This is a genomic window from Nitrospira sp., assembly GCA_016873435.1.
Classification (GTDB): Bacteria; Nitrospirota; Nitrospiria; order Nitrospirales; family Nitrospiraceae; genus VGXF01.
Genome location: VGXF01000002.1, coordinates 1 through 112,210 on the forward strand (window position 1 = coordinate 1; position 112,210 = coordinate 112,210).

General features: G+C 60.5%; 117 protein-coding genes, 2 tRNA genes and 1 pseudogene (1 of these 120 cut by a window edge). 81 read left to right on the plus strand and 39 right to left on the minus strand.

Translation table 11 applies throughout. The features are described from left to right. The 3 genes from ispD to cysE form a co-directional block, all read left to right on the plus strand. Positions 1-560: 2-C-methyl-D-erythritol 4-phosphate cytidylyltransferase (ispD, locus tag FJ248_01625; GenBank protein MBM4119587.1), on the plus strand; the 560-nt coding region annotated here is incomplete at its 5' end. 8 nt (positions 561-568) lie between these two features. Continuing rightward, positions 569-1,051 carry a 2-C-methyl-D-erythritol 2,4-cyclodiphosphate synthase gene (locus FJ248_01630; protein MBM4119588.1) on the plus strand — a complete coding sequence of 161 codons (483 nt, stop codon included), beginning with the start codon at positions 569-571 and terminating at the stop codon, positions 1,049-1,051. 4 nt (positions 1,052-1,055) lie between these two features. Further along, on the plus strand, positions 1,056-1,721 hold the full coding sequence (cysE, locus tag FJ248_01635) for a serine O-acetyltransferase (GenBank protein MBM4119589.1): 666 nt from the start codon (positions 1,056-1,058) through the stop codon (positions 1,719-1,721). Positions 1,722-1,839: 118 nt separating this feature from the next. Here cysE and truA read toward each other — a convergent pair whose 3' ends face one another. From truA to FJ248_01650, 3 genes are read right to left on the minus strand one after another with little or no spacing between them, the layout of a single operon-like run. Beyond that, positions 1,840-2,595: a tRNA pseudouridine(38-40) synthase TruA gene (gene truA, locus FJ248_01640; protein ID MBM4119590.1), complete on the minus strand. Its 756-nt coding sequence runs from the start codon at positions 2,593-2,595 to the stop codon at positions 1,840-1,842. Next, entirely contained in the window at positions 2,576-4,003 is a 1,428-nt protein-coding gene (locus tag FJ248_01645; GenBank protein MBM4119591.1) for an N-acetylmuramoyl-L-alanine amidase, read from the minus strand. The genes truA and FJ248_01645 overlap by 20 nt, the downstream gene beginning before the upstream one ends. A gap of 39 nt (positions 4,004-4,042) precedes the next feature. Next, the gene (locus tag FJ248_01650; GenBank protein ID MBM4119592.1) at positions 4,043-4,870 is read right to left on the minus strand and encodes a TatD family deoxyribonuclease; all 828 of its coding nucleotides are present in this window, start codon (positions 4,868-4,870) and stop codon (positions 4,043-4,045) included. A gap of 116 nt (positions 4,871-4,986) precedes the next feature. Here FJ248_01650 and FJ248_01655 point away from each other — a divergent pair, with 116 nt between their 5' ends. The 4 genes from FJ248_01655 (at position 4,987) to FJ248_01670 (ending at position 8,929) form a co-directional block, all read left to right on the plus strand. Further along, positions 4,987-5,301, plus strand: a complete 315-nt coding sequence (locus FJ248_01655; protein MBM4119593.1) for a hypothetical protein — start codon at positions 4,987-4,989, stop codon at positions 5,299-5,301. 98 nt (positions 5,302-5,399) lie between these two features. Continuing rightward, on the plus strand, positions 5,400-7,814 hold the full coding sequence (locus FJ248_01660; GenBank protein ID MBM4119594.1) for a hypothetical protein: 2,415 nt from the start codon (positions 5,400-5,402) through the stop codon (positions 7,812-7,814). Positions 7,815-7,854: 40 nt separating this feature from the next. Further along, complete coding sequence (locus FJ248_01665) at positions 7,855-8,292, plus strand: energy transducer TonB (GenBank protein MBM4119595.1); 438 nt, start codon at positions 7,855-7,857, stop codon at positions 8,290-8,292. Between the two features lie 85 nt (positions 8,293-8,377). Continuing rightward, entirely contained in the window at positions 8,378-8,929 is a 552-nt protein-coding gene (locus tag FJ248_01670; GenBank protein MBM4119596.1) for a phosphatase PAP2 family protein, read from the plus strand. A 247-nt stretch (positions 8,930-9,176) separates the two neighbouring features. Here FJ248_01670 and FJ248_01675 read toward each other — a convergent pair whose 3' ends face one another. The 4 genes from FJ248_01675 to FJ248_01690 all read right to left on the minus strand — a co-directional run bounded on the left by FJ248_01675 (position 9,177) and on the right by FJ248_01690 (position 13,998). Continuing rightward, positions 9,177-10,031 carry a hypothetical protein gene (locus tag FJ248_01675; protein MBM4119597.1) on the minus strand — a complete coding sequence of 285 codons (855 nt, stop codon included), beginning with the start codon at positions 10,029-10,031 and terminating at the stop codon, positions 9,177-9,179. Continuing rightward, entirely contained in the window at positions 10,003-11,958 is a 1,956-nt protein-coding gene (metG, locus tag FJ248_01680; GenBank protein MBM4119598.1) for a methionine--tRNA ligase, read from the minus strand. The genes FJ248_01675 and metG overlap by 29 nt, the downstream gene beginning before the upstream one ends. Before the next feature lie 301 nt (positions 11,959-12,259). Beyond that, on the minus strand, positions 12,260-13,273 hold the full coding sequence (holB, locus tag FJ248_01685; protein ID MBM4119599.1) for a DNA polymerase III subunit delta': 1,014 nt from the start codon (positions 13,271-13,273) through the stop codon (positions 12,260-12,262). Next, positions 13,273-13,998, minus strand: a complete 726-nt coding sequence (locus FJ248_01690; protein MBM4119600.1) for a dTMP kinase — start codon at positions 13,996-13,998, stop codon at positions 13,273-13,275. Before FJ248_01690 ends, holB begins: the two co-directional genes overlap by 1 nt. 113 nt (positions 13,999-14,111) lie before the next feature. Here FJ248_01690 and FJ248_01695 point away from each other — a divergent pair, with 113 nt between their 5' ends. The 15 genes from FJ248_01695 (at position 14,112) to glgA (ending at position 29,370) form a co-directional block, all read left to right on the plus strand. Beyond that, on the plus strand, positions 14,112-14,771 hold the full coding sequence (locus FJ248_01695; protein ID MBM4119601.1) for a DUF502 domain-containing protein: 660 nt from the start codon (positions 14,112-14,114) through the stop codon (positions 14,769-14,771). Continuing rightward, on the plus strand, positions 14,768-16,339 hold the full coding sequence (glmU, locus tag FJ248_01700) for a bifunctional UDP-N-acetylglucosamine diphosphorylase/glucosamine-1-phosphate N-acetyltransferase GlmU (GenBank protein MBM4119602.1): 1,572 nt from the start codon (positions 14,768-14,770) through the stop codon (positions 16,337-16,339). Before FJ248_01695 ends, glmU begins: the two co-directional genes overlap by 4 nt. A gap of 6 nt (positions 16,340-16,345) precedes the next feature. After that, a complete protein-coding gene (glmS, locus tag FJ248_01705; GenBank protein ID MBM4119603.1) occupies positions 16,346-18,175 on the plus strand; it encodes a glutamine--fructose-6-phosphate transaminase (isomerizing) in 1,830 nt (609 codons plus the stop codon). Between the two features lie 2 nt (positions 18,176-18,177). Further along, positions 18,178-18,465 carry an Asp-tRNA(Asn)/Glu-tRNA(Gln) amidotransferase subunit GatC gene (gatC, locus tag FJ248_01710; protein MBM4119604.1) on the plus strand — a complete coding sequence of 96 codons (288 nt, stop codon included), beginning with the start codon at positions 18,178-18,180 and terminating at the stop codon, positions 18,463-18,465. 85 nt (positions 18,466-18,550) lie between these two features. Continuing rightward, positions 18,551-18,940, plus strand: a complete 390-nt coding sequence (locus FJ248_01715) for an aspartate 1-decarboxylase (protein ID MBM4119605.1) — start codon at positions 18,551-18,553, stop codon at positions 18,938-18,940. Further along, positions 18,937-20,406 carry an Asp-tRNA(Asn)/Glu-tRNA(Gln) amidotransferase subunit GatA gene (gatA, locus tag FJ248_01720; GenBank protein MBM4119606.1) on the plus strand — a complete coding sequence of 490 codons (1,470 nt, stop codon included), beginning with the start codon at positions 18,937-18,939 and terminating at the stop codon, positions 20,404-20,406. The genes FJ248_01715 and gatA overlap by 4 nt, the downstream gene beginning before the upstream one ends. Before the next feature lie 91 nt (positions 20,407-20,497). After that, a complete protein-coding gene (locus FJ248_01725; GenBank protein MBM4119607.1) occupies positions 20,498-20,884 on the plus strand; it encodes a DUF948 domain-containing protein in 387 nt (128 codons plus the stop codon). Positions 20,885-21,074: 190 nt separating this feature from the next. Beyond that, positions 21,075-22,535, plus strand: a complete 1,461-nt coding sequence (gene gatB / locus FJ248_01730; GenBank protein ID MBM4119608.1) for an Asp-tRNA(Asn)/Glu-tRNA(Gln) amidotransferase subunit GatB — start codon at positions 21,075-21,077, stop codon at positions 22,533-22,535. An 8-nt stretch (positions 22,536-22,543) separates the two neighbouring features. Beyond that, positions 22,544-23,830 (plus strand): phosphopyruvate hydratase, encoded by a 1,287-nt coding sequence (locus FJ248_01735; protein MBM4119609.1) that lies wholly within the window; start codon positions 22,544-22,546, stop codon positions 23,828-23,830. Positions 23,831-23,891: 61 nt separating this feature from the next. Further along, positions 23,892-24,245, plus strand: coding sequence for a septum formation initiator family protein (locus FJ248_01740; protein MBM4119610.1), 354 nt, complete (start codon positions 23,892-23,894; stop codon positions 24,243-24,245). Beyond that, a complete protein-coding gene (locus tag FJ248_01745; protein ID MBM4119611.1) occupies positions 24,242-25,126 on the plus strand; it encodes a GTPase Era in 885 nt (294 codons plus the stop codon). Before FJ248_01740 ends, FJ248_01745 begins: the two co-directional genes overlap by 4 nt. 208 nt (positions 25,127-25,334) lie before the next feature. Then, complete coding sequence (gene mgtE, locus FJ248_01750) at positions 25,335-26,675, plus strand: magnesium transporter (protein ID MBM4119612.1); 1,341 nt, start codon at positions 25,335-25,337, stop codon at positions 26,673-26,675. 2 nt (positions 26,676-26,677) lie between these two features. Beyond that, positions 26,678-27,436 (plus strand): DNA repair protein RecO, encoded by a 759-nt coding sequence (gene recO / locus FJ248_01755; protein MBM4119613.1) that lies wholly within the window; start codon positions 26,678-26,680, stop codon positions 27,434-27,436. Between the two features lie 8 nt (positions 27,437-27,444). Further along, the gene (locus FJ248_01760; protein MBM4119614.1) at positions 27,445-27,801 is read left to right on the plus strand and encodes a DUF971 domain-containing protein; all 357 of its coding nucleotides are present in this window, start codon (positions 27,445-27,447) and stop codon (positions 27,799-27,801) included. A gap of 96 nt (positions 27,802-27,897) precedes the next feature. Next, a complete protein-coding gene (gene glgA / locus FJ248_01765; GenBank protein MBM4119615.1) occupies positions 27,898-29,370 on the plus strand; it encodes a glycogen synthase GlgA in 1,473 nt (490 codons plus the stop codon). Here the strand turns inward: glgA and FJ248_01770 are convergent. The 4 genes from FJ248_01770 to glgC form a co-directional block, all read right to left on the minus strand. Next, positions 29,367-29,825, minus strand: coding sequence for a hypothetical protein (locus FJ248_01770; protein MBM4119616.1), 459 nt, complete (start codon positions 29,823-29,825; stop codon positions 29,367-29,369). The two genes, glgA and FJ248_01770, sit on opposite strands and share 4 nt — an antisense overlap. A gap of 236 nt (positions 29,826-30,061) precedes the next feature. After that, complete coding sequence (locus tag FJ248_01775; protein ID MBM4119617.1) at positions 30,062-31,111, minus strand: DEAD/DEAH box helicase; 1,050 nt, start codon at positions 31,109-31,111, stop codon at positions 30,062-30,064. A gap of 97 nt (positions 31,112-31,208) precedes the next feature. Continuing rightward, the gene (locus FJ248_01780) at positions 31,209-33,065 is read right to left on the minus strand and encodes a hypothetical protein (protein MBM4119618.1); all 1,857 of its coding nucleotides are present in this window, start codon (positions 33,063-33,065) and stop codon (positions 31,209-31,211) included. Continuing rightward, complete coding sequence (gene glgC / locus FJ248_01785) at positions 33,040-34,278, minus strand: glucose-1-phosphate adenylyltransferase (protein ID MBM4119619.1); 1,239 nt, start codon at positions 34,276-34,278, stop codon at positions 33,040-33,042. The genes FJ248_01780 and glgC overlap by 26 nt, the downstream gene beginning before the upstream one ends. 91 nt (positions 34,279-34,369) lie before the next feature. Between glgC and FJ248_01790 the strand changes: the two genes are divergently transcribed. From FJ248_01790 to FJ248_01850, 13 genes and pseudogenes are all read left to right on the plus strand, one after another. Next, a complete protein-coding gene (locus FJ248_01790; protein MBM4119620.1) occupies positions 34,370-34,663 on the plus strand; it encodes a hypothetical protein in 294 nt (97 codons plus the stop codon). Positions 34,664-34,724: 61 nt separating this feature from the next. Beyond that, positions 34,725-35,420, plus strand: a pseudogene (locus FJ248_01795) (ATP-binding cassette domain-containing protein). 332 nt (positions 35,421-35,752) lie between these two features. Then, positions 35,753-36,607 (plus strand): ABC transporter permease, encoded by an 855-nt coding sequence (locus FJ248_01800; protein MBM4119621.1) that lies wholly within the window; start codon positions 35,753-35,755, stop codon positions 36,605-36,607. Positions 36,608-36,612: 5 nt separating this feature from the next. Next, positions 36,613-37,392, plus strand: a complete 780-nt coding sequence (locus tag FJ248_01805; protein MBM4119622.1) for an ABC transporter permease — start codon at positions 36,613-36,615, stop codon at positions 37,390-37,392. Further along, positions 37,385-38,440 (plus strand): spermidine/putrescine ABC transporter substrate-binding protein, encoded by a 1,056-nt coding sequence (locus FJ248_01810; protein MBM4119623.1) that lies wholly within the window; start codon positions 37,385-37,387, stop codon positions 38,438-38,440. The genes FJ248_01805 and FJ248_01810 overlap by 8 nt, the downstream gene beginning before the upstream one ends. A 110-nt stretch (positions 38,441-38,550) precedes the next feature. Next, complete coding sequence (locus FJ248_01815; GenBank protein ID MBM4119624.1) at positions 38,551-39,921, plus strand: TolC family protein; 1,371 nt, start codon at positions 38,551-38,553, stop codon at positions 39,919-39,921. A 14-nt stretch (positions 39,922-39,935) separates the two neighbouring features. Beyond that, positions 39,936-41,114: an efflux RND transporter periplasmic adaptor subunit gene (locus FJ248_01820; GenBank protein MBM4119625.1), complete on the plus strand. Its 1,179-nt coding sequence runs from the start codon at positions 39,936-39,938 to the stop codon at positions 41,112-41,114. A gap of 41 nt (positions 41,115-41,155) precedes the next feature. Further along, complete coding sequence (locus FJ248_01825) at positions 41,156-44,248, plus strand: efflux RND transporter permease subunit (protein MBM4119626.1); 3,093 nt, start codon at positions 41,156-41,158, stop codon at positions 44,246-44,248. Then, positions 44,249-45,052, plus strand: coding sequence for a HEAT repeat domain-containing protein (locus FJ248_01830; protein MBM4119627.1), 804 nt, complete (start codon positions 44,249-44,251; stop codon positions 45,050-45,052). Positions 45,053-45,107: 55 nt separating this feature from the next. After that, a complete protein-coding gene (def, locus tag FJ248_01835) occupies positions 45,108-45,638 on the plus strand; it encodes a peptide deformylase (GenBank protein MBM4119628.1) in 531 nt (176 codons plus the stop codon). Between the two features lie 69 nt (positions 45,639-45,707). Beyond that, positions 45,708-47,432, plus strand: a complete 1,725-nt coding sequence (locus tag FJ248_01840) for an ABC transporter ATP-binding protein (protein ID MBM4119629.1) — start codon at positions 45,708-45,710, stop codon at positions 47,430-47,432. Between the two features lie 17 nt (positions 47,433-47,449). Further along, on the plus strand, positions 47,450-47,644 hold the full coding sequence (locus tag FJ248_01845) for a hypothetical protein (protein ID MBM4119630.1): 195 nt from the start codon (positions 47,450-47,452) through the stop codon (positions 47,642-47,644). Positions 47,645-47,661: 17 nt separating this feature from the next. Beyond that, complete coding sequence (locus FJ248_01850) at positions 47,662-47,871, plus strand: hypothetical protein (protein ID MBM4119631.1); 210 nt, start codon at positions 47,662-47,664, stop codon at positions 47,869-47,871. 19 nt (positions 47,872-47,890) lie between these two features. Here FJ248_01850 and FJ248_01855 read toward each other — a convergent pair whose 3' ends face one another. From FJ248_01855 to thiS, 9 genes are all read right to left on the minus strand, one after another. Beyond that, positions 47,891-48,226: a hypothetical protein gene (locus FJ248_01855; GenBank protein ID MBM4119632.1), complete on the minus strand. Its 336-nt coding sequence runs from the start codon at positions 48,224-48,226 to the stop codon at positions 47,891-47,893. Positions 48,227-48,302: 76 nt separating this feature from the next. Further along, positions 48,303-48,815, minus strand: coding sequence for a M67 family metallopeptidase (locus tag FJ248_01860; GenBank protein ID MBM4119633.1), 513 nt, complete (start codon positions 48,813-48,815; stop codon positions 48,303-48,305). A gap of 13 nt (positions 48,816-48,828) precedes the next feature. Beyond that, a complete protein-coding gene (moeB, locus tag FJ248_01865; GenBank protein ID MBM4119634.1) occupies positions 48,829-49,632 on the minus strand; it encodes a molybdopterin-synthase adenylyltransferase MoeB in 804 nt (267 codons plus the stop codon). After that, complete coding sequence (locus FJ248_01870) at positions 49,632-49,871, minus strand: FeS-binding protein (protein ID MBM4119635.1); 240 nt, start codon at positions 49,869-49,871, stop codon at positions 49,632-49,634. Before FJ248_01870 ends, moeB (FJ248_01865) begins: the two co-directional genes overlap by 1 nt. Continuing rightward, on the minus strand, positions 49,871-50,146 hold the full coding sequence (locus FJ248_01875; GenBank protein MBM4119636.1) for a MoaD/ThiS family protein: 276 nt from the start codon (positions 50,144-50,146) through the stop codon (positions 49,871-49,873). The genes FJ248_01870 and FJ248_01875 overlap by 1 nt, the downstream gene beginning before the upstream one ends. After that, entirely contained in the window at positions 50,143-51,402 is a 1,260-nt protein-coding gene (locus FJ248_01880) for a threonine synthase (GenBank protein MBM4119637.1), read from the minus strand. Before FJ248_01880 ends, FJ248_01875 begins: the two co-directional genes overlap by 4 nt. A 50-nt stretch (positions 51,403-51,452) precedes the next feature. Then, the gene (gene moeB, locus FJ248_01885; protein ID MBM4119638.1) at positions 51,453-52,274 is read right to left on the minus strand and encodes a molybdopterin-synthase adenylyltransferase MoeB; all 822 of its coding nucleotides are present in this window, start codon (positions 52,272-52,274) and stop codon (positions 51,453-51,455) included. A 2-nt stretch (positions 52,275-52,276) separates the two neighbouring features. After that, positions 52,277-53,206 (minus strand): cysteine synthase A, encoded by a 930-nt coding sequence (gene cysK / locus FJ248_01890; GenBank protein ID MBM4119639.1) that lies wholly within the window; start codon positions 53,204-53,206, stop codon positions 52,277-52,279. Then, on the minus strand, positions 53,203-53,403 hold the full coding sequence (thiS, locus tag FJ248_01895) for a sulfur carrier protein ThiS (protein ID MBM4119640.1): 201 nt from the start codon (positions 53,401-53,403) through the stop codon (positions 53,203-53,205). The genes cysK and thiS overlap by 4 nt, the downstream gene beginning before the upstream one ends. A 230-nt stretch (positions 53,404-53,633) precedes the next feature. On the opposite strand from thiS, the gene FJ248_01900 reads away from it, so the two are divergent. The 5 genes from FJ248_01900 (at position 53,634) to FJ248_01920 (ending at position 57,276) form a co-directional block, all read left to right on the plus strand. After that, positions 53,634-54,011, plus strand: a complete 378-nt coding sequence (locus FJ248_01900) for a hypothetical protein (GenBank protein MBM4119641.1) — start codon at positions 53,634-53,636, stop codon at positions 54,009-54,011. Next, entirely contained in the window at positions 54,011-54,553 is a 543-nt protein-coding gene (locus FJ248_01905) for a phospholipase D family protein (protein ID MBM4119642.1), read from the plus strand. The genes FJ248_01900 and FJ248_01905 overlap by 1 nt, the downstream gene beginning before the upstream one ends. Next, on the plus strand, positions 54,553-55,812 hold the full coding sequence (locus FJ248_01910) for a monooxygenase (GenBank protein ID MBM4119643.1): 1,260 nt from the start codon (positions 54,553-54,555) through the stop codon (positions 55,810-55,812). The genes FJ248_01905 and FJ248_01910 overlap by 1 nt, the downstream gene beginning before the upstream one ends. Beyond that, positions 55,805-56,533 carry a hypothetical protein gene (locus FJ248_01915; protein ID MBM4119644.1) on the plus strand — a complete coding sequence of 243 codons (729 nt, stop codon included), beginning with the start codon at positions 55,805-55,807 and terminating at the stop codon, positions 56,531-56,533. The genes FJ248_01910 and FJ248_01915 overlap by 8 nt, the downstream gene beginning before the upstream one ends. Positions 56,534-56,640: 107 nt before the next feature. Beyond that, positions 56,641-57,276 (plus strand): TPM domain-containing protein, encoded by a 636-nt coding sequence (locus FJ248_01920; GenBank protein ID MBM4119645.1) that lies wholly within the window; start codon positions 56,641-56,643, stop codon positions 57,274-57,276. Positions 57,277-57,625: 349 nt separating this feature from the next. Here the strand turns inward: FJ248_01920 and FJ248_01925 are convergent, their stop codons facing one another. From FJ248_01925 to FJ248_01935, 3 genes are read right to left on the minus strand one after another with little or no spacing between them, the layout of a single operon-like run. After that, complete coding sequence (locus FJ248_01925) at positions 57,626-58,144, minus strand: heme-binding protein (GenBank protein MBM4119646.1); 519 nt, start codon at positions 58,142-58,144, stop codon at positions 57,626-57,628. 2 nt (positions 58,145-58,146) lie between these two features. Then, complete coding sequence (locus tag FJ248_01930; protein ID MBM4119647.1) at positions 58,147-58,584, minus strand: DUF5069 domain-containing protein; 438 nt, start codon at positions 58,582-58,584, stop codon at positions 58,147-58,149. Between the two features lie 8 nt (positions 58,585-58,592). Continuing rightward, complete coding sequence (locus FJ248_01935; GenBank protein ID MBM4119648.1) at positions 58,593-59,270, minus strand: DUF3386 family protein; 678 nt, start codon at positions 59,268-59,270, stop codon at positions 58,593-58,595. Positions 59,271-59,962: 692 nt separating this feature from the next. Between FJ248_01935 and FJ248_01940 the strand changes: the two genes are divergently transcribed. After that, a complete protein-coding gene (locus tag FJ248_01940) occupies positions 59,963-60,292 on the plus strand; it encodes a hypothetical protein (protein MBM4119649.1) in 330 nt (109 codons plus the stop codon). Positions 60,293-60,341: 49 nt separating this feature from the next. Here the strand turns inward: FJ248_01940 and FJ248_01945 are convergent, their stop codons facing one another. Genes FJ248_01945 through FJ248_01955 form a run of 3 tightly spaced genes read right to left on the minus strand, consistent with a single transcriptional unit; the run spans position 60,342 to position 61,549 of the window. Beyond that, positions 60,342-60,638, minus strand: coding sequence for an adaptor protein (locus FJ248_01945; GenBank protein MBM4119650.1), 297 nt, complete (start codon positions 60,636-60,638; stop codon positions 60,342-60,344). A gap of 33 nt (positions 60,639-60,671) precedes the next feature. Continuing rightward, entirely contained in the window at positions 60,672-61,358 is a 687-nt protein-coding gene (locus FJ248_01950) for a hypothetical protein (protein MBM4119651.1), read from the minus strand. Further along, entirely contained in the window at positions 61,355-61,549 is a 195-nt protein-coding gene (locus FJ248_01955) for a hypothetical protein (GenBank protein MBM4119652.1), read from the minus strand. The genes FJ248_01950 and FJ248_01955 overlap by 4 nt, the downstream gene beginning before the upstream one ends. A 132-nt stretch (positions 61,550-61,681) precedes the next feature. Here FJ248_01955 and FJ248_01960 point away from each other — a divergent pair, with 132 nt between their 5' ends. Next, a complete protein-coding gene (locus FJ248_01960) occupies positions 61,682-62,053 on the plus strand; it encodes a hypothetical protein (GenBank protein MBM4119653.1) in 372 nt (123 codons plus the stop codon). 3 nt (positions 62,054-62,056) lie between these two features. Here the strand turns inward: FJ248_01960 and hemW are convergent, their stop codons facing one another. Both hemW and FJ248_01970 read right to left on the minus strand, forming a co-directional pair. After that, positions 62,057-63,175, minus strand: a complete 1,119-nt coding sequence (hemW, locus tag FJ248_01965; GenBank protein MBM4119654.1) for a radical SAM family heme chaperone HemW — start codon at positions 63,173-63,175, stop codon at positions 62,057-62,059. 7 nt (positions 63,176-63,182) lie between these two features. Next, a complete protein-coding gene (locus tag FJ248_01970; protein ID MBM4119655.1) occupies positions 63,183-63,443 on the minus strand; it encodes a hypothetical protein in 261 nt (86 codons plus the stop codon). 68 nt (positions 63,444-63,511) lie between these two features. Between FJ248_01970 and FJ248_01975 the strand changes: the two genes are divergently transcribed. From FJ248_01975 to FJ248_01990, 4 genes are all read left to right on the plus strand, one after another. Continuing rightward, complete coding sequence (locus tag FJ248_01975) at positions 63,512-63,736, plus strand: zinc ribbon domain-containing protein (GenBank protein ID MBM4119656.1); 225 nt, start codon at positions 63,512-63,514, stop codon at positions 63,734-63,736. Between the two features lie 87 nt (positions 63,737-63,823). Continuing rightward, entirely contained in the window at positions 63,824-64,171 is a 348-nt protein-coding gene (locus FJ248_01980; protein ID MBM4119657.1) for a hypothetical protein, read from the plus strand. Positions 64,172-64,276: 105 nt separating this feature from the next. Further along, complete coding sequence (locus tag FJ248_01985; GenBank protein ID MBM4119658.1) at positions 64,277-64,561, plus strand: hypothetical protein; 285 nt, start codon at positions 64,277-64,279, stop codon at positions 64,559-64,561. 39 nt (positions 64,562-64,600) lie between these two features. After that, positions 64,601-65,044 (plus strand): DUF1499 domain-containing protein, encoded by a 444-nt coding sequence (locus tag FJ248_01990; protein ID MBM4119659.1) that lies wholly within the window; start codon positions 64,601-64,603, stop codon positions 65,042-65,044. A gap of 3 nt (positions 65,045-65,047) precedes the next feature. Here the strand turns inward: FJ248_01990 and FJ248_01995 are convergent, their stop codons facing one another. Further along, on the minus strand, positions 65,048-65,494 hold the full coding sequence (locus FJ248_01995) for a hypothetical protein (GenBank protein ID MBM4119660.1): 447 nt from the start codon (positions 65,492-65,494) through the stop codon (positions 65,048-65,050). A gap of 42 nt (positions 65,495-65,536) precedes the next feature. After that, positions 65,537-66,331 (minus strand): hypothetical protein, encoded by a 795-nt coding sequence (locus FJ248_02000; GenBank protein MBM4119661.1) that lies wholly within the window; start codon positions 66,329-66,331, stop codon positions 65,537-65,539. Positions 66,332-66,461: 130 nt separating this feature from the next. Between FJ248_02000 and metH the strand changes: the two genes are divergently transcribed. The 8 genes from metH to FJ248_02040 all read left to right on the plus strand — a co-directional run bounded on the left by metH (position 66,462) and on the right by FJ248_02040 (position 74,669). Further along, positions 66,462-70,166 carry a methionine synthase gene (gene metH / locus FJ248_02005; protein MBM4119662.1) on the plus strand — a complete coding sequence of 1,235 codons (3,705 nt, stop codon included), beginning with the start codon at positions 66,462-66,464 and terminating at the stop codon, positions 70,164-70,166. A 559-nt stretch (positions 70,167-70,725) separates the two neighbouring features. Beyond that, positions 70,726-71,451 (plus strand): ribonuclease PH, encoded by a 726-nt coding sequence (locus tag FJ248_02010; GenBank protein MBM4119663.1) that lies wholly within the window; start codon positions 70,726-70,728, stop codon positions 71,449-71,451. 92 nt (positions 71,452-71,543) lie between these two features. After that, positions 71,544-72,140: an XTP/dITP diphosphatase gene (locus FJ248_02015; protein ID MBM4119664.1), complete on the plus strand. Its 597-nt coding sequence runs from the start codon at positions 71,544-71,546 to the stop codon at positions 72,138-72,140. 106 nt (positions 72,141-72,246) lie between these two features. Continuing rightward, a tRNA-Pro gene (locus FJ248_02020) sits at positions 72,247-72,323 on the plus strand. 208 nt (positions 72,324-72,531) lie between these two features. Then, positions 72,532-72,608, plus strand: a tRNA-Arg gene (locus FJ248_02025). Positions 72,609-72,694: 86 nt separating this feature from the next. Then, positions 72,695-73,411 (plus strand): A/G-specific adenine glycosylase, encoded by a 717-nt coding sequence (locus FJ248_02030; protein ID MBM4119665.1) that lies wholly within the window; start codon positions 72,695-72,697, stop codon positions 73,409-73,411. Next, complete coding sequence (locus tag FJ248_02035) at positions 73,392-73,871, plus strand: (deoxy)nucleoside triphosphate pyrophosphohydrolase (GenBank protein MBM4119666.1); 480 nt, start codon at positions 73,392-73,394, stop codon at positions 73,869-73,871. Before FJ248_02030 ends, FJ248_02035 begins: the two co-directional genes overlap by 20 nt. Before the next feature lie 90 nt (positions 73,872-73,961). Then, positions 73,962-74,669 carry a hypothetical protein gene (locus FJ248_02040; protein ID MBM4119667.1) on the plus strand — a complete coding sequence of 236 codons (708 nt, stop codon included), beginning with the start codon at positions 73,962-73,964 and terminating at the stop codon, positions 74,667-74,669. A gap of 2 nt (positions 74,670-74,671) precedes the next feature. Here the strand turns inward: FJ248_02040 and FJ248_02045 are convergent, their stop codons facing one another. Further along, positions 74,672-75,559, minus strand: coding sequence for a hypothetical protein (locus FJ248_02045; GenBank protein MBM4119668.1), 888 nt, complete (start codon positions 75,557-75,559; stop codon positions 74,672-74,674). A 311-nt stretch (positions 75,560-75,870) separates the two neighbouring features. On the opposite strand from FJ248_02045, the gene FJ248_02050 reads away from it, so the two are divergent. The 12 genes from FJ248_02050 to FJ248_02105 all read left to right on the plus strand — a co-directional run bounded on the left by FJ248_02050 (position 75,871) and on the right by FJ248_02105 (position 87,876). Then, entirely contained in the window at positions 75,871-77,196 is a 1,326-nt protein-coding gene (locus tag FJ248_02050; protein MBM4119669.1) for a hypothetical protein, read from the plus strand. A gap of 123 nt (positions 77,197-77,319) precedes the next feature. Next, positions 77,320-78,642, plus strand: coding sequence for an urea ABC transporter substrate-binding protein (urtA, locus tag FJ248_02055; protein MBM4119670.1), 1,323 nt, complete (start codon positions 77,320-77,322; stop codon positions 78,640-78,642). After that, positions 78,643-80,217, plus strand: coding sequence for an urea ABC transporter permease subunit UrtB (gene urtB / locus FJ248_02060; protein MBM4119671.1), 1,575 nt, complete (start codon positions 78,643-78,645; stop codon positions 80,215-80,217). Between the two features lie 87 nt (positions 80,218-80,304). Continuing rightward, the gene (gene urtC, locus FJ248_02065; protein ID MBM4119672.1) at positions 80,305-81,465 is read left to right on the plus strand and encodes an urea ABC transporter permease subunit UrtC; all 1,161 of its coding nucleotides are present in this window, start codon (positions 80,305-80,307) and stop codon (positions 81,463-81,465) included. Positions 81,466-81,540: 75 nt separating this feature from the next. Further along, positions 81,541-82,323, plus strand: a complete 783-nt coding sequence (gene urtD, locus FJ248_02070) for an urea ABC transporter ATP-binding protein UrtD (GenBank protein MBM4119673.1) — start codon at positions 81,541-81,543, stop codon at positions 82,321-82,323. Next, positions 82,307-83,017 (plus strand): urea ABC transporter ATP-binding subunit UrtE, encoded by a 711-nt coding sequence (gene urtE, locus FJ248_02075; protein ID MBM4119674.1) that lies wholly within the window; start codon positions 82,307-82,309, stop codon positions 83,015-83,017. Before urtD ends, urtE begins: the two co-directional genes overlap by 17 nt. A 9-nt stretch (positions 83,018-83,026) precedes the next feature. After that, positions 83,027-83,329, plus strand: coding sequence for an urease subunit gamma (ureA, locus tag FJ248_02080; GenBank protein ID MBM4119675.1), 303 nt, complete (start codon positions 83,027-83,029; stop codon positions 83,327-83,329). A gap of 51 nt (positions 83,330-83,380) precedes the next feature. Then, complete coding sequence (locus FJ248_02085; GenBank protein ID MBM4119676.1) at positions 83,381-83,848, plus strand: urease subunit beta; 468 nt, start codon at positions 83,381-83,383, stop codon at positions 83,846-83,848. A 72-nt stretch (positions 83,849-83,920) separates the two neighbouring features. Further along, positions 83,921-85,645 carry an urease subunit alpha gene (gene ureC, locus FJ248_02090; GenBank protein MBM4119677.1) on the plus strand — a complete coding sequence of 575 codons (1,725 nt, stop codon included), beginning with the start codon at positions 83,921-83,923 and terminating at the stop codon, positions 85,643-85,645. Positions 85,646-85,665: 20 nt separating this feature from the next. Then, complete coding sequence (locus FJ248_02095) at positions 85,666-86,352, plus strand: hypothetical protein (protein ID MBM4119678.1); 687 nt, start codon at positions 85,666-85,668, stop codon at positions 86,350-86,352. Positions 86,353-86,354: 2 nt separating this feature from the next. Continuing rightward, on the plus strand, positions 86,355-87,029 hold the full coding sequence (gene ureG / locus FJ248_02100; protein ID MBM4119679.1) for an urease accessory protein UreG: 675 nt from the start codon (positions 86,355-86,357) through the stop codon (positions 87,027-87,029). Then, positions 87,022-87,876 carry a hypothetical protein gene (locus FJ248_02105; protein MBM4119680.1) on the plus strand — a complete coding sequence of 285 codons (855 nt, stop codon included), beginning with the start codon at positions 87,022-87,024 and terminating at the stop codon, positions 87,874-87,876. Before ureG ends, FJ248_02105 begins: the two co-directional genes overlap by 8 nt. Here FJ248_02105 and miaB read toward each other — a convergent pair. The 3 genes from miaB to mtaB are packed head-to-tail and all read right to left on the minus strand — an operon-like array spanning position 87,873 to position 90,888. Then, positions 87,873-89,225 carry a tRNA (N6-isopentenyl adenosine(37)-C2)-methylthiotransferase MiaB gene (miaB, locus tag FJ248_02110; protein MBM4119681.1) on the minus strand — a complete coding sequence of 451 codons (1,353 nt, stop codon included), beginning with the start codon at positions 89,223-89,225 and terminating at the stop codon, positions 87,873-87,875. The genes FJ248_02105 and miaB overlap by 4 nt on opposite strands. Before the next feature lie 2 nt (positions 89,226-89,227). Beyond that, entirely contained in the window at positions 89,228-89,584 is a 357-nt protein-coding gene (locus tag FJ248_02115; protein ID MBM4119682.1) for a hypothetical protein, read from the minus strand. Continuing rightward, positions 89,581-90,888, minus strand: coding sequence for a tRNA (N(6)-L-threonylcarbamoyladenosine(37)-C(2))-methylthiotransferase MtaB (gene mtaB, locus FJ248_02120; GenBank protein ID MBM4119683.1), 1,308 nt, complete (start codon positions 90,886-90,888; stop codon positions 89,581-89,583). The genes FJ248_02115 and mtaB overlap by 4 nt, the downstream gene beginning before the upstream one ends. A 105-nt stretch (positions 90,889-90,993) precedes the next feature. On the opposite strand from mtaB, the gene FJ248_02125 reads away from it, so the two are divergent. After that, positions 90,994-91,401, plus strand: a complete 408-nt coding sequence (locus FJ248_02125; protein ID MBM4119684.1) for a hypothetical protein — start codon at positions 90,994-90,996, stop codon at positions 91,399-91,401. A 54-nt stretch (positions 91,402-91,455) separates the two neighbouring features. Further along, complete coding sequence (locus FJ248_02130) at positions 91,456-92,628, plus strand: MFS transporter (GenBank protein ID MBM4119685.1); 1,173 nt, start codon at positions 91,456-91,458, stop codon at positions 92,626-92,628. Between the two features lie 9 nt (positions 92,629-92,637). Here FJ248_02130 and FJ248_02135 read toward each other — a convergent pair whose 3' ends face one another. Beyond that, the gene (locus tag FJ248_02135; GenBank protein MBM4119686.1) at positions 92,638-92,931 is read right to left on the minus strand and encodes a hypothetical protein; all 294 of its coding nucleotides are present in this window, start codon (positions 92,929-92,931) and stop codon (positions 92,638-92,640) included. A gap of 581 nt (positions 92,932-93,512) precedes the next feature. On the opposite strand from FJ248_02135, the gene FJ248_02140 reads away from it, so the two are divergent. The 5 genes from FJ248_02140 (at position 93,513) to FJ248_02160 (ending at position 100,353) form a co-directional block, all read left to right on the plus strand. Continuing rightward, positions 93,513-97,058: a vitamin B12-dependent ribonucleotide reductase gene (locus FJ248_02140; protein ID MBM4119687.1), complete on the plus strand. Its 3,546-nt coding sequence runs from the start codon at positions 93,513-93,515 to the stop codon at positions 97,056-97,058. Positions 97,059-97,113: 55 nt separating this feature from the next. Continuing rightward, positions 97,114-97,341 (plus strand): hypothetical protein, encoded by a 228-nt coding sequence (locus FJ248_02145; GenBank protein MBM4119688.1) that lies wholly within the window; start codon positions 97,114-97,116, stop codon positions 97,339-97,341. Between the two features lie 251 nt (positions 97,342-97,592). Continuing rightward, positions 97,593-97,853 (plus strand): cupin domain-containing protein, encoded by a 261-nt coding sequence (locus tag FJ248_02150; protein MBM4119689.1) that lies wholly within the window; start codon positions 97,593-97,595, stop codon positions 97,851-97,853. A gap of 109 nt (positions 97,854-97,962) precedes the next feature. Then, a complete protein-coding gene (locus tag FJ248_02155) occupies positions 97,963-98,385 on the plus strand; it encodes a hypothetical protein (protein ID MBM4119690.1) in 423 nt (140 codons plus the stop codon). Positions 98,386-99,027: 642 nt separating this feature from the next. Then, positions 99,028-100,353, plus strand: coding sequence for an HlyC/CorC family transporter (locus FJ248_02160; protein MBM4119691.1), 1,326 nt, complete (start codon positions 99,028-99,030; stop codon positions 100,351-100,353). Here the strand turns inward: FJ248_02160 and ligA are convergent. Next, on the minus strand, positions 100,350-102,359 hold the full coding sequence (gene ligA / locus FJ248_02165) for an NAD-dependent DNA ligase LigA (protein MBM4119692.1): 2,010 nt from the start codon (positions 102,357-102,359) through the stop codon (positions 100,350-100,352). The genes FJ248_02160 and ligA overlap by 4 nt on opposite strands. Positions 102,360-102,751: 392 nt before the next feature. Here ligA and FJ248_02170 point away from each other — a divergent pair, with 392 nt between their 5' ends. The 8 genes from FJ248_02170 to FJ248_02205 all read left to right on the plus strand — a co-directional run bounded on the left by FJ248_02170 (position 102,752) and on the right by FJ248_02205 (position 109,856). Next, positions 102,752-103,090 carry a LysM peptidoglycan-binding domain-containing protein gene (locus FJ248_02170; GenBank protein MBM4119693.1) on the plus strand — a complete coding sequence of 113 codons (339 nt, stop codon included), beginning with the start codon at positions 102,752-102,754 and terminating at the stop codon, positions 103,088-103,090. A 16-nt stretch (positions 103,091-103,106) separates the two neighbouring features. Next, the gene (trpE, locus tag FJ248_02175) at positions 103,107-104,603 is read left to right on the plus strand and encodes an anthranilate synthase component I (protein ID MBM4119694.1); all 1,497 of its coding nucleotides are present in this window, start codon (positions 103,107-103,109) and stop codon (positions 104,601-104,603) included. A 96-nt stretch (positions 104,604-104,699) separates the two neighbouring features. Then, on the plus strand, positions 104,700-105,266 hold the full coding sequence (gene pabA, locus FJ248_02180; GenBank protein MBM4119695.1) for an aminodeoxychorismate/anthranilate synthase component II: 567 nt from the start codon (positions 104,700-104,702) through the stop codon (positions 105,264-105,266). A 91-nt stretch (positions 105,267-105,357) separates the two neighbouring features. Then, positions 105,358-106,371, plus strand: a complete 1,014-nt coding sequence (trpD, locus tag FJ248_02185; protein MBM4119696.1) for an anthranilate phosphoribosyltransferase — start codon at positions 105,358-105,360, stop codon at positions 106,369-106,371. Then, entirely contained in the window at positions 106,368-107,198 is an 831-nt protein-coding gene (gene trpC, locus FJ248_02190; GenBank protein MBM4119697.1) for an indole-3-glycerol phosphate synthase TrpC, read from the plus strand. The genes trpD and trpC overlap by 4 nt, the downstream gene beginning before the upstream one ends. Beyond that, complete coding sequence (locus FJ248_02195; protein ID MBM4119698.1) at positions 107,195-107,851, plus strand: phosphoribosylanthranilate isomerase; 657 nt, start codon at positions 107,195-107,197, stop codon at positions 107,849-107,851. The genes trpC and FJ248_02195 overlap by 4 nt, the downstream gene beginning before the upstream one ends. Beyond that, the gene (gene trpB / locus FJ248_02200) at positions 107,848-109,050 is read left to right on the plus strand and encodes a tryptophan synthase subunit beta (protein ID MBM4119699.1); all 1,203 of its coding nucleotides are present in this window, start codon (positions 107,848-107,850) and stop codon (positions 109,048-109,050) included. The genes FJ248_02195 and trpB overlap by 4 nt, the downstream gene beginning before the upstream one ends. Beyond that, a complete protein-coding gene (locus tag FJ248_02205; GenBank protein ID MBM4119700.1) occupies positions 109,047-109,856 on the plus strand; it encodes a tryptophan synthase subunit alpha in 810 nt (269 codons plus the stop codon). Before trpB ends, FJ248_02205 begins: the two co-directional genes overlap by 4 nt. 204 nt (positions 109,857-110,060) lie before the next feature. Here the strand turns inward: FJ248_02205 and FJ248_02210 are convergent, their stop codons facing one another. The 3 genes in view from FJ248_02210 to lysS are tightly spaced (at most 5 nt apart) and all read right to left on the minus strand, a layout consistent with a single transcriptional unit that may run on beyond the window. Beyond that, positions 110,061-110,723 (minus strand): ABC transporter ATP-binding protein, encoded by a 663-nt coding sequence (locus FJ248_02210; GenBank protein ID MBM4119701.1) that lies wholly within the window; start codon positions 110,721-110,723, stop codon positions 110,061-110,063. A 5-nt stretch (positions 110,724-110,728) separates the two neighbouring features. Then, the gene (locus tag FJ248_02215; protein MBM4119702.1) at positions 110,729-112,027 is read right to left on the minus strand and encodes an FtsX-like permease family protein; all 1,299 of its coding nucleotides are present in this window, start codon (positions 112,025-112,027) and stop codon (positions 110,729-110,731) included. Further along, a protein-coding gene (gene lysS / locus FJ248_02220) for a lysine--tRNA ligase (protein MBM4119703.1) crosses the window boundary here: on the minus strand, positions 112,024-112,210 show its final stretch. 1,298 nt of this gene lie beyond the right edge of the window; 187 of the gene's 1,485 nt are visible here — the last part of the coding sequence; its start codon lies beyond the right edge, outside the window; its stop codon occupies positions 112,024-112,026. Before lysS ends, FJ248_02215 begins: the two co-directional genes overlap by 4 nt.

Consider the following 112,210-nt stretch of genomic DNA (forward strand, 5'->3'; position numbering starts at 1 on the left):
TGCAGGCGATTGTGCTGGCAGTGTCCAAGGCGGAACTGGACTATTGCCGGCAGGAGATCGTCTCCGCATACCGGTTCAAAAAGGTCCAGGCGGTCGTCGAGGGCGGCGAGGAGCGGCAGGATTCTGTTGGCCTGGGGATGGCCGCGGTGGGAGCGGAGGCGGACATCGTCTTGGTGCACGATGCGGTCCGGCCGTTTCTGACGACGGGCATGGTGGCGCGGGTGATCGCGGCGGCCGCCAAGCACGGCGCGGCGATCGTCGCCATTCCGGTGCGGGATACGGTCAAGCGGGTCGGGGCCGACGGGCTGATCGACGAAACGGTGGACCGGAAGTCCCTCTGGTCGGCGCAGACGCCGCAGGCCGCGCGCCGCACGCTCTTGCAGGAGGCGCACACGCAGGCCAAGCGGGACGGATTTCGAGGCACCGACGAGGCGCAGTTGATCGAGCGGCTGGGGCAGCGGGTGGCGATTGTGGAAGGCAGCACGGAGAACATCAAGGTCACGCGTCCGGAGGATCTCATGATCGCTGAGGCGATTCTGGCTGGACGTCAGAAAGGATAAGACGCGGGATGGGGAGCATGCGGATTGGGGTGGGCTATGATATTCATGCGCTCGGGACGGGGCGGAAGCTGATTTTGGGCGGGATTGAGATCCCGCATACGCAGGGGTTGGTCGGACACTCGGATGCGGATGCGCTGGTCCATGCGGTCTGCGACGCGCTGCTGGGCGCGATGGGGGAGGGCGATCTGGGCCGGCACTATCCGAGCTCCGATCCGAAGTATAAAAATATCTCCAGTCTGGTATTGCTGGAGGACGTCGCCGGATTGCTCAAGACAAAGGGATTTTGCCTGGTCAATATCGATTCCATCATCATCGCGCAGGCGCCTCGATTGGCCCCACATCTGGCAGCGATGAGCGTGCGGATGGCCGAGGTGCTCAAGGTGGACCGGGCGGTGGTCAACGTGAAGGTGAAAAGCGGCGAGCACCTGGATGCGGTAGGACGCGAAGAAGCCATTGCGGCACAGGCGGTGTGCCTGATCGACGCGGTGTAGAAATATGTTCGGACGTATCAAGCAGGATTTGCAGGCGGTCTTCGACCGGGATCCAGCGGCTACAACCACGCTCGAAGTCGTGCTGACCTACGCGGGGTTCCATGCGCTGCTCGCGTATCGGGTGGCGCATCGGCTACGGCTGTGGGGGATCCCGCTGCTGCCGCGCCTGCTCTCACAGTTCGCCCGCTGGCTCACCGGTATTGAAATTCATCCCGCAGCCGTGATCGGGAAGGGGTTTTTCATCGATCACGGCATGGGCGTGGTGATCGGCGAAACGGCCGAGATCGGCGACTACGTGACGCTGTTTCAAGGCGTGACGCTGGGGGGGACCGGCAAGGAGCACGGGAAGCGCCATCCGACGGTCGGCAACCACGTCGTGATCGGGGCCGGTGCGAAAATCCTCGGCGGCATCCAGATCGGCGACAACGTCAAGATCGGCGCCAACTCGGTTGTCTTGAAATCCGTTCCGGTGAACTCGACCGTTATCGGCGTGCCGGCCCGGCTCATCAAGACGGAAGGCGAGCGGGTCCCTGATGCGACGATGGACCATACGAACATCGCCGATCCCATTAGCGAACGCCTCGAGGCGATGGAGCGGGAGCTCATCGAGCTGCGAAAAAAACTCGAGAACGCTCCTACCGAACAAGAAGGCCGCCGCCCCTTGTCGTAGGACGGCGCAATCCAGCCAAATGTTCTTCGGCGCGTGGCGGTTACGCAGAGCGCGCGTAGGCAGGGGGTGCCCGGAGCGATCCGGGCACCCCCTGTGCGTTTCAGAATGCACGTGGCAGTCAGTAGGTGACGGCAACCAGATAGAGCCCCTGTGCGGGGGCCGTATAACCGGCGGCGCGGCGGTCCTTCGCCTCGAGAATCCGTTTGATTTCGTCCGGTGTCCGCTTGCCCTGCCCCACCGCGACCAGCGTCCCCACGATCGCCCGTACCATCTGTTTCAAAAACCGGTTGCCCTCCAGCACAATTCTGACCAGCTCGTCATTCTGGACGAGCATCAGCGGCTGAAGGGTGCAGACGGGATTTTCCACGTCAGTGGGGTGTCCCTGAAATGACGAGAAGTCGTGCGTCCCGGCAAGATGGCTGGCAGCTTCGCGCATCGCCGCCAGATTCAATGCTCCGTAGAGGTGCCAGGCACGGGTCCGCTCCAGCGCGGACCGCTCCGGACGGTTGAGAATGCGGTACTCGTAGCGTTTGCGGACGGCCGAGTAGCGGGCGTGAAAATCGTCTGCGGTCAGTTCGACGGCGCGGACGCAGATGTCGTCCGGTAGGGTGGCGTTCAGCGCGCGCCGCCACGTCTCGGGTGTGAGAGCCTTGTCGGACTTGAAGCTGACGACCTGCCCCAGTGCGTGGACCCCGGCGTCGGTTCGCCCCGCCGCGATCACAGGACTGGCGGTTTGTGAAACGGAGTTGACGGCGTCTTCAACGGCCTGCTGAATGGTCGATTGACCGGGCTGGCGCTGCCAACCAGCATAGGCGGTGCCGTCGTATTCAAGTGTTACTTTGAGCGTGGGCACGTTAGCGAGAAGTCGTGTCACGGAGTTTCACGTAGGCCTTGACCCCGTCGAAAATGGCTTCTGCCATGCGGTGTAGAAAGGCATCGCTCTGCATGAGCCGTTCCTCGGTCGGATTGGTGATGAAGGCGATTTCAGCGAGAATGCTCGGCATGGTGGTGAACCGCAGCACGTAGAACGGCGCAGTCTTCACGCCGTGGTCCGCGACGTCGTAGTAATCGTCGAGGCGTGCAACCATCGCCTTTTTCGTCGTCCAGGCCAGCTCCAGCGACTCCTGCACCTTTTTGGTCGTCAGCAGGTCGGCGACGAGGTACTGCCAGCCGATGCCGGTGTCCTTGATGGGCGTCCCGTTTTCACGCGCCGCCACCTCCAGTGCACGGCGGTCCGTGGCCTCTCCGAAATGATAGATTTCGACGCCCCTGGTGGACCGCTGCGGGTGCGCGTTGACGTGGATGGACACGAACAGATCGGCACCCATTTTATTGGCGAACTTGGCGCGGTCCTCCAGTTCAAGGAAGACGTCCTTGTCCCGTGTCAGCAGCACGTCTTTGCCGAGCCGCTTGCTGATGAGGTCACGGAGGCGCAGCGCGACGTTGAGCGTGATGTCCTTTTCGGCCGTGCCGCTGCGGCCGACGGCGCCGGGATCCCTACCGCCGTGTCCCGCGTCAATGACGAGCATCTTGATGTCAGTGCGGGCGGCCGGAGGCATCGTGTGGGGCGCGGTCGGCTGTGACGGGGTGGGCGGCTGCGGCGCCGGCGGCAGGGCTGTTTTTGCCAGGACCGGCGCCGAGTCGGAGGGGAGTGTGTTGACCGGAAGTGCCAGCGCCGGTTTCGTCTGTTTGACCGGAGATGGGACTGCCGCCGGAACGACCGCCGGTGCGGATGGTGTTCTAGGAATCGGTGCGGAGGACGGCGCAGGGGTGGCGGGGTACACATCCACAACCAGGCGGTCCGGCTTGCTCAGTGGCATGAGCTTGTAGTCGCGGATAGTCTGCATGTCGAGCGAAATGACGACGGAACGGGGGTGCGGCTGCGTGAGGGTGATCTCGCCCGGCCAGGTGCGTTCCGCTACGCGGTCTTTAACGGGGTTGGCCATCTGCGTATTTTGCAATTCGATGATAATTCGGTTGGGCTGCGCCAGGCGGTTCTGCGTGAACGACGTGCTGTGCTGCATGTCCAGGACGAGACGGGTATGGTCGGGGTAGGTTTTCAGGCGGACATCGCGCACCACAGCCGGCGGAGCGACGGCCGGTGCGAACTTCCGCCGAGCTTTTCGCCCACGTGGCACCTGGTTCGGCGACGAGGATTGCTGGCCGCCCTGGGTGAGGGCCAGCGCCTCGGGGGATAGCCGCGCGGGATCAAGCGGCCACGCCGCAAGGACGACGAGCAGCGAGCCAAGAAACACCAGGGTTTGTCGCAGGGGCAGGCGCATGAGGTTTACGTAAAATTCTCGTGTGCAGTGACAAGATTGTCAAGAACACGCAGGGAGACTCGCATTGTTCCGCCCGGCACCCGGTTCGTCCGGTAGTGCGAACAGGCGGCGTGCGTTCGCGGAGGTAAGCCGTCCTACCTCCTCCGCGCTGATGGGCGACTCCGTGCTTTTGACGGTCGCAATGGTCTCGGCAACCAGTTTGACGTAGGCCGGCTCGTTCCGTTTGCCGCGATGCGGGGCTGGCGTGAGATAGGGGCAGTCGGTTTCAATCAGGACCCGATCCATTGGCACGGTCTTAACGATCTCGCGCAGCATCGTGGCGTTCGGAAAGGTCACGACCCCAGAGAAGGACAAATAAAAACCCAGGTCGAGTCCGTCTTTCGCCAGCCAGGCATCGCCGGTGAAGCAATGGAAGACGCCACCCGCCGTGCCGGCCCGCTCTTCCTTTAGGATCGCGATGGTGTCTTCCTGGGCTTCCCGCGTGTGGACGATGATCGGAAGGTTGAGGTCGCGCGCCAAGGCGATTTGCTCGCGAAACCGCTCCCGCTGCAGCGTGGGCGGGGAGTGATTGTAATGGTAATCGAGGCCAATTTCTCCATACGCCACAACCTTGGGATGCTGTGCCAACCGGCGCAGCTCCTCGTACCAATTTGCGGCGATGTGCCGGACTTCGTGTGGATGCACGCCAATGGCGGCATAGACAAACGGGTATCGGGCGGCCAGCTCGACCGCGGCCGTACTGGTAGCCAGATCACAGCCGATCGTCAGGAAGGCCTCGACGCCGGCGTCGCGGGCGCGGGTGATCATCGCCTCGCGATCGTCGTCGTAGCGGGGGTCGTCCAAGTGGGTGTGGGTGTCGATGAGCATGGCGCGCACTGTAGCATGCGGCGTGCGGATTGAGAAGCGGCGCGCGCCGACGAAAGCAGTTGACAAAATTTCACATGCAATGATAACAATTACAAATGTCTAATGTAAGGCTGTTCATGCCATCCTACAGGTGGATGCTGCGCACGATGCTGCCCCTGGCGCTGCTCGGCGTGCTCCTGGCGCTAGCGCCGGTTGCCGTCGCGCTCGAAGTGCACCATGAGTTGGGCGCGGCCGACGGGGACGGCCACCAGCATACCGACAACGACATCTGCCAGTGGGTTCAGCAGCACACCGGCACTTCCGAGATGGTTGATGGGCTGGCCCCTGCCGTCTCGTGCAAACAGACCATCTGGGCGCAACCGACCGTTGCTGCGCTCCTGCCCGCTCCTCTGCAAGGTGCCGCCGGCTCCCGCGCACCACCCCGTTCCTAATCGCATTCCGTTTCGTTTACTGACAGGTCCATGCGTGCTGAAGGCTGCGCCACCTGCCAGTGGCTGCGTCCATCATTTTTAAACACTTAGGAGAGATCATGAAGGTCAATATTTTCAAGGCAACTGGCGTTGCCGTTTTGTGCTGGTGTGTGTGGGGCGGGGAGGGGCTTGCCGCGGAAGACACCGGGGGGGGCCGCACGATCACGGGGACTGTCCAGAATCAGGACCTGCGTCGCGTGGGACAAGCGCTGGTGGAGGTCAGGGATAAGGACGGGAAAATCGTCGCGGACAAGGCCAGTAACGAAGCGGGCGAATTTGCAGTGGCGGTGCCCGAGGAGGGGACCTACTCCGTCAGCGCCGTGCTGGAGACCTACCGGAGCGAGTACATCATCGTGAAGATCGGGACAGAGGCGCCGGCGCCGGTGAAATTGACCCTGTCGCTGACGCAGGAAATCTCGCTGGAGGTGCGCTCGCCCCTGCCGCCGATCCAGTACAAGGCCTCGAGCGAAACCTACTCCATCAGTCGTAAGGAGATCGAGCAACTGCCGCGTGGCAACAACAATGAACTGCACGACGTGCTGCTAACGGTCCCGAGTGCGGCCTACGGATCGCAAAAGCAGATTCACATCCGGCAGGACCACGCGAATCTGCAATTTCGTATCGATGGCGTGCCGATTCCGGACACGGTGTCGACCGCCTTTTCCGACGTGATCACGCCGCGTGCCTGGGAACGGGCCGACATCATTCTGGGCGGCATGGACGCCCAATACGGGAACAAGGCTACGGCTATCTTGGATATCACGACCAAGAGCGGAACAAAGCCGGGGTTTGGCTCCGTGCAGATGTTCGGGGGATCAAACCATACCGTCAATCCGTCCTTCGAGTATGGCGGGAAGGTCGGGGAGAAGTTCCGGTACTACGTGTTGAACAGCCACGTCGCCACCAACCGCGGGATCGAACCACCGACGCTGGGCAGTACCCCCCATCACGACCAGAGCGAACGGAACCAGACCTTTCTGCGCGGCGATTACCAGGAGGACAATCGGAACAATTTCACCTGGTTGTTTCTCAACTCCGTAGGCAAGTACCAGATCCCGACCCGAGGCGCTGGGGCGGTGAATACGACCATCCGCGACCTCATCCGGAACCAGTATGGCAGCACCTGGACCCCCGTGAAATCAGAGTTTGTAGACGAAAATCAGAAAGAGGACAATCAGTATGCCCACATGGTGTGGCGGCACGACGCGAACGCCAGCAATTCTTTCAGCCTGGCGGGATACTTCCGACGCACGCGGGCCTCGTTTAAGACGGATATTTTGAATGCGCTGGCCTATACGGAGGACGCGGAGGAGCCTTTCTCCGCCTCGCACCAGGACCGCCTGGCCCATTCGGCGGGCATCCGGTTCGACCATACCTACACGCCGACTCAGCGGCATTTGATCAAGGCCGGATTTCAGGTCGACCGGACGCAGGCCGTCAGTAAAACGCGGCTCTTTACCTTCGCTGCCGCCGGCGATGCGCCCACGGGGAACGTGATCACCCGCAACGCTGACAACCGCCTGATTGGGTGGCGGCAGGAATTCTGGCTGCAGGACCAGTGGAGTCCGACCGAGCAGTGGACGTTCAACCTCGGCGTCCGCGGCGACGCCGTGCAATTTCAACGCAACGAAGGGCAGGTGAGCCCCAGGATCGGCGCGACCTACAAGGCCAATGAGGCCAATGTCTTTCACGTCTTCTACGGTCGGTTGTTTACGCCGCCCAATCTGGAGAACATCTCGTTTACCAAGCTGAATACGGCCGGGACGAAAGCCGCGCCGGAGAATACGACCAACAACACGGCCGCGGCCGAACGCGCGCACTATGTCGAAGTCGGCAGCTACCACGCCCTCTCGCGGTACGCCACGGTGGAGCTGACCGGTTACTACAAGCAAGCCAATAACCTTTCCGACGCGGGGCAGTTCGGCACCACGCCGATGATGAACTATTTCGCCTTCAAGCGAGGCTGGCAGCGCGGAATCGACGGCGCACTGAAGCTCCAGCTCAATGACGATCTCACGGCCAGAGGCAACGTCGCGTGGGGTCAGTGCAAGGGCTATGGGTTGCAATCCGGTCATAATCTGCTGGAGCAGAAAGAAATCAACGATATCAATTCACAGGGTGGGATTTTCTGCGATCACTCGCAGTCGATGACCAGTTCGGCGCTCGTGAACTACCGGTTGGCGGAGCACACGTCGGTGTCGGGGCAGATGCTCTACGGTTCCGGCCTGCGGACCGCGGTTAATGACGACGCCAAGACGAATTCCAGCCACTTCGGCTCGCACACGACGTATAATCTTTCTCTCAACCATATCATTCCGATGGACGGGCAGCAGAAGTTCCTGTTGGGATTGGATGTCGTGAATCTGCTCGATCGGAGGTATTGGATCAATCAGGGGGATGGCAGCATTGGGCTCGGCACATCGCATGCCGGGATGCCGCGGTCGATCTTCTTTCGCGGGCAGTGGTTCTTTTAAGACAGGTTAAAGTTGAGGTTGAGGTTGAGGAGAAGCGAGAATGGGATCTTGCAGACTGGCAACGATCGTCGTTTTCCTGACCCTCAGCCTTAGCCTGAACCTGGGCCTCGCGGCCGAGGGGGATCGGGCCACGCATCACTCGGATCACGAGGAGGACGTCGTTCTGTTGCCACCGGTGCACGTGCACGGGCTCCCGCTGAACAAGGATCGGCAAGCGGGGCCCGTGCCCACCCACACCCCCTGGCCGGTCATCCCGCCGGTGCTGGAGGGGACAGTCCTCGATGACTGGATGAAAGTGCGGCTGCTCGTGGCGAAAAATGCGACGTCGGAAATTGTCATCCTGGAGCCCTGCAAGCACCGCGAGCTGACCCATGCCGGAGTCGGCGCGCTCAAGCAGTGGAAGTTCGATCCGCAGATGAAGGGGGACGAGCCGGTGGATGGGGAACTGACGGTCCGCATCCATTTCCGCACGCAGTAGTGGGCCGGTTCGATTGGTATTCCCGCCGCGCTGGTGGTACTGTACCGCATGCCGCTGCGCCTCCGCCCTCGACGGGCCCGCTGACATGGACGTGGCCATTTTCCAGGTGATCAACGCGCTGGCCGGCCAGTCCGAATGGCTGGATGGGCTCATGGCCCAGCTTGGCCAACTGAAGTTGCTCATGCCGCTAGGCCTGGCCGCGCTGGGGTGGTGGATGTGGACGCGTCGTGTCGAGGCCGCCCTGGCCGGGCCGGTGCTGGGCGTCTCGCTTGGCGTGGGGGATTTTCTTGGCGCGCAGGTCAAATGGCTGCTCGCGCGGCCGCGTCCCTGCCAGGTGCTCTCCGGCGTCCATCAGATTACCGGCTGCGGTGGTACGTTCAGTTTTCCCTCCAACCATGCGCTCAATACGGCGGCGGCCGCTGCGTTTTTGCAGGTCCTCTATCCGAAAACCGGCTGGGTCAGCTGGCCGCTCGTGGCCGTCATCGGCTATTCGCGGGTGTATGTCGGTGGGCACTATCCGACCGACGTGCTGGGCGGTTGGGCAATCGGGGGCGCGCTCGGCGCGGGGGTGGCGCTGCTACTGCTCCGCTGGCCGAAGTTTCGCGGCCCGCATTCGGCAGACAAGCCGACGCGCTAGCGTTTTTTGAGCATCAGGAGTCCAACACCGCGAACGGGATCGACCGGTTCATCATTCCGGTGCGCCCCTCTGTGGCCGGCTCGCGTGCTGGCGGAGATGCTCCGGTGGAGGCAGTCCTACTAAGGGCAGGCCGCCATAGTTTTATGAACCTCCCCCTGATCGGGGCCGCCCCCAATCACCCCAACTGGTCAGAGGAGCTAGTGCGCGGAGCCCGCTGGATAGCCGGCACGTTTATGCTGGCCGCTCGTTAACGGGGGAGAGCGGGGGGCAATCGTTCGGAAAGCACCGGGTACTGTACCTCGTGCAAGCCAAAGCGCCCGCCGGCGTTGTCGGCGGCAACGATGCGAAGCGTCAGCCCGTCCGGTACCTCGGTGTCTCGCGGCACGAAAAACGGCGCTTCAAAGAGGCCTTTCGAGCCTCCATAGAACAGTTGGATGCGCTCGAGGACGCGGCCGCCGGCTAGCACCTCGCCGTACATGCTGAGCTTGCGGGAATCCCAGTCGCCGTGCGGTCTGACCGGATTGCCGGACAGGGTGCGAATCGACGCACGGAGTTGGACATCAGATTTGGCAATGAGCGGCTCGCCCGGTTTCGGGTGCTCGATCTGGACGAGGAACCCGTAGAGGTGCAGGACGATGCCGTCGTGCGTCAGATCCTGTCCGGGAATCAGCAGTACGCGGGTGCTGGTTTGGCGAACAGCCTGCGGATAGGCCAGCGGTCCTTCTGCCGTAATTGTGACAAGCGTCGGACGTTCCAAGTGGAGCGTGGTTCTGAAAGCCGCGGCCGGGGAGGGATAATGTGGCTCGTCCATCAGGCGGGGCGTGCGCATAATCTGGTTTTGATGGCCGGCCTCACCTTGCTGAAGGCCCCGGGCCAATACCGTGCCGGTCGCCGTGTCAGTAATCGTGATCCGTGCGCCACCGACGTCATCTCCCAATGCCATGGCGCCGCCGGCCACCACACGGACCAGTATTTCCGTGGGCACCGGGCCGAGGGGCGGCTCGTAGAGAGTGGCCGCGACGGCGGCGTGCGCAGCCAGAAGAACGGTGCAGGCCGCGAAGAGACGCACCGTGTTATTTGACTTTAGTGCCTGGATCCACATCGCTCATCAGACAGACCAGTTCCTTCACCTCGGCATCGCCGGCGGCCAGCACCATGCCCTGCGATTCCACCCCCATCAGCTTGGCCGGTTTCAGATTGGCGACGATGACAATCCTCCGGCCGATCAGTTCCTCCGGCCCGTATTTTTTCCCGATGCCGGCCACGATCTGCCGCCGCTCGGTTCCGAGATCCACTTGCAGCGTAATGAGCTTCTCCGATTTTGGAACCCGCTCCGCTTGAAGCACCTTTGCAACCTTCAGTTGAATTTTCTGAAAGTCTTCGATGCCGATCAGCGGCGGTCCTGCTGGTATCGCGGGCGGGGGTGGTGTGAGCGGTGTGTCGGGTGTCACGGCGGTGGCTCCTTGGGTTGACATTTTTGTATCGATTTTCGGAATCAGCGGCGCGCCTTTCGTGATGGCCGTGCCGGGTTGCAGGCGGCCCCACACAAAGGTATCGCGAGCAAGTGGGCGCGAGAAGTCCGTCCCGGCCCCCAACCGGCGATTGATTTCCCCGGCGATTGTCGGCATGAACGGATGCAGGCAGATGCTGGCGATCCGCAGGGCTTCCCCTACAGTCGCGAGAACCGTGTCGAGTTTCGGTTTATCCTCCGGTTGTTTGGCCAGCACCCAGGGGGCGCTCTGATCGATGTATTGATCACACAGCGTGAGCAGTTCCCACACGGCCTGCAGGCTCTCCTTGAAATGAAGCGCATGCAGACCGGCGTCGAGCCGTGCCGGAAGCGTCTCGGCTACCTGGCGGATTTTTTCTTCAAGCGGTGGGATGACGGGCGTACCGCACGCGGGAATTCGACCGCCGCAGGATTTTTCGACGATCGTGAGCGTCCGGCTCAGCAAATTGCCGGGGCCGTCCGCCAGATCGCTGTTGAGGCGGCCAATCAGCGCCGGCAGAGAAAAATCTCCGTCCTGTCCGAACGGCACTTCGCGCAGGAGAAAATACCGAAAGGCATCCGTGCCGAACGCATCGACCATGGCATAGGGATCCACCACGTTGCCGCGGCTCTTGGACATCTTCTCGCCGTTGACCGTCCACCAGCCGTGCGCGAAGATCGTACGCGGCAGCGGCAGCTCGAGCGCCATGAGCATCGTGGACCAGTAGACGGCGTGGGTGGTCAGAATGTCCTTGCCCACCAGATGAATGCTCGCCGGCCAGTACGTCGTCAGTGCCGGCGTACTGGGCAGGTAGTCCAGCCCGGAAATATAGTTGACCAGCGCGTCGAACCAGACATAGGTCACGTAATCGCGATTGAAGGGCAGTTCGATGCCCCAGGACAGGCGTGACTTGGGCCGCGAGATGGACAGGTCGCCCAGCGGCTGGGTCTTGAGAAATCCTAAGACCTCGTTGCGCCTTGAGTCGGGCCGGATGAAGCCGGGGTGGGCTTCAATATGCTTGATGAGCCGGTCCTGGTACTGTCCCATCTTGAAGAAGTAATTGCGCTCGCTGAGCCGTTCAACCGGGCGCTTGCAATCTGGGCAGAGGCCGCCGTCGACGTCCTTCTCAGTCCAGAACCGCTCGTCAAAGGTGCAGTACCAGCCTGAATAGTCGGCCTCATAGATCAGCGTTTTCTCGAACAGCGTCTGGAGTTTCTGCTGGACGATGGCTGTGTGTTGCGCATCGGTCGTGCGGATGAAGGCGTCGTGTGAAATGTTGAGCTTTGTCCAGAGATGTTTAAACTGCGGTGCAAGTCGGTCGCAGTGGGTCTGCGGATCGATGCCAGCCTTTGCCGCGGCCTGTTGCACCTTCTGCCCGTGCTCGTCGAGGCCGGTGAGGAAAAAGACGTCGTGGCCCAGCAGCCGGTGGTAGCGGGCCAGCACGTCCGCCGCGATCGTCGTGTAGGCGTGGCCGATGTGCGGGACGTCGTTGACGTAGTAGATCGGTGTTGTGATGTAAAACGTCTCGTGCATGGCCAAGGAAGATAACAGGTCATTGGCTCGGAAGCCAGATGATCACACAGAGGGCCGGCGGCCCGCTGGCTTTATAAGCCGGCCCAACGGCAGGCGCCGACCGGCAAGCGTGTGTTGCCAACCAACTTCAATTGTAGCACGGCCGTGGCGGCGGGAGTGCAGAATAGCTTCCCCCTGGGGGCATGGCCATAGCGACGAGTGCACCGGAGCCCAGCGGCACACGGAAAAGAGTCGTAGCCGCACGTGATGGCGGCGATCAGGCCGGATGCGGTGACGCGCCCGGCGCCTTCAGTCCGGTGGCGTGCCGTCAGGTCCTTGAAGTGGGGGTGAGCAGGGCTTCGCGCAGGCGCAGCAAGACGGACTCGAGGGCCATCTGAAGATTCAGATTACGTCCAGCCGACCGCTGCAGCGCATCAATGTCATCCAGCAGGGCGGTCAGCTTGTCTGGGGCCGCGCCGCGCGCGGCGCCTTGCAGCGCGGCCACTTGCTCCGTATGGATCAGATGGTCCTGTCCGGCGCCGATGCGGACGAGGAGTAGGTCCCGGACCCACTGCGCGAGCCAGTCCAGCACCTCAGCCCCCCGGTCTGCCTTGTGCAGGGCTTCGGCGGCCGTGAGGATGGCGGCCGCGGAGCGCAACGTCGTCGGCGCAACGAGGCTGCAGAGTTCCGCCTGTTTGGATCGCAAGGCCGTGAGATCCATGGCAAGAGCGGCACCTAGTTTCGACTGGCTGGCCGCGGTCAGCAGACGTGCGTCGGCCGGAGGAATTGCTCGCGCGAGAATCAGCGCGGCTTCAACCTGCGTGGCAGCCGGCGGTGCGAAGCGGATCGCCTGGCAGCGCGAGCGGACGGTGGCCGGCAGGGCCGCGGGGCGGCTGGAGATCAGCAGAAGCAAGCTGTGTGCCGGTGGCTCTTCAAGCGTTTTTAGGACCGCGTTGGCCGCCCCGAGCGTCATGCGATCTGCGTCGTCGATCAGAAAGATTTTCCTCCGGCCGACGAGGGGCTGGTAGACGATCTGCGCCTCCAGTTCACGGATCTGCTCAATTTTGATCTGCGGGGTGGCCAACTCGCGGTCGGGTTCGATCAAGAGAAAATCCGGATGGGTGCGGTTGCCGATCTGCTGGCAGGATCGACAGACCCCACAGGCGTACGTGCCGTCTCCGGCCTCGCAATTGATGGCCTGTGCGAAGCGGAGGGCGGCCAATTTTTTTCCGATCTGCTCGTCGCCGTGAAACAAGTAGGCATGGGCGAGGCAGTCCAGCCGCAGGGCGGTTTGTAAAATCTTCTTGGGGCGTTCGTGTCCGATGAGGTCTGCGACCGGCATTATTTATTCCGATGCGCGGGGGCGCCGTGGATGGGCCTGATGGGCTGGAGCCGTTTGATACGGGCCTTCGTCAAAAACGCGTGCACGGTTTGGGCCACCGCCACGGCTACGGTTTCTGGGCGGGGCACGCCGTCGACTTTTCTGATGCGTTTCGGTTCGGCGGCGGCCAGGGCCAGGAAGCCCCGGCGCACTTTGCCGTGGAATTCGGAGGCTTCGCGATCCAGCCGGTTCTGCTCCAACTCGAATTTTTGACGGCGGATCAGACCCGCGGTGACGGGTACTTCGAGCAGGAGCGTCAAGTCGGGCGTCAACCCGCCGGTGGCCAGCCGGTTCATGTCCTTAAGCATGGCTAGATCCAGTCCGCGGCCGTATCCCTGGTAGGCAAGAGTGGAATCGGAAAACCGGTCACACAGGACGATGGAGCCGACCCGCAATGCTGGGTCCACGACATGCGCAATATGCTGGCTGCGGGCTGCCAAGACCAGCATCAATTCGCAGGCGACAGTGATCGGCTCGGAGACCGGCAGTTTGCTCGGCTGGGTCAGCAGCACTTCGCGGATGCGTTCGGCAACGGAGGTGCCGCCGGGTTCTCGCGTTTCGACAACCTTGTAGCCCTCCTGGCGGAGGATGGTGGCCAGGCGCCTGAGCTGGGTGGTTTTTCCGCTGCCTTCCACCCCCTCAAAGGTGATCAGCAGGCCGTTTCGGCGTAGGCGCGAGGTGCTCACAAAACGTCCCCCAAAAACGGCCTGAAAATTCGCGTCATCCTAGTGGAAGTGCTTGAAAATAGCAATAAAAGGCTTGCGACACATTTTTAAACTCTGTAAGATGAGCCACCGCGGTGGGAGGCCCTGTGACTGGCCTGAAAACGTCGTTAAAACGCTACTTTCTGACAGGATTGCTAGTTGTGACCCCGATTTGGGGAACGGTGCTTGTCCTCAAAACTCTGTTCGTCACCGTGGATGATATTTTGGGGCCGGCGCTGGTGGGTGTGCTGCCGGACGGGGGCTACATCCGCGGCCTCGGTATCCTGGCATTGGTAGTGCTGATTTTTTCCGCTGGGGTGCTGGCCGCCAACATCATTGGCCGGCAAGTTGTCTCCTGGTGGGAGGACTGGCTGCATCGCGTCCCGGTTGTGCGCGGTATCTATGCGACGCTCAAGTCCATGATGGACATTCTCTCCTTCGACAATCGTGGAAAGTACAATCGGGTCGTGCTGATCCAGTTCCCGAAGAACGGCCATTACTGTTTCGCGTTCGTGACGGGCATGACGCAGGGGCAGGTACAGACGGTCTCGACGGAGCCGCTGCTCAACGTCTATGTACCGACCTCGCCTAATCCGACGTCCGGGTATTTTCTGCTCGTGCCAGAGAGGGAAGTTGTGCCTCTGGACATGTCGGTGGACGAGGCGATGAAACTCATTGTCTCCGGCGGGCTCTATCAGCCGACGCAGGCGGCGGGGGCTGGGCAGAACGTCCGGACCGAGGTGACTGTGCCATGAGCCGCGGGGCATCCAAAGATCTCGGTGCCATCGTCATGGCCGCTGGCCTCGGCAAGCGGATGAAATCCAAGCTGGCCAAGGTGCTCCATCCGGTGGCGGGCCGTCCAATGGTCCTCTACGCCGTGGATCTCGCCCACCGCATGGCTGGCGAGTGTGTAGCGGTTGTGGTGGGCTATCAGGGCAAGGGCGTGTGTGCCGCGCTCGAAGCGAGCGGGCCACGCCAGTCCGTCATGATTGTCGAGCAGGCGCAACAACTGGGGACCGGCCACGCGGTGCAGCAGACGCGCGATGTCTTCAAGCGGCTGGGCAAGGCGCTGGCCGCTTACGTGATTCTCAACGGCGACACGCCGCTGTTGCGAGCTGAGACGGTGGAAGCCCTGTTGCGGCTGCATCGGGACGAGCGGGCGGTAGTGACGCTGCTGACGGCAACCCTGGATGACTCGGCCGGCTACGGGCATGTAGTACGCGCACAAGATGGGTCAGTGCAGAAGATCGTTGAAGACAAGGATGCGACGGCCACAGAGAAACAGAGCCGAGAAATCAATGTCGGCACTTACGTGGTGGACGGGCCGTTTCTTTTTGAGGCGCTCGCGACAGTGCAGCCCACGAACGCGCAGGGTGAATACTATCTCACGGACCTTGTCGGGGTGGCGGTCGAGCGAGGGATGCGCGTCTCGACGCTGACGCTGGCCGATGCCAACGAAGGTATGGGGATTAACACGCGTGAACAGCTCGCGCAGGCCGAGCGGACGATCCGGAGGCGTATCTGCGCGCAGTGGATGGCCGAGGGGGTCACACTCCGTGATCCAGCGACGACGGTGATCGATGCTGGCGTGGCGATTGGGCGAGATACGGTGATTCACCCTGACGTCACGCTGGAGGGCTGCACGGCGATCGGCGAAGACTGCATCATCCGCTCGCGCACACGGATCAGCGACAGCCGGATCGGCCATCGGGTCGTCGTGCAGGACCAGTGCGTGATCAGGGAGGCGACGCTAGAGGACGATACGGCAGTCGGTCCCTTCGCGCACCTGCGGCCGGGCGCAGTGTTGCGCCGTGCCGCCAAGGTCGGCAACTTCGTCGAAATGAAAAAAGCTGAGCTGGGCGAGGGCTCCAAGGCCAACCACCTGACCTATCTGGGCGATGCCACCATCGGCAAGGGCGTCAACATCGGCGCCGGGACGATCACGTGTAATTACGACGGCCGGAAGAAGCACGAGACGGTCATCGGCAACGACGTGTTTGTCGGCAGCGACGTACAGTTCATCGCCCCGGTCACGGTCGGCACGGGGGCGGTGATTGCCGCGGGAACGACGGTGACGTCCAGCGTGCCGCAGGACACGCTGGCCATTGCGAGAACGCAACAGGTCAACCATCCCGGCTGGGCAGCCCGCCGCCGGGCGGTGCTTGCCGGCGGGGTTCGTAAAGCGGTGTTCGGTAAGGGGCAGGCGAAATCCGAACGGGATATGCGGCGCGCGCCACGCGTCACGGGGACACAGACGCCGAGCGCGAAAAAGAAATTTCCGGTTTCACGAACGCAAAAGACCGAAAAGCGGAGACGAGGCTGATCGAAGATGTGTGGCATCGTCGGATACGTCGGGTCCGAGAACGCCGTGCCGATTTTGCTGGACGGGCTGCGGAAGCTTGAATACCGGGGCTACGACTCGGCCGGGGTGGCTGTGTTGCAGGACGGAAAGATCGACGTGCGCCGCAGCGTCGGCAAGCTGGCGAATCTGGACAAGGCGCTGGCCGACAAAAAATTGGCCGGCTCGATCGGCATCGGGCACACGCGCTGGGCGACGCATGGCCGTCCGTCCGAGCAGAATGCACATCCGCACCGGTCCGGCCCCTGCGTGCTCGTGCACAACGGCATCATCGAAAATTATCTGGCGCTCCGGCATCAATTGCAGAAGGATGGCTACCGACTCGAGTCGGAGACCGACACGGAAGTCATTGCGCATCTGATCGCCAGGCACATGAAGCACGGTAAGGCGCTGCCCGAGGCCGTGCGGGCCGCCACCAAAGAGGTGCACGGCAGCTATGCGATCGTCGTGATGTGCGAGCAGGAGCCGGATACGCTGGTTGCGGCCCGCTCCGGATGTCCGCTCGTGATCGGGCAGGCGCGGGGCGCAACCTTCGTGGCCTCCGACGTCATGGCCATGCTCAAGCACACGCGGCGCGTGACCTATCTCGAAGAGGGTGATGTGGCAGTGGTGACTGCGTCAGGCGTCACGGTGCAGGACGCAGCGGGGAAAACGGTTGTGCGCCGGGCCTCACGTGTGACGTGGAACGCGGAGGCGACCGAAAAAGGCGGCTATCCGCATTTCATGCTCAAAGAAATTCACGAGCAGCCGCAGGCGATTCTTGACACGATGCGCGGCCGGTATCGCTTCGAGAAGGGCGAGGCAGATCTGCCGGATATCGGACTGACGCCGGAGCAATTTGCGGCCGTCGGCCGTATCTGGATCGTAGCCTGCGGCACCTCCTGGCATGCCGGCTTGGTGGGGAAGTATCTGCTTGAGGAAATGATCCGCACACCAGTGCCGGTGGACATCGCCTCCGAGTTCCGCTACCGCGATCCGCTCGTCAGGAAGGACGACCTGGTCATCACGATTTCGCAATCGGGCGAGACGGCAGACACGCTCGCGGCGGCCCGCGAGGCCACGAGCAAGGGCGCACGGGTGGTTTCGATCGTCAACGTGGTCGGAAGCACTCTGGCGCGTGAGTCGGACGGCGTGCTCTATACTCATTGCGGTCCGGAAATCGGCGTGGCCTCCACCAAAGCCTTCACGGCACAGCTCACCGCGCTCTATCTTCTGGCGCTGCACCTGGCGCGTGTACGCGGCACGCTCAACGCCAACGATGGGCGGGTGTGGCTGGAGCGCGTGGTCGCTCTGCCGCATCTTGTCGAGGAGATTCTCAAGCGCGAGAAGGAAATTGCCGCTATCGCCAAGCGGTATCATGCGAAACGGAATTTTCTCTTTCTGGGGCGCGGAATCAACTATCCTATCGCGCTTGAAGGCGCGCTCAAGCTCAAGGAAGTTTCCTATATCCACGCTGAGGGCTACGCGGCCGGCGAGATGAAGCACGGGCCGATCGCGCTGATCGACCGGAATATGCCGGTGGTCGTCCTGGCCCCGCGCGACCGGCTTCATGACAAGACGGTCAGTAATCTCATGGAAGTGAAGGCGCGTCGTGCGCCGGTGCTCGCCTTCGTCAGCGAGGGAGAGAAGGATTTGGGCCGGGTGGCCGATGCCGTTTTCGCGATCCCCAAAGTGCCGGCGCTCCTGAGCCCAATTTTGTTTGCGGTGGCGTTGCAACTGCTGGCCTATCACATCGCTGTGTTGCGGGGGACGGATGTGGATCAGCCGCGCAATCTGGCGAAGAGCGTGACGGTCGAATAACAATGACGATCGACAAGGCGGAAGTCGAAAAAGTCGCGAAGTTGGCCCGGCTCGAGATCACTGCGACCGAGCAAGCGGCCTTCAGTCAGCAGTTGAGCGGCATCCTCACGTATGTCGCCAAGCTGAGCACACTGAAGACGGACGGCGTGGAAGCCGCGGCTGCTGGAGCGACAAACGTGTTTCGCGAAGACACAGCGCGGCCGTCGCAGCCAGTCGAGCAGGTGCTAGCCAATGCGCCGGAGTCAGCGAATGGGTTTTTTGTAGTGCCAAGAATCATTAACGAGCAGTAAAGCGTAAAAAGTGAGGAGTGAGGCATTGGCAATGCCTATGTTGATCGCGTTCCCCTTCACTCGCTACTTCTAACTGAGGGAAAAAATGTTTCGACAAATGCTACGATCGAAAATTCACCGCGCAACTGTCACGGAGTCCTGCCTAGAGTATGAGGGGAGCCTGACAGTCGATGAGGACCTGCTGGATGCGGCGGGCATTCTGCCGTACGAGGCCATCATCATCTCCAATCTGAATAACGGCGAACGATTTATGACCTATGCCATGACCGGCAAGCGTGGGAGTGGCGAGATCGTGCTGAACGGTCCGACGGCCCGCAAGGGCGCAGTGGGCGATCAGGTAATCATCTTCTGCTACGAGTATTACGCGGAGGATGAGATCAAGCGGCACGTGCCAAAGATCGTCCGCGTGGACGGAAAAAATCAGATTGTCCGCAGCAGTGCGCCGCAAGCAGGCAGTAAAGCGAAGTCGCAATGACCGGACTGCACAAGCTCACGCTCGGAGAGCTCCAGAAAAAATTCACCGCTGGTGAAATGACCGCGCGCGACATCGTGCAGGCCTACACGCTCCGCCTCAATCAGGTCGAGCCCAAGGTCAAGGCCTACATCACGAGGACGGATACGGTCGCGATGGAGCAAGCGGACGTGCTGGATGCCAAACTCAAGGGCTGGCGCCGAACGATGCCGCTCATGGGCATGCCCGTCGCGATCAAGGACAATATCTGCACCGAAGGCGTGGCGACGACCTGTGCCTCACGGATGCTCGGCAAGTTCATTCCGCCCTACGATGCGACGGTGATCGCGCGCCTGCGTGGGCAGGGCTATCTGCTGCTTGGCAAGACCAACCTCGACGAATTTGCCATGGGGTCCTCCACGGAAAACTCCGCCTTCGGGCCGAGCCGGAATCCCTGGAATGTCGCCTGTGTGCCGGGTGGGTCGAGCGGCGGCTCGGCTGCGGCAGTAGCGGCGGATGAGTGCGTGGCAGCACTGGGCTCCGACACCGGCGGCTCCATCAGGCAGCCGGCCGCGTTCTGCGGTGTGGTCGGATTGAAGCCGACCTATGGCCGCGTTTCGCGGTTCGGTCTTGTGGCGTTCGCCTCGTCGCTCGATCAGATCGGCCCGATCACGAAGGACGTGACTGATGCCGCGATTCTCTTAAACGTTATCGCCGGCCACGATCCACTTGATTCGACCTCCGCCAATCTGCCAGTGCCGGACTACACGCGGGCCTTCAAGAAAAAAGACCTCAAGAAGCTGACGGTCGGCGTGCCAAAGGAGTTTTTCGCTGAAGGCTTAGATCCAGACGTCAAGCAAGCCGTGGAGGCGGCGATCGACGAGTTGAAGAATCTCGGTGGGACGATCAAAGAGATCGCACTGCCGATGACGGACTATGCGGTGGCCATCTACTATCTGATCGCGACGGCAGAGGCTAGTTCGAACCTCGCGCGCTTCGACGGCGTCAAATATGGGCTGCGCGCGAAACAGTCCCACGACCTCATGGATATGTACATGAAGAGCCGGCAGGAGGGGTTCGGGCCGGAGGTCAAGCGGCGCATCATGCTCGGCACCTATGCCCTGAGTGCCGGCTACTACGATGCCTATTACGGTAAGGCGCAGGCGGCTCGCGCGATGACGAAAAAAGATTTTGACGAGGCGTTCGCTGTAGTGGATTTGATCGTGACGCCGGTGACGCCGACGCCGGCCTTCAAGCTGGGCGAAAAGAGCGAGGATCCCCTGCAGATGTATCTCTCAGACATCTTTACGATCTCCGTGAATTTGGCGGGGTTGCCGGCGATCTCGATCCCCTGCGGATTCAGCAAAATGGGGCTACCGATTGGCCTGCAGTTGATCGGCCGGCCGTTTGAAGAAGAAACGATCCTTCGGGCAGCGCATGCCTACGAGCAGGCGACTGGCTGGAGGATGAAGAAACCGACTGTCAGGTGAGGCGTAAGGAGGATGAGGGGGTGCGGCGAGCTGCGCGCGGCATGTGCCGGAGGCTCTTACGCCAGACGTCTCACCCTTTACGGAAGGGGATATGTCCGGAATCGAAATTGCCGCATTAATCGTCGCGGGCGCGGTCGTAGTACTGGTCGGCTTGTTGGTGCCCGTGCTGTTGCAGGCTCGAAAGGCGATTGCTGAGATAGAGCAGAGCCTGATCCGCATCAATGCGCAGCTGCTGCCGCTGTTGCAGGAGATGCGGACGACGATAGCCAACATGAACGAACTCGCGGAACAGACGCGCGACGGCGTCGACCACGCAGCCGTGCTGCTGCACACTGCCGGCGAGATCGGCGAGACGGTCCAACAGTTCCACGGCATGGTGCGCGGCACCGGTGGCGCGCTGCTCCGGACCGTCGCGAGCAGGGTCGTTGCCGGCGTGCAGGCGGCCAGGGCCGTCTTTAGCGGGCGGGGGAAGGCATGACGGAGGAGCGCTCAATAGCGGAGGCACAAAGCCCCCCAGGGCCAAAAGAGAACGGCGCGGCCGATGAGATGGTCGATCGGGTGATCGAGAAGGGCCGCGAGGTCCTCAAGGTTCAGCCGGGGGCTATCCGAAGTGCTCGAAAGAGGCCGGGAGGCGATCCCTCGTACGCAGGGCACAGGAAAAGAAGGACATAGTGGCAACTTACGAAACTGTCATCGGACTCGAAGTACACGCGCAGCTCAAGACGAAGTCGAAGATGTTCTGCGCCTGCGGAACGGTCTTTGGCTTGCCGCCCAACCGGCAGGTCTGTCCGATCTGTCTCGGTATGCCCGGCACGCTACCGGTCGTAAACAAGCAGGCCATCGAGATGGCGGTCAAGGCGGGACTGGCACTCCACTGCGCGATCAATTCGCCTAACCGTTTCGCACGGAAAAATTACTTTTACCCCGATTTACCCAAGGGCTACCAGATTTCTCAGTACGAACGGCCGATTTGCGAGAACGGATGGATGGAGATCGCGGTCGGGCCGGACAAAAAGAAGGTCCGCATCCGCCGCGCCCATCTGGAGGAAGACGCGGGCAAAAATGTGCATGAGACAGGCACCAGCGACAGCCGCGTGGATTTGAACCGGGCAGGAACACCGCTGCTCGAAATCGTGACTGAACCGGACATGCGCTCGGCCGAGGAGGTCGTGGCCTATCTCAAGCTGCTGCGCGAGATGCTGGTTTATCTGGACGTCTGCGACGGTAACATGGACGAGGGGAGCATGCGGTGTGAGCCGAATCTGTCTCTGCGGACGGTCGGCAGCAAGGAATTCGGCACGAAGGTGGAGCTCAAGAACATTAACTCCTTTAAGTTCGTCAAGGATGCGATCGAGTACGAGATCAAGCGGCAGACGAAGGTTTTGAACGAAGGGGGGCAGGTGCACCAGGAAACGCGTCTTTGGAACAGCGAGCGCGGCGAGACGGCCGTGATGCGCAGCAAGGAGGAGGCGCATGACTACCGCTATTTCCCCGATCCTGATCTGGTGCCGATCACGATTACCGACGAGTGGATAGACCGATTGAAAGCCGCGTTGCCGAAGTTGGCCCGCGAGGTGCAAAAGGAGCTCACGGGAGACTATGGCCTGAGCGACTATGCGGCTGGTGTGCTGACGGCCGATAAGGAAGCAGCCGATTATTTTTCGGCCGCGGCCGTAGCGGCCGAGCAGGCCGGGCTGCCCAAAGCCGATGCGGGGCGCGAAGTCGCCAACTGGGCGACGGGGGATCTGCGCGCGCTGTTAAATGACAAAGGCATTGGATTCACTAGCAGTCCGGTAAAGCCCGACCAATTGGCCGCCCTCGTTGCGAAGAAACACAAGGGCGAGATTAGCGGGCCAATTGCCAAGACTGTGCTGGCGGAGATGTTTGCCACTGGCAAGAATGCGGAGGAAATTATTGCCGCCAGGGGCCTGACGCAGGTGTCGGACGAAGGCGCCATCGGCACGATCATCGATGCGGTTATCGCGCAGAATCCGGCGCAGGTCCAGCAATTTAAAAGCGGCAAGGAGGCGGTGCTCGGATTTCTTGTCGGGCAAGTGATGAAGGCCTCCGGCGGCAAGGCCAATCCAGGCAAGGTGAACGAGGGATTGAAGAAGAAACTCAACGGCTAAGGAGAGGCATGAGCGCGATTCGGGAGATTAAGGCGAGGCAGATTCTGGATTCACGGGGGAACCCGACTGTCGAGGTGGACGTACTGCTCAAGAGCGGCTCACGCGGACGCGCGGCGGTGCCGTCCGGTGCCTCGACCGGCGAGAAGGAAGCGATCGAGTTGCGCGACGGTGACAGAAAGCGCTGGATGGGCAAAGGCGTAGCCAAGGCAGTGACGAACGTCGGGCAGGTCATTGCGCCAAAGCTGATCGGAATGGATGCGCTTGATCAGACCAGCGTGGACCGGACGATGATCGAACTGGACGGCACCAAGACCAAGGGGCGTCTGGGCGCCAATGCAATTCTCGGTGTGTCGCTGGCCGTGGCACGCGCAGCGGCAACGGAATCCGCCCAGCCGCTCTATCGCTATCTGGGCGGGCCCCAGGCGCAGACGCTGCCGGTGCCGCTGATGAACATCATTAACGGCGGAGCGCATGCCGACAATAGTCTCGACCTGCAGGAGTTCATGATCATGCCGGTGGGCGCGCCCACCTTCAGTGAAGCGTTGCGGATGGCCACCGAGGTGTTTCACGCACTCAAGGGGCTGCTGAAAACGAAAGGCCTCAACACGGCGGTGGGTGACGAGGGCGGCTTCGCACCGAATCTTAAGTCCAACGAAGAGGCGCTGAGCCTGATCATGAAGGCGATCGAGGGGGCCGGTTACAAGCCGGGGAAGGATATTGCCCTGGCGCTGGATGCCGCGGCCAGTGAGTTCTACGACAAAGGCAGCTACTATCTGGCAGCTGAGAAAAAACCGCGGCGGTCGTCGGAAGAAATGATCAAGTACTACGCGAAACTCGTGGACAACTATCCGATCCTGTCGATTGAAGACGGCATGAGCGAGCACGACTGGGAAGGGTGGGCGCTGCTGACGCAGAAGCTGGGCAGGACGGTCCAGCTCGTCGGCGACGACATCTTTGTAACGAACGTGGAAATTTTTGCCAAGGGTATCAAGGACGGGATCGGTAATTCGATCCTGATCAAGGTCAACCAGATCGGCTCGCTGACCGAGACCCTGCAGGCGATCGAGCTGGCCAAGCGATCCGGCTACACGGCGGTCATTTCGCATCGGTCTGGAGAGACGGAGGATACGACGATTGCCGACATCGCCGTTGCGACGAATGTGGGGCAGATCAAAACCGGCTCGCTGTCACGGACGGACCGCGTGGCCAAGTACAACCAGTTGCTCCGGATCGAGGAGGAGCTCAGTCGCGAGGCGATCTATCCTGGGCGGAAGGCAATAAGGGCCGGGCAATAGGCTCGAGGGGGAGCAGCCATTCAATGCGTGTCGCGAAAACCTATCGCCTGCGGGTAGCGCCATGATGCGCCGAAATCGTTCGTACGACACGCTAAGCCGACGTCAGCGCATGCTCACAAAAGCGGCGCTGTTGGGCGGCGGCGTGTTCGCGCTGACTCTGAGCGGGGCGTTTTTTTTCGGCGACATGGGGCTGCTCAAGTACACGCAGATGCGGAACAACGCCCGGCAGCTTGAGCAGGAGATCAAGGGCATGGAGCAGGCGAACGAGGAGCTACGGGTGGAAATCCGCCGCACACAGAGCGATCCGACCCGTCTTGAGGAACTGGCCCGTGAGCGGCTCGGATTTGTCCGGCCGGGCGAAACGGTCTACCAGATCGTCCGAGAGCCTGAGAAGGGAGCGCCGAAGCAGCCGTGAGGACTGGGACGATCACGATTGTCGGACGGCCAAATGTAGGCAAGTCCACGTTGCTCAACGCGCTGCTGAAGGAGAAGATCGCGATCGTCTCCGACAAGCCGCAGACGACGCGCACCCGCATTCTCGGCGTGGTGCACCGGCCCGATGCCCAGATTCTAGTCCTGGATACGCCGGGTCTGCACAAACCGCAGCACAAGCTCAACAGCCGCATGGTCCGCGCGACACTGGAGTCGCTGGGTGAGGCCGACGTGGTCTATGTGATGGTGGACGCGACCAGCCTGCCGGGCCCGGGCGACCGCGCGGTGTTTGAACAGGTCAGTCAGGCCACAGCCCAGGACAGCCCGAAAGTTTTTCTGCTGATCAACAAGGTGGACCTCGTCAACAAGGCCAAAGTGCTGCCGGTGATCGATGCCTACAGCAAGATGTTGAAGTGGGAGGAGGTCGTCCCGTTGTCGGCGGTCACAGGCATCAACGTGGACCGTCTGCTGGATCTGACGGTTAAGTTCCTGCCGGACGGCGCAGCCCCGTATGGAGAGGATTTCCTGACTGATCAGTCCATGCGCACGCTGGCGGCTGAATTGATCCGTGAAAAAATTCTGGCGCAGACCCGCGAGGAAGTGCCCTACGCAGTGGCCGTGACGATCGACACGTTCACGGAAGAACCAAAGCTGATCCGGATCGCGGCGACCATCATGGTGGAGAAGGAGTCACAGAAAGCCATCGTGGTGGGCAAGGGGGGGCAGCGGCTCAAGGAAATGGGCACGGCCGCACGGCTAGACATGGAACGACTCTTCGGGCGGAAGGTGTTTCTAGAGTTGTGGGTCAAGGTGGAGGCGGGCTGGCGCGAGGACGAGCGGGCGTTGACGGAATTGGGATACTAGGAAAGATGGAGGCTGAGGGCAAGGGTGAGGGGAGGCCAGTTCGGAATGCCATCCTCTCTCCTTTATCTCATCCTTAACTTAAACTTACTGTGAGAACAGGCTGATGCAGCAGTCCGACAAGCCAATTCAGATCGACCGCGACCCAGCCAGGGATGCCGGCAAGGACCTGCCGCGCGAGCAGGCGGAAAAGGGGCAGAGCAAGTTCGACCTGGTGTTGCTGTCCGTGCAGAAGCTGCTACGGCGCGGCGCGATCACGAATCTCACCAAGATGCTTGGTAAGACGCATCCGGCCGACATCGCCAAGCTCATTGTCCATCTGCCATCGCCGAAGGAAAAACGCACGGTGTTCGAGTTGGTGAAGGGCGAGGGGCCGCGCGGGCAGGTGCTAAGCGAGATGGATGCCGACAGCATTCAGCACGTATTGTCGGAAGTGCCGGCGCCGGACATCGCGTGGCTGCTCAAGGATCTGGCCAGCGACGACGTGACCTACATCATGGGCGTCCTGCCGGATGAACTGGCCAAAGAGATTCTTGCGTTGATGAAGACGGAGGACTCGACGGAAATTGCCGAGCTCCTCAAATACCCCAAGGACACGGCTGGCGGCATCATGACAACCGAGTTCCTGGCGCTGTTAGAAGATACCACGGCGCAAGAAACGATCCGCAGGCTGCAGCGCGCCACCGACACGGAACAGGTGTTCTACGTGTATGTGACCGACAAAGACGAGCACCTCGTTGGCGTGCTGTCGCTGCGGCAGTTACTGACCGTTCCGCCCGACACCCCGCTCAAGAGTATCATGGTGCGCGACGTGTTCAACGTGCCGGTGGACATGGACCAGGAGGAAGTTGCCCGCCAGGTGGCGCGCTACAACTTATTGGCCATCCCGGTCGTCGAGAAAGACAACACACTGGTCGGCATCATCACGGTGGACGATGTGGTGGACGTCATCCGTGAAGAAGCTACGGAAGACATGTTGAAGTCGGCCGGCGTGTCTGAGGAGGACCTGCTGGCCGCCTCGTCTTCGCTGAAGGCCGCCAGTACGCGCCTGCCGTGGCTTTTCACCAGTCTGTTCGGCAGCCTCCTGTCCGGCGCGATCCTCTGGTATTTTCGCTACACGATCCAGGAAGTGGTTGCGATCGTGACGTTTATCCCCGTCATCGCAGCGATGGGCGGGAACGTCGGGCTGCAATCCTCGACACTGATCATCCGCGGACTGGCGACGGGCGGCATTGAGTTGACGGACGTTTGGACAGTCTTCTTCCGAGAAGTCCGCATCGGGCTGCTGCTTGGGCTGGCCTGCGGTGTGCTGCTGACGCTGGTCGGCTGGATCTGGCACGGACAGCCGTTTCTCGGTATGGTCGTTGGCGTCTCGCTCCTCATGGCGTTTGTGATTTCCACCAGCATGGCCACGATCATGCCGGTCTTTCTCAAGCGCGTCGGCGTGGACCCGGCCGTCGCTGCCGGCCCCTTCGTCACGACAGCCAACGACATCACCGGCATCAGCGTGTATCTCACGCTCTCCACCGGGGTACTTGCCTACCTTAAATAAGCATGGCGCTGCTCAAAACCCCCGCCATTGTGCTGAAGAGCCGCAAGTGGGGAGAGGCAGACCGAATCGTCACCTTTTACACGTTTCGATTCGGCAAGCTACGCGGCGTGGCCCGTGGGGCGCGCCGGCTCAAGAACCGGTTCGGCGGCGCGCTCGAGCCCTTTGTCCACGGCGAACTCAACCTCTTCGAGAAGCGTGGGGATTCACTCTATCGGATTACTGGTGCGGACATTCATGACGCCTTCGCCGGTTTGCGCGACGATCTACTGCGGATGTCGGCAGCGGCGCGCCTCACCAATTTCGTGGCGGCGGTGTCCGGCGAGGGGGACGTGCAACCCAGCGTATTCGAGACCCTGCTCAGGGGCCTGCACGTGCTGGACAGCGGCCACGATCCTGCGCTCACCGCGCTGTTGTTCCAGATCAAACTTCTGGGGGAGACGGGCTTCCGTCCGCAGACCGATCATTGCGCGGTCTGCGGCGAGGGGCGGGATCGGAAGGGCTCGCGACATTTCTCGCCGCTGGCCGGGGGGCTGGTCTGCCAGTTATGCGCACGGCGCGACCGGGACCACTGTCTGCCGCTGTCGCCCGGCAGTCTCGCACTGCTCCAGCAGGCGTTACGGTGGACGCCAGCGGCGATGACACGACTCAAAGCCGCAGGGCAGATCCGCGACGAACTGGAAGCGGCCGTCGACTCCTATGTGACGGTGATTGCCGGAAAGCGATTGCCACCGGCTGATTTTCTCTCGTCGGCTACGCTATAGTGACCATCATGACGGCGACAATTCTTGAACCGAAAGACATGGAGTGGATCGGGAAGGGCGTACTCGGGATCGAGTGGTCTGACGGCCACAAGGGCATCTATCCGGTCCGCTATCTCCGCCAGCACTGTCCCTGCGCGGCCTGCACGGACGAATGGACGGGCGCGCTCAAGCTCAAGCCTGATGACGTGCCCATTCTCGTCGCCGTGCAGGATGTCGAGCCGGTCGGCCGCTACGCGCTCAAGTTCACCTTCAGCGACGGCCATGACACCGGGCTCTTCTCGTACACGTTTCTGCGCACACACTGTCAGTGCGACATCTGCGTGCCGGTGAAGCCAAAAGAACAGAAAGGACGGCGCCTGCTATGAGACGAGCACGGGTTGTGGCTGGTAGGGTCGCCGCATCCGGCAAGTGACGGTGCGGTCCCGTGTTAAACCGCCGATGAAACGGGCAGGTCTCTTCCCGTGAAAGTGCTGCTGGTTACGTCCGAGGCCGTACCCTACGCTAAGACCGGCGGGTTGGCCGATGTGCTCGGCGCGTTGCCCCGTGCCCTGGCCCAGCTTGGGCACGACGTCCGGCTAGTGCTGCCAAAATACGGGACGATCGACACCGCCGCGCATGGATTCAAGGAATGGGGACGTCTGACGGTGCCGACCGTCTCCGGTCCGGTCTGTGTCGTCGTCGAAGAAGGCCGCCTGCCGGGTTCGGATGTCGCTGTATTCACAATCGGCCACGACCCGTCATTTGCCCGTCGCGGTCTCTATGGTGAGGCGGGTGCGGACTATCCGGATAATCTCCAGCGATTTGCCCTGTTTTGCCGGGCGACGCTAGAGCTGCTGGCGTTGGCAAAGGCCCCACGGTGGACGCCGGACGTGCTGCACGCGCACGACTGGCCGGCGGCACTGGGCCTCGTCTATCTCAGGTCGCTCTATGCCAGACGGCCAGAATTCACCCGTGTGGCTGGCCTGTTGACCGTGCACAATCTCGGTTATCAGGGTCTGTTCCCGGCAGCGGCCTTTCCCGTGACCGGTCTCGGCAACCAGTTTTTCACCCCGAAGACGCTGGAGTTCTACGGCCAGGTCAATCTGCTGAAAGGCGGACTCGTCTTTGCCGATCTAATCACAACGGTCAGCCCCACGTACAGCCGGGAAATTCAGAGTCCGGAGTTCGGCTTCGGGCTCGACGGCGTGCTGCGTGAGCGGGGTGACCGCCTGGCTGGGGTGGTCAACGGCATTGACGTGGACGAGTGGAATCCTGCCACCGATTCGAGTCTTCCGGCGCGATATTCGGCATCCGAGCGCGCCGGTAAGAAAATCTGTAAGGCGGCGCTGCAGAAGGAATTGGGCCTGCCCGTGCGGGACGTGCCGCTGCTGGCGGCGATCTCGCGCTTCACCGCGCAGAAGGGGCTGGATCTGATCGCGGCCGTGTTGCCGGAACTAATGCAGCTGGATGTCCAGGTGGCGCTGTTGGGCACCGGCGATCCTCCATTGGAGCTGCAGTTCCAGTCGTTGCGCATGCAGTATCCGGACAGGCTCGGTGTGCGCATCGGATTTGACGAAATTCTAGCCCACAACATCGAGGCGGGGGCGGATTTGTTCCTGATGCCGTCCCGCTACGAGCCCTGTGGGTTGAGCCAGCTTTACAGTATGCGCTACGGCACGGTCCCGATCGTCCGGAAGACAGGCGGGTTGGCGGACACGGTTGTACCCTACACACCACAGACGGTGGCGGAAGGACGGGCAACAGGTTTTGTATTCAGTGATGCCACGCCCGACGCGTTACTGACGTCAATTTTATTGGCCCTGCGGGTCCATGCCAATCCGTCCGAATGGGCGTCGCTCATTCAGGCGGGCATGGCGCTAGACATGTCCTGGGAAAAATCGGCGAAGAAATACGAGGCGCTGTATCGAAGGGCGCTGGAGCTGCGGGCCGGTTAATCTTCGAGGAGGGCTGGGGGGGCCGGCCTGAATTCGGGGGGATCAGATGATACGGACAGCACGCGTGGGGTGCCGTCGGTCTTGCGCGCAGGAGCCCGGAAGTTGCGTTCCACGATATTGAGGCCGAGGCGGGCCTGGCCCGCATAGTAGGCAGAATCCTGTCCGCGGTTGTGCAGCACGCGCTGGAACATTTCTGTGGCCAGCTCTAGCCGGTCGGCGCGCAGGGCCATCTGGCCGGTCGAGAGCGCGCAGGCCACGACCATGGCGCTGGGATCGGCGGCCAGACGGAGCGCAGGCTTCGCCACTAGATGCTCTACGAATTCCGGCACGAATCCCGCCGCATCCTTCTTAGCCAAATGTGTGGTCTCCGCATGGGTCAATGTGCGTACATCGGCGTTCATTGCGTCCACGTCCGTACCGGTTTGGCAATGGCGATAGGTTGCCCATGTCGTCATAAACGCTTCGTTCTCCATCTGAGCCTTGGATGGGGACAGCGGGGCGCTCTGGCAGCCTGTTAGGGCAAGCAGGATCCACAGAGCGGTAGCGGTCTTTTTTGCTGTTGTGGCGGTGGACATGGCTACTGTAGGAAAAGCAATCCCGATGCCAATTGTAACGTGTTGATTGTATTGTTGAAATTATGAATATATTGGGATGGGGTGTTTCAAAATATCAACCAGTTGTTTTTTTGCAACTATCGGGATCGAGGATGAAGCGTTTCATCTTCGTATTGAGAGAAAAGACGCTTAGTTTCCGGATGCAGAGTGGCGTGTCCGTTGGGAATACCAACGGTTCGGAATAACGGTGCGAGTTTTCCAGAGGGATGCAGGTAGCCCGCGCGTAGCGGAACCGTCCGCCGGTTGTGCTTGATGAGGTGGCAGGGTGTCGGCCGGATGCTGGTCAGCCAGGCGGCGATATCCTGCGGGTTACCGATGGAAGCCGACAGCAAGAGTAGCCGTGCTTGCGTTGGACTGAAGATGATCGTCTCCTCCCACACCACGCCGCGCTCGGGGTCGGCCAAGTACTGCGATTCGTCCATGATGATCAGGTCAAGGGTGTCCAGCCGTACGTCGATCTCACCGCCCGCTGCGTCATACAGCAGATTCCGTAAAATCTCCGTCGTCATGATCAAGATCGGCGCATGCGTGTTGTCGCGGCGGTCGCCGGTGAGGATGCCGACCTGGTCGGCGCCAAAGAGCCGTGAGAATTCTGTGAACTTGGTATTCGAGAGGGCTTTGAGTGGCGAGGTGTAGATGACCGTCCGGTCGGCCTTGAGGGCGCGCTTCGTCGCTTCAATCGCCACGTAGGTCTTCCCGCTGCCGGTCGGGACGCTGACGATTACGTCGGAGGTCTCCAGATGCTCGATCGCCTCCACCTGCCAGGGGTCCGGCACGAACGGGATGGGTGAGGGCACGCCAATGCCAGCGAGAAACGCATCGAGATCGGGTGCAGGCCCTGATGGTTCGGGTTCGACCGGCGCCGCCGGCCGGCGCGGATGTTGCGGATTCGGCGGTTCGGACCGCGCCAGGGCCGGCCGCGGGCCGCTCTGCTGCGCACCATCCTTGAGCAGTGCAAGCAGATCCGATTCGAGCCCGGCGCGATTCGTGGCCGTGCTGCGCAGCAGACCCTCGATCAGCCGCCGTTTGCCCATACGGAAATGGCGGGGCATTCGTCCGCGCGCGAGTCTGTGTAGCAGCGACACCGGCTGCTGGGCCAGCAGGTTCTCTAATTCATCAGTCGTCATTGTGTGAGTACGTTCGCGCGTGACGGGCAAGACTCACGCAAAAAGGGCGACACGCAAGTCTCGCGTTTCCCGCCGTTGGCACCTTGCTCGCGCCTTCTCATGGCAGTTCCTCCAGTACTCCACGGCGAAGATTTGCGATGGCCTTGCTGGCCGTCTCGGCCAAACCCGGGTGCGTGGCTTTGAGCGTGTGAATCTGCGAAAGATACTCCAGCGTTCTCGCGAGCAGGCGGTAGATGTCGCCTTCGGCCATCGTCGTCATCCGGCAGAGTCCGATCCAGGTCAGGGTCGGCTCAGCCACCCAACGTTCGATGAGTGCGGCTACGTCGCCTCGCAGCAGCGGCGGATCTTCGTGTGGCGCGAGGGATTCAGCCAGCCGGCGTACCTGCCACATCACGGACGAAAGACCGGGACTCATGCGCGGAAACGACCCGGGGCGGTCGTTGTCGTGGGCGATGCTGCCCATGAGTGCCGCCAGCACGTGGGGCTCGACGCCAGTGAAGGCCTCAGCGCAGATCAATTCCGTGATGAGCAGCGAATGGTCGATGCGGATTAGCCGCGCCCATTCGCCGGCCGCCGTGAGCTGGCGGGTCGGTGTCAGATAGCCCAATTCTTGCAAGACGTCCGCACGGCTTTGGAAGCGGTGCCAGAGGCCGGTCTTGAGCGCGTGGATCATCTTCTGGTGCCGCCGGATATCTTGCTTAATCTTCAATGCGGTCGCGTGGTCTTTCTGGCAGGCCGGGCGAGCAGAACAGGTCGTGCAGGGGAAATCGTCAGTCAGCGCGAGCACAGCCTCGCCAGCGTCCGACTCCGGCTGCACGAGGATCGGCAGCACCGGCAGGCGGGCGGGCAGATCCTCTAGGTGTGCCGTCAGTTCGTCAAGGCTGCGCGGCGTGCACCAGGGATAGGAGGCCGATTCCTGCGCCTCGAAGGTCCGGTCAAAGACCTGCGTGACCGTCGTTGCCGGACATTCCGTCACGGCGCCGGCTTCGCGCAGGACGGTGATCATCGGGCTTTTCTGCCCACGGCTCCGGTACTGGCGCAGCACGATCCCGCGGCCCCGCGTCAGTCCCACGACCCGGCCGGGTGTCAGAAAATGCAGCATGGCCACTAGGTCGGGCGGATCGTCGCGCTTGGCGTGCGTGCGCTGCGATTTACGTCTGCGGGCCTGGTCGAACAACTGCCATTGCGTGACCCAGTCGGTGCAGACGCGCGGGCCATAGGGTTCCATCTGTACATGCAGTGCGGCGAGTTTGCCTTCCAGCGTCTCAGCCCGCCGGTTCAACTGAAACTGCGCAAAGCTCCGTGCCAGGATGGATTGAATCTGGTCGAGCGGATGGGCCTTGAGCAGGTTGAGCGTCATTGAATAGTTGATGGCAAACTGGCTGTCAATCGGTTCCGGGTGCCCCGTGAAGCCCTTGGTCAGCACGCCAAGGTCGATATAAGGCGACGGCGTCACAATGGCGAAACCGACTAGGTCCTTGCCGCGCCGGCCCGCGCGGCCGGCCAGCTGTTGCACCTCGCTCACGGTCAGGTCGGTAAAATCCTGCGTCTTGCGGAGGCTCGACTGGGTGATAATGACGGTGCGCGCAGGAAAGTCCACACCAGCGGCCAGCGTTGTGGTGGCGAAGACGGCGTCGAGCAGTCCCTGGCGCATCAGTTCCTCGATGGCGATTTTCCAGGAGGGAAGATGGCCTGCGTGGTGCGCGGCGACGCCGATACGTTCGACGACGGGGATCAGTGGGTGTTCAGCTATGCTGGGATACTGAACGGCCAGCTCCTTAAGGCACTCCGCAATGCCCTTGCGGCGGGCCAGCGGGAGCGCAACCTGGCTGCGCTCGAACGCCTGCATGGCTTCGTCGCAGGCCCGGCGCGACGTCAAAAAGACAATGGCAGGGGTGAGGGATTTCTGGCGAAGCGCCGCGATGAGATCAACCGGATGAATGGAGGGCGGCATCCAGTTTCATTCCTTTGGAAATAACGACGAGGCCCGATTCGGTGACGTGAAACCGTGTGCGGTCAAGATCGAGATTGTACCCAATCTCGGTTTTGGCTGGAATGACCACATCTTTGTCGATAATGGCGCGGCGGATCTTGCACTGCGGGCCGATGCGCACGTGCTCCATGACAACGGAGTCGCGGATCTCGCTGTGGTCCTGCACGTGGACGTCCGGCGCAAGCACCGAATTCTGCACGCGCGCGCCCGAGATGATGCAGCCACCGCTGACCATCGAGTCTAGCGCCACGCCCATACGGCCGCCCGGGTAGTCCTGCGCAAACACGAATTTGGCCGGCGGGTACTGTCCCTGAGAGGTCCGCAGCGGCCAGTCCTGATCGTAGAGGTTGAAGAGCGGGTCCACGGCCACGAGATCCATGTTGGCTTCCCAATAGGCGTCGAGCGTTCCGATGTCGCGCCAGTATTTGGCAGCCTTCTGGTTTTTGTCGTGAAACTTAAATGCGAAGACGCGACCCTGCTGAATCATCTGCGGAATTATGTTCTGGCCGAAGTCGTGCACGGTGCCCGCTTGCGCATCCGCCAGTAGATATTTCCGGAGAAAATCCGTCTTGAACAGGTAAATGCCCATGGAGACAAGGGCCTGAGTTGGATCGCCGGGCATGGGCACGGGGGAGGTCGGCTTTTCGTCGAACCGGCGGATTCGGAAATCGTCATCGCAGCCGATGACGCCGAAACGGCCGGCCTCTGCAATAGGAAACTCGATCGCGCCCACGACGGTATCGGCCTGTTTTGTGATCAGGCACTCGAACATCTCCGCATAGTTCATCTTGTAAATGTGGTCGCCGGCTAGCACGAGTAGATATTCGGAGCGTTCGTTGTCGAGAAGGAACATGTTCTGGTAGACCGCGTCGGCTGTGCCGCGGTACCAATCCTCGCTGATGCGCTGCTGGGGTGGAATGGACGCGACGAACTCGCCGACTTCAGGGCTCAGAATACTCCAGGCGGTCCGGATGTGACGGTCTAGCGACCACGACTTATATTGAATGAGGACGGCGATTTTCCGAAGACCGGAATTGAAGCAGTTGCTGAGTGTGGCGTCGATGATCCGGTACTTGCCCCCAAAGGGGACGGCCGGCTTGGCGCGGTATTCAGTCAGGGGATGCAGCCGCTCGCCCTTGCCGCCGGCGAGGATCATTGTGAAGATTTTGTTCACAGCGTGAAATTGTAACAGCCCCCTCAGAAAATAGGAAGGATTGACACGGTTCGCGACTCCGAGGATACTAGCTCCAGTCACGGAGGATGTTATGCCGAAGAAGCCGAACAAAAAACCTGCACGCGTCGTGCGTCTGTTGACGGCGAAGCCCGCATCCCCACCGCTGCAAGACCTGATCTGGCGGATTGACCGGCTGGAGAGGCAGGTGCACACGCTCTCTGAGCTGGTCCGTGAACATGCCGAGGATACCGACCGTGTCGTGCGGATCGTGGCAGAGGACCGGGACGTGTTGCGGCGCGAACTGCTGCGGCAGCACCAGGCCAGGCTCAGACTGCGGAAACATGCCCGCGCACAGGATACCCATATTGGATTGACGAGTTCGTGACGAATTTGTGAATGACGCCGTCGTCGAACTGCGCGGGGTGGTCAAGCGCCATGGCGCGACGATGGCGTCCGATCGTGTCTCGCTCCACATCCGGCGCGGCGAATTTTTCTCCCTCCTTGGTCCCAGCGGCTCCGGTAAGACAACCCTTCTGAGATTAATCGCCGGTTTCGAGCAGCCGGATGAAGGCGAGGTGCTGATCGACGGCCGTCCCATGCAGGGCGTGCCGCCGAATCTCCGCCCAGTGAATCTGGTCTTCCAGCATTACGCGCTGTTTCCTCACCTGACCGTGTTCGGCAATGTTGCCTTCGGGCTCGAAATGCGTGGGCTGATGCCGGAGGCTGTTCGCGCACAGGTGGCCGAAGCGCTTGCGATGGTCAAGCTGACGGGAAAAAACGAGCGACTGCCGCATCAATTGTCGGGTGGGGAGCAGCAGCGGGTGGCGCTGGCGCGCGCGCTCGTCAACCGTCCGGCGGTCGTGCTGCTCGACGAGCCGCTCGGCGCGCTGGACCAGCAGTTGCGCCAGAATATGCAGGCGGAACTGAAGGCGATCCAACGACAGATTGGACTGACATTTATCTGCGTCACGCATCATCAGGAGGAAGCGCTGACGATGTCGGACCGCTTGGCGGTTCTCGATCGTGGACAAGTCATCCAAGTGGGAACGCCGCAGGAGGTCTATGACAAGCCAACGTCATTGTTTGTTGCCGGTTTCGTCGGCGTCTCGAACTGGGCGGAAGGGAGGGTGACGGCAGCCGCGGGGGGCCGGGTGATACTCGATGTACCTGCCTGGCCGCCGATTCATGCGATAGGAAACGGTGTCCCAAGCGGTTCGCGTGCGACGGTAGTGGTGCGGCCCGAGCGGCTGTACGTCTTGCGCAACGCCGACGGCGATGGATTTGATAACAGCGTGCCGGCCCTTGTGGACCAGGTGGTTTACAATGGCTATGAAACCCGCTATCGGGTCTCTCTGGGGGAATCGGTCTGTTGGACGGTCCGGCTCTCAAACGGTGGAGCGGCGGTCCCGCGCTTTGCCGTTGGGGATCGCGTGGTCGTGGGGTGGAAGGCAGAGGACGCCGTGGTGCTGACCGAATGAACGGCGCGCAGTCCACACAGGTGGACCAGAGACGCTGGCTGGTTGCGCCCGCGCTCGTCTGGTGGGGGCTGTTTGTCGGAGCGCCGTTGGTGATCATCGGGGCCATCAGCGTGGCCTCGCGCGGAACTTACGGCGGCGTGGAATGGCCGCTGACACTGTCCGCCTACCAGTCGCTCGCCGACCCGCTCTACCTGCGCATTTATCTCCGGTCGCTCATGCTCGCCACAGCAACTACAGCGCTCTGCCTGCTACTGGGATTTCCGCTGGCGAGGTACATGGCCGGTCTGCCGCCGCGCCGCCAGATGGTCTGGCTGCTGCTGGTGATGATTCCGCTCTGGACGAATTTTCTTGTCCGAACCTATGCGTGGATGTTCGTGTTACGGGCGGACGGTCTGCTGAACACCGTTCTGATAGCGCTAGACGTGATCCAGGCGCCGCTAGAGATTCTCTATACCGACTGGGCCGTGCTGATCGGGCTGGTTTATGCTCATCTTCCCTTCATGGTGCTGCCGCTGTACGCTTCGCTTGAGCGCCTCGATCGCTCGTTGATCGAAGCGGCCCAGGACCTCTACGCATCCGGGTGGACGCGGTTGACCCGGATCATCGTGCCGCTCACGAAGCCGGGCATCGTTGCGGGATGCGTACTGGTCTTTATTCCATCGCTGGGTGCTTATCTGACGCCGGATTTGCTGGGTGGTGCGCGCACCATGATGGTCGGCTCTCTGATCCAGCACGAATATCTCGTCGTGCGTGACTGGCCCATGGGATCGGCCGTCTCGCTGGTGCTGCTGGTGCTGGTAACAATTGGCGCGTGGTGGTTGCCGCGCACGGGATGGATGCGAACGTCATGACGCCGATGCGAGCAGCGTCGCGCTGGCTAGTGGCCGTGAGTGGGGCCGTGCTGGGACTGCTCTATCTGCCGATCGTAATTCTGATCGTCTTTTCGTTCAACGCGGCCAGGCTTTCGGCGGTGTGGCAGGGCTTTTCGTGGCAGTGGTATCACCGGCTGGCTCAGGATCCTGCGCTCATCACATCGCTGGAGAACAGTCTGTTGGTAGCGGCTGTGTCCACGATCACTGCGCTGGCGTTGGGTGTCGCTGCAGCGGTCGGGCTCGAACGGGGGACGTCCCGATGGCGTGAAATGGCCGAAGGCGCGCTGCTGGCCCCACTAGTGATGCCGGAAATCATGATGGGCGTCGGGTTGTTGCTGCTGTTTGTCATGATCAAGATGCCGCTGGGCCTGCCGACGGTGGTCATTGGCCATGCGACGTTCAACGTGCCGGTCGTCATGGTGATTGTGCAGGCGCGGCTGCGTAAGCTTGATCCGCGGCTGGAGGAGGCCGCGCGCGACCTGGGTGCCACGCCGTGGCAGGCCTTCCGCCGCGTGACATTGCCTTTGTTGCAACCGGCGATAGCCGGGGCGGGGGTGATGGCCTTTACCGTCTCGCTGGACGATTTTCTAGTGTCTTTCTTTACGGCGGGCCCGGGCGCTACGACGCTGCCGCTCAAGGCCTATTCGATGATTAAGACCGGCATCTCGCCGGAGATTAACGCCCTATCGGCGCTCCTGGTCCTCGTGTCCATGACGCTGGTCTGCGGTTCGTTGCTGTTGCAGCGGAAAGCTGTTGATGGCTAAGCGAACGGGGAGCGTGCTGGTCCGCGCCGCCTGCGCCACCGCAATGCTGGTCGCCTGCCAGGTCTCGTCTGATGATCCGGTTCCCGGCAAGATCCTCTACTACTACACCTGGTCGGACTATGCAGGCCCCGAGCTGCTCAAGGAATTCGAGCAGCGGCATAACGTGCGGGTTGTCATTGATACCTTCAGCAGCAACGAAGAACTGCTGGCAAAACTGCAAAGTGGCGCGTCCGGCTATGATGTGACCGTCCCGTCGGACTTCATGGTTGCCATCATGGCGAAGCAGGGCCTGCTGGCCGACTTGGAGCCGGACAGGATTCCCAATGCCCGTGCACTCGAGGACGTCCTCCAGCGGATGCCAGTGGACCCCTCGCACCGTTTTTCGGTGCCCTATCTCTGGGGCACGGTCGGCATCGGTTACGATTCGGCCGTGCTGCCCACACCACCGGACAGTTGGGCGGTGCTGTGGGACGAGCGCTACAGGGGCCGGATCAGCATGCTCAACGATCAGCGGGAAGTAGTGGGCGCGGTGCTGCGTTCACTGGGCCAGTCCATGAATACGCGCGATCCGGCTGTGTTGGGGCAGGCTCGTGACGTACTGCTGCGCCAGAAGCCGCTGGTAAAAACCTACTCGAGCGACCATTACGACCAGTTGCTGGCTTCCGGCGAAGTGGTGCTGGCGCACGGATGGGGCGGGCCGGTCGCGCGGGCCATGGCGCTCAAGCCGTCCATTCGGTATGTCGTGCCGAAGGAGGGCGCAACGATCTGGGCGGACTGTCTTGTGATTCCCAGGACGTCGCGCAACAAGGAGCTGGCCAGGGCGTTCATCAATTATCTGCTGGATCGCGAGGTGGCGGCCCGCACGAGCGAGCAGCTGCTCTTTGCTTCGGCAAACCGGGAGGCCAAGGCACTGGTGAAGGAGAGCGTGCGCAACAACCCCGCGGTCTATCCGTTGCCGGCCAGTCTGGGCCATGTGGAATGGATGATGGATGTGGGAGAGGCGATTCGGCTCTATGACCGTATCTGGACGGAATTGAAAGTGAGCTAAGGGGCGAGGGGGGTTTTTACCTAAGTGTTTTCAGGACATGCAGAACACGATATAATGCGAAGTGTTATGAAAAGCTTTACAAAGCGAGCCTTTCACTCTTAGGGGATTACGTGCAGCATCGACAGGCCATAGTGTGGTGTGTGCTGGCAAGTCTCGGTCTGCAGGCTGGTGCGGCAAGTGCGGCGACGCCTGAAACCCAGCCGGTTCCGCTGGAGATGAAGCCGGCAGCGACCATGTCATCCCCGGCCTATCCCGACCTGATCAAGGGCACGGTGCCGCAGCAGCCGCAAACGGAGGCTGTTCGCCTGAGCCTTAATGACACCGTCGCGCTGTTCCTCCGTCAGAACTTCGACCTGCTCATCACCAAATTTGGCATCGATTACGCCATGGGCCAGCAGATCACGGCGCGGTTGTTCCCAAACCCAGTCTTGTCGATCGCCAGTGTCGGGGCCTACGGGCAAGGCCAGAATTTCCTGCAGCGAGGGCAGGTCTATCCGCAAATCCAGCAGCTCTTCGAGCTAGCCGGCAAACGCGGCTATCGCATGGAGAGCGCGGGATTTGGGACGCAGTCGGCTGAGGCCAATTTCGAGGATGCGATCCGCCAGCTCACCTTCACGGTCAAGGATGCCTACTTCCGCGTGCAACTGGCCCAGCGCCGCCTGGCGCTGGCGGAGGAAAATCGCGGCCGGTTCATGCGCATTCTCGAGGTCAACACGATCCGGTTTAAAAAGGGCTACATCGCCGAGGTCGACCTGATCCGGATCCGGCTACAGATTATCGACTTCCAGTCCCAGATCATTCAGGCCATTCAGGAGGGCATCGCCGCGCGGGCCGATTTGCGTGTGCTGCTGGCGCTCTCGCCCTCGACCGATCTTCTGCTGACGACGGAGCTGGATTATCACCGGCTGGATCCGGACGTGGTCAATCTGCAGAAAGTGGCGCAGGATGCCCGCCCAGACATCCGCGCCAAGCGGCTTATGCAGGCGCAGCGGCAGGCGGACCTCAGGTTGGCGCAATCGTATCGCGTACCGGATGTGACCATTGGCGCGGGACTGGCGTTGCAGGGGCCGAAGGGCCCCGACAACCAACAGCAGGTCGGGCTCAATGTCGGCGTGCCGCTGTTGCTGTTCAACCGCAATCAGGGCGGCATCAGACAGGCGGAGGTGTCGATGCAAACCGCCGAGACGAGCGTAAATAAAGCCCTCGTGCAGGTGCAGAACGAGGTCGAAACTGCCTACCGGAACCTGCGCGAGAGCCAACGGCTGGTCGAGACCTACCGGGGTGGTGTGTTGGAGGATGCGCGCCTGACTCTGACGATCGTGGAAAAAGCCTACGAGCGGGGCGGCGCGACGATTCTCGATCTGCTCGATGCCGCCCGGACCTCGCGGGCGATTCAGCAAAATTACATCGAGACCCTCTATAATTATCAGCGGAATATCTTTATGCTGGAAAACGCCGTCGGGAAGGAGATTGCTTCGTGAAGGTCGGGGGGGGGATGGGGCTATCGACCGTGAAGGCCTTATCCGTGCGCTTATTCTTAGCCTTAACTTTGGCCTGCCTGCCGCTTGTCGCCTGCGATCGGACTGACCAGCCGACGTCGCTGAGTGCCGCGACGCCAAAGGTGCCCGCGCAGGCCGCTCCGGCCGGCGACGGGCCGAGCCGGATCGAGACGATGACGGTGGAATACAGTGGTGTGAAGACAGCACTGACGCTGAACGGGCGAGTGAATTACGGCGAGGACCGGTTCTCGAGGATTTCATCGCAGTTGCAGGGCCGTGTTCTGGAGGTGCAGGCAAAGCTGGGCGACCGGGTCAAGACGGGGGACATTCTGGCGGCCATCGACAGTCCGGACATTGCTGCGGCCTATTCGACCTACGTCAAGGAGACCTCCGAGCTGGACTTCGCAGTGCGCGCCTACGAACTGGCCCGTGATCTCTACGAGAGCAAGGCGATTCCGTTCAAGGATTGGAAGCAGGCGGAAAACGATCTGAACAAGGAGCGGGCGGAATTCCGACAGGCCAAGGAACGGTTGCTTTCACTGCGGGTGTCAGCCGAGGAACTGGACAAGCCGATCGCTAGGCAGCAGATTACGTCACGGTTCGAGCTCAAAAGCCCGCTCACTGGGACGGTCGTGGAGCGGAATGTGACGCCCGGCCAGTTGGTCAACGGCGATCCCACGCAGGTCCTCTTCACCGTGGCTGATCTAGACAAACTGCAGGTTGTGGCCGATCTCTACGAGCGCGACGTCAATCTCGTCAAGGTCGGGCAGGTGGCGGCGTTGTCGGTGGAATCCTACCCGGGTACCAGTTTTCCGGCGGTGATCTCGGCCATCGGCGACCTGGTGGATCCTAGTACACGCATCATCACCGTCCGCGCCCTTGTCAACAACGAGACGCACCAGCTCAAGCCAGGGATGTTTGCCCGCCTGAACATCGACGTGGGCGACACAACGCCGTTCATTGCGGTCCCGCGCGAGGCCGTGTTGGAGATCGACGGGCATGACTTCGTCTACGTGGTGGAGGGGGCCAGCCAGTATGTGAAGCGGCAGGTGAAGGTTGCACCGGCGGCCGGCAATCAGGCGCGTATCCTGGAGGGACTCACGCCCGGCGAGCAGATCGTCACCAAGGGAGCCGTGTTCATCAAGGGACATGAAACCAAGGTGCCGACCGGATAATGCAGACGCACCGCCTCCTTACTGCCATACTCGCCTGACGCATGATTCCAAGAATTGTTGAATTTTCCCTGAAGCAGCGGTTCTTTGTCTGTGTTCTCGGCCTGGTGCTGCTCTTTGGCGGTCTCTACGCCTTCCATATTCTCGACGTCGTTGCCTATCCCGATCCCTCACCACCGATGGTGGAGGTGATCACCCAGTATCCCGGCTGGTCTGCCGAGGAAATCGAACGGCAGATCACCATCCCGATCGAGGTGGCGCTCACCGGTATGCCGGGGCTGACGGACATCCGCTCGCTGTCCATCTTCGGCCTAAGTGACATCAAGTTCTATTTCGATTTCAACACCAAGTACTTCTTTGACCGGCAGGAGGTGCTGAACCGGCTGACGACGATCACGCTGCCGGGGAACGTGCAACCAGCGCTCTCGCCCTGGTGGGCCATCGCGGAAATCTACCGCTACGAACTGACCTCCGACGGCAAGACGTCGCTGACGGAGTTGAAGGCGATCCAGGACTGGAAGCTGCAGCGCGAATTCAAGCGCGTGCAGGGTGTGGTCGATGTGACCGCCTTCGGCGGGACAACTAAGGAGTACCACGTCGATTTGGATCCGGGCGCGCTGATGAGCTACGGCGTGACACTTCAGCAGGTCGAGGACGCCCTGACCAACAGCAACGCCAACGTCGGCGGCAACTACCTGACAATCGGCGCGCAGAGTCTCAATGTCCGTGGCCTGGGCCTGATCGAGAATCTCCGTGACATCGAAAACGTCATGGTCGCGGAGAAGAACAATACGCCGGTGTTCATCAAGAATCTCGGCAAGGTCAGCATTGGACATCGGATTCGCCTTGGCAAAGTTGGCATCGACGATCGCGATGACGTGGTCGAAGGCGTGGTGCTGTTGCAGCGCAACTACAAGGCGTTGCCTGTGCTGGAACGGGTCAAACAGAAGATCGAGGAGTTGAATACCTGGAAGCTGCCACCGGGCGTCAAGATTAAGACCTTCTATGACCGCACGGTGTTGATCCGCACCACCATGGAGACCGTGCTGGATATTCTCATCAGCGGCATCGTGCTGGTGCTCATCATTCTCTTTGTATTTCTGGGGCATTTCCGGACCGCCGTGATTGTCGCGCTGACCGTGCCGATGGCCCTGTTGTTCACCTTCAGCGCGATGGTCCTAGTTGGGGAGTCGGCCAATCTCATTTCGCTGGGCGCGATTGACTTCGGGATCATCGTGGACTCGACCCTGATCATGGTGGAGAGCATTTTCTATCATCTGGCGCACCGAAAAAATCCGGGTTTGACCGTGCCCATGCACATCATGCGGGCGGCACGCGAGGTCGGGCGGCCGATCTTTTTCGCCACTACAATTATCATCGTAGCGTTCATTCCGCTATTCACGATGACCGGCGTGCCGGGAAAGATTTTTGCCCCCATGTCACTGACCTACGGTTTTGCACTCGCCGGGGCGTTGCTCATGGCCTTTACGCTGGCCCCCGCCCTCTGTTCCCTGATGTTGACCGGAACGGTCAGGGAGCAGGACACATGGGTCGTCGGTAGACTGCGCACGGTTTATCTGAAAGCCCTGCGGTGGGCGCTCAAGCATGAGGTGCCCGTAGTCGGCGCGTCTGCGGGACTGGTCGTGGCGATGGTGCTCGCCGTGCCGTATTTAGGTGGCGAGTTCATGCCAGCGCTGGAAGAAGGGAATCTCTGGGTCCGAGCCACGATGCCGGTGGACATCGCCTTTGAGCAGGCCGACCGGCTGACCTCAGAAATCCGCAGCATCTTCCGGCAGTACCCGGAAGTGACGAGCGTGGTGTCGCAGCTGGGCCGCCCGGACGATGGCACGGATCCGACGAGCTTTTTCAACGGCGAATTTTTAGTCAATCTCAAACCCAAACGGGAATGGCGGTCTCAGCTGGCATCCAAGGACGCCCTGATCGAGGAGATCGAGTCGCGCCTGTCAAAAATCCCTGGCGTGACGTTCAATTTCTCGCAGGTGATCCAAGACAACGTGCAGGAAGCCATGTCGGGTGTGAAGGGCGAGAATACGGTCAAGCTGTACGGCACGGACCTCAAGACGCTTGAGCAGAAAGCCGTGGAGATCGAATCGGTCATGAAGCAGGTGTCGGGCGTGAAGGACCTGGGCATTTTCCGTCTGGTCGGCCAGCCGAACCTCCTAATCCAGGTGGACCGCGACCAATGCGCGCGCTATGGCCTCGTAGTCGGGGACGTCAACAATGTCGTGCAGGCGGCAATCGGCGGGCAGGCGGTGACGCAGGTGTTTGAAGGGGAAAAACGGTTCGATCTGGTGGTGCGATTCCTTCCGGAATACCGGCGCGACGAGGAGACGATCGGGAACATTCAGGTCAGCACGCCAGACGGGGCGCGGATCCCGTTGAAGCAGCTCGCCACGATTTCGACGCAAACCGGCGCCTTCATCATTTATCGCGAGAACAACGAGCGGTACATCCCGATCAAATTCAGTGTGCGCGGGCGCGACTTAGAGAGTACGGTGCGCGAGGCCCAGACGCTGCTGGCCACGAAGGTGGAGATGCCAGAGCGGTACCGGATGGAGTGGCACGGCGAGTTCGACCAGCTGCAGGAGGAGAAGAAGCGCCTAGCGCAGATCGTACCAGGGAGCCTCCTGATCGTGCTCTTTTTAGTCTATATCGCCGTCAAGTCCTTCCGGAACGCGGTCCTGGTCCTGGCCACGGTGCCTTTTGCCCTCATCGGCGGGGTGTTATCGCTGCTCCTGACGCAGACGGAGTTCAGTATCTCCGCCGCCGTGGGATTTATTTCGCTGTTCGGCGTGGCAATCCAGGGCGGGTTGATTCTGATTGTGCGGATTCAGGACTTGACTGAGGAGGGGCACGATTTGCAGGAGGCAATTCTAGCGAGTGCGGAGGCGCGGATGCGGCCGGTGTTGATGACGACACTGGCGGCCGCCATCGGACTGTTGCCCGCAGCCGTGGCGACCGGGATCGGCGCGCAGGCCCAGCAGCCGCTGGCGCGTGTGGTGGTCGGCGGCATGCTGACCTCCGCGGCACTCATTCTGTTGGTGCTGCCGGTGTTGTATCAGATAATCCATCGGTCTAAAGAGCAGAAACGCCAGGAAGGGGCGAAAGGGACTTAGATGACCCTGGAGAGGTTTGCGTCGATCAGCGCAGTGATGGCGCTGGCTGTGGTGGGTGGGCTGGCAGATTTGGTGGCGGCGCAGGTGCCGGATGCTAGGCAGACACCCTACGGCTACGAGATGCCGCCTCAGCGGCAGGAGGCGCCCGACACTTCGATCGCACCGTCGAACAAACCGCTGAGCGCCGAGGAAGCGCAACGGGCTGAGGCGCTATTGCCGCTGCTGGAGGGCAAGCAGGAGTTCTGGGCGATCGGCGAGTTTGTGCATTTGGGAAAGCCGGCAGTGCCGGTGCTGGCCAAGGCCCTTGGGATGCCGAGCCCGCGCATCCGGTACAACGCAATTGAAACGATGTTGATGATCAAGGATCCCAGTGCCGTGCCGGCGCTGCTGGAGGTGGCGAAGAAGCTGGAGGAGCTGTCGCGCATCCGTGAGCACGCGTTGCGCGTGGCAGTGCGGTTGGATGGTGCGATGACGGCACCAGCGATCGAGGCGATGGCGAAGGATCCGGAATCGGCAATCCGGAAGACGGCTGCCTTCGAAGCACGGTATGTGCGGCGCAAGGAGGTGATTGCGGTTCTGATCGGATTGATGGCCGATGAAGAACGGTTCGTGGCGGTGACAGCGATTCAATCACTGTGGATTCTGACCCGCCACGAGAGCGAAATGCACGACTGGGAATCGTCTACCAGGGAGCAGCGTCAGGAATGGGCCAAGGAGTGGACCGACTGGTGGGCATCAACCAACAACACCTTCCAATTGCCAGAGCCGCGGCAGCCTCGCAAGCCGCTGCTGCCGCAAGATTGAATGCGACCGCGCGTCATTGCGGGGTCGCGAAGGGCTGTGTTATAAAAATTGCGCTATGGCCAAACTGCCGGTCATCAAACTAGGCAATCCAATGCTACGGCTAATCGCCGCCCCGGTGCACCCGTCCGAGATTGCGAAGTCAGAGTTCCAGCAGTTCATCGATGATATGTTTGAAGCCATGGTTGAGCACCACGGGATCGGACTGGCCGCGCCGCAGGTGGCCCGGTCCCAGCAGATAGTTGTCATGCACTGCGCGGGCGAAGGGGGCTTCCCCAAGACCGTGCTCATCAATCCCGAAATTGTCTTCTATGGTCCGCATCAGACACAAAACTGGGAGGGATGTCTCAGCGTGGACGGTCTGCGGGGAAAGGTCACGCGTCCCTCCATGGTGCGCGCGCGCGCGCTGGACCGCCACGGGAATCCGTTGGATTTCGAGGCGACCGGGCTTTATGCCGTCTGTATCCAGCACGAGATGGATCATTTGATCGGGAAGGTTTTTCTGGACCGCATGACCGATCTCTCGACCCTAACGCAACTGGACGAGTTCGAGCAGTTCTGGAAAGAAGAGCATGCCGAAGTCATTTAATCGTGAATGGTGAATTGTGAAAAATAAATCTGACACTCGTCATTCATCAGTCATCAGTTGTCATTGCCCGTGCGCGCGCTAATCCGCGTCCTCAAGTTCCTCCGCCCACATCGCTGGCTGGCCGGTGCCACGTTGTTGAGCGCAATTGCCGCGACGGCACTGGATCTCGTGCCGCCGTGGCTGATCAAGATCGTCATTGACGACGTCATTCAGGCGCATCGGCCCGACTTGCTGGGCTGGGCTGTGGGCATGCTGGTTGCTGCCTACGCGCTCAAGAACGGCTGCGCGTCCCTACGCATCCGGCTCAATAATACGCTCGAGCAGCGCGTCGTGTTCGATTTGCGCGGCCAGGTCTTTGCGGCACTGCAGCGGCTGTCAATCGGCTATTTTGAAAACCGCTCCTCCGGCGAGATCATGTCCAGAGTCACCAACGACACTGAGCACATGGAGCGAATTTTCGTTGACGGGCTTGAAGGGATGCTGACGGCGTCGTTGACGTTAATCGGCATTACCGGCATGCTCTTTGCGCTCAATTGGAAGCTGGCGGCCCTGTCGCTGCTGCCGATCCCAATTCTAATTGTCTCTGCTGGTTTGTTCACGCGGCGCGTCCACCGCTACTATCACGACGTCCGACGGCACGCGGCGGATCTAAATGCCTATCTGCAAGATTCGTTGGCAGGGATCCGCGAGACGATGGGATTCAACCGGCAGGCCTACGAGCAGGAGCGGTTTGCGGTCCGCAGTCGGCGCTACAGTGACAGTAATTTGAACGTAATGCGTCTGTGGTCACTCTATTCGCCCGGTATGATGCTGGTAGGAAGCATGGGCACGGCGTTGATCGTCTGGGTCGGTGCGGGGGAGGTGGCGCGGGGGGCGCTCACGCTGGGAGAGCTCGTGATGTTTCTCGCCTATCTGGCCTTGTTCTATGTGCCGGTGAACCAAATCCATTCGGTCAACCACATGCTGCAGCATGCGCTGGCCGGCAGCGAGCGAGTCTTCGAGATTTTGGATGCGCAGTCCGAGGTGCAGGACCGCCCGGATGCCGTCGTGCCGGCCGACCGGCTGGTCGGGGCCGTGCGGTTCGAGCAGGTGGCCTTCCACTACCGTCCGGATGTGCCGGTCCTGCGTGAAGTGACCTTGGAGATCAAGTCCGGCGAGCGCATCGCGCTGGTCGGCCCCAGCGGGGCCGGCAAGAGCACGCTGCTCAAACTGCTCATGCGGTTTTACGACGCCTGCGGCGGGGCCGTCCGCTTGGACGATTACGATGTCCGCGCACTGCCGCTGGCGTTCGTCCGCAGTCAGATCGGGTTCGTACAACAGGAGCCGTTTCTGTTCAATGGCACGGTGCGGGAAAATATCGCCTACGGCAATCTGGCCGCCAGTCAGGCGGCCATCGAGGCGGTCGCAAAAGCGGCACGGGCGCATGAGTTTATCGCCGCGCTGCCGGAGGGCTATGACACCTGGATTGGGGAGCGGGGCGTGAAGTTGTCGGTAGGGCAGAAACAGCGCGTTTCGATTGCACGCGTCCTGCTCAAAGATCCGCCGATCGTTGTCTTCGATGAGGCCACCTCGAACATTGATACCGAGACTGAAGTGAAAATCCGTGAGGCCCTGGACCATCTGACGAAGGGGCGTACAACGTTTATCATTGCCCACCGACTGTCCACGCTGCACCACGTAGATCGCATCGTGGTTGTAGACCACGGTCGGATTGTCGAGCAGGGGCTACACCAGGCGCTTCTAGACCGTGGGGGGCTCTACGCCGCCTTGTACGAAGCGCAGTTCCAGGTATAGATTGGGAAAACGGCGGGATGGTGTTGATCTATCAGAGCGATCCGCTGGACACCGAGAACGCCCGTGGACGGTTCTATCATGTCTGTCTTGGGCGCGTACAGGACCAGGAAATGGTTGTCCCGTCTCCGGACAAGCCCTATGAATGTCCCCGGTGCGGGGTCGAACTGGAAACAGATGATTTTTGGGTGGCGCAGGTGAAGGGATCGGTTTAGGAACGGGAAGACGCACAATGGCCGGAAGCGCGGGACGCAAAACGGTGGCGGTGATGCGGGGGCTGATGATGCTCTGCGGAACCTGCTACGAGCAGGTGATACAGGAGAGGCTGGCGGATGGCAGGAGTTATGTCGCCGACCACGAAGCACTGTTTGATGCGATCTGCCCTGGGTGCACGGACCTCAATCGGCCGTTAATTGACGACATGCTGGGAAGTTCTGAATAGCACACCGCCCCGCCGTTTTTTACTTGCAGCTCTTGCCGTCGAACACCTTGCATGAGGACGCGCCCGAAGCGAGTTTCCAGCGTTTGATCAGCGGGGCATTGTCCGGCCTGATTTCGACGACGATGTCAATCATCCCCGAGGTCGGGAGCTTCTCGAGGTGTGGCTTGGCTTCCGGTGGCGCTTCCACGCCAAAAACGGCGCCGCTGTTTGAAATGACGACGTAGCCTTTCTCCGTATCCACAAAAATGATCGGGCTGTAGTAGCTCCGCTCCTCAGCACCGGCGGTGCCAGGCCAGCCCAGTCTAATCAGGGCGGTCAGAAGTACAACGAAAAAGATCGCAGGACGTCCGCTCATGGCCCATACCTCCATCCGCGGAAAAGGGTGGCACATTATGGCATCGGTTGCGGACCGGTGCCAGCACATTTTTTCATCAGGCGGGCTGGAATTCGGCCCCAGTCACCTGTCGATTTTTGATCCGGTAGGCCCGCAGATCGGGGGTGGCGTCGTGCTGGAGCGAAATGATGACGTAGACGGGCACGGCAAGGTTGATCTTGCTCCAGAGGTCCTCGTACTCGTGGGCGATCGTGATGTCAGTTTCAGACGGGACGGCGGGGCTGTGGGGATGGGAATGGTAGACGACTTGGAGATCGAGGCCCCGGACGCGCATGTCTTTTTTAGCTAGCGAAAAGTCCTGCGCATCCATTACGAAGGCGATTTCAGCTCGTTTGTCGAGCGGGAGCTGCTGCAGGCGCGTGACGCGCGCGCCGTCGAACGAGGGCAGCCGCTCCGATCCCTCGAGCGACACGATATTCTTGATGCGGTATTGCTGCGAGACGGTACCATGAGTGCCAGCCAGTAGCCCGCAGCACTCGTAGGGCTTCGACTCGCGCGCATGGGCGACCATCGCGTCCAGAATCGGTTGGGGAATTTTCAGGACGGACACGTCAGAAACCAGGCTAGATCGTGCAGGCTACGGCGTAGTCGCTACTGAGATCTTTGATCGCTGGCTTCGGACCGCAGAGCCGACAGGTCGGATCTTTTGGCCGCGATACCCGCCGGAACTTCATCTCCAGCGCGTCGTAGATCAGCAGCTTGTCTGCAAGCGAGTCGCCGACCTTGAGGATTTCTTTCACCGCTTCCATCGCCTGCAGTACTCCCACGGTGCCGGCTAGCACACCCAGCACGCCTGCTTCCTGGCAGTTCGGCACCAGTCCGGCCGGTGGCGGCTCGGGATAGAGGCAGCGGTAGCAGGGGAAACCTTCGTGCGGCTTGATCGTCGTGAGCTGGCCCTCAAACCGGAAGATGCTACCAGAGATCAACGTCTTTTTCGCAAAAAAGCAGGCATCGTTGATCATGAATCGCGTTGAGAAATTATCGGAGCCGTCCAGGACCATGTCGTAGTCGGCGATCAGGCCCAGGATGTTGTCCGCGCTGACGTGGTACTGGTAGGTCTTAATCGTGATGTCCGGGTTGAGCGCCGCCAACGTCTGGCGGCCCGATTCCACTTTGGGGACGCCGATGCGCGCGGTCGTATGCAGTACCTGGCGTTGAAGATTGGAGAGGTCCACCACGTCACCGTCCACCAGGCCGAGCGTGCCGACACCGGCGGCAGCCAGGTAGAGCGCCGCAGGGGAGCCGAGCCCGCCGGCGCCGATGACCAGCACCTTTGCCTGGGACAGTTTCTTCTGCCCCTTGCCGCCGACGTCGTTCAGGATGATGTGCCGGCTGTAGCGCTCCAGTTGTGCTTCGGTGAACTCCATCATTCCACCACGTTGAGTTCGATCGGATCCACAACGCAGCCTTTTTTCTTCAGGCCTTCAATGGCCCGCTCGATCTCGGGCGTCAGTCCGCTCAATTCGAGGTCCATCCAGCCAGTGGTTTCCCGCACGTCGGCTCGACGGATGTTGGTCACGACCTTATACTCGTGACCGATCTGATAGATGATCGGTTCCTTCACCTGTTTTTCCGGAAAGCGAACGTGAAAGCGCAAGTTCGGCATCAGCAGCCCCCAGCGATTGCGGGCACGATGGAGACTTCGTCGCCGTCCTTGAGCGACGTGTCCTTACCCTTCAGGAACCGAATGTCCTCTTCGTTGACGTAAATGTTCACAAAGCGGCGCAGGTCGCCCTTCTCGTCGCACAGACGGTCCTTGATGCCGGGGTGCGCGGCATTCAGGGCCTCGATCATCTCTGCGACGCTCGTGGCCTTCGTTTCGACCTCGCCCTGATGTTTTGTCAGGGGCCGCAGGGGAGTGGGAATCCGGACTTTGATCACGCGTCGCCTCCGCCGTTTTTGCCGATCTTGAATGTTTTCTCAAAACTGACCAGGCTCGGCTGGATGCGGAAGGGTCGGCCGACTGCGTCGATGACCGCCTCCTGCGTCTTGAGCCCGTTGCCGGTGATGTAGGCCACGGTCACGTCGCTTTTCTTGATGACGCCCTGCTTCACCAGCTTTTTGAGCACACCGATGGTCACGCCGCCGGCCGTCTCGGCGAAGATGCCCTCGGTCTGCGCCAGCAGCTTGATGGCATCCACTACTTCCTCGTCGGATACCATGTCCATCGCGCCCCTACTCTCGCCAGTTGCCTTCAGCGCATAGTAGCCGTCGGCTGGGTTGCCGATGGCCAGCGACTTAGCGATGGTTTTCGGCTTCACTGGTTTGAAGAAGTCGCGGCCTTCCTTGTAGGCGGTTGAGATCGGGGAGCAGCCTTCCGCCTGCGCGCCGTTGATCTTCGTTTGCACTCTGTCGATCAGGCCCAGCGTTTTCATCTCGTGCAGGCCCTTCCAGATCTTGGTCAGCAGCGAGCCGGAGGCCATCGGGATCACGGCCTGATCGGGGGCGCGCCAGCCGAGCTGTTCGACGGTTTCGAAGGCCAACGTCTTCGAGCCCTCTGCATAGTAAGGGCGGATGTTGATATTCACGAAGGCCCAGCCGTGTTCGCCCGCGATTTCACTGCAGAGCCGGTTCACGTCATCGTAATTGCCCTCCACTTCGACGACGTTCGGCTTGTAAATCAAATTGCCCAGCACCTTGGCCGCTTCCAAATCGGCCGGGATGAACACGTAGCACTTCATGCAGGCGGCTGCCGCATGGGCGGCGACGGAGTTGGCCAGGTTGCCGGTCGAGGCGCAGGCGACGGTTTCGAAGCCCAGCTCGCGCGCGCGGGTCAGGGCCACAGAGACGACGCGATCCTTGAACGACAGGGTTGGATGGTTTACCGTGTCGTTCTTAATATAGAGCTCGTCCAGCCCCAGATAGGCGCCGAGATTCTTTGCGCGTACCATCGGCGTGAGGCCGGCATGCGGGCCGATCACCGTCTCGGTCGAGGTGCTTTCCACGGGCAGCAGGTCCATATACCGCCACATACTGGGCGGGCCCTCTTCGATCTTCTTGCGCGTGACGACCCTCCTGATCTCGTCGTAGTTGTACTTGACCTCCAGCGGGCCAAAGCACAGCTCGCAGACGTGGATCGCCTTGATCGGGTATTCCTTCCCGCATTCCCGGCAGATCAGTGATTTCATTTTGGTCATGGTATCACCTGACTCTCAAAAACTGGGGCTAAGGTTGAGCTCGTCTCAGCCTAAACCTCGACCTTGACCTGCTTCAATTCGCAGGCCTCCTGTTCGTAATCGACCAACGTCGTGATTGTTGGCTGGTCGCTGCACACAGGGCAGTGCGGGTTACGTTTTGTCTTGATCTCGCGGAATGTCGCTTTCTTGGCGTCGTAGTCCATCAACCGGTCGGTGAGCGGCCGGCCGATGCCGAGCACCAGCTTCAGCGCTTCGGTTGCCTGAATAGTGCCAATGATGCCGGCCAGCGCGCCGATCACGCCGGCTTCCTGGCAGCTCGCAACCAGCCCGGCCGGCGGCGGCTGTTTGAAGACGCAGCGATAGCAGGCGGATTTTTTTGGCAGGATCGTGGTCACCCGGCCGTCGAAACGCAGAATGCCCCCGTGCACGAGCGGTTTGTTGCTCATAATGCAGGCGTCGTTAATCAGAAACTTAGCCGGGAAATTGTCCACGCCGTCGATGACGACGTCGTAATCGGCGATCAGTTGCAGGGCGTTGTCGGCCACGAACCGTGTCTCGTGTATCACCACCCGGACGTCCGGGTTGAGGGCCTGGATTTTTTCCTTGGCCGAGAGGACCTTGGATCGTCCCACGTCGGGGGTGTAGTGGATAATCTGCCGCTGGAGGTTCGAGAGGTCCACCGTGTCGCTGTCGATCAGGCCGATCGTACCGACGCCGGCCGCTGCTAGGTAGAACGCCGCCGGGGCACCGAGGCCGCCCGCGCCGATGATCAGAATCCTCGCTTGCGCGATCTTCTTCTGTCCCTTCCCGCCGACCTCCGGCAGTAGGATGTGCCGGCTGTAACGGGTGACCTGTTCGTCCGTGAATTCCATGGTCAGATGTTGAAATACTTCTCGACGCTGATGTATCGCTCGCCTGTGTCGCAGAGAATGGTTACCACGTTCTTCCCCGGGCCCAGTTCCTTAGCAATCTTCTGCGCGGCGAAAGCGTTGGCGCCGGCGGAAATGCCTACCAGTAACCCCTCCTTTTTCGCTAGCAGCTTGGCTGTCTGATAGGCCTCGTCGTCCGTCACAGTGAGCACGCTGTCGAGTAGGGAGCGGTTCAGCACCTTCGGAATAAACCCTGCGCCAATGCCCTGAATCTTGTGCGGACCCGGATCGCCGCCTGAGAGTACCGGCGAACCGGCCGGCTCAACGGCCACCACCCGGATGTTCTTGTTCCGTTCCTTAAAGACCTCACCGCAGCCGGTGATTGTACCGCCCGTACCGACCGCCGTCACGAAGGCGTCGATTTTCCCGTCCAGCGCCTCCCAGATTTCCAAGGCCGTCGTCTTCCGGTGCATCGCCGGGTTTGCCGGATTCGAAAACTGATCTGGCATGAAGTACGACGGATTTTGCCCAATGATGCTCTCGGCTTCCTTGATCGAGCCTTTCATCCCCTCCCACGCCGGCGTCAGCACCAACTGTGCGCCGTAGGAGGAGAGCAGGCTGGCTCGCTCCATACTCATGCTCTCGGGCATCACAAGGATCAGCTTGTAGCCCCGCACGGCGGCGATGAGCGCCAGCCCGATGCCCGTGTTGCCGCTAGTCGGCTCGACGATTGTGCCACCCGGCTTTAGCTTGCCCTGCCGCTCCGCCTCGTTAATCATGTTGAGGCAGATTCGGTCCTTGATGCTGCCGCCGGGGTTGAAAAACTCGACCTTCCCATAGACCGTCGCGCCGCCCTCCGGAGACAGGCGCGTGAGCCGGACCAACGGGGTCTTGCCGATCAGCTCCGTGATGTCCTTGTGGGCCTGGACCGTCACCAGCCACCCCCCATGTAGAACAGGAACTCCAACGCATCGCCGTCCTTGACGGACGTGGTGCCCAGATGATCCCGCTCCACCACGGCGTCGTTCAGCTCCACGGCGACCATGTGCGGGTCGATATTTTTGGCTTTCAGAAGGTCCAAAATTGTGCCTCCCTGGACCTCTTCTGACTTCCCGTTGACTTTGACCTGCATTACTCCAACTTGGCTTGATGATTGAAGAATTTCAACACGATAGCAAGCAGCCCGCGCCCTTGTCAAGGAAGCGGCAATTGCCTGATGGGAGCGGGAAATCCTTAAAAGGATTCTCGAAAATGACGAGGGTGAAACGCTGGCGGCTGGCTATCCGTGCTTGACTTCGTGAGTCCTTCTCTTAGAGGATGACAGAGGAGTAGGGAACTGCGAAAGGCAAGGGTGCGCGCGGTATGTGGAAACGGAATTTTCTTTTTAAAGCGGCAGAGGCCACGCCGCTAAATCAATCCGAAAACGAGCTCTTTCACGATGCCGAGCCGGCCATGGACAGTGCCGGTATGCAAATGGAGAAGTTCATCTCCGTCTGGGTACAGGGGGAGGGGAAGGACGAGACGCCCACGATGTTTACGAACGTCTATGTCCGGACCGCCACGCTTGATACGGCGCGCAAGACCGGCTTTCTCCAGCCGTTGCAGGGGCGCACGTACCAGATCAAGCAGATGCTGACACCAGGGCAAAAAACCTACCTGAAAGACTGGTTGATCAAGGCCTCTCCGGAGGCCTGGCAAGAGTCTGAAGATCACTTTCGTGATCTGTTCGAGCAAGACTGATGGGAACAGCGCGGAGAACAGGGCTGGTCGTGCTCGGCCTGGTGATGTGCCTGTTGATCGCCGCGCCGACTGCCGTCTCCGCCGCCGCGGTCGACATTTACTACGCGCCGGAGGATCTACCAGGCGAGAAGCTGGTGGCGCTTTACGGCAAGGCCCGCCGGTATATCTTTGTGGCGATCTACAGCGTTACCTACCCGCCGATTGTCAAGGAGCTGGTGGCAGCGAAAAAGCGCGGCGTGGACGTGCGGGTCATTACGGACCGGGCAAAACTCAATGACTCTAAGCAGCAGTCGGCGCTGGAAACTCTGCGACTGGCCGGCATTCCGATTAAGATCAACCGGCATGAAAACCTGATGCACCTCAAGCAGGCGGTTATCGACGATGAACTTAACACCTCCGGCTCGATGAATCAGACCGGCAGCGGTAACCGCTACAACGATGAGCGCTTGGATGTCTTGCACGATCCGGTGACGACGGCCAAGGCGCGGGACAAGTTTCTTGCGATGTGGAAGGATCCATCTCGCTACGAAGACAGGAAGTAATGGAACGGACGGACGTCGTCATTGTCGGCGCGGGCGGGGGTGGGGTTGCGCTCGGCCTTGCGCTGGCACAGAAGGGTATCAAGAATATGGTGTTGGAGCAGGCGCCGGGGCCACCGACCGGCCTGCGAGGGGAACTCCTTCAGCCCAATGGCCAGCAGATTCTGGACCGGCTCGGCGTGCTGAACAAACTGACGGCTGACGCGACACGCTCCGTGCGACGGTTTCATTTTTGCAAGGTCGGTGGCGAAAAACTCTGCACGGCGGATTACGGCACGTTGCCACCGCCCTACAATTGTGCGATCGTCACGCTGCCCAATGCCGTGCACCATGCAATTCTGGGGGCGCTGGAAACGGCAGCCCCCGGCGCGCTCCGTTACGGCACCTTGTTCAGAGGGTTGCGGCGCGAGGGGAATCGTGTCGTCGGCGTCGAGGTTGAGCGTGGAGGACGGCCTGCGTCAATCTCAGCTAGGCTGGTCATCGGGGCTGATGGTGCGTTTTCAAAAGTCCGCGAGGCGCTTGGCATTCCCACAAAGCTGCACCTGTATCGCGAAGGCTATCTAATCGCGATGCTGGATTCGCCGGATGGTTTGGATGAAGGACGGTACTTCGTGGGACGTGGCGAAATCTTGGGACTGTTCCCAGCCGTTGGCCGCAAGGTCTATTTGTTCGACATGATCCCGGCTGGATCAATGGACCAGGTCAAGGCGCAGGGGCTTGACGCGCGGATTAAAAAATGGATTCATGCCGATCCGTCGCTTGCAAACACATTCCGGACGCTCACGGACTGGACACAGACGGCCTACATGCCGACCGGCCGCGTAACAACGTCCTCTTGGGTCGCGGATGGGGCAGTGTTGATTGGGGATGCGGCTCATGCGATGAATCCGCATGTGTCGCAGGGGCGTATGCAGGCGATGGCTGATGCTATGATGCTAGCTGAGTTGATTCCGCGCTGGCTGGCAACGAATGACGTCTCCGCAGCAACGCTACGCGAGTTTGAGCACCGTCGCCGCCCGCACGTGAGGATGTTGCAAAAGCTAGCGGATGAGCAGGTGGTTTTTTGGAATACGGCCAACCCGCTTCTGGCGTTTCTGCGTAACCGCGTCTTCCAGACGCTGGATCGGAACGCGCGGCTGCGGTATCGGGTGTTGGCAACGACGGCCGGCTTGCGGGAAACTGCGCCGTTCAGCCTGTTTGGCCGCTTGATCGCCGCAGGGTTTCTGCCGGATTTGTTTGCCAACCGGGTGGAACATGGCTGAGATTCCTGAATCGGTCCGCGCGCTGTTGCGGCCCTGGGTCGTCCAAGCGCAGAAGCTCTTTGGCGAGTCGCTTGAAGCAGTGATTCTCTACGGCAGCGCGGCAGGTAGCGAGTATCTGCCGGGGCGGTCCAACATCAATCTGCTGCTGCTGTTCACAAAGTCGGAGCCGGGCCTGCTTGCGCAATATGCCGTGCTGCACAAGAAACGCTGGCAGAAGGAGCAGATCGTCGCACCGCTGATCCTGACGAAGGCCGAATTGCAGGCGTCACTGGCCCTGTTTCCATTGGAATATCTCGAGATCAAGGAGCAGCATATTCTTCTGGCAGGCCGTGATCCTTTCCCTGAGTTGCGGATCGACGAGACGAACCTTAAGCTTCAATGCCAACAGGAATTGCGCGGGAATCTGTTGCGGCTGCGGCAACGGTTCGTGGAAGGCGGCGGAACAACGGAAGCGATGGCGATCCTGATCCCCCTTTCGCTGACAGCGGTGCTGCCCTGTCTGCGTGGGTTGCTGCGGGTGGCCGGGCGCCAGCCGGAACGGTCGGTTGAGGCTGTGATCGAGTCGGCGCGGCGCGAACTGGGTGTCGAGATGTCCGCACTGCACGATGCGCTCAAGCTCAAGCGCGGCATCATGAGCCCTGGTCCATTGGAGATGCCACGGCTGTTCGAACGCTACGAGGCGGTGCTGCGGACGCTTATAGACACGGCGGGCCAATCGTGAGTGTTTCCGTACGACGCTATCCTGTGGGTTTCCTGCTTTTTGTGCTTGGCACGTGGTGCGTGGTTCTTGGTACAAATGTTTGGGGCCGGCCTCAAGACAGCCCACAGTTGCCAAGTCCGATGGGCTACGTCAGCGACCATGCGGGCGTCCTTGCGCCCGATTGGAAGGAGCGCATCCGGTCAGTCTGTCAGGACCTCGAGCGGAAGACCGGCGTGGAAATGGTCGTCGTCACGGTACCGTCAGCGAAGCCCTATGCCTCGGCACAGGAATATGCGGCGGCGCTCTATCAAAAATGGGGTATTGGCTCTGCGCAGAAAGAGCATGGCGTGCTCGTGCTGGCGGTCATTGATAGTCGAAAGGCGACGGTGACGCTAGGGAAAAGCATGGTGCCGGTCATTACGCCGGCAATCGTGGAGGAAGTTAGCAGCCAGTATCTGGAGCGGGCCTTTGGGAACGCGAAGTTTGAGGAAGGACTCTACCGAGCGGCTGTGGCAATCGCCTCCGCCTCGCAGGACGTAAAGGCGGCTGAACCGTCGAAGCATAAGTTAAAAGGCTTTGGCGTGTTTCTCACGGCCACGATGAGCTTCGGGGCGCTCTGGTTTCTCTGGTGGATCAGCCGGCCGGACCTGCGGCATCCCTATGGCCGAGTGCGCCGCGGCGAATATTGGGGTAGTGGTCGGGGCGGCTTCACCGGCAACTTCGGCGGCTTCGGGGGTGGAATGAGCGGAGAAGGGTTGCGATAGCCGGAGATAGTTCCTCCCCCTGCACGCTTGACCAGAGCGGGTTCCATCTAGGGCTGCGCCACCATCCTCTTGGTGGGGTCCACGGCGCGGGCGAGGAATGCTATAGGTCCATGGTGCGGAATCGTACCAAGCACGGCGTGCAGCCTGAGCAGTGTGCGGATCCCCAGGCACGCCGACACCGGAGGGGCGCCAAAATTTACTTAAGTGATACTTTAGATAGTATTACGAACGTCTTGAATGAAAAGTAATCTTCTAGCCGATAGCGTAGACGCGGGGCAATTTGGTCATCTCGTAGTGGCGTGGTTTGACGGGATGGCCTAACAAACGACAAGAGGGTAGTGCGGACATCCTATTGCCCCGCCGGTGCCTTGTGGGCGGCGCCGATGGCGTCGAGGCCGGCCTGAGCGCAGGCGTCGTCCAAATGGGTTCCGGGCGCGCCGCCGACGCCGATTCCTCCGACCACCTCATTGCCGATCTGAATGGGCAGCCCTCCGCCAAGCATGAGAATATTTTCGTTCATTTTTCCTAGTGAATGCAGGTGCGGGGCTTTGACCATGAGTTCCGCCCACTCGCTGGTGGCCCGTCCCGTGCTGCTGGCCGTGTAGGCTTTTTTTCGGCTGCTGTCCACTGTGTGAGGGCTGGCTCCGTCGCCGCGCAGTTGTACGCGGATGCCGCCGGCCTTGTCCACGACGGCTGCCGTAACCTTGTAGCCATCCTTCGCGCATTTCTCCACGGCCACGGCTGCGGCTTTCTCGGCCAGCCGCATCGGCAGGACCGCTTCGCGCGGAAGATCTTCCGCGACGGCCACGGTTGGGCTGTGCAGCAGGCCGATCACGGTAAACAGGCTCAGCCACTTGAAGGATTCCATCGTTAACTCCTTGTGCGTATGGGAACCGGACGGTTTTCGTCCAGGTCTAACATGTCTCCCCAGGTGGTGATGTCGGTGCGGGAGGGATCGATCGCGTTCACCTGCCCTCGATGGTAGGCACGCTGGTCGTCCGTAGCTGGCTTGGAATTGAGAAATTCTTGGTTCCACCGTTCGATCGCCTCGGCGCTATGAGGTTTTGCCGTTTCCTTGAACCAGTCGGCCACGGCTTTGTCGTCCTTGGCGCCGCGGACGATGGCCGTGAACTGACCGGCCTCGATGCCAGCGAATTCCAAAAGTCGTTGATCCAACGGGCAGGGGTACTTGTATTCGCCCTGCGTGCCGGCCAGCACCGCGCGGCATTTGTCGATCATGCGCGCGAGATGGGTATAGCCGGCCATTTTCTCGCGAGGGCTGCGCGGATAATTTGTGCGAAGGTCCATCGGTTGCCCTAGAGCATCTTGTGATTGGCGAACGTGAGCGACTTCACTGCCACTTCGCCGTTCTCGTAGGAAATGATCCGACGGGAGGCTGGAAGATCAGAGGCATCTACACGCACGTGCGTGTCCGTGAAGCTCTCCGTGTTCGTCAGCTTGCCGTCTTTGGTCGAGTAGTAATAGACCGTGTAGCGGGTGGTGAGGAGTTTGTTCTCCTTCGTGACCATGCTGTCTTCAACGTTGATCGTGAAGCCGAAAGGCGGCCCGCCGCCATGGCCCATCTTGCGGTTGATCTGCGTGATGCGGCCATCCTTGACTCGATAGAACGACTGCATGCCGTCCCCATTGATGAAGAGCTTGGGGCCCATCGGATGATTGAGGTCGTCGCCTAGCGTGAGGGCATACTTGCCGTCCGACTCCTCGAAGCTGCGTGGGCCACGATGCACGGCGATCATGCCGATCTGGTTTTCGGCCCACTTCTGGATGTCGCCGTCCGGCAGAGAAACGGTCAGGTCGCGTGGACCCTTCACCGTAAGGCCACCTTTGACTTCCTTGCCGTTCATGTTGACCGTTAGGTCGGCCGTGAAGCCCTTAAAGTTGGCCTGCCAGCGGGCGGTATTTTCAAACGCTTTGCGAAGAGCTTCGCGAGCTTTGGGGTCGTCTTTGACTTCTGGCGCCGGGGTGGCTTGCATATATGCTCCTTATGCAGAAGGTTGAAAAAGGCTTCCAGCGGTGTTCAGGCTCGCGCAAGGCCGCAACGTACCGAAAAGCGTACGCGGACCCGTTCGCTCGCGGCGGCCGCGCGGGCGGCCGTTTGGAACATGCCGGAGAGAAACCCGAATGAGAAGATTATAGCGGCTGCTTTTCAGGAGGACAATGAGTGTTTTAGGTCCACACGCTAGGCATGCTCATCGCATACCGTGGGCAAGCGCCGGAGGGGCAACCGTTGCGTTCAAAAGGGTGGAGCTCCTCCGCTTAAGCAGCGTTTCTCCGCAGCCGTGGCAGTGTGTGTCCTTGCAGTCACCGACCTGTCCGGCCATGGCACCGGCATAGCCATACCGCAAGCCGCTCGTCTGGCTGATCGCGATGGCACGGAGCCGTGCACCCGCCGGGGTGTTGTCGGCGCGGTCAGTTTTTCGTTCATTCAATCTAGCGGTGGAAACAGGCTCAGAGAGGCGGTTTCAAGAGCGGGTTAGTTGGCCGTACAAAGGCAATAAGTCTTTATATTTCAATAATTTATATCGGCATGTAGAAAAAATTGTCACAACTGAAAAAATCTCTGTAAAAAACCGTAAATTCCTTTGTTATGAGAGGGCTGCACGATATAATGCGTACGTCGGAAAGCAGTACATCGTGCAGGATGCTCCGTAGAAAGGTTGCAGCAATGGAACGACGAGCGGCATCGCATACCGAGGAAGAAGAACTGAATCAGCGGCGGCGCCTGTTGAACTCCGCCCGCAAAGGGGATCCGAAGGCGATCAATAAGCTGTTCGAGCTCTATCAGGTGCGTGTCTACAGCGGGGAGAGCCTTGGCCGTTCCGGCCGTCCGTCTGCCGCGGCATTTCACCGTCCGCCGCTGCGCGTGGTGCGGAAGCGCATGGCGCGGCGTTCCCCCCGGAAAGTGACCCGTGCGGCGCGCCGCGCGGCAACCCGCAAGGCCGTGCGGCGGGTGGCGCAGCGGCATCGCTCCGTGCGCCGCGTCGCGCATCGCTAGCCCGTCCGTAGCCTGTTTCTCACGACACATCCAGCGTGACAGCGGATCGCTATTGTACAGCGACCCGCAGTCCGCCGTGCCCCAATTTCGCGGCGATTTTTTCCGCTGTGTCCCGCGCGCCTTCGAAAACCACCGCGCTGCCTTGGTGGTCGATTTTCCAGGCGAGTTCGAACGCCTTCTGTGGCGTCATGCCGGGGATGGCGGCGCAAAACAACTGGATGACTTGCTGATAGGTGTGGCAGTCGCAGTTGTAGACGATGACCTTGGCTTCCAGTCCGTCCCCCGTGCCGGTCCCTTGCTCTTCAATGGTTTCCGGTGTGGCGTAGGTGGTGGGGGATTCGACCATGGTGACTTATTTTACCGCAGCCTCAAAATTCTGTCAGTATCCGTCCCGGTTGAGGAGATGATTCTCCAACGAAATTCCCTCCCGTGTGCAGGCGCGCTCGAGTAACTGAAAATGCACCGGTGAATCCGTGACGGCCTCGAGCTGGTGCTGCCGGCACAGGCGGATCGTATAGGCCAGCGCCGCCGACGTTTTGACCAGCGCCAGGACATATTCGTATTCGTAACTCTCGTCTGGTGACGGGACCCGGCTGCAAAGCGTCTGCAGCCGATCGACCGAGCAGGCATGCATGGCGCGAGCTGGTTCTAGTAGGCGCAGCAGCACCGAGGGGCCTGGAGCCGTCGCCTCGCCGATCGCCATGCTGTGTGAAAGCTCGAACAGGCCGCGCTGGAACCGGCGGTCGTCGCGTAGGCCGTTGTGAAAGCGGGTGCGCCATGATGAATCGGCCAGGTCCCGGTCGACGGCGGCCGTAATCTCGGCATCCAGCGGTCCGCTTACTGAATAGCCCTGCACGATGCGGCCTGCCGTCACGAGCTGGGGATGAAACTGTCCCATACGGTCGTTGTAGGCGGTGGTGCCGCTCATCGGCGTGAGTTGCAGGGCCATGTAATCGCGAAAGTGAATGGCAGCATAGTCGTCGAGCAGTCGCGCGAGCGTCTGTTTGTGGCAGAGATGGAAGGGATAATACAGCGCGCGGGAGGAAGGAGTGGAGGAACTCGTCAAACTTTGTCCATATCGATGACCTCGGTCGCATCCCACAGGTTCTTCCACTCGGCGTCGGCTAACGCCTTTTCCTTGTCCTCCGGGGTTTCTTCACCGAGGTCCTTTGGGTGGGCCGAGGGCTGTTCAGCGGCAGACGGAGCCTGGGCTGCCGGTTTCTTCAGCCGTTTTTTGGGGTCCATGTTGACGGGCATCGGCAGGTCCTCACGCAACGGGGGGCCTCATTCCTACGCCACACCCGGTTCTTTGTCAAGAATGTCAGGCCACTGATTGACTCACATGAGCGCGGTTGTTAGAGTGCCGACCATCCCCAAGGAGGCACTGACGTGGAAGCCAATCCCTGGTATCTCGACCCGTACGTCGTCTGGCCGCTGTTTCCGCTGCTGATGCTGATCGTCATTGTGTGCCTCACTTGGGCCATGGTGCGCGTAGTGCGTCGCGCGCAAGGCACGACGGCAGTCTGTCTGCAGGCGGCCGCGCTCGTCTGTTATCTGCTGGCCGCCATGGCGGCGTTGGCCAGCGAGGCGCGTCTCATGCCGGACTTCATCCACCGGCCCTTTTCGCTGCTGGTGCAACTGGCCATCGCGCTGGCGCTCTTTCATCTGTGGGGGAAGGATCGTTTGATGGTGGCGCTGAACAGTGTTGCCTGGGCTGCCATTCTGGCCGACACCGCCTTGCATTTTATATTGCATCGCTGATAGCTAGATCAGTTCTACGGCTACTGAATCCGCGTAGTGGCGTCCCGCCTCGGTGAGTTTAATTCGTCCGCTCCGTTCTTCCAGCAGACCCTGACGAATCAGCCGTTCGCGTGATTGGGTGTGCTCGGTGCCCTGTGGCAAGAGGGCCAGATCGAGGCCCTCAACCAGACGAAGACCGAAAACCAACCGCTCGCGCTGGCGCTGCTCCGGGCTGAGCGTTTCGAAGCCGGTACTGGGCAGACGGTCGGTCTCGATGGCCTCGCAGTAGGATGGCAGATCGTCTACATTGCCAAACCGTTGACCGTCGAGATAGGACTGCGCGCTGGGGCCGAGTCCCAGATAGTCCTGCCCCTGCCAGTAGAGCAGATTGTGCCGGCAGGCGAAACCCGGCCTGGTGTAGTTGGAAATTTCGTAGCGCGTGAAGCCGGCCGCTGTGAGCTGTCGGGCAGCTGCATCCTCCATCTCGTTTTGCAGGGCCGCGTCCGGTTCAATCGCGTCGCCACGGCGCACGGCAATGTGGAATTGTGTTTTCTCCTCAATCGTGAGCGCATAGCAGGACACATGAGCTACGTCCAACGCGAGAACGGCCTCGAGCGTCACGAGCCAGCCGTCCAGCGTCTGCCCCTGCAGGCCGTAGATCAAATCCAGATTGATGTTGGCGAATCCGGCGCGGCGGGCCATCGCGATGGCTTCCTGCGTCCGATTGCCGGACGTGCGGCGACCGATCTGTACCAGTTCCTCGTCGTTCATCGACTGGGCGCCAAAACTGATTCGGGTGACACCGGCATCTGCCAGCTTCCGCAGGCCATCTTCTGACACCGTGTCCGGATGGGCCTCGACGGTGATCTCTGGATCAGTCCTGGTGCCGAAGGCGTCGCGAACGTCCCCGAGAATCGCGACGAGCTGCTCAGCGGTCAGTGTGGTCGGTGTGCCACCGCCGAAATAGATGGTGTCGAGCTGGCGACCGCCCAATGCCCGCTGCTCCGCGTGGAGGCGGATTTCTCGCGACACGGCATCGAGATAACGCGCCGCCCAGTCGTCCCGGTGAATTTGCAAGGAAAAGGCGCAGAAGTGGCAACGCGTGCGGCAGAAGGGGACATGAACATAGATCCCGACGGTCATGGCATTATCATGCCAGGGAGCGATTGGAGAAATCCTTGATCATGGCGATTTCGATCTCATCTTGCGGCGAGATGCCGCGGTTGCGGACGTGGACAGTCCAGGCCGAGTGCTGCCGGAGAAAGTCGAAGATCAACTTGGTCAACTCCGGCTTCATCCGCTTTTCCCAATCCTGCGCCCAGCCATGGTTGTCCTCGTCGCCGTCGTAATCCTCAGGGAAGTTAGCTTCCATGTGGAATTTGAAGATAAAGGTCTTGTCTTCCTGATACATGAGAACCCTCGCTCGTTGCGAACGGCTGGCGTGCTGTCTATAATGGAGATGCCTTACGGAAGGACCCTATGCCTATTTTCGAATATCTCTGCCAGAAATGCAATCACCGGTTCGAGGTGCTCGTGCAGGGGGTGGCCGCACCGGCCTGTCCCTCGTGCAAGGGGACGAAGCTTGCTAAGCAGTTTTCGCCGTTTGGCGTTGGTGCCACCGGTGATTGGACGTCGTCAGGGGGATCGGGTCCGTGCGGAAGCTGTGGCGATCCCCGCGGGGCCGGCTCCTGTTCCATGAACTAACCAATGCGCTGCGCAACGAGGTTTCAGTTCTCCGTTCTCAGCCGGCAGTTTCGAAACCGCTAACGGAATACTGGCCACTGTGAACTTATGAAAATTGAGTGCAGCGAGCAGGGTCTACAGCGAGCCATCAGCACCATTTCACAATCCGATCCGCTTATTAAACTCTTGCAGGAAGTCCGGCTGGGCCGCATGAAGGTGGCCGATCCGGGCCTGCGTGTCATCACCGAATCCTGGCTGGGCACCTACTGTCAGGCGTTGGAGATCCCCGGCCTCACGCGTGCCGCGCTGCTCCGGCTTGATCCGGCTCCGCGCGTGGATGTGCTGGTGGCCGCCGGAGTGTTATCGGCCGACCATGCAGCTATTGCCTCGCTCAAAGCGACCTTTCAAAAGGTTCTGCTCGCTGCGCCGTCGGCGAACGGCGGCCAGGTGCTGTGATGCTTGCGGGCCATGCTCTGACGAAGCTGCGCACAGACGGCGGAGGTGGAAATGGCCCTGCGGGATTCGGGCGTTCCTTTTGGGGCCATCGGTAGGATTTGGGCCATGCAGCCGGTGACGATTCAAACACCCGAAGAGATCCTGGCGCTCCTTGCCGATGTCGCGCTCCGCGGCAAGGGTTTTACGAGCGAATGTCTGCTCGATTACGTGCTCGACGAAGGTTTCACGGAGCCCATCTACTGCAACGCCAGCGGCGAGGACCCCGATGCCTTTTACCGGGGCCAGCCGAATGCCTGGGCAATCTACCAGGTCCGTGAGTGGAAACGCGTGCTGACGGTTTCGGGCGGCCCCGGAAAAGAGCGTCGTGTCCAAATCACCGAAACGCCGTAGCGCGCAGATAGCGCGAAGTTCAGAGGGCAAGCTCGAAAAATGCAATCGTCAAAAACCATGTGGCTGGTGATTGCAGGAGTCCTGGTGTTGTTGGGTGGCAGTGCGCTCCTACGCGCCTGGCCGGTCATCAACATTGTCGAGACGGGCCGGACGCCAGAATATCCGGACATCCAGCCACGTCGCTACGCGGAACGGAAGGCGCGCGTACACGAAGCCGCGCACCGGGCGATAGAATCCCTGCCGCGCTGGACGCTGGTTTCGCAGGATGCGGCGCAGGGCGTGATTCGCGCAGTGGTCACGAGCCGGCTGTTCCGGTTCGTGGACGACGTGCAGATTCGGATTGAGGAAAAGGATGGCGGCGCGATCATCAATGTCCGGTCCGCGTCCCGCGTAGGGAAAAGCGATTTCGGTCAGAACGCCCGGCACATCCGGTCGCTGTTTGAGGCCATCGACAGGCAGTTGGAAACGAAAGCGGTGTCCTGAAACTTATCGGCCCTGCGGGGAGGGCAGTGAGGCGGCAGGTGGCGTGTCCTTGGCCTGTGGGCGTGTCCGGCTGCCCTGGTACCAGCCACCGATGAGTTCGTCCTCCTCGAAGTACAGATAGTGATGTTTCACTTGCGAGGAGCTGGGCCAATCTTCAAAAATCCATTCTTCGCGCCGGATACCGTCCTTGGTATAGCTGACATTAATTGTATAGGGCGAGCCCCAGGCTTCCAGCACTTGCTGTTTGGTCATGCCGACCATGACTTCGCCGCGGGCGATGTGCTTTTCAAAGGTCGGGTCCAGTAGGCGCGGCAGAAACCGGAAGGCCAGCATGGCGAGTAGAAACAGCGCGAAGCCGATATAAATGGTGATCCGCACCGGCTTCCGGCACAAAAATGGTGTGCCGGGGGCGTCGGGCGATTGCACGAGCGTTGAATCGGATACGGACATGGCGACAGTCTAGCAACCGCTTCAAGAAACAATCAAGCCGCACTAATCGGCATATCGGGGCACGGGAATTTTCTTCGCTGGCTTCGCGGGCGGCGGGAGCCGGGCAAACTCCTTTGAGAAGGGATTCATGATCGGCTGGTGCGTGTGGCGTTGGCGGTCGCGCACTAGTTGCACGCTCTGCACGCTGATTTCCATCCGGTCGACCGGCGCCTGTGGCGTGAGATATTCAGGCAGTCCTTGCAATGCGTACATCTGAAAGGCCAGCGACCAGTCCTGCTTTTCACGGCCGGGTTCCCGTACGATCGCGCGGGCCTGCGCCGAGGGTGTACCGGCGAATAGCAGTACCATAACATTGGAGCGGAAGGTTGGTGCGGTCGGCTCGACCGGCGGCTTGAACTCCGGGACCAGCAGGGCAATCTTCGATAGCGGCACCGGCGGACTGAACTCGACATCCACGAGGTTGACGGTCATTGTCGGCGTTTCAGCGAGATCGTCCGGATCAGTCACATAGGCAAACGAATAGCGCACGTCGGTCCCATCGCGCTTGTAAGTGTAGACATCCTCGCCGTTCTGCGGCCCCACCTGCTTCTTGTAGGAATTTTCCCAGTCGGTAAACGCATAGTAGCGGTAAAACCGAAGCGCGGATTTCTTGTCGCGCACCGCCTGCGGGGGGCCTAATTTTGCGCGCACCTCGGTCTGCGTCAGCCCCAGAAACCCGTCTTGAAAATAGGGTGCGGCGGATGCCGGAGGAAGAGGCACTGTGGCAAGCAGAATTCCTGCGGCCAGGAGCGCATACACTACGCACTGAGGGATGAAGGTGCGCATCGAGTGTTCCACGTCGATTGCATCCTAAGGTCCATCAAAAATCTTGTCAATTGCCATGCCTTGCGTGATGGCGGTCCATCCCGTATGATGAACGATCCATTTTCAATAATTGCAAACAGATCAGAGGGTTAGGACGCGCGCTATGAAGTCAGTCGGTGTCAGATCGAGTGTGGCGGAGCTTGAAGCACTCGTCCGCAAACGTATCGTCATTCTGGACGGGGCGATGGGGACGATGATCCAGAAGCACAGGCTGGATGAGGCTGCCTTCCGCGGGAAGCTGTTCGCCCGGCACTCGCACGACCTGAAGGGGTGCAACGACCTGCTCTGCCTCACGCAGCCGGACATTATCGAGGGGATACATCGGCAGTATCTGGATGCCGGCGCGGATCTCATCGAAACGAACACGTTCAACGCGACATCCATTTCCCTGGCTGACTACAAGCTCGAATCAGTGGCCTATGATCTAAATCTCGCGGGGGCGCGCGTCGCGCGCAAGGCAGCGGATGCAGCGATGGCGAAGGACTCGTCGCGCCCGCGCTTCGTGGTCGGCGCCATGGGGCCCACGAACCGGACGGCGTCGCTGTCGCCGGACGTGAACAATCCCGCCTACCGGGCAGTGACCTACGATCAGCTCGTGGCGGCCTACACGAGTCAGATTCGTGGGCTCGTGGACGGGGGGGTAGACGTCCTGTTGTGCGAGACGGTGTTCGACACGCTTAATTTAAAGGCCGCGCTGTTCGCCATCGAGGACTATTTTGAAGCAAGCAGTACGCGCCTACCGGTGATGGTGTCTGTCACCGTGACGGACAAGAGCGGCCGGACGCTGTCCGGGCAGACGATCGAAGCCTTCTGGAATTCCATTTCGCACGTACCGCTGTTTAGCGTGGGGATCAACTGCGCGTTGGGCGCAAAGGAAATGCGCCCGTACCTGGAGGAGCTGGCGCAGATTGCGCCGGCCTATATCAGTTGCTACCCGAATGCCGGCCTGCCGAACGCCTTTGGTGGCTTCGACGAGACACCGGCAGTCATGTCTGGTGACTTGCAAGAGTTTGCCGCCAACGGGTGGGTAAACATCGTCGGCGGCTGCTGTGGGACGACGCCGGAGCATATCCAGGCGATCGCGGCCGTCGTGCGTGACCGCGCGCCGCACGTACCGGCGAAGCCGGAGCCCTGCACGCGGTTGAGCGGGCTGGAGGCAATGACAATTCGGCGCGAGGCGAACTTCGTGAATGTCGGGGAGCGGACAAATATCACCGGCTCGCCGCAGTTCGCCAAGCTGGTCCTTGCCGGCACCTACGAAGCGGCGCTGGGCGTGGCCCGGCAACAGGTTGAGGGCGGGGCGCAGATCGTTGACGTAAACATGGACGAGGGCCTGCTCGACTCCGAGAAGGCCATGACGACGTTCCTGAATCTGATCGCCTCAGAGCCAGACATTGCCCGCGTGCCGATCATGATCGATAGTTCCAAGTGGTCGGTACTTGAGGCGGGGCTCAAGTGCGTCCAGGGCAAGTGCATCGTCAACTCGATCAGCTTGAAGGAGGGTGAGGCGGCCTTCATCGGACAGGCCAGGCTGATTCGCCGCCACGGCGCTGCCATGATCGTCATGGCTTTTGACGAGCAGGGACAGGCGGATACGCTCGAACGAAAGATTGAGATTTGCCGGCGCGCCTACGACATTCTGAAGAATCAGGTCGGAGTTCCTCCTGAGGACATCATCTTCGATCCGAATATTTTAACGGTGGCCACGGGGATCGAGGAGCACAACAACTATGCCGTGAACTTCATCGCGGCCACGCGCTGGATCAAGGCCAATCTGTCGGGCTGCAAGGTCAGCGGCGGGGTGAGTAATATTTCGTTCTCGTTCCGCGGGAACAATGTGGTGCGCGAGGCCATGCACGCGGCCTTTCTCTATCACGCGGTCAGAGCCGGTCTCGACCTGGGCATCGTCAATGCAGGGCAGCTCGCGGTCTATGAGGAAATCCCAAAAGATTTGCTCACGCTGGTCGAGGACGTACTGCTGAACCGGCGGCCGGATGCCACGGAGCGGCTTGTCGCTTTTGCCGAGACGGTGAAGCAGCAGGGCAAGACCGTCGTGAAGGACGAGGCCTGGCGAAAGGGCACGGTTGAGGAGCGCCTGTCGCATGCGCTGGTGCAGGGCATTACCGATTACATTGAGGCTGACGTTGAGGAGGCACGTACGCAGTACGCCAAACCACTTCACGTCATCGAAGGCCCGCTGATGACCGGGATGAACGTTGTGGGCGATTTGTTCGGTGCGGGCAAAATGTTTCTGCCTCAGGTCGTCAAAAGTGCCCGCGTGATGAAAAAAGCGGTGGCCCAGCTCCTGCCGTTCATGGAAGCGGAGATGAAGGCATCCGGCGGCAGCCGGTCGCACGGCACCATCGTGCTTGCGACAGTCAAGGGCGACGTGCACGACATCGGTAAAAACATCGTCGGCGTCGTGCTCGGGTGCAACAATTACGAGGTCATTGATCTCGGAGTGATGGTGCCGTGCGAGAAAATTCTGAAGACGGCAAAGGAAAAGGGCGCGACGCTGATCGGTCTGAGCGGACTCATCACGCCTTCGCTCGATGAGATGGTTCACGTCGCGAAAGAAATGTCACGGGAGGGCTTCGCCGTGCCGCTGCTGATCGGTGGCGCCACGACGAGCAAGGCCCATACGGCGGTGAAGATCGCACCGGCCTACGAGCAGCCGGTCGTGCATGTGCTGGATGCGTCGCGCGCAGTCGGCGTGGTCGGGCAACTGATCAGTAAGGACCAGCGCACACCGTTTGTTGAGAAAGTCCGCCAGGAACAAGCCGACATTCGGACGACGCACGACGCTCGGCAGGCGAAGACGACGCTGCGCACACTGGAGCAGGCGCGAGCGAACCGGACAGTCATCGACTGGAAGCCAGCGGACGTGCTAAAGCCTGCGTCCACGGGTCTGCGGACGCTCGACGAGTTTCCGCTCGCCCAGCTCGTCCCGTTCATCGACTGGTCGCCGTTCTTCCATACGTGGGAATTGCGAGGACGGTATCCCCAGATTCTGGATGATCGCACGGTCGGGGGAAAGGCCGCTGAACTGTTCCGTGACGCGCAGACATTGCTGACGGAGATCGTTGGGGGCAAGCTCCTGACGGCCAGGGGGGTGTACGGGTTCTTTCCGGCCAACAGTGTCGGTGACGACATCGAAGTTTATACCGACGAGTCGCGCAACACAGTGCTGACGACCTTCCGCACGCTCCGCCAGCAGGCGGAGAAGCCGGCCGGGCAGCCGAACCAAGCGCTGGCGGATTTCATCGCGCCTAAATCCTCTGGGGTGGCCGATCATCTGGGTGCCTTTGCCGTCACGACCGGTATCGGGAGCGAGATCCTCTGTGCGCGATATGAGAAAGATCATGACGATTACAATTCGATCATGGTCAAGGCGCTGGCGGACCGTCTGGCCGAGGCCTTTGCCGAATGTTTGCACAAGCAGGTACGCGACGAGTGGGGCTACGGTAAAGACGAACGGCTGTCCAACGAGGATCTGATCCGTGAAAAGTATCGCGGCATCCGTCCGGCTGCCGGCTATCCGGCCTGTCCGGATCATACTGAGAAGCGCCCGCTCTTTGATCTGCTGCAGGCCGAGAAGCAAACGGGCATCGCGCTCACAGAAAGCTACGCTATGTTCCCGGCCAGCTCCGTGAGCGGGCTCTACTTTGCGCATCCACAGGCGAAGTACTTTGCGGTCGGCCGCATTGGGCGTGATCAGGCGGAGGACTATGCCTGCCGCAAGGGCGTATCCATCCATGACATCGAACGGTGGCTCAGCTCCACTTTGGGCTATGAACCAAGGGCCTGAGGGCTCGAGTCCCTCCTGTTATGTGGGCGTTCCCCCAGTAACTGGTTCTTTTGTGCCTGCCAAGTCTCTGGCGGTACGCAGGGTGCAGTGATGCTCTGCGCGAACGCGGTCGGACACGACCGCTTGATCCCACAGCAATGCGTATCGGCCGGAACTATTTTCCCTCGCCACCTCTAGGGGCTGGGGCGGGCGGTACTCCTGAATTTAGCAGGCAGAGAGCAGAAGAGTCGCCGCCTCGCTAGGGCGTGACGCATAAATTTTCCGTGGCAGACTATTGACGCTCCTAGATCGATCAACTGCTGCTCGGATTGATCAAAATTGTGCAGGCAGTGGCGCGTTCCCTCGCAGCGACTAATGCATGGCAGCAGCGCGCCGGACCGGCCGCCTGCACCATCGATATGGTGCTGAGTAGCGAGGAGCATCGCCGCGCCGAGACATAACGGGCAGTTGAAACTCCTACTTTATATTTTCCAGTCAGCCCGCTTTTTCTTCCGTTCCCTTGGAGTTTCCTTTATAATCAGGCCTGTATGAAAAGGAAAGCATGACCCCCGGGGCGCCCCTGCAGCGGTTCGACGGCCGGAAGAAGGACGAAGTCCGTCCGGTCAAAATCACCCGCCATTTTATCAAGCACGCGGAGGGCTCGGTGCTGATCGAGATGGGCGGGACGAAAGTGATCTGCACCGCCTCGGTTGAGGAAAAAGTCCCGCCCTTTCTCAAGGGCAAAGGCTCCGGCTGGGTCACGGCCGAGTACGCAATGCTCCCGCGCGCCACGCACGAGCGCACGCCGCGCGAAGCGGTGAAAGGCAAGCAGGGTGGGCGGACGCTGGAAATCCAGCGGCTCGTGGGGCGGGCCTTGCGCTCTGTGACCGATATGACGCAGATGGGTGAGCGGAGCATCTGGATCGACTGCGACGTGATCCAGGCGGACGGTGGCACGCGCACGGCATCCATCACCGGCGCCTTTATCGCGCTGGCGGATGCGCTGGCCGTGCTAAAAAAAAAGGAACTGATCAAGAAGCGGCCGCTGACGGATTATCTGGCGGCAATCAGCGTCGGACGCGTGGGCGGCGAGGTGCTAGTGGATCTGGCCTACGAGGAGGATTCGAAGGCTGAAGTGGATATGAATCTGGTGATGACCGGCCGCGGGCGCTATGTGGAAGTGCAGGGCACGGCGGAGCGAGTCCCCTTCGACAAGCAGGATTTCGACGATTTTTTGGCGCTTGGTTGGAAGGCGATCAAGGGGCTGGTCGAACTCCAAAAAGATTTGATTGGCGAGCTGGAGTAGGCGGAGAAGGACGTCATTCGTAATTCGTCATTCGGGGAAAGACGCTGGATAATTTTTCTCGCGAATAACGGTTAATGAATAACGACTAACGATTGCTCAAGGAACTCGTGCTCGCCACGCAGAATAGAGACAAGGGGCGTGAGCTGGCGGCGCTGCTGGGCGATCTGGGCATCACGATCCGAACGCTGAAGGAATTTCCGGATGCGCCGGAGGTGCAGGAAGATGGCGCAACCTGCGAGGCAAATGCGATCAAGAAGGCCCGGGCCATCGCGGACTATACGAAGCTGCCGGCAGTGGCTGACGATACGGGCCTGATGGTGGACGCACTGGGCGGGAGGCCCGGCGTGCATGCCGCCCGGTACGCAGGGCAAAAAGCGACCTACGACGACAATTGTCGTAAGTTGCTCCAGGAACTCAATGGGGTGCCCCGTGCCAAGCGCAGCGCGCGGTTTGTGACAGTGGCGGCGCTGGCCCGTCCGGGCGAGAAACGCGTGACGGTACTCGATGGCGCGCTAGAGGGCGAAATCGCGGACGCGCCGGCTGGAACGCAGGGATTCGGGTACGATCCAGTGTTCTTCGTGCCCGATCTCGGCAGGACGTTAGCCCAGTTGACGCCGGATGAGAAGAATCGCATCAGCCATCGGGGGCGGGCGTTTGGGAAACTGAAAGAGTTTCTGAAGTCGCTATGAAATACGAACGAGCAGCAATCGTATTTGGCGTAGGATTGTAGCGTTTGCGGGATGGGGTAGCGAGAGCCTGTCGGCTAATGCCACTGCCGATGCTCGAGCTATGGATCGGGGCGTAGCGCAGCCTGGTAGCGCGCCTGCTTTGGGAGCAGGATGTCGGAGGTTCAAATCCTCTCGCCCCGACCACTCCTCACGTCGCGTGTGGGTATTGTGAGGAGAGTGTAGGTTTCGTTCAGCGCAGCTACCGGTATCGTTGGCACTTGCACGTCCCGCGCAGTCGTCGTTTGGCGCGACTGAAACATCCTGGCATATTCCCTCAGGCAGTGCCGCGCCAGGTCCACCGACAGGCCGTGGCGTTTGAGCACGAACTAAGGTGTCGCGGTTCGACAGGGTTGCGCCCGTAGCTCAGTTGGATAGAGCACGAGCCTTCTAAGCTCGGGGTCGCTGGTTCGATTCCAGCCGGGCGCACCACCGGCTCCCCCTTCAGTGAACGCAGGCCGCGTTCGTCGCCAGCGGTTGATTCGCGTGCGAGGCGGGGAGTATGGTGACGGCCTGAGATGGCACGGAAAACCGCGGTACGGACACGGACTTCGTCGCGCCGGCCGGTGCTCCCAGTGACGGCTGCTGACAAGCGGCGGTTCCAGCGTCGGCTGCTGAGGTGGTACGCGCAACACGGCCGCGATTTGCCATGGCGGCGCACATCTGATCCCTACAAAATTCTCGTCTCTGAGGTGATGCTGCAGCAGACGCAAGTGGATCGTGTCATTCCCAAGTACCACGAGTTTCTTGACCGCTATCCCTCCTTTGAATCGCTGGCCGGGGCGAAGCCGGACGAGGTCAAAAAGACCTGGTATCCGCTCGGCTACAACATCCGCCCGCTCCGCCTGCACAGCATCGCGTGTGAGACGGTTGCACGGTACGGCGGCCAGCTGCCGCGCGATCCTGACGACTTGTTGTCGTTTAAGGGGATCGGCCGGTACACGGCGGGAGCCATCCGCTCCTTCGCATTCAACGAAGATGCGCCGATTCTGGATACCAATGTCATGCGAGTGCTTCACCGTGTGTTCATGAGGACCGGCAATCCCAAGAACCGGAAAAATATTTTGTGGGCCCTGTCGGAGGCGTTGATTCCAAAGGGACAGGGGTACGATTTCAATCAGGCCTTGATGGATTTCGGTGCCATGATCTGCACGGCCCGCGACCCCTACTGTCTCCTGTGCCCCATGAAGGATTTTTGCAAGACCTATCCGTACGATGGGAGCGGGAAGGGGTAAGGGGTCAGGAGTGAGGCGTAAGAACGATCGCAAGCGGGCCGTACTCAATTCCTCGCCCCGTCCGCCGCACTCCTCACCCGTTATTCAGGTGGCGGCCGGTCTGATCTGTCGGCAGGGGCGCTATTTGATCGCTCGGCGCAAGGCGGACACGCATCTCGGCGGCCTGTGGGAGTTCCCCGGCGGTAAGCGCGAAGCGGACGAATCCCTGGAGGCCTGTCTGTTTCGCGAGCTGCGCGAAGAGTTGGGTGTGGACGTCATGGCGCCGACTCTCTTGCGCACGATCCGGCACGACTATCCGGGCAGGACGGTCGAGCTGCATTTCTTCCGCTGCGCGATCAGGCGGGGCAAGGCGCAGCCGTTGGACTGCGATGAGATTCGCTGGGTCACGCCGAAGGAAATGTCGGCCTACGAATTTCTGTCGGCGGACCGTGCTTTGATCGAGGCGCTTCAACATCCGTAAGGAGCGAGGAATGCAGCGTACGGTGTGCGGAGAGAAGTCGCAGGGGCTATTGCTCCTCGCCCCGTACCCCGAATACCTGATGAGTCATCCATGAAAGTTGTACTCGATATCGAGACAGTCCAGGCGCCGCGTGAAGAGTGGGCGACACTTGTGGGGGTGCCGGTGGGCACGCCTGATGCGTCCGGTAGGGATGATCTCTTCGAGCACGCGGAGGCAGCTCAGCGGCAGCGGGCGGAAGACGAGCAGTATGAAAAGTCGTCCTTCGATGGGACCTACAGCCGGATCGTCTGCATTGGCTTGATCGTGCTGACCGATGCCATGGAGGCGCATGGCGCCGTGTCCTGGTATGGTGCGAACGAAAAGGAACTGCTCCGGCAGTTCTGGGGGAAGCTGGGGCAGATCAGGCCTGCCCTCTATATTACGCACAACGGACTCGGATTCGACCTGCCGTTTCTGAAAAAGCGCTCGATCATCCATCAGGTCAAGCCGACGAGCGACATTTCACTGGTGAAATTCAGGACCGAACCCGTCTACGACACAATGGCGATCTGGTCCAACTGGGACACGCGCGGGTGGGTCAAGCTGGACGTGCTGGCGCGGGCGCTCAACGTTGAGACAAAATCGGGTAGCGGCAAGCAGGTGGCCGAGATGTGGGCGAAGGGACAAGGGAGGGCGATCGCCGACTACTGCCTGCAAGATACCTACGTGACCTATGCCTGCTACTGCAGAATGAATTTCCGTGAACCCCTGTCGCGGCAGGTCGTATTGCTGAACAAGGAATTGATTGATGTCGGGTGACGTCAGGGGGTGGAGTTATTCTTCGACTTGGGACTGCCTGTCTTTGATTGCTGCTCGTTCAGCTGCTGCTTGATCTCCTGCAATTCCTTCTTGAGCGCTTCGACATCTGCAGCTCGGGCAGCCGGCGGATCGGCTGGTGTGGCTGGGCTTGTGATGGCCGGTACCGGCGTCGGAGCGACCGGCTGTTCCGGCAGTCTGGCCAGCAGGTCGTAATCGAGGACCAGCGTGGGAAACTCGGCCTCTCCCAAGCGGAAGGCTTCCGGCCGTTCTGCCTCCCTAGGGACGAACTCGAGTTTGCGGCCGGTCAAGCCGGTGCGGTCGACATACTGGCGGTTGGGCCCATCAATCCGAGACCGGGGTTGAATCCCAGATCGAAACTGCGTCAGGTGGATGTGCAGCGAGCGGCCATGGACGAAGAGGGCCCCCGAGGTGATTTCTTCGGGCGCTGTGGTTGTCGGACCCGGAGGGGCCTTGGCGGCGCTCTCCTGCCGTAGATCGGGCAGCGGGTCCGCCTGGTTGAGTCGGAATGCGACTTGCTGCCCGGGGGAGGCCTTGGCCAGCGCGATGGAGATCCAGGGGGCGAAAAAATCCGCTTCCTCGTCAGAAAAGGCGCGCACCGGCTCGGGACGGGAGCCGAACAGGAACTGCAACGTGCTCCTGTCGTCTCGCACTTGGATCCCGCGCAATGCCTTTGCGATGACGCCCGCCTCGATCGTGACGGGATGCGTGGCTTGAAGGGGCTTGGTCCGGATCGGTTCCAAGAAGATGGCGCCGCGAGGGCTGTCGTGAATCGCCGGTCCGGCGGGGGGCGCTGACGCGCATCCGGTCGCGATGAAGCAGGCGAGCAGGATGGAAGCAGACCGGACCGGTATTGCGTGAACGGGTCGCATGGCGGCCGTAGTCTAGCACAAGACGGTGGCAGGGAGAGCCCAAACTCGGCCTGCAATCAGTTATTGACAGTATGTTCGCGAATTGGTACAAGTACCCCCGTTTGGTATTACGACTGGGGAGGGACAACGGCGTCCGCGTTCCCCGGCCTTGAAGGGACATTGACGTCCTTTTGGTCCATGAAGGACCAGGAGGGCGTTTTTTTTTGCCTGTCACCCCAGCAAAGCAGGATCGAGCGGGTGATTCTGCTTGGGCGGGCGTGACGACGAACGAAGCAACAAACTGAGCGAACGAGCAATGGGAGGGTGCGGACATGGAAGTATGGCAGACAGGTAAGGGAAGGGCCGCGCGGCGTGCGGTGGCTGCCTGGGCGATCATGGCACTGTTGATGGGGATGGCGGCCGCGCCGTCCAGCGCCCATGCGGACGGCAAGATCAAAAGCGACGATCCGGATAAGTGGATCAGCCTGGGACTGGGAATCAAGTCATCGTTCGCCGCCCAAGAAAATGGGGCGGCGAATGGCAGGGGCTACAGCAACCGATTCGGCATTGACTTCCAGCGTTTTTATCTAAACGGGTCCCTCAACAAATATCTCAAGTTCGAGGTCAACACCGAATGTTTCAACTGCCCCGGCTCCATCAACGGATTGGGTTCGGGGGGTAATACCGCCTCGCGGACTGGCACCACGGCCAATTTCTACGGCGGGAATTCCACGCTCGGCTTGCTCGATGCAATCGGCAAGTTCGAGTACAGCCCGCAGATCAATCTCTGGGTCGGACGCCTACTGGTGACAGGCGAGCGCGGCGAACTCAACGGTCCGTTCTATATGGCGCTCTACGACGGATTCAAGACGCCGTTCAACTCCGCGGATTTCAGCGGGAACTTCGGCAAGGGCGGAGCCGGACTCTACGGCCGCGACAACGGCGCGGTGTTTTGGGGGGAAGTCAACCCAGGGGGCAAGCAGTTGCAATACAGCCTGGGGGTGTACACGGGACTACAATCAGCGAGCGGAGTAGGCCCCAACCAACAGGGCAGCCTGATGTATGCGGGACGGTTGACCTACAACTTCCTGAACCCGGAGAAGAATCCTGGCTACTACACCAGCGGGACTTACTATGGGAAGGCTGGCGATATTCTCGCGCTGGGGGTCGGGGCGAACCATCAGAAGGACGGCGCCGGCACGTTTACCGCCAAGTCCGATTTCACCGCGTTCATCGCGGACCTCCTGTTCGAGAAGGTGCTTCCGAACGACGGCGTGCTCACGATCAACGCGGAGTACAAGGAGTATTTCGCCAATTACAACAAACAACGTGCGTATAGCGGCGGCTCCGCGGCAGACGGCTGCTTCTGTATGTTCGATGGTCACTCCTTTACTGCGTATGCGTTATATCTGTTACCGGACACGGTGGGGGTTGGGAAATTCCAGCCCTATGGACGGTATACCTGGGTTCAGCCGAGCGAGAGCAGTACACGGAAGGAAACGGAACTCGGCGTGAACTACATCATCGACGGCCACAACGCGCGCGTGTCAGCCTTCTGGCAGTATGGCGATCTCGCCACCAAGGCCCTGAACTACGCGCCCACGGCGACAGGGGAGCAGGTGCATAGCCTCAAGCTGGCCTTGCAGCTCCAGTACTGAGCTTGCCGGGGACGACATTATGAACTAAAGCCGCACACCTGTTGCGTGTGCAAGGAGTCTGAGATGAAATCAAGTCCTGAGTCGACAAAATCTGATCTCGTGAAAAACGCAGTCGAGACAACAATGACCACAGCGGCCGGCTCGTCGCGCCGCGAGTTTCTGGCGCAAAGCGGGCGGGTCGTGGCGGCGGCTGGGGTCGCTTCGCTGCTCGGCAACCTGGGCGGATGGGCGTTGTCTTATGCCGCGGACAAGGAGCCGATCAAGATCGGCATCCTGCATTCGCTCTCCGGGACGATGGCGATCAGCGAAGTCTCGCTGAAGGACGTTGTGCTGATGGCGGTGGAGGAGATCAACGCCAAAGGCGGCGTGATGGGCCGGAAAATCAAGCCTGTTGTCGTCGACCCAGCGTCCAACTGGGATCTCTTTGCTGAGAAGGCCAAGCAGTTGCTCGTAGTGGACAAGGTGGCTGTGGTGTTCGGCTGCTGGACCTCAGTCAGTCGGAAGTCCGTGCTACCGGTCTTCGAGAAGAACAATGGACTGCTCTTCTATCCGGTGCAGTACGAGGGCGAGGAGTGCTCCCACAACGTGTTTTACACTGGGGCAGCGGTGAACCAGCAGGCGATCCCGGCAGTGGAATATCTGATGAGCAAGGAAGGCGGTGGGTACAAGAAGTTCTACTTGCTCGGCACGGACTACGTCTATCCGCGGACGACGAACAAAATCCTCCGCGCGATGCTGTTGGCCAAGAAGGTGCCGGCTGCCGACATCATGGAGGAGTACACGCCATTCCATCACCAGGATTACCAGACGATCGTCGGGAAGGTGAAGAAGTTTGCGGCCGGCGGCAAGGCGGCGGTGATCAGCACGATCAACGGCGACAGCAACGTGCCGTTTTATAAGGAGTTCGCGAATCAGGGCCTACGCGCGGAAGACGCCCCGATTATGGCGTTCAGCGTAGCGGAGGACGAGTTGCGTGGTATGGACACCACCGCGCTGGTCGGACATCTGGCCGCGTGGAACTACTATCAGAGCGTGGACACGCCGCAGAACAAAAAGTTCGTGGCCGACTTCAAGGCTTACTGCAAGAAGAACAATCTGCCAGATGGCGAGAAACGCGTCACTGACGATCCAATGGAGGCGGCCTACTTCGGTGTCCATATCTGGAAGCAGGCGGTCGAGAAGGCTGGCTCAACCGAGGTGGACAAGGTCCGCAAGGCAGTCTATGGAAGCAAGTTCCTCGCGCCGGGCGGCGAAATCAAGATGGACGAAGCCAACCATCACACGAACAAACCGGTGCTGATCGGTGAAATCCTGAAGGATGGGCAATTCAAGATCGTGTCTCGTTCGAAGGGTCTCGTGAAGCCGGAGCCCTGGAGCGAGTACACCAGCCCTGATAAAGGATGCGACTGGATCGGTCACCAGGGAACCTATCAGAAGAAGGCATGAATGGGTGAATCACGACTTTCGGAGGGAATGCTCCTCCGGAGTCTGATCGGTCTAGTTCTCGTCTGCTTCTGCTGGGGGACGGAGATTGCAGCAGCGGAGGGGCCACGGGTCAAACCGGCGGCCCCTCCGGTGTCTTTAATCGACCAGGCGCTGGCCGACCTGTCAAGCGAGGACCAGTCCACACAAGAAGCCGCCGTGCTGTTCCTGAGCGAGCGCGGCGACCCGTCTCTGCTTCTGAAGCTCGAAGCAATCCGCGACAGCGCCGACCGGTCCGTCCGACTGGCCCTCAAGCCACTCATGGACCAGCTCAAAAATCGCATTAATCTGTCCAGTCCCGATGTGGATCAGCGCCGCTCGGCCGCGGCCGACCTTGGGAGCGCAGGCAAGCCGGGTGCAATTCCTTGGCTTGAGGCCGCCCTTGAAAACGAGCCGCATCGCTGGGTGCGGTATGCGATCGAAGAATCCATCGCGCTGCTCCAGCTGGCCTCTACGAATCCAGATGACCAAATCACCGCCGCGACCAAGCTCGGCGAGCTGCGCAGCCAGAACGCTGTGCCGGCCCTGAAGGAACTACTCCAGCAGGGGAGTGACGGCAGCGCGACCGCACAGCACCAGGCGGTCGCGAGCGCGGCGCGCGCCGCCATCGAGCAGATCGATATCTGGGCTTCCTGGGCCGGCGCCTTTGAGACGATCTTCCGCGGCATCAGTCTCAGTTCCATTTTGTTAATCATGTCGCTCGGGCTGGCCATCGTGTTCGGCCTCATGGGCGTCATCAACATGGCGCATGGGGAGCTGATGATGGTCGGCGCCTACGCGACCTTCGTTACGCAGGAATGTTTTAAGGCCTATCTGCCGCCGGGCGCCTTCGATTATTATTTTCTCGTCTCCATGCCGGTGTCGTTTCTGGTAGCGGCCGTGTTTGGTTTGATTCTCGAGGCCACGGTCATCAGCTTTCTCTACGGGCGACCGCTGGAAACGATGTTGGCAACCTGGGGCGTGAGTCTCGTGCTGATTCAGGCCGCGCGCGTCTATTTCGGCGATTTGACTTCCGTGGTGGCGCCAAGCTGGCTGAGCGGCGGCGTGCAGGCCATGGTCGGCGTCTATCTGCCATATAATCGGATTTTTATCATCCTACTCTCGATTCTCTGTGTCTGTGGGATTTATTTTCTGCTCTTCCGGACCGGCATCGGCCTGCGCGTCCGCGCGGTGACGCAGAATCGCGACATGAGCTCCTGTCTCGGCATCCCGACGAGAAAAGTGGACGCGTACACCTTCGCCTTTGGGTCCGGCCTTGCGGGGGTCGCTGGCTGTGCGCTGACGCTGATCGGCAACGTCGAGCCGGGTCTGGGGCAGAACTACATCGTGGACTCGTTCATGGTCGTGGTGACTGGGGGAGTCGGCAAGTTGATGGGAACGATCGTGGCGTCGCTTGGCATCGGCGGCTTAAACAAGCTGCTCGAGCCGAGCTTTGGCGCGGTCTATAGTAAGGTGCTGATCCTTGTGCTTGTCGTTGTCTTCTTGCAGCGTCGCCCGTCCGGATTATTTACTATTAAGGGCCGTCATGCTGATACCTAACCTGACGTATCGCGCTGCTTGTGCGGCGTCGCTTGCCTGCGCCGGGTGGCGCCTCACGCCTTTCGCCTCACGTCTGGCGAGGTAGGTATGCTGACGCTTGGTCCAGGAGAGCACGAGCGGGAGCGGGAGGGGCTTTTTTTCTGGCTCGCTGGATTCGTGCTGTTGGTCGGGCTGCCGTTGCTCAACGTCCTGCCCGAGACAGATTCATGGCTGCACGTGTCGGACTTCGCGTTGAACCGATTTGGGAAATTTCTTTGCTTTGCAATTCTCGCCATTGGCCTGGATCTAATCTGGGGCTACACGGGTATCCTGAGTCTGGGGCACGGTGTGTTCTTCGGTCTGGGCGCCTACGCGATCGGCATGCATTTAATGCTGACCATTGGATCCGAAAGCGTCTACGGCAGCGCGCTGCCGGATTTCATGGTGTGGAATCAGGTCAAAGAGCTGCCACTGTTCTGGAAGCCGTTTTATAGTTTTCCCGTAGCGGTCATCGCGGCGGTGCTGGTGCCGACCGTGGTTGCGTTCGTATTTGGGTTGTTGGCATTTCGCAGCCGGATTAAGGGGGTGTATTTCGCAATCATCACGCAGGCGTTGGCGCTTTGTGCCTGGCTGGTGTTCAACCGGAACGAAACGAATCTCGGCGGGACCAACGGCCTGACCGACTTCAAGCAGTTGCTAGGATTTCGGCTGAGCGAGCCGGGCACGCAGCGGGCGCTCTACATCCTCACCGTGCTCTGCCTCGGCACCGCCTACCTGCTGTGCCGCTGGATCGTGCAGTCCAGAACGGGCCGGGTGCTGATTGCGGTCCGCGATAGCGAGCAGCGCGTGCTCTTCTCCGGCTATTCGCCAGCCAACTATAAACTCTTTGTCTTTGTCGTCTCAGCCGCGCTGGCCGGTCTGGCCGGCGCACTCTACGCGCCGCAGGTCGGCATCATTACGCCGGCGCAGCTTGGTGTCCTGCCGTCGCTTGAAATGGTGATCTGGGTGGCGGTCGGCGGGCGCGGCACACTGATTGGCGCGGTGGTGGGCGCCGTCGGCGTCAACTGGGGGCGGAGTGTACTGACGAATTACTTTCCGGAACTGTGGCCCTTTGTGTTGGGTGGACTCTTTGTGGCTGTCGTGTTGCTGGTTCCCGATGGAATTGTCGGGTTGTTCTCACGGATCAAAGCGCAATGGGTCGCGAGCGGGCTGGGGATTCGAAAAGCGCCCGCAGCATCCGAATCGAAGAATTCGGGTGGGCAATGTTGAGCGAGCAATGATGAATTCCAGATCCGACATTCACAATGCATCCTTCGCCCGTCGACATCATACGGCGGGGGCGTTGTGACGGAACGCGGCTCCATCATTTATCTTGAGGGGGTGACGGTCGACTATGACGGGTTCAAGGCGCTCAATTGCCTGAACTTCATCGTCAACTATAACGAGCTGCGGGTAGTGATCGGGCCGAATGGCGCCGGCAAGACGACGCTGCTGGACGTGATTTGCGGCAAGACGAAGCCGGTCTCAGGGCGCGTGATTTTTAGCAAGGACGTGGATCTCCTGCCACTGCGCGAGCATGAAATTGTCGGGCTCGGCATCGGCCGGAAATTTCAGGCGCCTTCGATCTACGGCAATCTCACCGTGTGGGAGAATCTTGATCTCTCGCTCAAACGGCCGAGCAAGGGCGTCATTGCCACGCTGGTGGGGACGTCCACGCGGGCTGAGCGCGAACGGATTGAGCAAACGCTCGAAACCATCGGTCTCACGGGGCAGGCACCGAGCCGTGCAGGGTCGCTCTCGCACGGCCAGAAGCAGTGGCTCGAAATCGGTATGGTCATTTTGCAGGACCCGCAACTGATCATGGTGGATGAGCCGGTAGCCGGCATGACGGACAAGGAGACGGAGCAGACGGGTGTGCTGCTCCAGTCTCTCTCGGACACGCATGCGATCATTGTGATCGAACACGATATGGAATTTGTCCGGCAGATCGCACGGACCGTCACGGTCCTGCACGAGGGAGCGGTCATCTGTGAGGGGCCGGTGGACAAGGTGCAGTCCGACCCGAAGGTGCAGGAAATTTATCTCGGGCACCACAAGCCGCAGGGGAACCATGCTACGGCTCGATAACATCAACGCCTATTACGGCGAAAGCCACATTCTGCGCAACGTCTCACTGGAAGCTGAGGCGGGGCAGGTGCTGTGCCTCATGGGCCGGAACGGCGTGGGCAAGACAACGACGCTCAAAGCCATCACGGGCCTGCTCGCACCCCGCTCGGGCCGCGTGATGCTGGAGGGGCAGGATGTAACAAGCCTGACGCCGGACCAGCGGGTCAAGTGCGGGCTGGCCTATGTCCCGCAGGGCCGTGAGATTCTGCCGCATTTGACGGTACGGGAAAATCTTCGGTTGGGATTCTGGGCGCGGGCGCCCAGATCGAACGGCAGCACGGAATCGCTGGCCTTCGAGGAAGTCTTTGCACTGTTTCCAAAGCTCACGCAAATCATCGAGCGGGCAGGGGGCGTGCTGAGCGGCGGTGAGCAGCAGCAAGTGGCCATCGCCCGCGCGCTGCTGTCCAAGCCAAAAGTTTTGCTACTCGATGAGCCGACCGAGGGCATCCAGCCTAACATCGTGGATCTCATTGAGGAGGTCATTCTCGGCTTCAAGACCCAGCGCCTCTTCACGATCGTGCTGGTCGAGCAGGGCCTGCAGATGGCCGCGCGGCTTGCTGACGCCTACGTGATTATGGCAAAAGGGGCGGTGGTGGCTTCCGGAAAGACGTCCGAACTGAGCGAAGCGCAAGTCAAGCAACATCTGGTCATCTAGGAGCCCGCTATGCATCTCACGCCGCGCGAGCAGGAAAAGCTTCTCATTTACGTGGCCGCTCAACTGGCCAAAGATCGCAAGGCCCGCGGGCTCAAATTGAACTATCCAGAAGCCGTGGCCTACCTAACGGCCGAAATTCTCGAAGGTATCCGAGACGGCCGTTCCGTGGCCGATCTCATGAGCTACGGCGCGACACTTCTATCCAGACAAGACGTCCAATCCGGCGTGCCGGAAATGCTAGCCGAATTGCAAGTCGAAGGAACTTTTCCAGACGGCACGAAACTCGTCACGGTCCATCTTCCAATTAGATAAACATTTACTTTCAGTTCATCCGTTAAAACTATGTTTTATTGAGGTGGATAAATGGCGAAGAAGGCAGTCCAGAGTCGTGGCAAGGCTTCAAGGAAAGTTCCGGTAGCAAGCCGACCGACAGGCTCTCTCCAGCCGGCTAATGTGATTCCAGGTGAGGTGATTCTTGGCACGGACGATGTCGTAGCGCTGGAGGGGCGACCGACGGTCGAGGTGACCGTGGCCAACACCGGCGACCGGCCCATTCAGGTTGGTTCGCACTGCCACTTCTTCGAAGTCAACCGCGCGCTACGGTTCAAGCGCGAGCAAGCCTTCGGGTTCCGACTCCAAGTCCCGGCCGGCACGGCGGTGCGGTTTGAGCCCGGGGAGGAAAAGCGTGTGACGCTCGTGGCTTTTGGCGGCAATCGTATCGCGTATGGCATCAATGGACTGACCGGCGGCAAGCTGGACGATCCGCACGTGCGCGCGAAGGCGTTGGCGCAGGCGGCCGCACGCGGATTTATGGGAACGGGTAAGGCGTAGGATGAGGCTAAGGGGGGAGTTTGGGGCGTTGCTGAACTGTGACTTCAACCCCAGTCGTCTGCAGGAGGTTGTATGAAAATCCCACGACGCCAATATGCGGATTTGTACGGCCCGACAGTCGGCGACCGTATCCGGCTGGCTGATACGCAGCTGCTCATCGAGATTGAGCGTGACCTGACCGTTCCTGGTGAGGAGGCCAAGTTCGGCGGCGGTAAAGTCATCCGCGACGGGATGGGGCAGTCGCCGACCGTGACGAGGAAGAGTGGCGGGCTGGATACCGTCATCACCAACGCGATCATCCTGGATTATTGGGGCATTGTGAAGGCAGACATCGGCATTCGCGACGGCCGTATCGTTGGCATCGGCAAGGCGGGTAATCCCGATCTGATGCCGGGCGTGACGAAGGGGATGGAGATCAGCGTCGGGACGGAAGTCATTTCAGCTGAAGGGAAGATCGTCACCGCGGGTGGTATCGACACGCACATCCATTTCATCTGTCCGCAAATCATTCACGAGGGACTGGCCAGCGGGCTGACGACGCTGATCGGCGGCGGCACAGGGCCTGCGACCGGCACCAACGCCACGACCTGCACGCCGGGTCCTTGGAACATCTACCGCATGCTGGAGGCAGCGGACGGATTCCCGGTCAATCTCGGTTTTTTCGGCAAGGGCAATTCGTCGCTGCCTGAGGGATTGAACGAGCAGATCGAGGCGGGGGCGATCGGGTTGAAGCTGCACGAGGATTGGGGGACGACGCCGGCGGCGATCTCGACCTGCCTCGATGTGGCTGAACACTACGACGTGCAGGTAGCAATCCACACGGACACGATCAACGAGGCCGGCTTCGTCGAGGATACGATTAAAGCCATGGCCGGGCGCACAATCCATTCCTTCCACACGGAAGGCGCGGGCGGCGGCCATGCGCCGGACATCATTAAAGTCTGCGGCGAGCCAAACGTTCTGCCGTCCTCGACCAATCCGACGATGCCGTTTACGGTCAATACAATGGATGAGCATCTCGACATGCTCATGGTCTGCCACCATCTGAATCCGCGTGTGCCGGAGGATATCGCCTTCGCCGAGTCGCGTATCCGGCGCGAGACGATCGCCGCTGAGGACATCCTGCACGACATGGGGGCGATCAGCATCATGTCGTCGGATTCACAAGCGATGGGGCGCGTGGGCGAGGTGATCCTTCGTACCTGGCAGACGGCGCACAAGATGAAGGTGCAGCGCGGGGCACTCGCGCAAGACGGCAAGAACGGCGGCAAACACCACGATAACTTCCGCGCCAAGCGCTACGTGGCTAAGTACACGATCAATCCGGCGATCGCGCACGGTATCGCGCATGAAGTCGGCTCGGTAGAGACTGGCAAACTAGCTGACCTTGTGATTTGGCGCGCAGCCTTCTTCGGCGTGAAGCCCGAGATGGTCATCAAGGGCGGCTTCCCCATGTCGGCTGCGATGGGCGATCCGAACGCGTCCATTCCAACGCCGCAGCCCGTCATCACGAGACCTATGTTTGGCAGCTTCGGCCGCGCCCTCTACAGTACTAGTGTCACGTTCGTTTCGAGCGTGGCACTCGACCGCGAGGTACCCAAGACGCTGGGATTGCAGAAGCGTCTCTCGGCCGTGAAGAAGTGCCGTGGCATCGGCAAGCGCGATCTCAAGTTGAATGACGCGCTGCCGCGCATCGACGTGGACCCGGAAACCTATGTCGTAAAGGCAGACGGGCACATCTTACAGTGCGAGCCGCTCGCTGTATTGCCCATGGCACAACGGTATTTCCTCTTTTAGCGTAAGGCAGAAGCAGCCCGATGGACACCGCATCTCTGGTGCAGGGACTTCGGTTTGTCGACAGCTTCTTTCCGTCCGGCGGATTTGCTTTTTCGTCCGGGCTGGAAGCGGCGGTGCAGGGTGGAGCTGTGCGCAATGCAGACGATCTGTTCCGCTACGTGGAGGATCTACTGCGCAACGGGATAGGCCGTCGTGACGCGGTTGCGGTGGCAAAGGCCGGTGACGCACTGCGGGCGAACAAGCTGACCGCGATTCTTGAAATAGACCGCGAGCTGAGTGCCATGAAAATCGGTCGGGAGTCCCGTCTGGCCAGCCGGCAGGTAGGTAAGCAAATTATTCGCATTGCCGCGGAGCAGATTGAGGGACATCCGGTTCTGTCCCATTATCTGGCTGCGGTGGAGACGGACCGAACGCCAGGCCATGCGGCAGTCGCGCTCGGGCTGACGCTGTCTGCGGTCGGGTGGAAGAAGGACGATGCCGTAGGGGCCTTTCTCTACCAGGCGGCAACGGGATTCATAGCCGCGGCGGTGAAGCTGTTGCCGATCGGCCAGCGCGAAGGGCAGCGACTGTTGCATGAATGGACGCCGCTGATTGTGGAAATTAGCGCAGCGGCTTGCCGGGAAGCATCCATGGCGTCCTGGTCTCCCGTTCAGGACATCTATGCCATGAAGCACCGCTGGCTGGAATCGCGGCTATTCAGGAGTTAATCATGCATCGCGGCGACGAGCATTTTATGGGCAGCGGGAAAACAATGCGGGCACGGGAAAAGCATATTCCGGTCATTGGCGTGGGTGGGCCGGTCGGCTCCGGAAAAACAGCCTTGGTGGAGGCGCTCTGCCGGAAGCTGCGTGACAAGTACAGCCTTGCCGTTGTGACGAACGATATCTTTACGAAAGAAGATGCGGAATTTCTGACGCGCCGGGGCGCGTTGCCCCAAGACCGGATCCTTGGTGTTGAAACCGGCGGCTGCCCTCATACGGCAATACGCGAAGACGCGTCGCACAATCAGGAGGCGCTCGACGAGCTGCTTAAGCGCCATCCGGACGTCGAGCTGATGTTCGTCGAAAGCGGCGGGGACAATCTAGCCGCGACCTTTAGCCCCGAACTGGCTGACAAGGTTATCTATGTGATTGACGTGGCGGCGGGCGACAAGATTCCCCGCAAGGGGGGGCCCGGCATCACGCGTTCCGACCTGTTGGTGATCAACAAGATCGATCTGGCTCTGCATGTGGGCGCTGATTTGTCCGTGATGGACCGCGACAGCAAAAAGATGCGCGGGGCGCTCCCGTTCATTTTCACGAACTTGCACAGTAGTGAAGGGTTGGACAGCGTGGTGGAATGGGTTGAGCAACTCGTGAGGAGCTACGCGCACCACCATGCTTGAGGCGGTTGCCGATACGTCGGAAGTCGGTCGTGTTGGCGCGCTCACGCTGGACTATGCCCGGCAGGGCAATCGCACGGTTCTGACGCGGTCCCGGTGCTCCACGCCGTGGCATTTTTCTCCGCCCATCGAACTCGACGACAGCGCCTGCATCTACACGCCGCTGCTCAATCCCTCTGGGGGAGTGGTCGGAGGAGATCGGCTCTCCGTGATGGTCTCCCTTGGTCCGCGGGCCCACGTGTTGATTTCAACACCATCGGCCACGCGGGTCTACCGTTCGCTTGCGGCGACATCCGTCCAATCAGTCGAGCTCTCCGTTGGCCCCGATGCCATTCTTGAGTGGATGCCCGAGGTGACGATTCCCTATGCTGGCGCACGCTTCAAACAGACTATTCATGCAAAGGTTGCGCGGGGCGGAACGCTGTTGCTCTGGGATGCCATGGCGTCCGGGCGTATGGCACGGGGGGAGCGGTGGGCCTTCACGAGTTTCGAGAATGAAATCCGGATTGACCAAGTATCTGGAAAATCGGTGCTGGAACGGTATCACTTGAATTCCGCCGCCGCCGGCAGTGGCTTGCTGAACGAATGGGACTATGTCGGGTCGCTGTTCCTGTTCGGTGATGGAATAGATACCGAGCGTCTGAAGCGGCTTGAAGAGCAACTGGTGGTCGTTCTGGATAAGCGATCGTGCGCGGTGCTGGGCGGGGTGTCTGAGCCGGATGCGCCCGGTATCGCCGTCAAGCTTATGGCGAAGTCAGCACCGGATTTGAGTGAAACGCTGGACGAGCTTTGGCTGGCGATCCGCGCGACTCTCTGGAATCTTCCCAGGCCGGCGCTGCGTCGGTATTAGACGGGGAGTTCGTTCCCAAACAACGTCGTCACTGACGCGCGGGAGACGGCGAGGGGAATGAGGTCGCCGGGTTTTGCGCGCGAGCCCTTCTTGTCCCACACGACCGTCACGCTGTTGTCGGCTTTTCCCATCCATTGGTCCCTTGACCGCTTGGCGTCGCCTTCCACCAGGGCCACGACCGTTGTGCCGACCAGTTCTTGATTTTTCTTGAGCGCGATACCGGTCTGCATCTTTACCAGCCGTGTCACGCGGTCCGATTTAATCTCCTCCGGCACGTCGTCCGGATATTTTCTGGCCGCGATCGTATGTTTGCGTTCGGAATATTTGAAGACGAAGGCGGCATGGAAGCCGACCTCTTGCATTGTGCGGCAGGTGTCCTGAAATTCGTCCTCGGTCTCGCCGCAGAATCCGCAGATGATGTCGGTCGTCAGGGCAATCTCGGCATGCCTTTTCCGGATGTCATGCACCAGTGCCAGATAGTCTTTCCGCGTGTAAGCGCGGCCCATGAGATCGAGAATTCGGTCGTTGCCCGATTGCAGCGGCAAGTGAATGTGCTTGCAGATTTTCGGATGGCCGGCCACGGCGTCCAGCAGAGCTGGCGGAAAATCCTTGGGATGTGGCGACGTAAAGCGGACGCGTTCGATACCCGGTACGTCTGCTACCGCCAGCATGAGTTTGGCAAAGTCCCAGTTGTCGAGCCGGTAGGAATTGACGTTTTGTCCGAGCAGCGTGACCTGCTTATACCCGTGCGCCACCAGATGCTCGACCTCGCGGACAATGCCCTGCGGCTCGCGTGACCGCTCGCGCCCACGCGTGTAGGGGACGACGCAGAAGCTGCAGAAGTTGTCGCAGCCCCGCATAACGGCCAGCCAGGCGTTCACGCCATCGGTACGCTCGGGCAGAATGTCGTCATAGGTTTCGTACTCTGACAGGTCCACGGCTAGGCGGCGCTGTTTGAGGCCCTGCTCCTGGGTCTCGATCGCCTGCAAGAGCAGATCGGGTAGGCGGCGATAGGAATCGGGGCCGGCCAGTACGTCCACGAGCGGTTCCGTAGCCGTCAGTTCGTCTTTGAGATTCTGCGCCATGCAGCCCAGTACGCCGACCACGAGATGGCGCTGCCGCTTGAGCGCCCGCAGGCCGGCCAGATGAGTGTAGACCTTCGAGTGCGCGTTCTCGCGGATCGCGCAAGTGTTCATGAGGATGATGTCGGCCCGTTCGCGGTCATCCGTAAAGATGAAGCCTTTCGCTTTCAGCAGCGAGCGGACGAGTTCGGTGTCGTACTCATTCATCTGGCAGCCGTAGGTTTCAATGTGGACGCGCCAGGCGCGGTCAATCTGGACGAGCGGCATGACTATCGTCTCTCCAAGACCCAGCGGGACGTGCCGGCTAAGCAGTCAATTGTGCCATCGGCCTTCAGTTCGCCGGTGAATTCACGCCAGGTGCCGTCCGCTAGCCGTTGCCTACCGCTAAAGCGCATGGTTTCATCCAATGCGAGCATCTCAAAGACGACATCCCCCTTGTGAATCTCTGCACGGCTCGAGCGGATGGCTTTGCCATGCCGGCCATCGATGATGAACTCGTATCCAAGATGTGGACTGGTCCAGATCCCGTCGAGCGGTCCATCGATTGGCGGCGGCGGTCCGCCAGTTTGACAGGCGGCGGTCATAAGAAAGGCGGCAAGCAAACTGAGGCGAAGTGGTGCACTCATGTCAATCTCCCGACGGCCAGGCCGTCCATGGCGCCCTCAATGGTTACCGGGCGCAGCGCATTCGTGAGATCATCGTTGGATGTCACGCCGACGCGCACATAATTGTTTGTGAAGCCGGTCCATCGGCCCTGGTCATCCTGCGATTCAAAGAGGACGCCGACCGTCTGCCCGACATGACGCTGATAGAAGGCGAGACGTTTAGCGCGGGACAGCTCGGCCAGCGTTTTATTGCGTCGGCGCCTGGTGGCCGACGGCACTCGATCGGCCATGCGCGCGGCGGCGGTGCCTGGCCGTTCCGAATAGGCGAAGACGTGCAGATACGAAAAGGGCAGATCAGTCACGGTGGTGAGCGTATTGGCGAAATGTGCATCGTTCTCGCCGGGGAAGCCCACCAGTATGTCGGTGCCGAGACAGAGATCGGGCATCAGATGAAAGGCCTTCGTTACGAAGGCGGCATAGTCCTGCACCGTGTAGCGGCGGTTCATGTTCAGTAAGACTTCGTCGCTGCCGCTCTGCAGCGGTAGATGGAGGTGACGACAGAGCTTGCTTGATACGGCCATGTGCTCCAGCAGGTCGTCCGAGACCGTCGTCGGTTCGATGGACGAGATGCGGATACGGTCCAGTCCCTCGAGGGATTCCATCTGCTTGATGAGATCGAGCAGCGATCGGCCTGCCGGTTTGTATTGCCCGATGTTAACGCCGGTCAGCACAAGCTCGCGGTGGCCGCGCGAGACCAGTGCCTCCGCTTCGCGAATTGTGTTGTCCCACACGCGGCTGCGTTCATGCCCGCGGGCGAAGGGGATAAGGCAGAAAGAGCACATGAAGTTGCAGCCGTCCTGAATTTTCAGATTGGCGCGCGTGGCAGCGGAGCCCCCGACGCCATCAATTGAAAAATCCTCGCAGTCCAGCCTTTTGGTGTGGAGCAGAGTCGGCGCGGGCTGCTTGGCCAACGCCGACGGAGCGGGTAGGTAGGCCGGGAGTGACATCTTATATTGGTTGCCGAGAATGAGATCCACGCCGGACAAGTGCCGAAGCGATTCGACGCCGGTCTGTGCGTAGCAGCCAGTCACGGCGACGAAGGCCTGGGGCGAATGGCGTAGGGTCTTGCGGATTTCATAACGGCACATCCGTTCCGCTTCGTCGGTCACCGTGCAGGTGTTAAGTACCAGCAAATCGGTCGGCTGGCCATAGTCCACAATCTCATAGCCGTTTGTTTGCAGGCGGTCGGCGAGCAGCGCCGTTTCCGACTGGTTGAGCCGGCAGCCGAGTGTGTGTAGCGAGGCCCGGGGACGTCCGTTCTGCATCGTGGTCGATTATACGGAGTCGGGCGCGTGGACGGCAAGGAGGGGCTGTGTTAGGATAGCCCCGCGTGTTGCCTGTCTTGCCGGTTCCATGCTGAAGGGAACGGTATGGTGAGCGTCAGAATCGGGGTTGTTGGCGCCTGCCTGCTGCTCTCGTTATCCACTTTTCCCGCTCTTGCCTCGAAAGACAGTCTGCCCGTTGAGCCGGATCCAGGCCTGCGCATAGACGAAATCTACGATCATGAAGCGCGCCTGTTCATCATGCTCTATTCGCTGAAGGGGGACGGCACGGTGGACTACATCACCGGCCGTTCCGTCATGGAACATGCGCGGAGCGCCTACGGCAATCCGGTCTACTACACTGAGCCGCACCCGCTCTTCTATTGGTGGAACCACACGATGTGGAATGATCCGCAGATGGACGGAGTCAACGGTAACGAGCGGGTCTATCAGGAAAACATCGACTTCGATCTCTCCCGCTACAAGCCCTGCTCCTTCAACGGACAGGCCTGCTAGCGCGTGAACGCTCCAAACGCGCTCGCGAGTCTCGCCAACCGCCGTCTCGGCGTCATGCTGCCACTGGGGTTTGCCTCCGGCCTGCCACTGGCATTGACGGCCGGGACGCTGCAAGCCTGGCTTTCGGATGCCAAGGTAGATCTCTCCACGATCGGCTGGTTTGGATTCGTCGGGCTGCCCTACGCGCTGAAATTTCTCTGGGCGCCGCTGATGGACCGGTTCACGCTGCCGTGGCTGGGACGGCGGCGAGGCTGGATGCTAGCGACACAGACGGCGCTCATTATCGGCGTGGCGGCGATGGCGCTGACGGATCCGCACGACCTGCTGCCGCTGTTGGGTGTTCTTGCCCTGCTCGTAGCTTTTCTTTCTGCATCGCAGGATATCGTGTTCGACGCCTATCGGGCAGATCTGCTGCATTTGGAGGAACGGGGGCTCGGGGCGGCGATCTGGGTAGCTGGTTATCGCATTGGGCTGTTAGCGGCGGGATCAGCCGCGCTCTTCATCGCGCATGCGTATGGGTGGCCGGGGGCCTATCTCGCGATGGCCGGTTTGATGATCGTCGGCCTCACAGCCATTCTCGTTTCTCAGGAGCCGGAGGCGCCGCCTTTGCTGCCGGCCACGATGGGCGAGGCCGTGTGGGGACCGCTGAAAGAATTCTTTGCCCGGCCGACCGCAGTCGCACTCATCGGGCTGATCCTGCTCTACAAGCTCGGCGACGCGTTTGCTGCCTCGTTAACCACACCGTTTCTGATGCAAGGCTTGGGTTTTGAGAAGACCGACGTGGGAGCGGCGCGTGGAATCGGTCTGGGCGCGACTATTCTGGGTGCCGTGATCGGCGGAGCAATGATGACACGGTGGAGTTTACCGACGTCGCTGTTGATCTTCGGCGTCGGACAGGCCCTGTCCAATCTGGCATTTGTGGTGCTAGCGCTGGCCGGACCGCGCTACGATCTGCTGATGGTTTCGGTCGTGATCGAGAGCCTGACCGGAGGGATGGGCACGGCCGCCTTCGTAGCGCTGGTGATGTCGCTGTGCGACCACCGGTTCACCGCAACGCAATTCGCGCTGCTTACGTCGCTGGAGTCGCTCAACCGTATCTGGCTGGGCGTGCCAGCTGCGAAACTGGTGGCCGTGCTAGATTGGGGCGCCTTTTTCTTCCTGACAGTCCTGGCTTCGTTGCCGGGTCTCTGGATCGTCTGGCGGCTTCGTCGTCAGTTAGCAGCCTGAGTGTCTTCGTCAGGCCTTCCGCTGCATGAACAGAATATAGGCTGCCAGTGTTGGCAGGGGCGCGAAGAGGAACGGCATCAGCCAGACCCAGACGGCAGCCTGCTGCCCGCGCACGTTGGCCTGGGCGAGCATCCAGATAAACACCCAGACCACTAGCCCGACGTAGTTCAGGGTGATCCAGAAGGTCGTATGGCTTCCTAGATGGCTAGCCGCTGTGCCTGGTTCTTCGAGCGAGAAGACCGCGATCATGACAGCGAACGCGGCTAGCAGACCGAGCGCGATCTTTTTATTCCAGACTAACATGACGGCCCCCTTTTGACGTGGTGTGTGGACGATGCGTTGCACGATAGGCAAGCGATGCGCGATTGTCAACGCATCTTGCCCCTGAGCGGATGCGCGCATGCTTAAGCTCGGACAATTTGTTCCTGCCCTCAAATATTAGCGTTTATGTCCCCAGCGCGCAGACTCTCACAGGCCCATTTGGCTGTGAATAAGTCAGGCAAATGCACACATTTGTCAGCACCAGAGCGGGAATACGGTTATTCACAGGAATTTCTATCTATTCACACATAACCACAATATGTAGTGTAATTTTGTCTTGACAGGCCCCACATTTATGACTATAGTCCGCGGCAGTTCATACCTTCCGGCTGGACGAGTCTCTTATTTATGGAGCAGGCAACCGCAAAAGGTTTTGGGGGTCGCGGGAAGCTCCACAGGGAAAATTCAGCCAGACAGTATTCCTCAGCATTTTCAATCGTATAAGCGGGTTTCAGAATATGGTATCCGTTCTTTTTATCTTTGCTCTCCCCTATGCAGATAAGCGATGCCTTTGGCAAAATACATTGGCCGATTCCCGTAGTCGCGGGTGAAGGAGGCATACGGTGAGGATTGAACGTCGGTTTACACGCAAAGGACAGGGGCCCTACGACGGGATCAAGTTCGCCAAGCGGTCCTCAGAAATCAGGAACCCCGACGGCTCTGTTGTCTTCAAGCTCGACAATATCGAAGTGCCGGAGTCGTGGACCCAGCTGGCCATCGACATCCTGGCGCAGAAGTATTTCCGCAAGGCCGGTATTCCCCAGCAGGGGCCTGACGGCAAGCCGCTGACCAAGGATGGCAAGCCGGTGACGGGCGGGGAGCGCGATGCGCTGCAGGTGTTCCACCGCCTGGCGGGCTGCTGGACGCACTGGGGCAAGACGCATGGGTACTTCAATACGAAGGAAGATGCGACGGCCTACTACGACGAGATGTGCCACATGCTGGCCCGTCAGATGGGAGCACCGAATTCCCCCCAGTGGTTCAACACGGGTCTACACTTCGCCTACGACCTTTCGGGGCCGGCGCAGGGCCACTATTATGTGGATCCGAAATCCAAGCACATGACCAAGGCGTCCAACACCTACGAGCACCCGCAGCCCCACGCCTGTTTTATTCAGTCCGTCGAGGACGATCTGGTCAACGACGGCGGGATCATGGATCTCTGGACCCGAGAGGCGCGGCTGTTTAAGTACGGATCAGGCACGGGGACGAATTTTTCCAGACTGCGCGGGGACAACGAGCCGCTGTCGGGTGGCGGGCGGTCCTCCGGCCTCATGTCGTTTTTGCGGATTGGCGACCGCGCGGCCGGTGCGATCAAGTCAGGCGGGACCACCAGACGTGCGGCCAAGATGGTCTGCCTCGATCTGGACCACCCTGATATCGAGGAATTCATCGACTGGAAGGTGATCGAGGAGCAGAAGGTCGCCGCTATGGTGGCCGGCTCCAAGATCTGCGCGCAGCGCCTGAATGCAGTGCTGAAGGCCTGCCATGTGCCGGACGGCGCCGGCGGCACGAAGGTAGAAACGGATTTGCAGAAAAATCCCGTGCTCAAGGACGCCATGCGCGAGGCGCGGAAGGCCCATGTGCCGGAAGCCTACGTCCAGCGGATGTTCAGCTACGCGCAAGAAGGCTTTACGCACTTTGCCTTTCATGAATACGACGTCAACTGGGACGGCAAGGCCTACCAGACGGTGTCCGGGCAGAATTCGAACAACAGCATCCGCATTCCCAACGGGTTTTTTGAGGCCTTGGAAAAAGATGGTGACTGGGAGCTCAAGCGGCGCACGGACGGAAAGGTCGTCAAAAAACTCAAGGCGCGCGAATTGTGGGACAAAATCTCCTGGGCGGCCTGGACCTGTGCGGATCCCGGCACGCAGTATGATACGACGATCAACGAGTGGCACACCTGTCCGGAGGACGGCCGTATCAATGCGTCTAATCCGTGCAGCGAGTACATGTTTCTAGACGACACGGCCTGCAACCTGGCGTCCCTGAATCTGGTGCAGTTCTACTCGGCAGACGGCAGGTTTAATCTCGAGGATTACCGCCACGCCGTGCGGCTCTGGACGATCACGCTAGAGATCAGCGTGCTCATGGCCTCCTTTCCAAGCAAGCCGATCGCGCAGAAGAGTTTCATTTTCCGAACGCTAGGGCTGGGCTACGCCAACCTCGGCACCGTGCTCATGCGGCAGGGCATTCCCTACGACTCGCCTAAGGCGCTGGCCATCTGCGGCGCGCTCACGGCGATTCTCACCGGCGAGTCCTATGCGACGTCGGCCGAGATGGCGGCCGAATTGGGCGCCTTTGACGGCTACGCGAGGAATCGCGATCACATGCTGCGGGTCATCCGCAATCATCGCCGCGCGGCTTATAATGCGGCCCCTGAGGAATACGAGGGCCTGACGGTCAGGCCGATGGGGATCCATCCCGAGCACTGCCCCCCGGAGCTGCTGCTCGGCGCGCGACGGTCCTGGGACCGGGCGCTCGAACTGGGCACGGCCTACGGCTACCGCAACGCGCAGACGACCTGCATCGCGCCGACCGGCACGATCGGACTGGTGATGGACTGCGACACCACTGGTATCGAACCGGATTTCGCGCTGGTCAAGTTCAAGAAGCTGGCGGGCGGGGGCTACTTCAAGATTGTCAACCAGAGCCTGCCGCCGGCGCTGCAGACGCTCGGCTTCGGCGAGTCGCAGATTCAGGAGATCGTGACTTATTGCACCGGCCGCCGGACGCTCAAGGGCGCGCCGTTTATCAACCACGAAACACTGCAGGCCAAGGGATTCAACGGGGCGGCGCTGGACTGCTTGGAAACGGGGCTCTGGCAGGCGTTTGAAATCCAGTTCGCGTTCAACAAGTACACGCTCGGGGAGGAGTTCTGCAAGGAGAAGCTCGGTTTTGCCAACGAGCAGTTAAACGATCCGTCTTTCAACATGCTCAAGGCACTCGGCTTTACGCAGGAGCAGATCATGGCGGCCAATGATTACTGCTGCGGCACCATGACGGTGGAGGGCGCGCCGCATTTGAAGTCCGAGCATCTGCCGGTGTTCGATTGCGCCAACCGGTGCGGCCGGACCGGCCAGCGGTATATTGCCGTGGACGCCCACATCCGGATGATGGCTGCCGCGCAGCCCTTCATCAGCGGCGCAATCAGCAAGACAATCAACATGCCGGCCGACGCCACGGTGCAGGAAGTCAAGGACTCGTACTTGCTCGCGTGGCGCCTCATGAACAAGGCCGTAGCGCTCTACCGCGACGGCTCTAAACTCAGCCAGCCGCTCAACGCCATGTCGGAACGGGGCGAGGCCGTCGAGAGCGGCGACGTCGTCAAGGTCGCTGAAAAGATCGCCGAGCGGGTCATGATCCGCTACATCGGGCGGCGGCGCCGGATGCCGGAGCGGCGGAGCGGGTACACGCAGAAGGCCATTGTTGGCGGGCATAAGATCTACCTCCGTACCGGCGAGTACGGCGACGGCACACTTGGGGAAATCTTTCTCGATATGCACAAGGAGGGGGCGGCGTTCCGCAGCCTCATGAACTGCTTTGCCATCGCGATCTCGCTGGGCCTGCAGCATGGCGTGCCGCTCGAGGAGTATGTCGAGGCCTTCGTGTTCACACGGTTCGAGCCGAACGGGCCAGTGAAACTCAACGACCGGATCAAGATGTCCACCTCGATCATCGACTACATCTTCCGCGAATTGGCGATCACCTATCTGGACCGCGGGGACCTCGCACAGGTGAAGGAAGAGGACCTGCGTATGGATTCGATGAAGAAGGACGAGCAGGACCCTGAATGCACGGACGCGGAGGAGGCCGATCCCGAGTCGCTGGCGGCGCTGGCTATCAGCACAGACCGGATTCCCTCGCGCGGCGACAAGGGGAACGGCAACGGAGGAACAGCGGCCGGAGTCGCCCGTATGGAGATGACGCATACGATGCGCGAGACCGTCACACTGACGGCCACGGCGGTGCAGTCTCAGCGGCAGACGGCCCGGCTCAAGGGCTACGAGGGCGATCCGTGCACGGAATGCAAACAGTTTACGATGGTGCGCAATGGCACGTGCCTCAAGTGCGAGACGTGCGGCGCCACCAGCGGGTGCTCGTAACCAGCACGGGCGGGGCGGGTGAGCATGATCCTGGCGCAGCATCGGCACGGATTCCGTGCATGGCCAGGGCGTGAATCTGGTGGCGCAGCGTGGGGCTCAGTTTAGGCAGTGCCCGATCACGATCAATTCGGACGCGGCGCGGGCCCGATGGACCCAGTGGGATCGGAGCTGTCCGGACATCGTCGATGGGACCGTCACGGGTGGCAAAAACAAGGTCGAAGGGATGGCGGAGGTGGAACCAGATGAATCACTCTCGGAAGCAAGGACGGGCGGGCAGGGGTAGGACGACGCAAGTCTGGGCGTGCCGCTCGTCATTTTCGTGCCCAAGGGCCAGCGGACGGCGGCGCAGCAAATGGCACTCCGGTCGAAGATGACCCTTGCCGCCGTCTACGACTATGCTTTTTTAAACGGAGCCTTCCAGTTGTCGTGAGACCGGGCGCCTGCGGCGCGTGATGGGGGAACACGAGCGGGGGTGCGGTTCATGGCCGCATCCCCGTTTTGTTAGGAGCGGGCCAATCAGAGTATAATCGGGCAGTGAAGGTCGAGCATGCGCAGCCTGGGTGCGACTGGCAAGCCCATGGGGTCAGTTGCGGACTCTGGGTGGATTTGTCAGGGCAGGCGTGGAAAGGCTATGTGCATGACACGGCTGAGTTGCTGATGGTGCTGGACGAGCAGTTGGAGCTGGAGATGCAGGTGCGGCCCTTCCGGCCTCAGATCGGCGAGGAAGTGCTTATCCCTGCGCGTGCAACCTCTTCCGTGCGAAGCGGTGGGAGCGCAACCGCGCGGGGGTTGTAGGGTACAAACATTCAGACGATAGACAATCAGCAAGGGGGAAATCCGTCTTCCGTTGGGGCTCATTGCCCGCAGCTCATCACCGATAGCCTCATTTTCGGAGGAAATGGTTATGCCGATCGCAACGCAGTTCATCTTGAGTCTAGAGAGCAAGCCCGGAGTCTTGTCCCGCATCGCCAAGGCCTTTGGCTCCAAGGGGGTCAACATCAAGGCCTTTTGCGCCTGGGAGCAGGCGGGGCAGGCCAACGGGAAGGACAACATGCGTGTCGTTGTTTCTGATCCAGAGAAGGGCCGCGCCGCGCTCAAGGTCGAAAAGATTGATTACTACGAGGAGCAGGCACTCGTATTGAGCCTCGAGAACAAGCCGGGCGCATTGGGGACCGTCGCGCAGCATTTGCGGGACGCCCATATTAATATTACGTGCGGTTACTGTACGCCGTCACGCGAGGGGAAACGGGCGATCGTTGTACTGTCCGTCTCCGACGTAAAAAAAGCCCAGGAAGTCCTTCGAGAAGAATCTCTGGACGAAATATAGCCGGGCTGTCCACGGCGCCTTGGTATTCGCAGCCCGCCTCCCGCGGTGTTCTTCGCCAGCTGGGGCACTCCATCAAGTATCCATCTTGTGGCCTCTGCCGGCTATCCCGTGGGGTTCAGTGAGCGTAGAACAGCCTCCTGGTTCGGTTCGGGCTTGCGTGGTAAGAAACCAGCCAGCAGGAAACCCTTCGGCACCCATCAGTTGACCGCTTGCCGGACCCTTTCGCTCGGGCCAAGGGCTCTTACCGTGTCCAAGTAGCCTCCTTTGCAGAACAGGTCACTGCCGAGGCTCGCGCCAGCTGACTACGGGATGACTCCCAGGACGTCAGGGGCGAGACGGTATCGAGCAGGGGGGCAGTATCAGATCCATGTCCTCCAGTTTGAAACCAAGCAGCCAGTAGATTCGGTCTCTTGAGTGATCGAGTCAAAATTCCAAGCCAATCCGATCATGTTCAAAACCACACAAAGTATTTCATAAGCCATTGATTTTAAATTGTTTTATTAAATTTTATTCCGTAGTGGAGAGACAAGAATATAAGAGCAAAAATATTTATAAGTTATTGATATAAAAGGACTTTTAATTCTTTAATTTTTATTTAAGGGTGTGCATTTGTGATACAGTTATCGGGCAATCAAAACTAGTATGGACTTTCTGATTCTCACGGGTCTGATCGTATTGGTGGCTATTATGGCCGCCACCGAGATCGCCTTTTTCTCGGTGGGAGAGACCCGGTTGCGCGCCTTGGCCGAGGACGGCCACAAGCGGGCTTCCATGGCGCTCCATATTCGGGGCAATCCCCAGCGGCTGCTGCTGACCCTCTCCATCTTGGAATACATGATCATGGCCTGGATTCCGATCTATGCGGTCAGGATCACAACAGACCGGTACCAGGAGGGGCTGCTGACGCTCCCGCAGATGGTCTCAGTCGTCACGAGCGTGGTCGGTGTGTTCATCATGCTCTTCGGCGGTGTGGTGCCCAAGACCTGGGCGGGCAAGATGGCCACCCCGCTGGTCCTCAACATGGCCTATCCGGTGTATTGGCTGGAATGGATCATGACGCTGCCGTTGTTGGTGCTGGAGCCGCTGGTGGACAAGCTGACGGGCGGCAAAGGCATGGCCGTGCCCTCGGTGACGGAGGAAGAGCTCAAGATCATGCTCGACGCGGGCGGCCGGGCTGGCCAGATCGAGACAGAAGAAGTGACCATGATCAAAAACGTCTTCCAGCTTAACGACATCACGGCCGAGGACGCGATGTCGCCGCGTCTCTATGTCTTCGCGCTGGACGGGAACTGCCTGCTCAAGGACGTGCAGGCCCAGCTCTTCAAAGCTAAGTTTTCGCGCATTCCCATCTATGACGGCAGTCTGGACAATGTGACGGGTATTGTGTCCAAGACCAAGGCGCTGATGGAGCTGGCGCAGGGCCATGACGGCCAGCGGTTGAAAGACATCGCCCAGCCGGCGCTTTTCGTGCCGGCTTCGAAGCCCGCCGACGATCTGATGAAGCAGTTCCAGCAGGAACATCGGCACATCGCCGTCGTGGTCAACGAATTTGGCGGCACGATGGGCATCGTGACGCTGGAGGATCTCCTCGAGGAGGTCGTCGGCGAGATCATGGACGAGACCGACATTACTGAGGAATTGATCAAGCGCATCGGCAAGACCCATGTCCTCGTGCATGGCCGGACTGAGGTGCGCCGCATCAACGAGTTCTTCAAGGCTGAGTTTGATGACGAAGAGCCAACGACGATCAGCGGCCTGATTCAGACCAAGCTGGGGCGGATTCCTGCGGTGGGCGAGGAGATTCGGATCGGCCATTGCCGCATCGTCGTCCACGAGGCAGACGCCAAATCCATCAAGAGCGTGCAGATTTTCAAGGAGGAGAAGCCCATCGCGGTTGTCGAGTCACTGGTGGAACAGAAGCCCAAACAAATCCAGCAGTCGGCAGGCACCTACCGTAGTTTCTTCTAAAGGTGCTCCAGCAGACGCTCGAATTCGTCTTCCGTCAAAATCTTCACACCGAGTTTGTGGGCCTTCTCCAGCTTCGCGCCGGCAGCGGCCCCGGCTACGACGTAATCGGTTAGCTTGCTGACGCTTGAGGCGGCCTTGGCTCCCAAATGCTCTACGCGCCGTTGCGCCTCGTTTCGGTTGAGCTGGATGAGTCCACCGGTGAAGACGAAAGTTTTCCCTGCCAGCGGTTTTGCACCGGGAGCTGCGTCCGGCACGGACTCGATTGTGAGTCCCAGTTGACGCAGTCGTGCGATGACTATCCTGTTGTGGGCCTCTTTGAAGAATGATTCCAAGCTGGCAGCAATCTCAGGGCCGATCTCGTGGACACGCTCGAAGCTCTCCCGGCTGGCGGCCATGCTGGCCTCAAGCGTCTTAAAGTGCCCAGCCAAAACGCGGGCGATGTGCTGGCCTACCTGGCGGATGCCGAGGCCCATCAGAAAGCGGTCGAGCGGAGCTCGCTTACTCTGTTCAATAGCATGCACGAGAAGCGAGGCAGATTTTTCGGCAAAGCCTTCCAGTGGAAGCAAGTCGTCCTTGGTCAGCCGGTAGAGATCGGCCAGGTCCTTCACGAGCCCTTGCTCGACTAGTTGTGCGACGGTTTTTTTACCGAGTCCCTCGATATTCATCGCATTTTTTGACGCGAAGTGCTCAATGGCACCTTGGATTTGTGCTCGGCAAACGGCTTGGCCCGTACAATAGTAATAGGCGCCCTCCCTGGCGACGGTCGAGCCGCAGACGGGGCACTGGTCCGGCATTCGGAAGGGCGCTGCGCGATGTTCCCCGGGAACTGGCACTCGCTCAGCGATGGCGGGGATGACGTCGCCGGCGCGTTCGACCTTCACGGTGTCACCGTCCCGGACGTCCTTGCGCGCGACCTCGTCGGCATTGTGCAGGGTGGCGCGGCTGATCGTCACGCCACCGACCTCGACTGGATTCAACAGCGCGACAGGAGTGAGGGTGCCGGTTCGTCCGACCGACACGATGATCTGGTGGATTTTCGTGATTTCCTTGCGCGGCGTGAATTTATAGGCGATGGCCCAGCGGGGGCTGCGGGATTTTTCGCCCAGCCGGTCCTGCCAGTCCCGCCGGTTGACCTTCACGACGATACCGTCGATCTCGTACGCCAGGTCGTCGCGCATGCCCTCCGTCTTGTGATGAAAGGCGATGACCTCTTTAATGTCAGCGCACTGTTTGCGATGCGCCGGTGTTGGCAGGCCCCACCGGGCCAGCGTTTCCAGTTCGTCCCAATGCGTCGCGGGCTGCTGGCCTGACTGTCCCAGGATTTCGTAGCAGATGACGACGAGCGGACGCTCCGCAGTGATTTTGGAATCGAGTTGTCTGAGGGAGCCGGAGGCGGCGTTGCGCGGATTGGCAAAGGCTTCTTCGCCGCGCTCCGTGATGCGCCGGTTGAGCGCCTGAAACTCGTCGAGTTTCATGTAGACCTCACCGCGCACAACGAGACGGGCGGGCGGATGGGCATCGGCCTGCAAGTGGAGCGGCAGCGAGCGGATCGTCCGCAGATTGATTGTTACGTCCTCCCCGGTAGTGCCGTCGCCGCGTGTGGAGCCTCGGACGAACGAGCCATGTTCGTACACCAGTTCAACCGACAGGCCGTCGAATTTGGGTTCGGCCGTATAGGCGATGGTGGATTCGCCCAGTTCCTTTTCCATCCGTTTGGCGAAGGCCAGGACGTCTTCTCGGTCCAGAAGGGAGTCCAGGCTCAGCATGGGCCGCTCGTGGGGAGCTTTTTTTAGCGCGTCGAGTGGTGGGGCGCCGATGCGCTGGGTCGGGGAATCCAGCGTGACGAGGGCTGGGTGGGCCGCTTCCAGTGCGCTCAGTTCCTTAAAGAGCGTGTCGTAAGCGGCGTCGGAAATTTCCGGACGGTCCTTGACGTAATAGAGGTAATCGTGGCGGCGGATTTCGATTCGAAGCGTGTCGATACGGGCCTGGACGTTGCGACTGGTCATGCGCGAGTTCCGCGTGAGGTGAGCGCGGCAAACCGTAGCACAGCCAGGCGAGGCGGTCAAACGGCAAAAGCGAGCTATCCTAGCATTTTGATTAACGTTTTCGCTTTGACTTTCAAGTCGTTGCGCTCTATCCTTTGGCATCGGTTTCGTGCGTACAGCGAAGGAAAGGTTGGGGTATGAATCGAGATATGACCTTGCGGGTTGCAGCGATCGGATGCAGCGTGCTGCTGCTATCCGGCTGTGTGATGGCAGAAAAATACGAATCGGAAAAGGCGCGGAGCTTGAACTTCCAGCGGTTGCTCGCCCAAGAAGAGAAGCGGACCGCCGATCTGGACACCGAGTTGAAGCGGGTCAAGTCCGAAAAGATCGAACTCGAGGGGCGCAATCGTGAGATGGCAGCGCAGATTCAGGCAGTTCGTGAGCAAATGACGAGCATCCAAGAAGAGGCCGCGGTTGCCCGCGATTCTGAGGCGGGTGGGCGAGCCAAGGGCGCCAAGCCCAAAAAGGCCAGGAAAGCCAAGCCCGAAACCATGGCGGCCCCGGCCCCTGTTGCGGCCGCGGCCCCAGCTGGCGGTTCACCCTCCGTGCATACGGTGCAAGCGGGCGAGACCCTTTTCAGGATTGCGCGCCAAAACGGCGTATCTGCCCAGCAACTCCGGCAGTGGAATAATTTGAAGAACGACGTGATTGAAGTGGGGCAGCAGCTCATTGTGGCCCCACCGCAGCCGTAGTATATGTGGCGACGGTATGACACGGTTTTCGTACTCCTTAAGCTTTGAGCAGTTTCATGCCCTGTCTAGACAGGGCAACCTGATCCCTCTGTATAAAGAGATCCTCGCCGACTTCGAAACCCCCGTTTCAGCCTTCACCAAAATCGATCATGGTCCCTCCGCCTATTTGCTCGAAAGCATCGAGGGTGGGGACAACTGGGCCCGCTATTCCTTCCTCGGCAGCGGCTCGCCGATCGTGATCCGTGAAGACAAAGGCGAGGTAATTCTCACGGAGGGTGCAAAAACTAAACGTCTGCCCATGCAGGGCAATCCACTAGACTATCTGAAAAACGTGCTGGCAGCTTACCGGCCGGTGACGGTGCCGGGACTGCCGCGCTTTGTGGGGGGTGCCGTCGGCTATCTGGGCTACGATGTAGTCCGATCGTTCGAGGACATTCCGGCCCGCCGCAAAGACGCGCTCGGCCTGCCAGAGTTCGCTTTTCTGATCACGGATACGCTGCTGATTTTTGATAACGTAGCGCAGACGATCAAGGTTGTCGCCAACGCCCACGTCACATCTCAGACCGAAAGTGACGTGCGGCGGGCCTACGCTGACGCGGTCAAGCGGATTGAGGGGATGATCACCCGTCTGCGCCGGCCACTCTGTCGGACGAAGCCCAAGCGCCGCCGCAAGCCGCTGGCATTTACGTCGAATATGAGCAAGGCGGACTTCGAAAAAATGGTGGTGCGGAGCAAGGAGTACATCAAGGCTGGCGACATTTTCCAGGTGGTGCTCTCCCAGCGGTGGGAGGCGAACATTCAGACGACGCCGCTCCAGATTTACCGCGCGTTGCGGCTAGTCAACCCGTCGCCCTACATGTATTACCTGCGCCTCGGCGGGGTGGAACTGGTAGGCTCTTCGCCAGAGATTCTCGTGCGGTGCGAAGACGGGCTGGTGTCCGTCCGCCCGATCGCGGGCACGCGCAAGCGCGGAGAGACGCACGAACAGGACCTGGCGCTGGAGAAAGAGCTGCTTGCAGACGCCAAGGAACGAGCCGAGCACGTCATGCTGGTGGATTTGGGCCGCAACGACGTGGGCCGCGTGGCGCGTAAGGGTATGGTACGGGCGGAGACGCTCATGCGCGTAGAGCGCTACTCGCATGTCATGCACCTCGTCTCCGACGTTGTCGGTGATCTGGATCCCTCCCAGACCGTGCATGATGTTATGCAGGCCTGTTTTCCAGCCGGGACCGTCTCAGGCGCACCGAAAATTAGAGCCATGCAGATCATCGAGGAAATGGAGCCGACGCGGCGAGGCCCTTATGCTGGCGCGGTGGGCTATTTCAGTTTCTCCGGCAACATGGACACCTGTATCAACATCCGGACGATCGTCATCAAGGGCCGCCACGCCTATATCCAAGCCGGCGCAGGGATCGTTGCCGATTCGGTGCCGGAGAAGGAATACGAGGAAACCTGCAACAAGGCCAAGGCTATGATGAAGGCCATCGAACTGGCAGAGCAAGGGTTGGAGTAGGGGTATGGTTAATGGTCGAGGGGGGATGGAGGATGACCGGGCCGGCTTGATCCAACGTGACCATACAACATTGCCCATTGACCAGTCTGGAGCGCCATGCTGTTGATGATCGACAACTACGACTCATTCACCTACAACCTCGTCCAGTATCTGGGCGAGCTGGGGGAAGACGTCCGGGTGTATCGCAACGACAAGATCACGATCGAAGAGATTGAGCGGTTGCGCCCGAAACGCATTGTGATTTCACCCGGACCCTGCACGCCGAAGGAGGCGGGTGTCTCGATCGACGTCATCAGGCATTTTAGTGGGCGGATTCCTGTGCTGGGTGTCTGCCTCGGGCATCAGTCTTTGGCCGCGGCGTTCGGCGGTGATGTGGTGCGGGCAGACCGACTCATGCACGGCAAGACGTCCATGATTCATCACGACGGAAAAACCATCTTTGCAAACCTTCCAAACCCCTTCGAGGCGACCCGCTACCATTCGCTAATTGTCAAGCGGGAGACGCTGCCGGGCTGTTTTGAAATCTCAGCGGAGACGGCCGAGGGAGAGATCATGGGCCTGCGTCACAAGAAACTGGGGATCGAAGGGGTGCAGTTTCATCCGGAATCCATCCTGACAGCCGCCGGAAAGGACCTGCTCAGGAATTTTCTGCAGCTGAAGTGAAGAGCTGCTAGCTGGCAGCTAGAAGAAGCCTCAATTATGATAAGGAGTATGTAATTGTGTCTTGTCCGCTGTTCGCTAGTAGCTGGTCAGTATGATTAAAGACGCCATCGCCAAACTGGCTGAGAAGACGAACCTCTCGGAAAAGGAAGCCGAGGAGGCTATGCTCGCCATCATGGACGGGCAGGCCACACCAGCGCAGATTGCGGCCTATTTGATGGGCCTGCGGATGAAGGGCGAGACGGTCGAAGAGATTGCCGGGTCGGCCCGGGCCATGCGCGTGAAGGCCACCCGCATCCGCGTGGCCAATCCTATGGTGGTGGACACCTGCGGCACCGGCGGGGACCGGTCCCACACCTTCAACATTTCCACCACGGTAGCCTTCGTGGCAGCTGGCGGCGGGCTAACGGTGGCCAAACATGGCAACCGGTCGGTTTCCTCAAAGTCCGGCAGCGCCGACGTGCTGGTCGAGCTGGGCGTGAAGATCGATCTGCCGACGCAGCGGATCGAGGACTGCGTCAACGATATTGGGATTGGCTTTCTTTTCGCGCCGCTCTTCCACGGGGCTATGAAACACTGCGCGGTGCCCCGACAGGAGCTGGGCATCCGGACGCTGCTCAATATTCTGGGCCCACTAACCAATCCAGCTGGTGCGGCAATGCAGGTCCTGGGCGTGTATGACGGCAACCTGACCGAGATCATGGCCAAAGTGCTCAGTCATCTAGGCACGCAGCATTGCTTCGTGGTGCACGGCATGGACGGGCTGGATGAAATCACGCTGACAGATTCGACACGCGTGTCTGAAGGGAAGGCAGGCGTCGTGTCGAGCTATTTCATCAAGCCGGAGGAGTTCGGCCTACAGCGGGTGAAGATCACGGAGCTCGTTGGCGGTACGCCCGAGCAGAACGCGCAGATCACAAAGGACATCCTCAAAGGGCGAAAAGGTCCAAAGCGCGACATCGTCTGCCTAAATGCGGCACCGGCTTTCGTGGCGGCGGGGAAGACCAAAACATTGCAGGAAGGCTTTTCTCTAGCGGGTAAGGCAATCGATAGCGGCGCGGCGATGCAGAAACTGGAGCAGTTGATCGCGTTCACGAACAAGCCATGATTCTCGATCGGATTCTCGAGCACAAGAAAGCGGAAATCCGGCACAAACAGAGCCGCGGTTACCTGGCTGAGCTCAAGGAAAAGATCCGGGATCAGTCGCCGGCCCTGCCCTTTGCCATCACGCTCGAGGCCACCCGCAAGCCGGAGAGTCCCGCGCTGATCGCTGAAGTCAAGAAGGCTTCACCGAGCCTGGGCCTGCTGCGAGCAGAGTTCCAGGACCAGTTCGAGCCGGTCAAGATTGCCGAACAGTACAAAGAATACGGCGCCTCAGCCGTCTCCGTTTTGACCGACAAGAATTTTTTTCAGGGCAGCCTCGACGATCTCAAGGCCGTCAAGGATAAGACGGGTCTGCCGGGGCTTCGCAAGGACTTCATGGTCCACGATATCCAGTTTTACGAGGCGCGGGCCTATGGAGCTGATTGCGTTCTGTTGATCGTGGCAGCCTTGGAGAGGCGGCAACTGGAAGACTTCTTCACGTTGGCAAAAGAACTAAACATGGATGCCCTCATTGAAACGCATCATGAGAGGGAGCTTGATGTTGTGCTCGAGCGGATCCCTGAGGCGCGCCTGATCGGTATCAACAACCGGGATCTGAAAACCTTTTCGACCGATCTGGGAGTGACGTTGCGTCTAGCCAAGCGCATTCCATCTGATAAGATTATAGTCAGCGAGAGCGGCATCCATAAGCGAGATGACGTGCAACGCTTGGTCGACGCCGGCATCCACGCCATGCTGGTGGGGGAGTCGCTGATCAAGTCGGAACGCATCGGCGATAAAATCGCCGAGCTATCGGGTCGAGGGCGGGTGTCGAACGCAGGCCAAACATGAAGGTCAAAATTTGTGGAGTTACGAATGTCGACGACGCACTGGCGGCGGTGGAGGCTGGGGCAGACGCGCTGGGCTTCAATTTCTATCGCGAGAGCCCGCGGTTTGTGAAGTCTGACGTGGTGAAAAAGATTGTGGCGAAACTGCCACCGTTCGTTCTGCCGGTCGGCGTGTTCGTCAACGAGGATGTTAAGATTGTCCGCGACTGGATGGACGACTGCGGGCTGGCCATTGCCCAATTGCATGGCGACGAGGCGGCAGCCTATTGCGATCTGCTGGGGCGGCCGGTGATGAAAGCGCTTCGACTCAAGGACCGGGGCTCATTACTGGCGCTTGCTGAGTACAAAGGCAGGGCCCGCGTGCGCGGGGTTGTTGTCGATGCTTTTTCGGTCGCGACCTATGGCGGAACGGGCACAGTGGTTGATTGGAGCTTGGCGGCAGAAGTGGCGAGAGCGGTACCCGTATTATTGGCCGGTGGGCTTACGCCCGAGAATGTGGCTGAGGCCATCCGGGCGGTCAGGCCTTATGGCGTGGATGTGAGCACTGGTGTGGAATCGAGTCCCGGCAAAAAAGATCGTGCAAAAGTGCGGGCCTTCATCATGGCAGCGAAGCTTGAGTCACAGGAGGGCGAGGGCTATACTCCCTCCTGCGTATGAAACGCATGGAACAGATCCCTGACAAGCGCGGGCGGTTCGGGCCGTATGGCGGGCGCTATGTGCCTGAAACGCTCATGCCGGCGCTGCTTGAATTGGAACGCGAATATGGCAGGGCCTGCCGCGACCGGCGATTCCAAACTGAATTTAAACATTGTCTCAAGGATTATGCCGGACGCCCCACGCCGCTCTATTTCGCGCGCCAGCTAACGAAGAAACTGGGAGGGGCGAAAATCTATCTTAAGCGCGAAGACCTCTGTCACACCGGCGCGCACAAGATCAATAATGCCATCGGCCAGGCGCTGCTTGCAAAGCGGATGGGCAAGCCGCGCATCATCGCGGAGACCGGGGCTGGCCAGCACGGCGTGGCCACCGCGGCCGTGGCCGCGATGTTCGGGCTTCAGTGCGAGATTTACATGGGCACGGAGGACATGCAGCGCCAGGCGTTGAATGTGTTCCGCATGCGTCTAATGGGCTCGACCGTGACCGGTGTGGATGCTGGCAGCCGGACGCTCAAGGACGCGATCAGCCAGGCCATGCGCGACTGGACGACGAACGTCCGCACCACTCATTACATTCTCGGTTCAGTTCTCGGGGCGCATCCCTATCCGATGATGATCCGTGATTTTCAGTCAGTGATCGGTCGTGAGACGCGCAAGCAAATCCTGGTGGCCGAGAAGCGACTGCCGGATCATCTGGTCGCTTGCGTTGGTGGGGGCAGCAACTCCATCGGTCTCTTCCATGCCTTTGTCAAAGACCGCACAGTCGCCATGACTGGTGTCGAAGCGGCCGGCCTTGGTATAGCGAGCGGGAAGCACGCGGCGCGTTTTGATGGAGGCCGGCCGGGTGTACTGCACGGCACGATGACCTATCTGTTGCAAGATGACGATGGGCAGGTGAATCTCACCCATTCCGTCTCGGCCGGACTCGACTATGCGGGGGTCGGTCCCGAGCACAGCTACTACCACGACCTCAAACGCATTCGGTACACCTCGGCGACGGACGACGAGGCAATGGTGGCCTTTGATCTGCTGGCGCGCGAGGAGGGCATCGTGCCGGCGCTTGAGAGCGCCCACGCGATTGCCGAAGTCATCAAGTTGGCGCGGAAGATGAAAAAGTCGCAGATTGTGATTGTCAATCTGTCAGGTCGTGGCGACAAGGATGTGAATCAGGTCGCACGGATCAAGGGGGTCACCCTGTGAACCGGCTCGACACGACGTTCCGCAAATTAAAAGCGAAGGGTGAGAAGGCCCTGATCGCCTACATCATGGCGGGCGATCCGACGTTGTACGAGACGGAACGATTGGTATTGGAACTAGAGCGGGCTGGCGCCGACGTCATCGAGCTGGGCGTGCCCTTTTCTGATCCCATCGCTGATGGGCCGGTGATCCAGCAGGCAGCCGAGCGGGCCTTGCGGAGCGGCACGACGCTCAAAAAAATTCTGGCGACCGTCACCACGCTCCGCGCACAAACGCACATCCCGCTGGTGCTGATGTCCTATTCCAATTCGATCCATGCCTTTGGCGAGGCGGTCTTTTTCAGCGCGGCGGCGAAAGCCGGCGTTGACGGTCTGATCGTGCCGGACATGCCGCCGGAGGAAGCCGGCACCTTGGCTGCTCATGCTGCAAAGGCTGGGCTGAAGATCATCTATCTGCTCGCACCGACCAGCACGCCGGACCGAATGACCATGGTGGCGCGGAAGTCGACGGGATTTCTCTATTATGTGTCGTTGACCGGCATTACCGGTTCGAAGCTGGCTGATTTTACCGAAGTGGGCAGGAACGTAGACCGGATCCGCACCAAGTCTCTAGTGCCGGTGGCTGTCGGCTTTGGGGTGGCGACGCCAGCGGACGCCGCGAAGATCGGACGGGTGGCGGACGGCGTGATCGTCGGCAGCGCCATCGTCCGGCAAATTGGCGAGCATCACCAGGACGGTCGTATGGTCGAACGGGTCGGGCAGTTTGTGCAGACATTAAAGGCGGCGCTTGCGCCCGGCCACATGGCATAGCAGTTCTACGCATGGCACCATCCCCCGGACACAGAGACCAGACAATCATAAAGAAATCAGCATTTATGCGGCCTACAGCCTAGCTGAACAGCAGCGTGCAAAACGGTTGGTCGCCATGAGCGGGGTACGGCACTTTTGGGTACAGGTTCGTGCGAGCACCGCAGTAGCTGTTACCGAACTATCCGATAATGTAGAAATGGAGCGCTACCCGATGCAGCCGTCTTTCATGCTGATGATCCGGTCGGCTTGAGCAGACAGTTTGTTGTTGTGGGTGACGATCACGAAAGTCGTACCACGAACCTTGTTCAGTTTCCGCAGCAACGTAAACAGCGCGTCGCCGGTGTGGGTGTCCAGGTTGCCCGTCGGCTCGTCAGCGAGCACGAGGTCGGGCCGCTGCATCAGCGCCCGTGCTACCGCTACCCGCTGCTGCTCGCCACCAGACAGTTCGCCCGGTTTGTGATGCAACCGGTCTCCCAGTCCCACTTCTTGTAACAATTGAGTGGCCTCCGCGCGTGCCTCATCGTCCGGCCGATGTTGAATTAGGGCAGGGAGAAACGTGTTTTCCAGTGCGGTGAACTCCGGCAGCAGGTGGTGAAATTGGAACACGAAGCCGATCCGCTTGTTGCGGAATTCGGCCTGGGCTCCCTCAGATAAGCTGAACAGATCCTGCCCATCGAATCGCACAGAGCCGCTGGTCGGACGGTCTAGCATACCAAGGATGTGCAGAAACGTGCTCTTTCCAGCTCCCGACGCGCCCACGACGGCGATGAGTTCACCCTTGGCGATGGTCAGCGTGATGCCATTCAGCACGTGCAGCGTGTGGCCGTTCATCTGAAACGATTTTCGAAGATCGGTGATCGTGATCATGCCCGTCACTCGTACCTGAGTGCAGCCGCCGGGTCGAGCTTGGCCGCTTGCAGCGACGGATAGACCGTGGCAGCGAAACTGATGAGGATTGCCGATACCGACACGAGCAGTACGTCGACAGCCTGAATGTGAACCGGAATGTGCGCAATGTAGTAAACCGTGTAGTCGAAGGTCCAGTACTTTTCAATCAAATACAAAAACGCATAGCCAAGCGGAATGCCAATGGTTGTGCCCACCACGCCAATGATCAGCCCGTTGAGCATGAAGATGCGCATGATGGCCTTCCGGGTAGCGCCCATGGCTTTGAGAATAGCAATCTCCCGCTGCTTTTCGGTGACGATCATCGTGAGCGTACTGACGATGTTGAAGGAGGCGACGGTGATGATCAGGATCAGCAGCAGGAACATCATCGTTTTTTCCAGCTTCAGCGCCGCGAAGAGGTTGCGGTTGAGCTGCATCCAGTCGCGTGCCCAGTAGGACACCCCGAGCGAGTGCTCGATGTCCTGAGCAATCTCCACTGCCTGGAAGATGTCGTCCACCTTCACCTCGATGCCGGTGGCGGCGCCGGGCAGGTTGAAAAACTTCTGAGCTTCTGCCAGCGACAGATAGGCGAGCGACGAGTCATACTCGTACATGCCAGACTGGAAGATGGCGGCAACCTTGAAGGTGCGGATCTTGGGCGTCATCAGCATGGTGTTGAGCGAGGCGTCCGAGCCAACCGGCGAGACTACGTTGACGCTGTCACCGACAGTCACGCCCAAGCGCAGGGCCAGTTCCTTGCCCAGTGCCATGCCTGGAGGCGTGAGTGATCTGGGGAGGGCGCCAGCGGCCGGTTGCGGCGGGATAGGGGCGGTGGGCATGTCTCCAGCCGATTCGAGATCGTCCAGCTTGCCAACGACGATGTTCTTCCCCAGGTCGGTCACGCGAATTTCACGCTTCGGATCGATGCCGCGCACGACGATGCCCTGTACGGCCGACCGCGACGTCAGCATGACCTGACGGTAGATAAAGGGGGTGGCAGCCACGACATGTGGGATGCGCTCGACCTGGGACGCGATGGCTTCGTAGTTCGTCATGCCCTCGCGGGCCCGCTCCTGCACAACGATGTGCGAGGTCGTACCAAGAATCTTGGCCTGCAGGTCCTCCTTGAAGCCCGTCATGATGCCCAGCGTGCCAATGAGGGCGGCTACGCCAAGTGTGATGCCAGCGACGGAGACAAAAGTGTTGAGCGAGATGGTGCGGTTGCGTCGTTTGGCGCGCAGGTAGCGCAGGCCGATGAAGATCTCGTAGGAGCCCGGGTTCATTTCTCGGGCCGCAGTTGGGGGAACAGAATCACGTCACGAATGGATGCCTGGTTGGTGAAAAGCATCACGAGCCGGTCGACGCCGATGCCCTCACCCCCCGTGGGCGGCATGCCGTACTCCAGCGCGCGCAGAAAGTCCTCGTCGAGATAATGAGCCTCCTCGTCGCCCGCCGCGCGTTTGGCC

What these genes read in the sequence shown, in the direction of transcription:
- FJ248_01630 (MBM4119588.1), top strand. Translation starts at nt 569, where the DNA reads ATGGGGAGCATGCGGATTGGGGTGGGCTATGATATTCATGCGCTCGGG.
- cysE (MBM4119589.1), top strand. Translation starts at nt 1,056, where the DNA reads ATGTTCGGACGTATCAAGCAGGATTTGCAGGCGGTCTTCGACCGGGAT.
- FJ248_01645 (MBM4119591.1), bottom strand. Translation starts at nt 4,003, where the DNA reads ATGCGCCTGCCCCTGCGACAAACCCTGGTGTTTCTTGGCTCGCTGCTC.
- FJ248_01650 (MBM4119592.1), bottom strand. Translation starts at nt 4,870, where the DNA reads ATGCTCATCGACACCCACACCCACTTGGACGACCCCCGCTACGACGAC.
- FJ248_01655 (MBM4119593.1), top strand. Translation starts at nt 4,987, where the DNA reads ATGCCATCCTACAGGTGGATGCTGCGCACGATGCTGCCCCTGGCGCTG.
- FJ248_01660 (MBM4119594.1), top strand. Translation starts at nt 5,400, where the DNA reads ATGAAGGTCAATATTTTCAAGGCAACTGGCGTTGCCGTTTTGTGCTGG.
- FJ248_01665 (MBM4119595.1), top strand. Translation starts at nt 7,855, where the DNA reads ATGGGATCTTGCAGACTGGCAACGATCGTCGTTTTCCTGACCCTCAGC.
- FJ248_01670 (MBM4119596.1), top strand. Translation starts at nt 8,378, where the DNA reads ATGGACGTGGCCATTTTCCAGGTGATCAACGCGCTGGCCGGCCAGTCC.
- FJ248_01675 (MBM4119597.1), bottom strand. Translation starts at nt 10,031, where the DNA reads ATGTGGATCCAGGCACTAAAGTCAAATAACACGGTGCGTCTCTTCGCG.
- holB (MBM4119599.1), bottom strand. Translation starts at nt 13,273, where the DNA reads ATGCCGGTCGCAGACCTCATCGGACACGAACGCCCCAAGAAGATTTTA.
- glmU (MBM4119602.1), top strand. Translation starts at nt 14,768, where the DNA reads ATGAGCCGCGGGGCATCCAAAGATCTCGGTGCCATCGTCATGGCCGCT.
- glmS (MBM4119603.1), top strand. Translation starts at nt 16,346, where the DNA reads ATGTGTGGCATCGTCGGATACGTCGGGTCCGAGAACGCCGTGCCGATT.
- gatC (MBM4119604.1), top strand. Translation starts at nt 18,178, where the DNA reads ATGACGATCGACAAGGCGGAAGTCGAAAAAGTCGCGAAGTTGGCCCGG.
- FJ248_01715 (MBM4119605.1), top strand. Translation starts at nt 18,551, where the DNA reads ATGTTTCGACAAATGCTACGATCGAAAATTCACCGCGCAACTGTCACG.
- gatA (MBM4119606.1), top strand. Translation starts at nt 18,937, where the DNA reads ATGACCGGACTGCACAAGCTCACGCTCGGAGAGCTCCAGAAAAAATTC.
- FJ248_01725 (MBM4119607.1), top strand. Translation starts at nt 20,498, where the DNA reads ATGTCCGGAATCGAAATTGCCGCATTAATCGTCGCGGGCGCGGTCGTA.
- FJ248_01735 (MBM4119609.1), top strand. Translation starts at nt 22,544, where the DNA reads ATGAGCGCGATTCGGGAGATTAAGGCGAGGCAGATTCTGGATTCACGG.
- FJ248_01740 (MBM4119610.1), top strand. Translation starts at nt 23,892, where the DNA reads ATGATGCGCCGAAATCGTTCGTACGACACGCTAAGCCGACGTCAGCGC.
- recO (MBM4119613.1), top strand. Translation starts at nt 26,678, where the DNA reads ATGGCGCTGCTCAAAACCCCCGCCATTGTGCTGAAGAGCCGCAAGTGG.
- FJ248_01760 (MBM4119614.1), top strand. Translation starts at nt 27,445, where the DNA reads ATGACGGCGACAATTCTTGAACCGAAAGACATGGAGTGGATCGGGAAG.
- FJ248_01770 (MBM4119616.1), bottom strand. Translation starts at nt 29,825, where the DNA reads ATGACGACATGGGCAACCTATCGCCATTGCCAAACCGGTACGGACGTG.
- FJ248_01775 (MBM4119617.1), bottom strand. Translation starts at nt 31,111, where the DNA reads ATGACGACTGATGAATTAGAGAACCTGCTGGCCCAGCAGCCGGTGTCG.
- FJ248_01780 (MBM4119618.1), bottom strand. Translation starts at nt 33,065, where the DNA reads ATGCCGCCCTCCATTCATCCGGTTGATCTCATCGCGGCGCTTCGCCAG.
- FJ248_01790 (MBM4119620.1), top strand. Translation starts at nt 34,370, where the DNA reads ATGCCGAAGAAGCCGAACAAAAAACCTGCACGCGTCGTGCGTCTGTTG.
- FJ248_01800 (MBM4119621.1), top strand. Translation starts at nt 35,753, where the DNA reads ATGAACGGCGCGCAGTCCACACAGGTGGACCAGAGACGCTGGCTGGTT.
- FJ248_01805 (MBM4119622.1), top strand. Translation starts at nt 36,613, where the DNA reads ATGCGAGCAGCGTCGCGCTGGCTAGTGGCCGTGAGTGGGGCCGTGCTG.
- FJ248_01810 (MBM4119623.1), top strand. Translation starts at nt 37,385, where the DNA reads ATGGCTAAGCGAACGGGGAGCGTGCTGGTCCGCGCCGCCTGCGCCACC.
- FJ248_01820 (MBM4119625.1), top strand. Translation starts at nt 39,936, where the DNA reads ATGGGGCTATCGACCGTGAAGGCCTTATCCGTGCGCTTATTCTTAGCC.
- FJ248_01825 (MBM4119626.1), top strand. Translation starts at nt 41,156, where the DNA reads ATGATTCCAAGAATTGTTGAATTTTCCCTGAAGCAGCGGTTCTTTGTC.
- FJ248_01830 (MBM4119627.1), top strand. Translation starts at nt 44,249, where the DNA reads ATGACCCTGGAGAGGTTTGCGTCGATCAGCGCAGTGATGGCGCTGGCT.
- def (MBM4119628.1), top strand. Translation starts at nt 45,108, where the DNA reads ATGGCCAAACTGCCGGTCATCAAACTAGGCAATCCAATGCTACGGCTA.
- FJ248_01845 (MBM4119630.1), top strand. Translation starts at nt 47,450, where the DNA reads ATGGTGTTGATCTATCAGAGCGATCCGCTGGACACCGAGAACGCCCGT.
- FJ248_01850 (MBM4119631.1), top strand. Translation starts at nt 47,662, where the DNA reads ATGGCCGGAAGCGCGGGACGCAAAACGGTGGCGGTGATGCGGGGGCTG.
- FJ248_01855 (MBM4119632.1), bottom strand. Translation starts at nt 48,226, where the DNA reads ATGAGCGGACGTCCTGCGATCTTTTTCGTTGTACTTCTGACCGCCCTG.
- moeB (MBM4119634.1), bottom strand. Translation starts at nt 49,632, where the DNA reads ATGGAGTTCACCGAAGCACAACTGGAGCGCTACAGCCGGCACATCATC.
- FJ248_01870 (MBM4119635.1), bottom strand. Translation starts at nt 49,871, where the DNA reads ATGCCGAACTTGCGCTTTCACGTTCGCTTTCCGGAAAAACAGGTGAAG.
- FJ248_01880 (MBM4119637.1), bottom strand. Translation starts at nt 51,402, where the DNA reads ATGACCAAAATGAAATCACTGATCTGCCGGGAATGCGGGAAGGAATAC.
- moeB (MBM4119638.1), bottom strand. Translation starts at nt 52,274, where the DNA reads ATGGAATTCACGGACGAACAGGTCACCCGTTACAGCCGGCACATCCTA.
- thiS (MBM4119640.1), bottom strand. Translation starts at nt 53,403, where the DNA reads ATGCAGGTCAAAGTCAACGGGAAGTCAGAAGAGGTCCAGGGAGGCACA.
- FJ248_01900 (MBM4119641.1), top strand. Translation starts at nt 53,634, where the DNA reads ATGTGGAAACGGAATTTTCTTTTTAAAGCGGCAGAGGCCACGCCGCTA.
- FJ248_01905 (MBM4119642.1), top strand. Translation starts at nt 54,011, where the DNA reads ATGGGAACAGCGCGGAGAACAGGGCTGGTCGTGCTCGGCCTGGTGATG.
- FJ248_01910 (MBM4119643.1), top strand. Translation starts at nt 54,553, where the DNA reads ATGGAACGGACGGACGTCGTCATTGTCGGCGCGGGCGGGGGTGGGGTT.
- FJ248_01915 (MBM4119644.1), top strand. Translation starts at nt 55,805, where the DNA reads ATGGCTGAGATTCCTGAATCGGTCCGCGCGCTGTTGCGGCCCTGGGTC.
- FJ248_01925 (MBM4119646.1), bottom strand. Translation starts at nt 58,144, where the DNA reads ATGGAATCCTTCAAGTGGCTGAGCCTGTTTACCGTGATCGGCCTGCTG.
- FJ248_01930 (MBM4119647.1), bottom strand. Translation starts at nt 58,584, where the DNA reads ATGGACCTTCGCACAAATTATCCGCGCAGCCCTCGCGAGAAAATGGCC.
- FJ248_01935 (MBM4119648.1), bottom strand. Translation starts at nt 59,270, where the DNA reads ATGCAAGCCACCCCGGCGCCAGAAGTCAAAGACGACCCCAAAGCTCGC.
- FJ248_01940 (MBM4119649.1), top strand. Translation starts at nt 59,963, where the DNA reads ATGGAACGACGAGCGGCATCGCATACCGAGGAAGAAGAACTGAATCAG.
- FJ248_01945 (MBM4119650.1), bottom strand. Translation starts at nt 60,638, where the DNA reads ATGGTCGAATCCCCCACCACCTACGCCACACCGGAAACCATTGAAGAG.
- FJ248_01955 (MBM4119652.1), bottom strand. Translation starts at nt 61,549, where the DNA reads ATGCCCGTCAACATGGACCCCAAAAAACGGCTGAAGAAACCGGCAGCC.
- hemW (MBM4119654.1), bottom strand. Translation starts at nt 63,175, where the DNA reads ATGACCGTCGGGATCTATGTTCATGTCCCCTTCTGCCGCACGCGTTGC.
- FJ248_01970 (MBM4119655.1), bottom strand. Translation starts at nt 63,443, where the DNA reads ATGTATCAGGAAGACAAGACCTTTATCTTCAAATTCCACATGGAAGCT.
- FJ248_01975 (MBM4119656.1), top strand. Translation starts at nt 63,512, where the DNA reads ATGCCTATTTTCGAATATCTCTGCCAGAAATGCAATCACCGGTTCGAG.
- FJ248_01980 (MBM4119657.1), top strand. Translation starts at nt 63,824, where the DNA reads ATGAAAATTGAGTGCAGCGAGCAGGGTCTACAGCGAGCCATCAGCACC.
- FJ248_01985 (MBM4119658.1), top strand. Translation starts at nt 64,277, where the DNA reads ATGCAGCCGGTGACGATTCAAACACCCGAAGAGATCCTGGCGCTCCTT.
- FJ248_01990 (MBM4119659.1), top strand. Translation starts at nt 64,601, where the DNA reads ATGCAATCGTCAAAAACCATGTGGCTGGTGATTGCAGGAGTCCTGGTG.
- FJ248_01995 (MBM4119660.1), bottom strand. Translation starts at nt 65,494, where the DNA reads ATGTCCGTATCCGATTCAACGCTCGTGCAATCGCCCGACGCCCCCGGC.
- metH (MBM4119662.1), top strand. Translation starts at nt 66,462, where the DNA reads ATGAAGTCAGTCGGTGTCAGATCGAGTGTGGCGGAGCTTGAAGCACTC.
- FJ248_02030 (MBM4119665.1), top strand. Translation starts at nt 72,695, where the DNA reads ATGGCACGGAAAACCGCGGTACGGACACGGACTTCGTCGCGCCGGCCG.
- FJ248_02035 (MBM4119666.1), top strand. Translation starts at nt 73,392, where the DNA reads ATGGGAGCGGGAAGGGGTAAGGGGTCAGGAGTGAGGCGTAAGAACGAT.
- FJ248_02040 (MBM4119667.1), top strand. Translation starts at nt 73,962, where the DNA reads ATGAAAGTTGTACTCGATATCGAGACAGTCCAGGCGCCGCGTGAAGAG.
- FJ248_02045 (MBM4119668.1), bottom strand. Translation starts at nt 75,559, where the DNA reads ATGCGACCCGTTCACGCAATACCGGTCCGGTCTGCTTCCATCCTGCTC.
- FJ248_02050 (MBM4119669.1), top strand. Translation starts at nt 75,871, where the DNA reads ATGGAAGTATGGCAGACAGGTAAGGGAAGGGCCGCGCGGCGTGCGGTG.
- urtA (MBM4119670.1), top strand. Translation starts at nt 77,320, where the DNA reads ATGACCACAGCGGCCGGCTCGTCGCGCCGCGAGTTTCTGGCGCAAAGC.
- urtB (MBM4119671.1), top strand. Translation starts at nt 78,643, where the DNA reads ATGGGTGAATCACGACTTTCGGAGGGAATGCTCCTCCGGAGTCTGATC.
- urtC (MBM4119672.1), top strand. Translation starts at nt 80,305, where the DNA reads ATGCTGACGCTTGGTCCAGGAGAGCACGAGCGGGAGCGGGAGGGGCTT.
- urtE (MBM4119674.1), top strand. Translation starts at nt 82,307, where the DNA reads ATGCTACGGCTCGATAACATCAACGCCTATTACGGCGAAAGCCACATT.
- ureA (MBM4119675.1), top strand. Translation starts at nt 83,027, where the DNA reads ATGCATCTCACGCCGCGCGAGCAGGAAAAGCTTCTCATTTACGTGGCC.
- FJ248_02085 (MBM4119676.1), top strand. Translation starts at nt 83,381, where the DNA reads ATGGCGAAGAAGGCAGTCCAGAGTCGTGGCAAGGCTTCAAGGAAAGTT.
- ureC (MBM4119677.1), top strand. Translation starts at nt 83,921, where the DNA reads ATGAAAATCCCACGACGCCAATATGCGGATTTGTACGGCCCGACAGTC.
- FJ248_02095 (MBM4119678.1), top strand. Translation starts at nt 85,666, where the DNA reads ATGGACACCGCATCTCTGGTGCAGGGACTTCGGTTTGTCGACAGCTTC.
- ureG (MBM4119679.1), top strand. Translation starts at nt 86,355, where the DNA reads ATGCATCGCGGCGACGAGCATTTTATGGGCAGCGGGAAAACAATGCGG.
- FJ248_02105 (MBM4119680.1), top strand. Translation starts at nt 87,022, where the DNA reads ATGCTTGAGGCGGTTGCCGATACGTCGGAAGTCGGTCGTGTTGGCGCG.
- miaB (MBM4119681.1), bottom strand. Translation starts at nt 89,225, where the DNA reads ATGCCGCTCGTCCAGATTGACCGCGCCTGGCGCGTCCACATTGAAACC.
- FJ248_02115 (MBM4119682.1), bottom strand. Translation starts at nt 89,584, where the DNA reads ATGAGTGCACCACTTCGCCTCAGTTTGCTTGCCGCCTTTCTTATGACC.
- mtaB (MBM4119683.1), bottom strand. Translation starts at nt 90,888, where the DNA reads ATGCAGAACGGACGTCCCCGGGCCTCGCTACACACACTCGGCTGCCGG.
- FJ248_02125 (MBM4119684.1), top strand. Translation starts at nt 90,994, where the DNA reads ATGGTGAGCGTCAGAATCGGGGTTGTTGGCGCCTGCCTGCTGCTCTCG.
- FJ248_02130 (MBM4119685.1), top strand. Translation starts at nt 91,456, where the DNA reads ATGCTGCCACTGGGGTTTGCCTCCGGCCTGCCACTGGCATTGACGGCC.
- FJ248_02135 (MBM4119686.1), bottom strand. Translation starts at nt 92,931, where the DNA reads ATGTTAGTCTGGAATAAAAAGATCGCGCTCGGTCTGCTAGCCGCGTTC.
- FJ248_02155 (MBM4119690.1), top strand. Translation starts at nt 97,963, where the DNA reads ATGCCGATCGCAACGCAGTTCATCTTGAGTCTAGAGAGCAAGCCCGGA.
- FJ248_02160 (MBM4119691.1), top strand. Translation starts at nt 99,028, where the DNA reads ATGGACTTTCTGATTCTCACGGGTCTGATCGTATTGGTGGCTATTATG.
- ligA (MBM4119692.1), bottom strand. Translation starts at nt 102,359, where the DNA reads ATGACCAGTCGCAACGTCCAGGCCCGTATCGACACGCTTCGAATCGAA.
- FJ248_02170 (MBM4119693.1), top strand. Translation starts at nt 102,752, where the DNA reads ATGGCAGCGCAGATTCAGGCAGTTCGTGAGCAAATGACGAGCATCCAA.
- trpE (MBM4119694.1), top strand. Translation starts at nt 103,107, where the DNA reads ATGACACGGTTTTCGTACTCCTTAAGCTTTGAGCAGTTTCATGCCCTG.
- pabA (MBM4119695.1), top strand. Translation starts at nt 104,700, where the DNA reads ATGCTGTTGATGATCGACAACTACGACTCATTCACCTACAACCTCGTC.
- trpD (MBM4119696.1), top strand. Translation starts at nt 105,358, where the DNA reads ATGATTAAAGACGCCATCGCCAAACTGGCTGAGAAGACGAACCTCTCG.
- trpC (MBM4119697.1), top strand. Translation starts at nt 106,368, where the DNA reads ATGATTCTCGATCGGATTCTCGAGCACAAGAAAGCGGAAATCCGGCAC.
- FJ248_02195 (MBM4119698.1), top strand. Translation starts at nt 107,195, where the DNA reads ATGAAGGTCAAAATTTGTGGAGTTACGAATGTCGACGACGCACTGGCG.
- trpB (MBM4119699.1), top strand. Translation starts at nt 107,848, where the DNA reads ATGAAACGCATGGAACAGATCCCTGACAAGCGCGGGCGGTTCGGGCCG.
- FJ248_02210 (MBM4119701.1), bottom strand. Translation starts at nt 110,723, where the DNA reads ATGATCACGATCACCGATCTTCGAAAATCGTTTCAGATGAACGGCCAC.
- FJ248_02215 (MBM4119702.1), bottom strand. Translation starts at nt 112,027, where the DNA reads ATGAACCCGGGCTCCTACGAGATCTTCATCGGCCTGCGCTACCTGCGC.